This is a genomic window from Pseudomonas sp. MC6 (assembly GCF_054790575.1).
In genome coordinates this window covers 457069-567500 of sequence record NZ_CP186504.1, presented here as the reverse complement: position 1 = coordinate 567500, position 110432 = coordinate 457069, and the positions used below count along the sequence as shown (strand labels likewise).

Below are 110432 nucleotides of genomic sequence, written 5' to 3'. Positions count from 1 at the left end.
ACAATAAAGCCTTGCTCTCACCTTGGACGATGCCACGTAATGAATGACCAGCCACGCTCCCTTGCCTCAATGCTGTTCCCGGTTGGCCTGCTATTAATAGCCATGGCGTCGATCCAGTCCGGCGCCTCTCTGGCCAAAAGCATGTTCCCCATCGTTGGCGCCCAGGGAACCACCACGCTGCGCCTGATCTTCGCCAGCATGATCATGCTGCTAATACTGCGTCCATGGCGTGCGAGGCTGACCGCCAAATCACTGCGCACAGTCCTCGTCTACGGCATGGCATTGGGCGGCATGAACTTCCTCTTCTATATGTCATTGCGCACGGTGCCATTGGGAATTGCCGTCGCCCTCGAATTTACCGGGCCACTGGCCGTAGCCATCTATGCCTCCCGCCGTGCCATCGACTTTCTCTGGATAGCCCTGGCCGCCGCCGGCTTGATGTTGCTGATTCCAACAGGTGCAACCAGCGCCGGAATCGATCTGGTAGGCGCCGGGTATGCACTGGGAGCAGGTATCTGCTGGGCGCTATACATTCTGTTCGGTCAGAAGGCCGGGGCCGATAACGGTGTGACGACTGCGGCGCTAGGGGTAATGATCGCGGCACTGTTCGTCGCCCCTATCGGCATCGTGCATGCAGGTGCAGCCCTTTTGACCCCTTCGCTGATCCCGATTGCCATTGGCGTCGCCATCCTGTCCACCGCCCTGCCCTACACACTGGAGATGGTCGCCCTCACCCGCCTCCCGGCACGCACTTTCGGCACATTGATGAGTATCGAACCGGCCTTCGGAGCGTTATCGGGCCTTCTGTTTCTGCATGAATTCCTCACGCTGTCACAATGGATGGCGATCCTGTGCATTATTCTGGCATCCGTCGGCGCCACCATGACCATGGGTAGCGCTGCGAAACCCGCCATCGCGGCTGATTGAAAGAGGTTTTTACGAAGGTCTGGCAATTGGCGCGCATTTAGGCCATGTTTAGACCCGTAACCCAATGCCAGACATGGATTTTTTCGGACAGGGATTTCAAAACGCTTAAAGCGCAAGCGAACACAGGCAAACCCGAGCGTCAGACTCGTGGCCGCTATAAGGACGGTAATGAAACGAATTTTGATACTGATCGCCATACTGGCTGTTGCGGGTTGTGCGGCGACTTCGGAAACTCAGGTAAAACGCGGAAAAAAAGGGCTGCACATCAACTGCTCCGGGCTATCGTCCTCCTGGGACAAGTGCTACGCCAGTGCCGCCAGTGCCTGCTTGCCGAAAGGCTACAAGGTCATCGCCAAATCCGGTGACGCCGTGGAAGAACCCGGCGACTACCCGTTCGGTCTCAATCCTGCGGGCTACACCAGCCGCAGCATGATTGTCATCTGTAAATAGATCAGCGCTGCCCGGCAATCTGCCGGCCGATCTCTTCCTGACTGGACTTCAGCACCGCTTGCTGAACGTCCGGCGTAGCCAACATGCGCGCCACCACCAATGCGCCGACGCATTGTGACAATACCGACCACGCCAGGGCCTCGCTTTCCAGTATCTGCGCCCAACGCGCCTGAAGGCGACAAATCCACAGCTCGGCCTGTTCGCGCACCTGCACATCCGATCGGGCAATTTCTGCCCCCAGCGCCGGCAACGCGCAACCGGCCTCAGGTTGTTCTACGTGAGCCATGCTCAGATAGTGTTTGAGACAGCGCTCCAGTCGCTCACGATCCTGCGTGCCCTCGCCGCCCAATCGCTCAAGGCTTTGACCCAACTCGCGCTCGACAATGGCGGTGAACAACGCATCTTTGGACGAGAAGTGGCTGTAGAACGCCGCACCACTCAATCCGATAGCCTTCATCAAACCATCCACGCCCACCGTGGAAAACCCGGAGCGCTTTGCTGACAGCGCGCTGCTCTGCAGTAGCTTTTCCCGGGTTTCCAGCTTGTGACTGGCGGAGTAACGCATGTGTTTGCCCTCGAATCGACTGCCTTGACGTTGCCTGGATCCTAGCATAACGTTCGTTCACTTAACGATCGTTTAATAAAGGGACTCACCCATGAATAACAAGAAGGTCGTGTTGGTAGTTGGCGCTGGCGATGCCACGGGCGGAGCGATTGCCAAGCGTTTTGCCAGAGAAGGTTTCATCGCCTGCGTCACCCGGCGCAGCGCCGATAAATTGCAACCGCTGGTGGACGCGATCAAGGCTGAAGGCGGCGAAGCTCATGGCTTTGCCTGCGATGCGCGCAAGGAAGAAGATGTCATCGCGCTGATTGAAGACATTGAAACCCGCGTCGGTCCGATCGAAGCCTTTGTGTTCAATATCGGCGCCAATGTGCCGTGCAGCATCCTTGAGGAAACCGCTCGCAAATATTTCAAGATCTGGGAGATGGCCTGTTTCTCCGGTTTCCTCAATGCCCGAGAAGTGGCTAAACGCATGGTCACGCGCAATCGCGGCACGATTCTCTTCACCGGTGCCACCGCCGGACTTCGCGGCGCATCCGGATTCGCCGCTTTCGCCGGTGCCAAACACGGCATCCGCGCACTGGCGCAAAGCATGGCGCGGGAACTGGGGCCGATGAACATCCACGTCGCCCACGTAGTAGTCGACGGTGCAATCGACACCGATTTCATTCGCAACAGTTTCCCCGAGAAGTACGCCACCAAAGATCAGGATGGCATCCTCAATCCCGAGCACATCGCCGAGAACTACTGGTATCTGCACAGTCAGCCACGGGATGCCTGGACGTTCGAGCTGGATCTGCGCCCTTGGAACGAACGCTGGTAAGCCCACGCCATAACAATAAATAGAGAGAAACGATAATGACGAAAACCGTGGAGTTCTATTTCGACCTCGGCAGCCCTGCCACCTACTTGGCCTACACCCAATTACCAAAGATCTGCGCCGCGACGAACAGTGAGTTGATCTACGTTCCAATGTTGCTCGGTGGTGTATTCAAGGCAACCGGCAACGCGTCACCGGCGATGATTCCGGCGAAGGGTCGGTATATGTTTGAGGATCTGGACCGCTACGCGAAACGCTACGGGGTGCCGCTGAAATTCAATCCGCATTTCCCGATCAACACCCTGATGTTGATGCGTGCGGTTACCGGCATCCAGTTGCGTCAGCCAGAACGCTTTCAGGCGTTTATCGATTGCCTGTTCACAGCGCTATGGATTGACGGACGCAGCCTCGACGAACCCGCTACCGTCGCCACCGTGCTGAGCCAACACGGCTTCGATCCGCAGGAAGTGTTAGCGCTGACCAATGACGAATCCGTCAAAACAAAGCTCAAGGACAACACCGAAACCGCAGTTAAACGCGGCGTGTTCGGGGCACCCAGTATGTTCATCGGCAATCAACTGTTCTTCGGCCAGGATCGGCTCGACTTCGTTGAGGAGTCCTTGCGCCAAGGCTAAGCGATCATTCAGGCGCTGATAACAGCGCCTGAATTGCAACGGATCAGATGGCCGCAGTGCGGGTGTTCAGCCATTCCAGCGCAGCACCCTCAAGCAAAGGACTCAAGCGCTCACGCACTTGCGCGTGGTAGTCGTTAAACCACTGTTTATCTTCTTCCGACAGCAGGGCCGGCAGCAGGCAACGCGTGTCGATCGGGCACAGTGTCAAGGTTTCAAACTTGAGGAATTCACCGAATTCGCTGCTGCCCGCCTCGCGGTTCATCGCCAGGTTCTCGATGCGCACGCCCCAACGACCCGGACGGTAAGTGCCCGGCTCGATCGAAGTGATCATCCCCGGCTGCATGGCCGTTTGCGGTGCAGGCGCGGCCTGATACGCAATCACTTGCGGGCCTTCATGAACGTTGAGGAAATAGCCAACGCCATGACCCGTACCGTGACCGTAATCCACACTGTCGGCCCAGATCGGCGCGCGGGCAATGGCGTCGAGCAGCGGCGAGAGAATGCCTTTCGGGAACTGCGCACGCGACAGCGCAATCACGCCTTTCAACACGCGCGTGCAATCGCGCTTCTGCTCTTCGGTCGGCGTACCGACCGGCACCATCCGCGTGATATCCGTGGTCCCGCCCAGGTATTGACCGCCCGAGTCGATCAGCAGCAAGCCATCACCCTCAATGACCGCGTGTTCTTCTTCAGTCGCGTGGTAATGCGGCATCGCGCCATTGGCGTTAAACGCAGCAATGGTGTTGAAACTCAGCGAGACATAATCCGGACGACGTTCGCGGGCAGCGGTGAGCTTTTCGTCGATGGTCAGTTCGGTAATGCGTTCGCGGCCCCAGGCCGATTCCAGCCAGGCGAAGAATTCGCACAGCGCCGCACCGTCCTGCTCCATCGCTTGGCGGATGTGCTGAGCATCGGCTTCACTTTTCTGCGACTTGGCCAACGTGGTCGGGTTCAAGCCTTCGACCAGCTTCACACCGCTGTCGAGGTTATCCAGCAAACCGCTGGTCACTCGCGCCGGGTCAACCAGCAGGCTCGCGCCACTCGGCACGGCACGCAGGGCATCTGCGACTTCGCGGTAATCGCGCAGCGTCACGCCGTCCTGCTCCAGCAAGGCGCGCAATTGAGCATCAACCTTGCTCAGCGCCACGAACAACGTGGCCTGCTGCTGATCGATCAAGGCAAACGATACAAACACCGGGTTGAACGACACATCGCCGCCGCGCAGGTTGAACAGCCAGGCAATGTCGTCGAGGGTGGCGATGAAATGCCAGTCCGCCCCGCGCTTCTGCAAGGTTTCGCGCAGTTTGGCGAGTTTCTCGCCACGGCTGACGGTCGCTTGCGGTGGCAGATGCTGATAGATCGGGGCATTCGGCAGGCTCGGGCGATCGCTCCAGACTTCCTGCAACAGATCGATGTCGGTACGCAGACGTGCACCGCGTGCTTCAAGCTTGCTGCTCAGGGTACGCGCCGAGGCCACGGCCATCACCGCACCGTCGACCGCAACTACACCACCTTCCGGTGTCTGCTCGGCGAGCCAGTCAAGCGGGCTCGGCTGACCCGGTTGCAGTTTCACCAGTTCGATGCCGCTGCCCTTGAGTTCCTTGCTCGCTTGCTCCCAATAACGGCTGTCGGCCCAGACGCCGGCGAAATCAGTGGTGACGATCAACGTCCCGACCGAACCATGGAAACCCGACAACCACTGCCGGCCCTGCCAGTAACCCGGCAGATATTCCGACAAATGCGGGTCGGCGGATGGCACCAGCAGTGCGTGAATGCCTTCGCGGCGCATCAGTTCGCGGGTGTGCGCCAGGCGCTGGGGCACCGATCCTTCGGTCGAGGTCTGGGTACTCATCATGTCTCCTGCTAATCACTTCATCGTTATTGTTCGTAGCCGTGAGGTCGGCTTGTTTAAATTCCTGTCGCCCAGAATGCCGGAGCACTGGCGCAGGCGGTCTTGATCAGTTGAACGGCTTTGTCGATATCTTCGGCGGTGGTGAAACGGCCGAGGCTCAGCCGAATGGTGCGACCGGCCAGATGCGCGTCATGCCCCAGCGCCAACAGCACGTGAGATGGCGTATTACTGGCCGAGTTGCAGGCCGAGGTCGCGGAAAAGGCGATCAAATGACTCAACGCCGCGCTGTTGAATTCGCCTTCGCTGAAGGTCAGGCTCAAGGTGTGCGGAATGCGCTGAGTGGCACAACCATTCAGGCGCACGCCCGGCAGGCTCAGCAGTTGTTCGAGCAGGCGTTCACGCAGTGCGACGATGGTTTTTTTCTCGGCATCGAATGCCTCGGCGGCCAAGGCAAATGCTGCGCCCATCCCGGCAATCTGGTGCGTCGCCAAGGTTCCGGAGCGCAAGCCACCTTCATGTCCGCCGCCGTGAATCTGCGCCTGCAAACGCTGCTGCGCCCGTGGGCCGACATACAGCGCGCCGATGCCTTTGGGGCCGTAAAGTTTGTGCGCCGAAAACGACATCAAATCCACCGGCCACTGCGCCAGATCGATGATCACTTTGCCGGCGCCCTGTGCCGCATCAACATGGAACAACGCCTCACGACTGCGCACCACTTCGCCAATCGCTTGAACATCATTGACGGTGCCCAGTTCGTTGTTGACCAACATCAGTGACACCAGAAAGGTGTCGTCGCGCATGGCTTCACTGACCGCTTGCGGCGTGATCAGGCCATCGGCGTCCGGCACCAGATAAGTCACGGCGATGCCGGCGTCCTGCAATTGGCGGGCGGTATCGAGGATGGCTTTGTGTTCGATCTGACTGGTAATGATGTGGCCGCCGGACACCCTGCGCGCATGCGCCACGCCTTTGAGGGCGAGGTTATTGGACTCGGTGGCACCGGAGGTCCAGACAATCTGTTCGGCATTGGCGCCGACCAGATCGGCAACCTGGCGGCGGGCCTGCTCGACCGTGTGCCGGGCCTGCTGGCCGAACGCGTGGGAGCTGGAAGCCGGGTTACCAAAGTTACCGTGAAACCCCAGACACTCGATCATCACCTGGATGACCCGCTCGTCGACCGGGGTGGTGGCGGCGTAGTCGAAATACAACGGACGTGTGTTCATAAAAGACTCGCAGAGCGTGTTCCGGGATCAGGAGGCTCGTGTCTGCAAACGGTACGGCGCAGCCTTGTGAGCTGCGCGTCGGTTCGAGAGCGTCATCAATACCTGATCGGATGCCGTTAAAGAAGAACAACTTCATTCAAAGTGCGTAGGAACGCTCCTGAAGCCGAGCTTAACAGGCATCCGGCCTGCGGTTGAAGCGATGCGTCAGCTAAAGCTTTCGAGAAGTAACGGGTACAGCGAAATCACCAACAGCGCCGCCATGCCCCAGTTGAACACGCGCAACCAGCGCGGATCCTTCAGCACATTGCGCAACAACGTACCGCAGGCCGCCCAGACGCCGACACTCGGCAGGTTGATGATGGCAAACACCGCAGCAATCACCACGACATTGGTGAAATAGCCCTGCATCGGTGTGTAGGTGCTAATGGCGCCGATGGCCATGATCCACGCCTTGGGATTGACCCACTGAAACGCAGCCGCGCCGAGGTAGCTGATCGGCTTCGCCTCGCCTTCGGCACTGTCACCGACAGGTCCCGAGTGAGCGATTTTCCACGCCAGATACAGCAGATATGCCGCGCCGACATAGCGCAGAACCGTGTAAAGAATCGGATAGGTCTGGAACACCGCGCCAAGGCCAAAGCCCACGGCCACGACCAGAACGAAGAAACCGCAAGTAATCCCGAGCATATGCGGGATGGTGCGGTTAAAGCCGAAATTCACCCCCGATGCCAGCAACATGGTGTTGTTCGGTCCAGGTGTAATCGAGGTGACAAGGGCAAACAGGGCAAAGCCCAACAGCAGGTCAAGCGAGAGGGTCATGGCAGGCAATCCATCAGGGTCATTCAGGTGTTGACCCTATCCCACGCCGCCCGGCAAGCCCACGGACAGTTGGGTAAAACTTCAACCAGTACAGTTTGTTTTCAGCTAGGACGACCGTGCAGCTGTACGGCACGTTCGGCACTCATTTCAGCTTTCTTGTCGAACCGGGTCTGACCGAGCAATTGCGCTTTTTTCGCGTGATATTCGTCGAAAGACAAGCCGCTGCGATTCAGTGCTTCCATCGCCAATTCGCGGGATTCTTCATCGGTGTAAGGGCGCAGTTCCGGTGAAACATGTCCGGCACAACCGGCGAGTACGGAGACAGCGAGCAACAGGGAAACAGTCAGTAAACGATTCATGGGAGCGTCCTGGCGAGCAATGGGAGTCGATGGACAAAGGCTACGCCCGGGCACGCTCGCGCAGAAATCAACGCTCTCAATAGTGGCTATCAGGAATTCGACACAAACCGCCGCATATCTCCTAACGATCTATAAATATCAATTAACGTTCTTTTACGGAATAACAAACTGCCTTTATAACTCCATCCATGCGCTGAGCACTGTTGCTCCAGCAACTGTTGCTCAACCAACACCGATTCAACAAAGCGCCTCGCTGCTCACAGGGGCGACCGCCACGCTAACGCTCAACGCTTTGTAAACCGGGGCTTGCAGGAATTGGTACAGCGCTTGCTCAGACCCGGTGACTCATTCACTGCTCGCTGAGCAACTGTTGAAAAAAGGAACTGATCATGTCGCGTCCCCTGAAAGTCGTCGCCCTCTCCGGCGGCACCTGGCGTCCGTCCCGTACTTTGGTGCTGACCCAGGCCTTGCTCGCCGACCTGGCCGGCCACCTGACCATCGAAAGCCATTTGATCGAACTCGGTGATATCGCCCGCCCGCTCGGCGGCGCGCTGTCGCGTCAGGAACTCAGTGCCGAGGTTGAAGCCGAGTTGCAGGCCATCGAACAGGCCGATCTGCTGATCGTTGCCGCGCCGGTTTATCGCGGTTCCTACCCGGGCCTGCTCAAGCATTTGTTCGATCTGATCGACCTCAACGCATTGATCGACACGCCGGTGCTGCTGGCCGCCACCGGCGGCAGCGAACGCCATGCGCTGGTCCTCGATCACCAGTTGCGCCCGCTGTTCAGCTTCTTCCAGGCCATGACGTTGCCGATCGGTGTGTACGCCACCGAAGCCGACTTCGCCGATTACCAGATCACCAGCGAACTGTTGAAGGCGCGCATCCGTCTGGCCGCCGAACGCGCCGCGCCGCTGTTCGCCACGCAAATCAAACCCTTGCTGAAGATCGCTTAAGGAGCCGTTCATGGATGTTTTCTGGTTCCTGCCGACCCACGGCGACGGCCACTATCTGGGCACCACCCAAGGCGCTCGCCCGGTCACGCTCAACTATTTGAAACAAGTCGCCCAAGCGGCTGACAGCCTCGGCTACCACGGCGTATTGATTCCCACCGGGCGTTCCTGCGAAGACTCGTGGGTCATCGCCTCGGCACTGGTGCCGTTGACCGAGCGTCTGCGTTATCTGGTGGCGATCCGTCCGGGGATCATCTCGCCGACGGTGTCGGCGCGCATGGCCGCAACCCTCGATCGACTGTCCAACGGCCGTTTGCTGATCAACGTGGTGACTGGCGGCGATCCGGACGAGAACCGTGGCGACGGCAGTTTTCTCAGTCACGCCGAGCGCTATGAAGTTACCGATGAATTCCTGAAAATCTGGCGCCGCGTGTTGCAGGGCGAGGCGGTGGATTTCGACGGCAAACACCTGAAGGTGCAGAACGCCAAAGCCCTCTATCCGCCCGTGCAGAAACCCTATCCGCCGCTGTACTTCGGCGGCTCCTCCGATGCCGCGCATGATCTGGCTGCCGAGCAAGTCGATGTCTATTTGACCTGGGGCGAACCACCGGCCGCGGTCGCGGAAAAACTCGCCGATGTGCGCGAACGAGCGGCGCGGCATGGCCGCCAGGTGAAGTTCGGTATTCGCTTGCATGTGATCGTGCGCGAGACCGCCGAAGAAGCCTGGAAAGCCGCGGACAAACTGATCGAACACATCAGCGACGAGACCATTGAGGCGGCGCAGAAATCCTTCTCGCGCTTCGACTCCGAAGGCCAGCGGCGCATGGCAGCGTTGCACGATGGCCGTCGCGACAACCTCGAAATCGCCCCCAACCTGTGGGCCGGTGTCGGTCTGGTGCGCGGCGGTGCCGGGACGGCGCTGGTCGGCGATCCGCAGCAAGTGGCGGCGCGGATCAAGGAATACGCGGATCTGGGCATCGAGAGTTTCATCTTTTCCGGTTACCCGCATCTGGAAGAGGCTTACCGCTTTGCCGAGTTGGTGTTCCCGCTGCTGCCCGAGCCTTACGCCAGTCTGGCCGGGCGTGGTGTGACCAATCTGACCGGGCCGTTTGGCGAAATGATTGCCAATGATGTGTTGCCCACAAAAGCCTCGGCGTAAACCGGATCTCTTGTGTAGGAGCTGCCGCAGGCTCGGGCCGCGATCGGACGATCTTTTGATCTTAAAAACAACATCAAAAGATCGCAGCCTGCGGCAGCTCCTACATGGGCAGTTTGAATTCAGGAGTGTTGGTGTGACCGCCAAACCGCAAAGTACTTTGTTATCCCCGCTGCAGACCGCCCGCCAACTGGCCGCCGAGTTTGCCCTGACCGCCGTCGAACGTGACGAACGTGGTGGCACGCCGAAAGTCGAGCGTGATGCCCTGCGTGACAGCGGCCTGCTGGCCCTGAGCATTCCCACCCGCTACGGCGGCCTCGGCGCGAGCTGGAGCGAAACCCTGCAAGTCGTTCGCGAGTTCGCCAAGGTCGACAGTTCGCTCGCCCACGTGTTCGGCTTTCATCACTTGATGCTCGCCACCGTGCGCCTGTTCTCGCGGCCGGAACAATGGCAGCCGTGGTTCGAACAGACCGCGCGGCAGAACTGGTTCTGGGGCAATGCGCTCAACCCGCTCGACACCCGCACCGTGGTCAAGGATCTCGGCGGCTGGCGCGAATTTTCCGGGAAGAAAAGTTTCTGTTCCGGCGCCAGCGATTCACAGATGCTGATCGCTTCGGCGGTCGATGAAAGTGCTGGCGGCAAGTTGCTGATCGCGGCGATTCCTAGCGGCCGCAGTGGCATCACCCTGCACAACGACTGGAACAACATCGGCCAGCGTCAGACTGACAGCGGCAGCGCCACGTTTGAACGGGTGCGCGTCGAAGAGTCGGAACTGCTCCTCGATCCCGGTCCGCTGAGCACGCCGTTCGCCTGCTTGCGACCGTTGATCGCGCAACTGACGTTCACGCATATGTTTCTCGGAATTGCCGAAGGCGCCTTCGAAGAGGCGCGGCAGTACACCCTCAGTGAAACCCGGCTCTGGCATAAATCCTCGGCGCGCGATGTGCGTGAGGATCCGTACGTACTCGCGCATTACGGCGAGTTCTGGGTGGCGCTGGAAGGCATTCGCCTGTTGGTCGAACGCGCCGCGGCATTGCTCGATGAGGCCTGGGCCAAAGGCGCAAATCTCAGTGCCGAAGAGCGCGGCCATGTCGCCACCGCGATTGCCACGGCAAAAGTCGCCGCCAGCCGCCAGGGTCTCGATATTTGCAGTCGTCTGTTCGAAGTGACCGGCGCGCGCTCAACCCACGCGTCCCTGCGCCTCGACCGTCACTGGCGCAATCTTCGCACGCAAACCCTGCACGACCCGCTGGATTACAAACTCCATGAGTTGGGCGACTGGGCGCTGAATCAGTCGCTGCCGGTGCCGACCTTTTATTCCTGACCTGCCTGCATTTGAACTAAAAAGAAGGACGAGCCCATGCAACTGCTGACCCTACCGCCCTCTCCCGCGCTCGCCACGTCGATCCGCGCCACCGCGCAGGTATTCGAAGACCCGAAGTCCCAGGCCCTGCTCGCGCATTTGCAACAAGTCGCGCCGAGTGAAGCGAGTGTGCTGATCATCGGCGAAACCGGGACTGGCAAAGAGCTGGTGGCGCGGCATATTCATAACCTCAGCAATCGCCGTCATCGGCCGTTTATTGCGGTCAATTGCGGGGCGTTTTCCGAATCGCTGGTAGAGGCGGAATTGTTCGGTCATGAAAAAGGTGCGTTCACCGGCGCACTGAGCGCCAAGGCCGGCTGGTTCGAGGAGGCGGACGGCGGCACGTTATTTCTCGATGAGATCGGCGATCTGCCGATGGCGATTCAGGTGAAGTTATTGCGGGTTTTGCAGGAGCGCGAAGTGGTGCGACTGGGCTCGCGCAAAAGCATTCCTATTGATGTACGAGTTCTGGCGGCGACCAACGTGCAGCTGGAAAAAGCCATCAACGCCGGCCATTTCCGCGAGGATCTGTATTACCGCCTCAACGTGGTCAATCTGGAGCTGAGCCCACTGCGCGAGCGTCCCGGCGATATCCTCCCGCTCACGCGCCATTTCATCGAAGCCTACAGTCAGCGCCTCGGTTATGGACGCGTGAGTATCAGCCCCGGCGCCGAGCACAAGCTGCGCGCTTACAGTTGGCCGGGCAATATTCGCGAACTGGAAAACGTCATCCATCACACCCTGCTGATCTGCCGCAACGGCGTGATCGAACGCGATGATTTGCGCCTGTCAAACCTGCGCATCGATCGCCCGGACGATCATCACAACAGCGCCGATGATTCACCGGAAGCGTTGCTGGAACAGGCCTTTCAAAAACTCTTCGCGCAACAGGCCGGCGCTTTGCACGAGAAAGTCGAAGACGCCCTGCTGCGCGCAGCGTATCGCTTTTGCCATTACAACCAGGTGCACACCGCAGCACTGCTCGGTCTGAGCCGCAACGTCACCCGCACGCGTTTGATCAAAATCGGCGAACTGGCGGTAAACAAGCGGCGACTCACGGAAAACCTGCAAGGCGAACGCTTGATCCAGCTGTCGATCTAGCCCACCAGGTGGCAGTGCAGCGCATCGTCGTGGCTGCGGGCGATGCTGCTCAGCACCTGGAACGAATTGAAGGTGATGGTTTTCGCCTGATGGGTATGAATCAGTTGCCAGAAATCCTGCTCGCCGCTCTCAAAGCTGCGAAATGCCGCCTCTCCCGCCTCGCGGGACTGCCATTGGAGAAAACTCAGCACGCGCCGGCCGTCATCGCTGGCCTGCACACTGGCGCTGACAAAACCCTCGTAGCGCTGAGCCAGACGCTCGGTTTGCCTCGATAGTGCGGTCACCAGCGCAGGTTGTTGGCGTGGTTCGATTTCAAATTCGATCAATTGGGTAAAACTGCAGTTGTTCATGGAAAGCCCCCACTCAGCGTAAGACGAGCCTTGCGACTCGAAGACCTGCAGGGTAAAACCTCTAGTTAAGTCAAGGTCAAGAGCTGTCTTCAGATGATCAGCAAAGAAAATGTGCACAAACAGTTAACGGTTGGCGAAGTCGCAGCGCGCAGTGGCGTCGCCGTCACCGCTCTGCACTTTTATGAATCCAAAGGCCTGATCAAGAGCCAGCGCAATGCAGGCAATCAGCGACGCTATCCACGTGAAGTGCTGCGCCGGGTGGCCTTGATCAAGGTTGCGCAGCGGCTGGGGATTCCACTAGCGGAAATTGGCGAGGCGCTGAAAATCCTCCCGAATGATCGGGCGCCCAGCGCGACCGACTGGAATATCCTCTCGCAGCAATGGCGCCGCGAACTGGATGAGCGGATCGAGCAATTGACCCTACTGCGCGATCGGCTCAATGGCTGCATCGGTTGCGGGTGTCTGTCGATGGAGGCCTGCCCGCTGCGCAATCAGGGCGATGTGCTGGGTGAAAAGGGGCCAGGGCCGCACTTTCCCGAAGACTGACGCTCGTCGGGCAAAAATTTGCACGGCGAAGACGGTTCTATAGTGAATCTTCCACAAATCCGGTGGAGCCACATCTCATAGAACAAAAATCAGGGAGAACGTCATGAGCGTCAAACCCATTCCCGAGGGGTATCACAGCATCACCCCGTATCTCGGCATCCACAAAGCCGCCGAGGCCATCGATTTCTATAAAAAAGCCTTCGGCGCCACCGAAGTCATGCGCCTGGCCATGCCTGACGGCGGCATCGGTCACGCCGAACTGCGCATTGGTGACAGCGCGATCATGCTCGGTTCGCCATGTGATCAGGGGCCGTTGAGCAGTCCGGATCAAGCCGTGTCGGTTGGTTTGCATCTGTATGTGACCGATGTCGACAAGTCGTTTCAACGGGCGCTGGACGCGGGAGCGACGACTTTGTCCGAGGTCAAGGATCAGTTTTACGGTGATCGCAGCGGGACGTTGAAGGATCCGTACGGGCATCTGTGGTTTCTCGCCTCGCGCAAGGAGGATCTGACTGAAGAGCAGATCAAGCAGCGGGCGATGGAGATGTTTAGCCAAGGCTGATTTTTTCTGTGTGTTCAATGGCCTCATCGCGGGCAAGCCCGCTCCCACAGGGTTTTGTGGTTGGACATAGATCGTGACCACACCAAAGATCCCTGTGGGAGCGGGCTTGCCCGCGATGGGGCCGGAACGGCCAACACCCATCACACTTCATGAACCTGCCCACCACGCTTTGCCCCTTGCCGCAAACGCCGGACGATTTCAGGATGCAGCCAACCAGAACCCTGAAAAAGGATCAGCCCGATGTTTGCCGGATTCCGCAAAGACCAGCACCACGTCAACGGCGTCGACATTGCCTACCGCCTCGGCGGCAGCGGCCCGGGCCTGTTGCTGTTGCACGGGCACCCGCAGACCCACGTGATCTGGCACAAGATTGCCGAACAACTGGCCGAACACTTCACTGTGGTCGCCGCCGACCTGCGCGGTTACGGTGACAGCAGTCGCCCGGTGGCCGATGAGTTGCACATAAATTATTCGAAACGCGAAATGGCCCGCGACAATGTCGAGCTGATGCAGTCGCTGGGCTTCGCGCAGTTTTCTATCCTCGCTCACGACCGTGGCGCACGAGTCGCCCATCGGCTGGCGCTCGACCACCCCGCCGCCGTGCAGCGCATGATGCTGCTGGACATCGCGCCGACCCTGTCGATGTACGCACAAACCAACGAAGCCTTCGCCCGCGCCTACTGGCACTGGTTCTTCCTGATCCGTCCGGCGCCACTGCCGGAAACCTTGCTCGAAGCCGATCCCGAGAGTTATCTGCGCAGCGTGATGGGCAGTCGCAGCGCCGGGCTCAAGCCGTTTACCGATGCAGCCTTCGGCGAATACCTGCGCTGCCTGCAACAACCGGGCAGCGCCCGTGGCATCTGCGAAGACTATCGCGCCAGCGCCGGCATCGATCTTGTGCACGACCGCGCCGACATCGCTGCCGGGCATCATCTGAATCTGCCACTGCGCGTGTTGTGGGGCGCCGAAGGCACGGTCGGACGCTGCTTCGATCCGCTCAAGGAGTGGCAGCAAGTGGCGACCAACGTCAGCGGCCTGGCCGTGCCCGCTGGCCATTACATTGCCGAAGAAGTCCCCGAACTGCTGCTTGGCGAAGCACTGGCCTTTTTGCGCTGAGCCGAGCCGCAAGATCTCAGTGCTATGCTGGCGGCGTCTGCCGCCGCCAGTGTTCGTTTTGACATGTCCCAGAAGAAAGACACCGTGCCCCTGCCCGAAGACCTGCGTGTGCTGCTCACCGTAATCCGCAAGAACGGCTTTGCGGCTGCAGCGGATGAACTTGGCCTGTCACCGGCCTACGTCAGCAAACGCATTCAGATTCTTGAAACCACCCTCGGCACTCGCCTGCTGCACCGCACCAGCCGGCGCGTCTCGCTCACCGAGGATGGTGAACGCGTGCAGCGCTGGGCATTGCGCATTCTCGATGATTTCCAGCAACTGCACGACGAACTGTCCGACGCCCACGACAGCCCGCGTGGGCGTTTGCACATTTGCAGCAGTTTCGGTTTCGGTCGCAATCACGTGGCCCCGGCGGTGTCGTTGCTGGCCGAACGTTATCCAGAACTGGAGATTCGCCTCGACCTGTTTGACCGGGTGGTGGACATCATCAATGAAGGCTTCGATCTGGAGATCCGTGTCGGCGACGACATTCCCGGCCAGCATATTGGTCGGCGTCTGGTCAGCAATCGGCGCGTGCTGTGCGCCGCCCCCGGTTATCTGCAACGTCGCGGCACGCCGCAAACATTGGACGACCTGCAGCAACACGATTGCCTGGTGATCAAGGAGCGCGACAACGCCTTCGGCATCTGGAATCTGGATCGCGATGGCGGGCAAGAGGGCGTGCGGGTCAGCGGCCCCTTGTCGTCAAACAACGGCGAGATTGTTTTGCAGTGGGCGCTGGACGGGCGTGGGCTTTTGTTGCGCTCGTTGTGGGATGTGAAGCCGCTGCTGGACCAAGGACGCTTGGTGCAGGTGCTGGACGATTACAGCCAGAGCGCCAATGTCTGGGCGGTGTACCCGACGCGGCTGGCGCATTCGGGGAAGTTGCGCGCGTGTGTGGAGTTTTTGCAGGCGCATTTCAAAAGCCTGTCGCTGTAACCCGAAACAACACAAAACCCTGTAGGAGTGAGCCTGCTCGCGATAGCGGTGTGTCAGACACAACAATTCTGACTGATCCGCCGCTATCGCGAGCAGGCTCACTCCTACAGGGGATCAGCGGTGGGTCAGGAGAGCCACGGGTTGTTGGCCAGGTGTTGGCGTTCGAAGGTTTTGATCTGCTCGCGCCGTTGCAGGGTGCTGCCGATGGCATCCAGTCCCAGCAGCAACGCGGTTTTACGCAGGGTATCAATCTGGAATTCGATCACCGTGCCATCCGCCAGGCCAATGTGTTGGGCCTCCAGATCAATACTGATCCGCGCCGTTTCAGCCTGACCGACAAGCTGTCCGATACGTTGCACCTGCGCTTCTTCCAGGGTGATCAACAACACCCCGTTACGCTGGCAGTTGTCGTAGAAGATCCCGGCAAAACTGCTGCCGATCAACGCGCGAATGCCCATCTGCTGCAAGCCCCAGACCGCATGTTCGCGGCTGGAACCGCAGCCAAAATTCGGCCCGACCAGCAGAAAACTTGCGCCCTGCCACGCTGGTTGGTTCAAAACGAAATCGGGGTTGGGGCTGCCATCGCGCAGAAACCTCAAATCGAAAAACAAGCCGCGATCGAGTCCATGGCGATCAATGCCTTTGAGGAACTGCTTGGGCATGATCACGTCAGTGTCGACATTGGCCGCCAATAACGGCGCGGCCTGACCGCTGACCTGGGTGAAAGGTTGCAGGCTCATGAGCGTTCTCCAAAGTGGCGGATATCAGTGAGTCGACCGCTTATCGCAGCGGCGGCGACCATCGCCGGGCTCATCAAGTGAGTGCGGGCGCCAGCGCCCTGACGGCCTTCAAAGTTGCGGTTGGTGCTCGACGCGCAACGGTCGCCGGGGGCGAGGACGTCGTCGTTCATCGCCAGGCACATCGAACAGCCGGACTGCCGCCATTCGAACCCGGCGTCGATAAAGATCTGCGCCAGCCCTTCGGCCTCGGCCTGCGCGCGAACTTCGCTGGAGCCGGGAACGATCATCGCCCGCACATGCTCTGCCACTTGCTGCCCGCGCACGACGCTGGCGGCATCACGCAGGTCTTCGATTCGCGCATTGGTGCACGAACCGATAAAGGCATGGCTGATGACGATATCGCTGAGCGCCATGCCCGCTTCCAGGCCCATATAGTTGAGGGCGCGGCGCATGTCCTGACGCAGGATCGGATCGCTGATCGCTTGCGGATCCGGGACTCGCGCACCGATCGCGGCAGCCTGATCGGGGCTGGTGCCCCAGGTGACCATCGGTTCCAGCACACTGGCATCGAGGCGAATCTCGCGGTCAAACACCGCGCCCGGATCACTGCGTAATTCGCGCCACTTCTCCACGCCCCGCTCCCACAACTCGCCTTGCGGCGCTCGCGGCTTGCCCTTGAGATAGGCGAAGACCTTTTCATCCGGCGCCATGAATGCGCCGCGCGCGCCGGCCTCGACGGCCATGTTGCAGATGGTCATGCGCGCTTCAACGCTCAAGGCATCGATGGTCGAGCCGCAGAATTCAATGGCGTACCCGCTGGCCCCGGAAGCGCCGATGCGGCCGATCAGGGCCATGATCACGTCTTTGGAGGTCAGGCCCGGCGCCAGATCGCCCTCCACGGTCACGCGCATGCTTTTCAGACGTTTGTAGACCAAGGTCTGCGAGGCCAGCAGATGCTCGATCTCGGACGTGCCGATGCCGAAACCGAAAGCGCCGAGTGCGCCATAGGTAGTGGTGTGGCTGTCGCCAGCGGCGATGACCATTCCCGGCAAAATGAACCCTTGCTCCGGGGCGATCACATGTTCGATGCCCTGACGTTTGTCGAGGATGTCCAGCAACTCGATGCCAAAGTCCCGGCAGTTCTCCGCCAGATACGACACTTGCCGCGCGCCGCCCGCATCAGGCATTGCCGCGATGCGCACAGGCGTGGTCGGGTTGACGTGATCGACCACCGCCAGCGCCGTGCCCGGCCGCCAGACCTCGCGCCCGGCCGCGCGCAAACCGCTGAAGGCCTGCGGGCTGGTGTATTCGTTGATCACCTGACGATCGATATACAGCAGGACATGGCCCTGATCGTCGAGGCAGCACACCGTGTGCGAATCGATGTGTTTGTCGTAGAGGGTTCTGGCGGTCATCAAGGCGCTCACTCAGAGAAATCAGGTGATTCCCATGATAGGCAGCGCGGGTCGGCCATCAATTGGCAGAGAGTGATGGCGTGGATCATGAATCGTGTTTGATCGGCCGGACCGCAAAATTCTGTAGGAGCTGTCGAGTGCAACGAGGCTGCGATCTTTTGATCTTGTTTTTAAAGATCAAGATCAAAAGATCGCAGCGTGCCGCAGCTCCTACAGTGGGATCTCGTCACACCCTGCGAATTGGGAAACATTTGCTTTCATATCATCTTTCGGGATTTTCCGCGCTCATCCGTCCTATATAGATGCAGGCCGTTCGCGTAGGCAAAAGCCACGTCCGGTCTTTCAGGGTCCCCGTGCTGCGAAGCCCGTAGCCACGCGCCCTTTCACCGCTATCAAGACGCGCAATCATGTCGAAGAAATCCCGCTCCAAACTGTGGTTCCTCGTTCATAGCTGGCTGGCGCTACCGATCTGGTTCTTTGTCCTGATCGTCTGTGTCACCGGCACACTGGCGGTGGTCAGCCAGGAAATCGTCTGGCTGGCCAACCCGCAGATGCGCGCCAGCCAGCCTGCCGACGATGCGCCGCTGCTCAGCTATGACCAGGTTCTCGCCGCGATCAAGAAGGCCGAACCGCAAACGGTCGTGCAGAGCATCAGCCGCCCCGACGAATCGCATTTCGCCCTGGACGTCGAGGTCAGCTACCCCGATGGACGCGCGCAGACCGTTTATGTCAATCCGTACACCGGCGTAATTCAGGGCGGTGCACCGGACTTCAACTTCAAAGCCTTCACCCGTGCGCTGCATGGCTGGTGGCTGGTGCCGTTCACCAATGGTTACAGCTGGGGCTGGTACCTGGTGTCGTTCCTCGGTCTGCCGTTGCTGGCCTCGCTGATCACCGGACTGGTGGTCTATAAACGCTTCTGGAAGGGTTTCTTTAGCCCGACCCTGCGCTTTCGCCACGGTGCGCGGATTTTCTGGGGCGACTTCCACCGCCTGAGCGGTATCTGGTCGATCTGGTTTATTGCGGTGATCTCGGTCACCGGCACCTGGTTCCTGATCGAAGCGATGCTGTTCGATAACCACATCTCCATCTCCAGCGAGCCGATCATTCCGGCGATGGCCCGTGAAGCCGTGCCGATTTCGGCTGACGGCACACCACCGCCGCGCATCAGTCTGGATCGTGCTATCGAAGTCGCCCAACAGAAAATTCCCGGCCTGGAAGTCAGCTTCGTCAGCTTGCCGGGGAACGCCTACAGCCATATGAGCCTCGGCGGCCGTGGCTGGTATCCGCTGATGTTCCAGACCGCGACGCTCAACCCGTTCAACGGGGACGTGGCGGCTTCGCGTCTGTTGTCCGATCGCACTTCGCTGGAGTTCGTCACCGAATCCATGCGTCCCCTGCATACCGGTGATTTTGGCGGGCTGTGGATCAAGCTGATCTGGTTTTTCTTCGGCCTGTTACTGAGCATGATGGTGCTCAGCGGCTTGTTGATCTGGACCAAACGCACCGCGCTGGCCACGGCCAATGCACTCAAGCGTGAGTCGAAGAAATCCCGCGTTCAGGCGCAACCGGCCATGAACCGTGAAGCGTCGGAGGTCAACCTGTGAGCAAGTCCACTGCTGCGCCGCAACCGTCGCGCCTGAGCCTGTTCTGGTACAAATGGCGCTTTCACATCAACGTGCTGTTGCTCCTGATCCCGCTGGGCTTCATGCCCAAGTACTTCGCCGACGCCGCACTGTTTCGTGGCGACATCGGCCTCGGGGAACGGGACGTCGGCGAAGTCACCGTCGGTCCCTGGAGCCTGCGCCTGGCCGAGTTGCGCAACGAAGCGCCGCGCCTCGAAGGCCCGGCCGGCCATATGAAAGGCTTCAACGCCGCCCTCTGCGATGCCTGCATCGACCAGGTCAAAGCCACCTACCTGCGTATCGGCAAACCCCGCAGCCTGCGCGCCGCCGGGGTGATTTTCTTCGGTACGCCCTACCGCATGGGCGCGCAATTGCCAGTGCCGGAAAAAACCAAAACCGACGCCGAACTGTGGATCACTATGGAAGGCTGGGACGGCAGCATGCATCAGGCTTCGATCCCTCTGAGTCAGGCCTCTCCCGCCACCATTGCCTGGTTGAACCAACAAGGAGCCAAACGATGATCCGCCCGCAACGCTCTTTCCGCCTGCGGCTGAGCGCCGCATTGCTGGTGCTCGGCGCCGGCCTCAGTACCAGCGCTCTGGCGCATAACCCGATGTGCGAATGCAAAGCCATCGACGCCGAGCAGATCAAATGCACCGGTGGTTTCTCTGACGGCAGCGGTGCGCCGGGTGTGACCCTTGATGTGATCGGTTATGACGAAACCATTCTGGTGCCGGGCAAGCTCGGCGCCGATTCCACGCTGACGTTCAAGAAGCCTGGCGCCGAGTTTTACGTGCTGTTCGACGCCGGTCCAGGCCACGTGGTGGAAATCGACCAAGCGGATATCGAAGCCCCATGAGCACGCCAACCACACAAATCGTGCGTCCGGCCGGTGCCGGTCATGAAACCCTCAATGTGCTGCTGTTGTGCCTGCTGATTCTGGCGCTCGCCGGATCGGTCGTCGCGTGGCGCGGGGTTTCCCATGAACCGGAGCCGGTGGCGACAAATCAACTCGACGCGCGCCGCGACCTCAGCGCTTCGGAACAAGGCATCTACGCCGACCTGCGGGTGACCCTCGACGAAATCCGCTTGCTGCGCGAAGAACAGCAAGCCCTGCCGACACCGCAATATCTGGCCGACGAAGGCTTTGCGCCGTTTGCCCAGGATGCGAGTTCGGTCAGCCGTGGCGGTCATGCCTGGCAGATGCTGGCGGGCAGCGCCTATTTCGGTCATAGCCAGAACACGGCGGTTGCCGGTTCGTTCGTGATGTTGCTGAGCGCCGACGACAAGGCTGCGCCCGATATCTGGCTCAACCGCGACGCCAATCTGACAGCGCCGACCGAACTGACTGAAGCCGCCCTGTCCGCTGCTGGCTGGAAACAGATTGTCGCGCAATACGATGCCGGGGTTACCCGCGAACATCGCCATTGATTCCTCGCCCTCATCCGAGAGAAGACCGTTTGCCCATGTCTATTTCATCGTCTCGCCGTCCATTGTTGCGTCTGTTTCTGCTCGGCCTCTGCGCCTGCCTGCTGAGCCCACTGGCCGCCGCCGATCAGGCCAAACGCCTGCGCATCGGCATCACCCTGCACCCCTATTACAGCTATGTGGCGAACATCGTCGGCGACAAGGCCGAGGTGGTGCCGCTGATCCCGGCCGGTTTCAATCCGCATGCCTACGAACCGCGGGCCGAGGACATCAAACGCATCAGCGGGCTGGACGTGATCGTGCTCAACGGTGTCGGCCATGACGACTTCGCCGACCGCATGATCGCCGCTAGCGAAACGCCGAACATCAAGACCATCGAAGCCAACGAAAACGTACCTCTGCTGGCCGCCACCGGGGTCGCCGCACGCGGCGCCGGCAAAGTGGTGAACCCGCACACGTTCCTGTCGATCAGCGCCTCCATCGCTCAGGTCAACAACATCGCCCGCGAACTGGGCAAACTCGATCCGGACAACGCCAAGACCTACACCCAGAACGCCCGCGCCTATGGCAAACGCCTGCGGCAGATGCGCGCCGATGCCCTGGCCAAACTGACTCAAGCGCCGAACGCCGAACTGCGCGTGGCCACGGTACACGCCGCTTACGACTATTTGCTGCGTGAGTTTGGCCTGGAAGTGACCGCCGTGGTCGAGCCGGCCCACGGCATCGAGCCGAGCCCAAGCCAGTTGAAGAAGACCATCGACCAGTTGCGTGAACTGGACGTGAAAGTGATCTTCTCGGAGATGGATTTCCCCTCCACCTACGTCGAAACGATTCAGCGGGAATCCGGCGTGAAACTGTACCCGCTGTCGCACATTTCCTACGGCGAATACACCGCCGACAAGTACGAAAAGGAAATGACCGGCAACCTCAACACCGTGGTGCGGGCGATCCAGGAGTCGGGCGCATGACTTCCAGAGAAAACCTTTCCCCGAAAAACACCGAATCCCCTGTGGGAGCGAGCCTGCTCGCGAAGGCGTCGGTCCAGGCAACATCTTCGTTGGATGACATACCGCTATCGCGAGCAGGCTCACTCCTACAGGTTTTGGGGCCGACTCTGGATTTTGCGGGGATTTGTCTGACGCTGGGGCGCACGACGATTTTGGACAAGGTCACCTTCCAGGTGCAGCCCGGCAGCGTACATGCCCTGGTCGGCCCTAACGGTGGCGGCAAGAGTTCGCTGATCAAGACCCTGCTCGGACAGATGCCACACCAGGGCCAACTCAGCCTGCAATGGCCCGGCGAACCCGGCACCATCGGTTACGTGCCGCAGGCGCTGGAATTCGATCGCGGTCTGCCAATGACCGTCGACGACTTCATGGCCGCCATGTGCCAGCGTCGCCCGGCGTTTCTCGGTTTGAGCAAGCGTTACGCCGGTGCCATCGGTGACGCGCTGGAACGCGTCGGTATGCAGGACAAACGCAAGCGGCGCATGGGCGCGCTGTCCGGGGGTGAACGGCAGCGTGTTCTGCTCGCACAAGGCTTGATTCCGGCGCCGCAATTGCTGGTGCTGGATGAGCCGATGTCAGCCCTCGACGAAGCCGGGATTCAGGTGTTCGAGCGCCTGCTCAATGACTGGCGCGCGGCGGGTATCACCGTGCTGTGGATCGAGCACGATCTGGAAGCGGTCGGGCGCCTGGCCGATCGGGTCACTGGCCTGAACCGACGTGTGCTGTTCGATACCACGCCACAACAGGCGCTGACCCCGGAACGACTGCTGACGCTGTTCTCGACCCATCCACGGAGCGCTGCCTGATGAGTTACGAAGCCTTTCGTTTGATGGTGCAAGGCTGGGCCTCGTCCGGTTATCTGCCGGAAGCACTGGCCTACGGTTTTGTGGTCAATGCATTGCTTGCCGGCCTGTTGATCGGCCCGGTACTCGGCGGCCTCGGCACGCTGGTGGTGGTCAAGCGCTTCGCGTTTTTCTCCGAAGCGGTGGGCCACGCTGCGCTGACCGGTGTAGCCATCGGCATCCTGCTCGGCGAACCCTACACCGGCCCCTATGGCAGCCTGTTCGGTTACTGCCTGCTGTTCGGCATTCTGCTCAATTACCTGCGCAACCGCACCGGTCTGGCGCCGGACACCTTGATTGGCGTGTTTCTGTCGGTGTCGCTGGCACTCGGCGCGAGTCTGCTGTTGATTCTGGCGGGCAAGATCAACGTGCACATTCTCGAGAACGTGCTGTTCGGTTCAGTGCTGACGGTCAACGGTAACGATCTGGCGGTGCTGGCCATCGTCGGTTCCCTGGTCATGGCTCTGGCCCTGCCGCTATACAACCGCATCATGCTCGCCAGCTTCAATCCGCAACTGGCTGCAGTACGCGGGGTGGCGGTGAAAACCCTGGATTATCTGTTCGTGATTCTGGTGACGCTAATCACCGTGGCCGCGGTGAAAGTCATCGGTGCGATTCTGGTCGGCGCGCTGCTGGTGATTCCAGCGGCGGCGGCGCGTTTGCTCAGTCAGTCGCTCAAGGGCTTCTTCTGGTGTTCGGTGCTGATCGCCACGGTCAGCACGTTGTGCGGGATTCTTGCGCCCATCGTGTTCGATCTGCCGATTCCATCCGGCGCCGCGATCATTCTGGTCGCCGGCATTGCCTTCGCCCTCGCCGCCATTGCGCGCGGGGTTGTCCCGAGTCTGAAAGGGAATCTTGGATAAATGACTTTTTCACTGCGACAACTGACCTTGGCCATGACCCTGTGCGGTGTGGTCTGCTCGCCGTTGATGGCCGCCGAAAAAGCTAAGCCGCTGCAGGTACTGGCTTCGCTGCCGATCACCTTTGGCTTGGCGGAAGCGCTGCTCAAGGGCACTGATGTCAATCTCGAACGCGCGGCGCCAGCGAACCTGCCGGGCAGTCGTCAGAGTGCCTACTTCACAGGGCGTGGCGCTCCGGCCCTGAGCAAACTGGCAACCGGTGCCGATGCTGTCATTGGTGTGCGCTCGCTGTGGCCAGATGATCAGTTGTACCCGATCGCCCGCCGCAGCAATATCCGCATCGTTGAAGTTGATGCGGCGCGCCCGATCGACGGCGCCCTGCCGGGCATTGCCGTACAACCGGATCTGAAGGTCGACGGCTTGAACAGCCAGCCTTGGCTGGCCAGCAACAACATGGGACGCATGGCGGATGTGATGGCGGCGGATCTGGTGCGCCTGGCACCGAGCGCCAAGCCGAAAATCGAGGCCAACCTGGCGACGTTGAAGCAGCGTTTGTTGAAGCTCAGCGCGGATAGCGAAGCGCGTCTGGCCAGTGCGGACAATTTAAGCGTCATGAGCCTGAGCGATCACTTCGGTTATTTGATCGGCAGCCTCAATCTGGAGCTGATCGGCGAGGATCCGCGACCTGATACCGAGTGGACGCCAGAGGATCTGAAAAAGCTCACGGCAACGCTCAAGGACAATGATGTCGCGGTGGTGCTGCATCATCGGCAGCCATCGGACGCGGTGAAAGCGGCAATTACCGAGTCGGGCAGTCATCTGGTGGTGTTGAGCACCGATGCAGCGGATCCAGTGGCGGAGCTGGAAGGCAATGTGGATTTGCTGTTGAAGGGTTTGAGCGGGGCTTAATTTCAGCTGAAACCGCGTTATCGTTCATCGCGAGCAGGCTCACTCCTACAGGGGGAACGCATTCCAAATGTGAGAGCGAGCCTGCTCGCGAAGAGGCCAGCCCGGACAACACCAATCCAAGGCAAGAAAAAAACCCGCTGACTGTTTCCAGTCCAGCGGGTTTGTTTTTGCCCGGCCGTTTATTGCACGGCGGCCTGCCCTTCCATCTTCTGGCGCAGGCTCAGCGGACGCATGTCAGTCCAGACTTCTTCGATGTAGGCCAGGCATTCCTTTTTCAGGCCGCTCTTGCCCACGGTGCGCCAGCCTTGCGGCACGGCTTTGTAGTCCGGCCAGATCGAGTATTGCTCTTCGTGGTTGACCACGACCTGAAAGAGGATGTCCTCGCGGTCGAATACTGACGTCATGCTGGTTCTCCATCGTTGTAAGGTGGGCTGCACGAGGGGTGCAGCCGGGTATGTAGAAAGAACGTTCGGCGCGGCGAAAAATTTACAGCGACGCGGTGGCGGCGGCCAAAGCGCGACCGAAGATTTCCGCAACATGGTCGATTTCAGCAGCGGTAATCACCAGCGGCGGCAGGAAACGCACCACCGCGCCATGCCGGCCGCCCAGTTCCAGAATCAACCCACGCTTGAGGCATTCGCGCTGCACCAGCGGCGCCAGTCGCGCAAACGCCGGTGGATGACCGAGCGCATCCAGTGGGCCGTTCGGCTCGACCAGCTCTACCCCGAGCATCAGCCCACGACCCCGAATATCACCCATTTGCGGGAAGTCGCGCTGCAGGATGCGCAGGTGCTCACTGAGGCGCTCGCCCATGGCAGCAGCGTGTTCGCAGACCTTGTGCTCAACCAGATAACGCATTACCGCAGAGCCTGCCGCCATCGCCATCTGATTGCCACGGAACGTGCCGGCGTGCGCGCCCGGCTGCCAGGTGTCGAGCCAGTCGCGATAGACCACCACGGCCAACGGCAGGCTGCCGCCGATGGCTTTGGACAACACCACCACATCCGGAGTGATACCGGCATGTTCGAAGGCAAACATCTTGCCGGTGCGGGCAAAACCGCTCTGAATCTCGTCGACGATCAGCGCCACACCGGCCTTCTCGGTGATCCGACGCAAGCCGCGCAACCACTCGATGTCTGCCGGAATCACCCCGCCCTCGCCCTGCACCGCTTCGACGATCACCGCCGCTGGCAATTGCACGCCAGCCTCGGGATCGTTGAGCAGGTTTTCCAGGTAACTCAGGTTAGCCTTCACGCCAGCTGCGCCACCGAGGCCGAACGGGCAACGGTAGTCATACGGGAACGGCATGAACTGCACGCCGTTGCTGAGCAAGGCGCCCAGCGGCTTTTTCGGCCCCAGGCTGCCCATCAGGCTCAATGCGCCCTGGCTCATGCCGTGATAACCACCGGAGAACGACAGCACGGTGCTGCGTCCGGTCGCCGTGCGTACCAGTTTCAATGCCGCCTCTACGGCATCGGTGCCGGTCGGCCCGCAGAACTGGATTTTCGCTTCAGCCGCGAGGGCCGATGGCAGCAGACCGAACAGATCCTGGACGAACTGATCTTTGACCGGAGTGGTCAGGTCGAGGGTGTGCAGTGGCAATTCATCGGCCAGCACCTGCTGGATCGCTTCGATCACCACCGGGTGATTATGCCCCAGCGCCAGCGTGCCGGCCCCGGCGAGGCAGTCGATGAAAGTGCGCCCTTCAACGTCTTCGACATACAGACCTTTGGCGCGCTTCAGTGCCAATGGAATGCGTCGCGGATAGCTGCGCGCGTTGGATTCCTGCCGGGCCTGACGGGCGAGCAATGGCGATTCGTTGAACTGGTACAGCGTTTCGGCCGGCGCCGAGGTAACCCGGGCCGACGACTCTTCGATAAGGCTGGTGGCGACTGACATCTCTCGACCCCTCAATTGGCTATGGATAGTGACCAAAACAGCACACCGGACAGGTGCGCATTCCGATCGCGGGGCGCACTTGCAGGTTTTCCTGTTCTGGAAACGCTTAAGGGGCCCGAGGATTTAGCCCGTGATCGAGTTGTCAGCCCGATGCTACCAGCGACTTGTGCATGGGCAGGGTCTGCAAGCCGTTGCATTCGAGGGGCGGCGCTGACTTGTGATAGCCCAGACGCCGATAAAATGCCTGGCCGGTGTGCGTGCTGTTGAGATCAGCGTGAGAAACACCGCGAACCCGTAACCAGCCTTCCAGATCCAACATCAGCGCTCGCCCGACGCCCCGGCGAAATGACTCTGGCTGGACATAACACAGCAAAATGTCGCCGCTGGCCCGAGCCATGCCGACACCGACCGGTTTGTCCGGCAATAACGCAATGCAGAGGTAGAAGTGCGGATCGGCCAGTCGAGCACTGATGAAGTCGGCGGTTTGCAGGCCGATCCATTGGCTGACGAGTGATAGATCATTACGGTGATCGGGCGCACAACCGATGCGGATCGAACGCTCGATGATGCGGCTGATGATGCTGGCGTCGGCCAGTGTGGCCGGACGAATACAGATGGGTGCTTCCATGGCGCAGTTCCCTCAATCCATTGAGTCAAAGCTGCGATGACCTTACCCCCACGCGGGCCGGATGGCGAACGCCGAGAAGTTACATTTGATGTGTCTGGCGCGATTTCCTGTAGGAGCTGCCGAAGGCTGCGATCTTTTGATCTTGATCTTGAAAAACAGAATCAAAAGATCGCAGCCTTCGGCAGCTCCTACACTGTGCTGGGGTCAGACGGGCTGCAACGGCATGGTCAGTTCGACGCGCAGGCCATCCGGACGGCTGTCGAAATGCAGGGCACAGTCGCAACGCTGGACGATCGCCTGAACAATCGCCAGACCGAGGCCGCAACCGGTGCTTTGACCGTTGCGCCAGAAGCGCTGAGTCAGGTGTTGCAGATCATCCGGCGCGATCCCCGGGCCATGGTCACGCACGACAAAACGTACGCGGTTGCCAATGGTTTCCAGACTCAGCTCGACCGCACAGTCCTCGGGGGTATGACGCAGGGCGTTGTCGAGCAGATTGCGCAGCGCCGCAATCGACAGCACGGCCGGCATCTGCAGCGCTGCAGTGGAAAGCTCGCCTGGCAGTTGCAGTTTGATGCGCAAGCGCTCGCCACCCGTGGCGTCCTGAATCGCCAGGCGTGCCACTTGCTCGGTGCTGCATTGCGAACCGTCATCGAACGACAGACTGCCCTCGACCCGCGCCAGCAACAGCAGTTGTTCGAGGGTGCGATGCAAGCGATCGGCGCCTTCCTCGGCCCGCGCCAGCGACTGATCGCGGGCGCTGCCATCGGTCATGCGCGCGACTTGCAGGTGAGTCTTGATCGCCGTCAGCGGGCTGCGCAGTTCATGCGCCGCGTCACCGGTCAGGCGCCGCTCGCGCTCGATGGTTTTGCCGATGCGTTGAAACAACTGATTTTGCGTTTCAAGCAGCGGCTTCAATTCGCTGGGGAAGGTCTGGATCTGCAGCGGCTCAAGGGAATCGGCATTGCGCCGCATCAACGCTTCACGCAGACGGTTGAGCGGCGCCAGCCCCTGGCCGATACCCAGCCACAACAGGCACAGACAGCCAAGCAATGCCACGCCCACCGGCACCGACGCCGCCAGCAGGATCGACATGTTCAGGGCTTCGCGCTCGATCTGCCGGTCCGCCGTGGTGATGCGCACATCGCCCCGGGCCAGGGTGAAGCTGCGCCATGGTGCACCGTCGATCATCTGATCGTGGAAGCCCATTTTCTCGGCTTCCAGCGCTTGTTCGGGGTTGTTGTGACTGCGCGCGAGGATTTCCCCGCGCAAGGAGCTGACCTGACAGGCCATGCCACCGGGGATATTCAGTTGTTCGGCACTGAAATGGGTGCCCTCGCCTTTGCTCGGCAGGGTCGGCAACTGCTCCAGCAGCCCGGCAACCATGCGCGCCGAGGCGACCAGACGCTGGTCGAGGGAAAACATCATCTGATTGCGCAGGTCACTGAGCATCCAGGCCGCCGCCAGCGCCCAGATGAGCGCAAACGCGGCGCCGAGGGTCAGGCTCAGGCGCAGTCGCAGGCTCATCACTTGCCTTGATCTCCACCGTCAGCCGGGCCGAGGCGATAGCCCAGACCGCGCACCGTTTCGACGATGCCCTTGCCCAATTTGCTGCGCAGGTGATGGATGTGCACGTTCAACGCGTTGCTTTCCAACTCATCGTTGAAGCCGTAGACACTGTCTTTCAACTGCTCGGTGGACAGCACCCGGCCACGATTGTGCAGCAGCGCCTGCAACAGCGATTGCTCACGGCGCGACAAGTCCACCGGTTGCCCGGCCAGGGTGGTTTCGCGGCTGCTCGGATCGTAGGTCAGCGCGCCGTGCTCGATCAGGTTGACGCTGCGTCCGGCGACTCGGCGCAGCAGGGTTTGCAGACGGGCGAACAGTTCACGCAGATCGAACGGCTTGAGCAGGTAATCGTCGGCCCCGGCCTGCAAGCCATCGACACGGTCGGTCACCGAGTCGCGCGCGGTCAGGATCAGCACCGGAATTTCCAGGCCGCTCTGACGCAGTTGTTGCAACAATTTGAGGCCATCTTCGTCGGGCAGGCCGAGATCGAGCACCATCACGTCGAATTCGGCCACTTTGAGCATCGCCCGCGCCTTCGACGCAGTGTTGACGTGCTCAACGGTCAAACCCTGAGCCGTGAGACCGGCGACGATACCGCTGGCGATCAGCTCATCGTCTTCGCAAACCAGTACGTGCATGGGAACTCCGCAGGAAAAACGTCAGTGAAGCAGCCAAGGATTAAGCCGCAATTATGGCCATCATCGGTGCTTACGGGAAGCCGGCCGCAAACGCCTCGGCCGTCCCCGCGGTGCGCAAACCCAAAGCCACCCGGCGTTGAAACTTCCTCCACTAATAAAGAAACAATTCCTCCCTTGTTAGAATCCTCCGATCATTTAGTTTCTGTCCGCCAACTACATACTTTTTTTAAAGGGATTTAATAAACATGCCTCAACTAAAAAACTTCGTCGCTATCGATTGGCGCTCCGGCCCTGACCGTATTTATTTCTTTTTCAAGGACAGCGACACCTATTCCCGATTCGATCTCGGTGACAACGAAGTATCCGCCAACTATCCCGCATCGGTCGGCGCTAGCTGGGACAGCTTTGGCCCCCATGCCAAAGACTTGCGTTTCGGGCTGACAACCACTTCATTCGGCTGGAACACCTCGTCCGATGAGGATATTGCCTGGTTGTTCTTCTACCAGGGAACCACACCCATGGTGTGTAAATATAATCAGGACAAAGACAAGGTCGATGCCTTCTATAAAGTTTCCGATTCAATCTGGAAGCCAATACTGCCCTACTTCGACAAAATCATCGCCGGTACCTGGTTCCAACTAACCGGGCACCCGTTCCTGTTCAGATTCATCCTCAACGACGGGCACTATCTATCGTTTAACTACAAGGCAAAGACCCTGACTTACAAACCCTTCGGGGATTATCAACTTGGCGCGCTGAAACCGTACAAGGACCGCATCATCACGGCAGCGCAAAATGACCGGACTTTCGCCGACAGCTACTGGTACATCTTCCTGACCGATAACCAATACCTGACTTACAACATTCAGTCCGACCGTCTGGTCGCCGGACCGAAAACCATCAATGACCAGAACTGGCCCGGACTGCTGCGAGGCTGATTGGCCGAAGCCCGGAGGGCCTTGTAGGATACGGTTAATTATCGGTTAATCGCCGCTGCCCATTCTGCATCCCATCTGCACAGGGACAAGGCTCCTCCATGCGTCATTTTTTTCTTTTGTTTGCCCTACTGATTTCCAGCCTGGCACAGGCTGGAAACAATCCGTTTGAGACAAAACCGGAATTTCTGCCGGTCGACCAGGCATTCGTACTCACCTCCGAACGCCTGGAATCCGGTGAAACCCAGCTGTTCTGGCAAATCACCGACGGCTATTACCTGTATCAGAAACGCCTGAAACTCGACGGACTGAGCGCAGCACAGCAGCCTGCGCTGCCTGAAGGCGAATCCCACAGCGACGAGTTTTTCGGTGAGCAACCGGTCTATCGCCAAGGGCTGGAAGTGAAAATCCCGGCAACCGCCACAGGCCAGATCAAAGTCAGCTATCAGGGCTGTGCCGATGCCGGCCTGTGCTACCCGCCGCAAACCCGGGTCATCGATCTGGGCGGCAAAGCCGCAGTGGCTGCAAGCGCAGAAGCACCGGATCAGGCGTTGGCCAGTAGTCTGCAACAACGGGCGCTGGGCTGGAGTCTGCTGGTGTTTTTCGGCCTCGGTCTGTTGCTGGCGTTCACCCCGTGCACCTTACCCATGCTGCCGATTCTGGCCGGCATGGTAGTCGGCAGTGGTGCCACCCCGCGTCGCGGTTTCGCGCTGGCCGGCAGTTACGTGATTTGCATGGCGCTGGTGTATGCGGCGATGGGCGTGATCGCTGCGCTGCTCGGCGCGAATCTGCAGGCGTGGTTGCAGAACCCTTGGCTGCTCGGCACGTTCGCCACAATCTTTGTGGTGCTGGCCTTGCCGATGTTCGGTTTCTTTGAACTGCAATTGCCGGTGGCCCTGCGTGATCGTCTTGAACATGCCTCGCGCAGTCGCAGCGGTGGCAGCCTGATTGGCGCCGGGGTGCTCGGTGCGTTGTCCGGTCTGCTGGTCGGGCCTTGCATGACCGCGCCGCTGGCGGGAGCGTTGCTGTATATCGCGCAGAGCGGCAACGCGCTGCACGGCGGTTTGATTCTGTTTTCGCTGGGCATCGGCATTGGTGTGCCATTGTTGTTGCTGGTGACCGTGGGCAATCGCTTCCTGCCCAAGCCCGGCGCCTGGATGAATCTGCTCAAAGGCGTGTTCGGTTTCCTCTTTCTCGCCACGGCGCTGTTGATGTTGCGTCCGGTGCTGGATGCTTCGTTGTGGCTGGGCCTGTGCGGCGCACTGCTGTTGATCGCCGCGTTCTGTGCCTGGAAACAATCCGAAGGTTTTGGCCGCGTCGCGCAGTTGTTCGGCGCCAGTTCGCTGTTGCTCGGGCTGTGGGGCAGTTTGCTGGTGATTGGTGCGGCAGGCGGCAGCGATGATCCGTATCAGCCTTTGCAGGTCTACAGCGCCGGCCGCGCCAGCGCAGCGCAGCCATCGGCTCATGACGCGTTCACCACGATCAAGGAGCCGGCGGCGCTGCAACGCGAACTCGAGGCCGCCAAAGCTCAGGGCCAGTGGGTGCTGCTCGACTACTACGCCGACTGGTGTGTGTCGTGCAAAGTCATGGAGAAGCAGGTGTTCGGCAAGGACAAGGTCATGCAGGCGCTGAGTGATGTACGCCTGCTGCGCCTTGATGTCACTGCCGACAATGCCGCCAGCCGTGAATTGCTCAGCCGCTACAAAGTGCCAGGGCCACCGAGCTTTGTCTGGATCGGCACTGATGGCGAAGAACGCCGCAGCCAGCGCATCACCGGCGAAGTCGATGCCGAGACCTTCCTGCAACGCTGGGCCACCACCCGGGACGCCAATTAATGTTGACTCTCACCCTCGGCACTTTTGCCATCGCGCTTAATCACCTGCTGCTGATCAGTGCCCTGGCGCTGGCGACCTTTGTCGGTTGGCGGGTGGCCAAGCGTGGCGGCGATAACCCCGAGTCGGCATTGTTCAGTCTGTTTCTGCTGGGCATGCTCGCGGCGCGAATTGCCTTTGTGCTGCTGTACTGGTCGCACTATCGCAATGACCCGTGGCAGATCATTGATTTGCGTGACGGTGGTTTCCTCGCCTGGCCGGGTGTGATTGTGTTGCTGCTGGCGGCGCTGTATCGCGGCTGGCGTCGTCCAGGGCTGCGTCGTCCACTGGGCTTTGGCGTGGCCAGCGGCGTGGCGTTCTGGCTGTTGGCGACGTTGTCGTTAAACATCTATGAACAAGGCACCCGACTTCCGGACATCTCTCTGCGCAACGCGGCCGGGGAAACCATCCAGCTCAGCGACTATCAGGGCGGCCCGCTAGTGATCAATCTGTGGGCGACCTGGTGCCCGCCGTGCCGGCGCGAGATGCCAGTCCTGGAGAATGCCCAGCAACAACGTCCGGACCTGACCTTCCTGTTCGTCAATCAGGCCGAAAGCATGCAAAGCGTGGCGACATTTCTTGAGACCCAGGGCCTGAGCCTGAACAACGTGCTGTTCGATCGCAGCGGTCGGCTAGGTCAGGCCGTGGGTTCCATGGCATTGCCCACTACGCTGTTCTACAGCCCTGACGGTAGGCTGCTGAGCAGTCACCTGGGCGAGTTATCCAACGCCAGCCTGGCGCGCGCCTTGGAAAACTTCGACACCCCAACCCCGAATTCGAACCCGGCCACTGCACCGGCCACCTCTGCAAGGAAACTGCCATGCCCCGCCTCCGCCACCTGCTGACGCTGACTCTGGGCAGCGCCCTGCTGCACTTGCCGTCGGTGCAGGCCGCTGAAGAATTGCCTGCGGCGATCAAGCAGATCGAAGCCAAAGGCGCGAAAATCGTCGGTCAGTTCGATGCCCCCGATGGTTTGCGTGGTTATGCGGCGCAGTATCAGAATCGCGGCATGGCGCTGTACCTGACCCCGGATGGCAAGCATGTCATTCTCGGCAATATGTACGACGCCGACGGCAAAGACCTGAGCAGCGAGCCGCTGCAAAAAATGGTGTATGCGCCGATGGCCAAGGAAGTCTGGGCCAAGTTCGAAGCGAGCAACTGGATTCAGGACGGCAACAAGGATGCACCGCGCACCGTGTACCTGTTCAGCGATCCGAACTGCCCTTACTGCAACATGTTCTGGGAACAGGCGCGGCCGTGGGTGAAATCCGGCAAGGTGCAATTGCGGCACATCATGGTCGGGATCATCCGCGAGGACAGCCCGGGTAAATCGGCAGCGCTGCTGGCAGCGAAAGATCCGGCCAAGGCCCTGGAAGATCACGAAAAGGCTGGCAAGGGCAGTTCGCTAAAAGCGCTGAAAAATATTCCAGCGGCTGTGCAGACCAAATTGGCGGCGAACATGCAGTTGATGGAAGACCTGGAATTGCAGGCGACGCCGGCAATCTTCTATATGGATGACAAAGGCGAGTTGCAACAGCAGCAAGGCGCGCCTTCGCCGGACAAGTTGGCGAAGATTCTCGGGCCTAAATAAGCAAAATCAAAAGATCGCAGCCTGCGGCAGCTCCTACATGGAGCGCGTTTTCTGTAGGAGCTGCCGCAGGCTGCGATCTTTTCAACGGCGGTCAGCCAGAAAGGTAAACAGCTCCTCGGTGACAAACTGCGGATTCTCCAGATTGGAGATATGCCCCGCTTCCGGCACCAGTACCCACGGGCAACCGATCAACTCCGCCATTTCCTTTGCTTCCGACGGTGGTCGCGGCTTGTCCTGGTCGCCGCACATGACCAGCGTGGTCGCCGCATTCAACTTGCCCAGACGTGGCAACAAATCATCGCGACCAAAGGTGATACGCCCCATCGGCACGATGCTTTCGCGCAGTCGATCAGACGAATACGCCGCCAGTTTCGCGCGGAAATCCTGATACAGCGCCGACTGCGGATCGATCCCCGGACGGAAGAAAATCGGCACGACGATATCCAGTAATTGCTCGGAGATTTCGCCGGTTTCTTCAATCTGTCTGAACAGCGAGAAGTAGTACTGACGAGTCGGTTCCGGCTCAACGCCGACGTAGGTGTCCATCAGCACCAGACCGTTGATCCGTTGCGGTGCCGACAAAGCCAGACGCACGCCCCACATGCCGCCAACCGACAGCCCGACGAGAGTGACCTGATCGATGTCCAGATGATCGAGCAGGGCCTGCGCCTGACGGGCGATGTCGTCCAGTGAAGTCGTGCCTTCGGGTAACCGCCCCGACTCGCCATGGCCCCACAGATCCAGTGCAATCACCCGATAGTGCGGCGACAACGCGGCAATCTGCGGCGCCCACATGGCCTGGTCCCATAGATAGCTTCCGGCCAGCAACACCGCCGGGCCTGAGCCTTGATCAATGTAATGCAGCGCTTGTCCGTCAACCGTGAAAAAAGGCATCGACCACCCCCGCGACAAAAAAAGAGAACCGGCAGACTGAGGTGCCGGTTCTTTATCGTCAACCTTGGAAATGTACATGAATGTACCGGCCTCATCGCGAGCAGGCTCACGCCTACAGGGAACGCATTCCAAAATGTAGGCCTTCCCCTGCTCGCGATGAGGCCAATGCAGGCGCTAAAGAACTAGAAGCCCTCCAGCTCCGCCATCAGATCATTCAAGCGGTCGACCTTCTCCTCGGTGATGTCACTCGCCGCCAGCCCATCGATGTACTCGGCCAATTCCTCCACCGTGCTGCACTCGAACATCGCCCGCAGCGGCACGTCACGTTGCAGGGTTTTCTGCACCCGCGAGGCGATCTGCGTGGCCAGCAACGAGTGCCCGCCCAGCTCGAAGAAGTTGTCGCGTACACCGACCTTTTCGACCTTTAGCACCTCGGCCCAAATATCAGCCAGCCTCTGTTCAAGATCATTGCGCGGGGCCAGATAATCCTGGCTCTGCAACTGGCCGATCTCCAGCGCGGGCAGGGCTTTGCGGTCGAGTTTGCCGTTGGCGTTCAGCGGCAGCTGATCGAGCCACAACCAGTGCAGCGGCACCATGTATTCCGGCAGTTCGGCGCGCAGGCGCTGTTTGATCCGCTCCAGGCGTTCGCTCGGATTGAGTGCCGAATCGGCCGCAACCAGATAGCCGACCAAGTGCTTGCCATTGACGCCTTCCTGCACACCGACCGCACCATCGCGCACTTCCGGTTGCTCATGCAGACGCGCCTCGATCTCACCCAGCTCGATGCGGTAACCGCGAATCTTCACTTGATGGTCAACCCGGCCAACGTATTCCAGCACACCGTCGCTGCGGCGCCGCGCCAGGTCACCGGTGCGATACAGACGCTCGCCCGGCGCACCGAACGGGTTCGGCACAAACACTGGCGCGGTGCGCAGCGGATCGCTGACATAACCGCGTCCGACGCCCGTACCCGCCACGCACAACTCACCCACCGCGCCCAACGGCACCAGCTCCAGCGCGCCATCGACCAGGTACAGCAAGTTGTTGTCGGTCGGCGTACCGATCGGCAAGTAACTGCCGCGCGTCGACGCCATGTCGACGCGGAAGAACGCTACGTCATCGGAACATTCCGCCGGACCATAAGCGTTGACCAGACCGATGTCCGGGTAACGCAGCAGCCATTGGTGCGCCAGTTCCGGCGGCATCGCTTCACCGGTCGGCAGCATCCAGCGCAGGCCATCCAGACTCAGACGATCCGCGGCGAGCATGCCCTGAATCAGCGATGGCACGCTCTCCAGCACGGTGATGCCCTGCGCCTGCACATGCACCAACAAACCTTGCGGATCGTGGGCAATCGTATTCGGCACGATGTCCACGCGCGCACCGAACAACGGTGCGGCAAGGAACTGCCAGACCGAAATATCGAAGCTTTGCGAAGCGGTCTGGGCGATCACGTCGGCGTCGCTCAAATTCAAGTACGGCACCTTGCTCAACTGGTTGTTGAGCATGCCGCGCTGCTCGACCATCACGCCCTTCGGCAGGCCGGTCGAACCCGAGGTGTAGATCACGTAAGCGAGGTTGTCCGGGCCGCTGTAAATACCCAAATCCTGCGCCGACATCGCCGCCGCTTGTACCTCTTCCCACACCAGCAAGCGTGGGCGATTGGCGCAGCTGAATTCATCCAGTAGCGTCTGCGCCTGTTCAAAACATGCTTTGGAGCAGACCAGCACCGGCGTGCGGCTCAGCTCGATGATGCGTTGCAGACGCTGGCTCGGCAGGCCCGGATCCAGCGGCAGATAACCCGCGCCCGCCTTGAAGCTGCCAATGATCATGCCGAGCAGATCGAGATTACGCTCGGCGAGCAGCGCCACCGGTTGATCCATCTGCACACCGGCCGCGACCAGGGCATGACCGAGACGGTTGGCGTTGTGGTTCAGCTCGGCGTAGCTCTGTTGCTGATCAAGGCACGTCGCGGCGATACGCTGCGGATGCGCAGCGACCTGCTTTTCAAACAGCGCGACGTAGCTTTGGTCCAGCGGATAGTCGTGGGCACTCTGGTTGCAACCGTGCAGCAGGAAGTCCTGTTCTTCTGCACCCAGCAGCGGCAGATCGGCCATGTCGCCATGGAAGCCATCGACCAACGCCAGCAGCAGACGTTTGAACTCGCCGAGCATGCGCTCGATGGTCGATTCGTCGAAGTAGCGCTGGTCGTACGACAGATGCAGACCAAGGTCATCGCCCGGGTAGCACACCGCCGTCAGTGGGAAGTTGGTGTGGGTTCGGCCCGAATCCGAGGTCGCGTTCAGGCTCTGCGCGCGGTCCAGCACCGAGACTTCCACTGGCGCGTTTTCAAAGACGAACAGGCTGTCGAACAGCGGCTGGCCTTTCGGCAGTTCGCTCTGTTCCTGAATGTTCACCAGCGGCAGGTATTCGTACTCGCGCAGCTGCATGTTGCTGTCGAGCAAGCCACTGAGCCACTCACGCACGCTGCTGCGCTGATCGTCCTCAGGCATTTTCACCCGCAGGGCGATGCTGTTGATGAACAGGCCGACGGTGCGCTGCATCTCCGGCATTTCCACCGGACGACCGGCCACGGTCACGCCGAACAGCACGTCACGATCGCCGCTCATGCGGCGCAGCACCAAGGCCCACGCGGCTTGAGCAAACGTGTTGATGGTCAATTGATGCGCCTGCGCCAGTTCCCGCAGACGCGCACCGTCCTCGACATTGAGGCGGGTGTAGCGGTCGCCGACGATCATCCCGCCGCTTTCACCGGCATGTTCGCGCAGGAACGGCCGGTCACTCGGGATCGGCGTGGTGCGCTCGAACCCTTGCAGGTTCTGCTGCCACCACTGCCGCGCTTCGGCCAGGCTCTGGCGTTGCAGCCAGCCGATGTAATCGCGATAACGCGGGGGCATGCTCAATTGTGCTTCGCGACCTTCGCCCAGAGCAGTGTAGATCTCAAAGAAGTCATTCATCAGCAGCGAGCGGCACCAGGCATCGATGAGGATGTGATGGTTGCTCATCATGAACCAGTAACGCGCTGCGCCAACCTTGATCAGGCGCAGGTGAAACGGCGCCTGATTGAGCAGATCGAAACCGGCCTCGCGCTCGTCTTTCAACAGCGCTTGCAGCTTCGGTTCCTGCTCGGCTTCGGCAATGGCGCTCCAGTCCAGATATTCGATTGGCGTACGACCCGGCGTATGAATCACTTGCAGCATGTCTTCGCCGACGTTCCAGCAGAACGACGCGCGCAACGCTTCGTGACGGGCGATCACCGCTTGCCAGGCCTGGGCGAAACGCTCGGCGTCGAGTTCGCTGTTGATGCGGTAACGATCCTGCATGTAGTACAGACCGGTGCCCGGTTCGAGCAACGTGTGCAGCAACATGCCTTCCTGCATCGGCGTCAGCGGATAGACGTCTTCGATGTGCGCGGCCGGCACCGGCAAGGCATCGAGTTGCGCCTGAGTCAGCCTGGCCAGCGGGAAGTCCGACGGCGTCAGGCCACCGGCCTCGTCTTGCAGGCAATGGGTGATCAGGCTTTGCAGCTCGCCGAGGTAGGCATCGGCGAGATCGTTGATAGTCTGCGCCTCGTAACGCTCGGCGCTGAAGGTCCAGCGCAGCAGCAGTTCACCGCCGTAAACCTGACTGTCGATGCTCAGCTCGTTCGGCAATGGCGCCTGCGGATCGTGGGCGGCACCGACCGCTTCATCCAGCGGACGGAACAGCGCATCGCTGCCGAAACTCTGGTCGAACTGGCCGAGGTAGTTGAAGGTCACCGGCGCATGCGGCAGCGCGGCCATGCTGCGCTGGCTGAGATCGTCGGCGAGATAACGCAGCACGCCATAGCCGAGGCCTTTGTGCGGCACCGCGCGCAGTTGCTCCTTGATCGCCTTGATCGAAGCGCCCTGCCCCGCAGCCTCTTCGATATTGTGCGGAGTCAGGCGCAGTGGGTAAGCGCTGGTGAACCAGCCGACGGTGCGGGTCAGGTCGATCTCGTCGAACAGGGTTTCGCGGCCGTGGCCTTCCAGTTGAACCAGCGTCGACGGTTGACCGCTCCAGCGGCACAGCACGCGCGCCAGTGCGGTCAGCAGCAAGTCGTTGACCTGCGTGCGGTAAGCCGCCGGAGCCTGTTGCAGCAACTGTCTGGTGTGCTCGGCATCGAGACGCACGCTGACGGTTTGCGCGTGGCGATTCTGCTGGCCGCCCTGCGGGTTTTCGCAAGGCAGGTCGGCGTTCGGGCCGGCCAGTTGGGTCTGCCACCAGTCGAGTTCTTCGCGCAGGGATTCGCTGCCGGCATAAGCCTGCAAACGCGCCGTCCAGTCCTTGAAGGCACTGGTTTTCGCCGGCAGTTTGACCGACTGCCCGGCGTCGAGTTGGCGGTAAACGGTTTGCACATCGTCGAGCAAGACGCGCCACGACACACCGTCGACGACCAAGTGATGGATCGCGATAAACAGGCGTTGCTGACCTTGCGGGCCATCGACCAGCACAGCGCGGACCAACGGACCTTGTTCCAGGTCGAGGCTGCGCTGGGCATCGGCGAACAGTGCTTCGCACTTGTCCATCGAGGTCACGCGCACTTGCCACAGCACGGCTGCATCGGACACCGGTTGGTGCGTGGCTTGCCACTCGCCGTTGGCCTCGGTAAAGCGCAGACGCAGGGCATCATGCTGCTCGATCACGGCCAACAGCGCCTGCTCCAGACGATGCGCTTCCAGCAGCACGGTCGGTTCCAGCAACAACGCCTGGTTCCAGTGCTGACGCGCAGGAATTTCGGTGTCGAAGAACCAATGCTGAATCGGCGTCAGCGCCGATTCGCCAACCACCAGACCTTGCTCGGCCATCACCTGCTCGGTGCGACTGGCCACGGCGGCGAGGGTCTGCACGGTCTGATGCTGGAACAGATCACGCGGGCTGAAATGAATGCCTTGCTGCCGTGCACGACTGACCACTTGAATCGACAGAATCGAGTCGCCGCCGAGTTCGAAGAAGTTGTCGTTGAGGCCGACCTGTTCGACGTTGAGCACTTCGCACCAGATCTGCGCCAAGGTCTGTTCCAGCTCATTACTTGGGGCAACGTAGTCCTGACGATTCAACTCAGGATCCGGCGCCGGCAAGGCGCGGCGGTCGAGTTTGCCGTTGGCGGTCAGCGGCATGCTCGCCAGCAGAATCAGGTGCGTCGGCACCATGTAATCCGGCAGTTGCGCCTTGAGGTGCGACTTGAGGGCGTCGCGCAGTTCAGCCTGATTGGCTTCGCTTTGCTCGGCGATTTCGGTGACGAGGTAACCGACCAATTGCTTGCCGCTCGGCGCGTCGAGGGCGAGCACCACGGCTTCGCGGATCGAGTCGTGATCGAGCAGGCGCGTTTCGATTTCGCCCAGCTCGATACGGAAACCACGGATCTTCACCTGATGGTCGATCCGGCCCAGGTATTCCACCAAACCATCGGCACGCTGGCGCACCAGGTCGCCGGTGCGGTACATGCGCCCGCCATCGGTGGCGAACGGGTCAGCGACAAAACGTTCGGCGGTGATGCCCGGACGATCGTGATAGGCGTCTGTGCCAGACCGGCGCCGCCGACGAACAACTCACCGGTCGCACCTTGCGGCACCAACGCCAGATCGGCGTCGAGAATGTACGCCACGCGCGCACCGATCACGCTGCCGATCGGCACACTGCCGGCGCCCTCTTCCAGCACCTCCGGCGCCAGACTGGCCAAGGGCATGACCACGGTTTCGGTCGGGCCGTAGGCGTTGAAGAACATCGCCGGTTTGAACGCCGCACGAACGCGCTGCAGGTGTTCACCGGTCAACGCTTCGCCGCCAGTGATGATCATCCGCACCGGGAGGATTTCGTTTTGCGTCGAGAGGAACTGCGCCAACTGGCTACCGTAGCTCGGGGTAAAACCGAGCACGTTGATTTTATGCGTGCGGATCAAACCGCAGATCTCTTCCGCGTCCCACTGACCTTGCGCACGCAACACCACCTGCGCGCCGCTGAGCAGCGGCACCAGCAGACGCTCGGTGGCGGCGTCGAAGTTGATCGAATAGAAGTGCAGTTCGCAATCGTCCGGGCGCATGCCGAAACGCTCGATCACGGCTTGGCAGTGCATGGCGATTTCGCCGTGGGAGACCACCACACCTTTCGGCTTGCCAGTCGAACCCGAGGTGTAAATCAGGTACGCCTGATGCTGCGGCAGGCTGATAAATGGCAGCTCAGTGGCCGGGTAAGCGGCGAGTGCTGCGCTGTCATCTTCCAGGCACCAACGCGTCACGCTTGGCGGCAGATCGCCGAGGGCCTGGAACATCGCGCGATCGCTGAGCAGCAAACCGATGCGGCTGTCGTCGATCATGTAATGCAGACGGTCGAGCGGGTATTCCGGGTCCAGCGGCACATACGCACCGCCAGCCTTGAGAATCGCCAGCAAGCCGATGACCATTTCCAGCGAACGCTCCAGCGCCAGACCGACGCGCACTTGCGGGCCGACGCCACGCTCACGCAAGGCCCAGGCCAAGCGATTGGCGCGGGCGTCGAGTTCGGCGTAGCTCAGGGTCTGCCCGGCGAAGGTCAGGGCCGGCGCGTCTTTGCGTGCCAGCGCCTGTTCGGCGAACAGGTGATGAATGCACTGGTCGAGACGATGCTCGCCCGGCTCGATACCGAGGCTGTCGAGCAGTTGCTGTTGCTCGGGTTGATCGAGCAGCGGCAATTCGCTGAGGCGTTGTTGTGGATCGGCGATCAACGCTTCGAGCAGGTTGCGCCAATGCTTGGCCATGCGCGCGATGGTCGGCTCGTCGAACAGATCGGTGCTGTAAGTCAGGCAGCAACCGAGGCGATGGTCGAGGTCGGTGACTTCCAGGTTGAGGTCGAACTTGGTCGCCCGCGCATCGTTGGCCAGATATTCGACGGTCATACCGGCGAGCATGCGGCTCTGCTGGAATTCCCAGCGCTGCACGTTGCACATCACCTGGAACAGCGGGTTGTACGCGGCGCTGCGTGGCGGCTGCAAGGCTTCAACCAGATAATCGAACGGCAGATCCTGATGCGACTGGCCTTCGATCACGGTGTGACGCACCTGCTCGAACAATTCGCCGACCGACATCATGCCGTCGAGCTGGCAACGCAGCACTTGGGTGTTGAGGAACGCACCGATCAGCCCTTCGCTTTCCGGGCGGATGCGGTTGGCCACCGGTGCGCCGATGCGCAGATCGGTCTGGCCGCTGTAGCGGTAAAGCAGGGTGGCGAGTGCGGCGGTCATGGTCATGAACAGGGTCAGACCGTTTTGCGCATTGAACGCACGAACCCGCGCGGCAAGATCGTCGCTCAGATCGAAACGGAACAGCTCACCCTGATGGCTTTGCACCGGTGGACGCGGGCGGTCGCCCGGCAACTCCAGCAATGGATGCTCACGACCGAGTTGCGCGGTCCAGTAGTCGAGTTGGCGCTGACGCTCGCCGGATTCCAGCCAGTTGCGCTGCCAGACGCTGTAGTCGAGGTACTGCACCGGCAGCGGCTCAAGCGGCGAATCACGGTCATCGACAAACGCTTCGTAAAGCGCACTGAGTTCGCGGGCGAAAATATCCATCGCCCAGCCTTCGGTGACGATGTGGTGCAGAGTCAGGACAAAGTAATGCTCCTGCTCGGAGGTCTTCACCAGACAGGCGCGTAGCAGCGGGCCGGTTTCCAGATCGAACGGCAGATGCGCCTCTTCGTCGGCGAATTGCTGAACCTTTTGCTCGCGCACATCGGCGGCGGACTTGGAGAAGTCCTTCCAGCCCATGCGCACACCAGTCTCGGCATGCACCTGCTGACGGGCGACGCCGTCGACGCTCGGGAATGTGGTGCGCAGGGTTTCGTGACGCAGGATCAGCGCTTGCAACGCCGACTCAAAACGCTCGACATGCAACACGCCACGCAGACGCGCCATGCCGCCGACGTTATACGCCGGGCTGTCCGGCTCCATCTGCCAGAGGAACCACATGCGCTGTTGCGAGTAGGACAACGGCACCGGTTTGCTGCGGTCAACCTTGTCGATCGGCGGCTGTTTGTTGGTGCGGCCACTGGCCTGGATCAGGCGGATCTGTTCGGCGAAATCACCGAGTTCGCTGTGCTCGAACAAGGCCCGCAACGGCAGTTCGACGTCACAGGCCTGACGGGTGCGCGAGATGATTTGCGTGGCCAGCAGCGAGTGACCACCGAGGGCGAAGAAGTCGTCGCGCAGACCGACTCGTGCCAGACCGAGCACTTCGCGCCAGATCGCGGCGATCTGTTGTTCCAGTTCAGTTACCGGCTCGACGTGTTCACGCACTTGCCATTGCGGTTCGGGCAAGGCGCGGCGGTCGAGTTTGCCGCTCGGGCTCAGGGGCATTGCGTCCAGACGCATCAGTTGCGCCGGAACCATGTATTCCGGCAGCTCGGCGGCCAGCGCGGTTTTCAGGCGAGCAATTTGCTCATCCTGATCTTCGCTGGCCTCAAGGGCGGTGAAGTAGCCAATCAACTGCGCACCGGCAGCGGTTTCGCGCACCAGCACCACGGCTTGAGCGACGCCGTCCTGGGCGAGCAGACGAGCTTCGATCTCTTCCGGTTCAACGCGGAAGCCACGCAGTTTGACTTGCTGATCGAGGCGACCGAGGTATTCGATCACGCCATCAGAGGTCCAGCGCGCACGGTCACCGGTACGGTACAACCGCGCGCCCTGCTCGCCCATTGGATCGACGACAAAACGTTCTGCGGTCAACGATGGACGGCCGAGGTAGCCGCGAGCCAGACCGATACCGCTGATGCACAGTTCACCCGGCACACCGGCCGGCACTGGATTGAGATCGGCTTCAAGCACGCGGCAAATCACATTGCCCAACGGACGACCGATCGGCGAACGTTCGCCATCGGCAGAGGTGCAGTGCCAGTGGGTGACGTTGATCGCGGTTTCGGTCGGGCCGTAACGGTTGTGCAATTGCACTGCTGGTAGTTGCGCGATTACGCGATTGCGCAATTCGGCAGGCAGCGCTTCACCGCCGGAGAACACGCGGCGCAGGCTGGTGCACTCGGCGCTCAGCGGTTCGTCGATAAACAGCGAGAGCAGCGGCGGGACAAAGTGCAGGGTAGTCACGCCATAGGCTTGAACCAGTTGCGCGATGCGATGCGGATCGCGGTGTTCACCGGGACCGGCGATCAACAGACGCGCACCGGTGATCAGCGGCCAGAAGCATTCCCACACCGACACATCGAAACTGATCGGCGCCTTTTGCATCAGCACATCGGTTTCGTTGAGCGCGTAAGCGTTCTGCATCCATTGCAGACGTTCGGCCAGCGCGGCGTGAGTGTTGCCGACGCCTTTAGGTTGGCCGGTGGAGCCCGAGGTGTAAATCACGTAGGCGAGGTTGTCGCCGTGCAGGTGCAAACCCGGCGCCTGGCTCGGCCAGTTTTCCAGGTGCAAGGCGTCCATGGCGATGACGCTGACGCCGTCGCTGGCCGGCAAACGGTCGAGCAATTCGGTCTGGGTCAGTAGCAGTTCGACACCGCTGTCGCTGAGCATGTAAGCCAGTCGATCGGCCGGGTATTCCGGGTCCAGCGGCACATAAGCGCCGCCGGCCTTGATGATCGCCAGCAGGCCAATCAACAGTTGTGGCGAACGCTCGGCGGCGATAGCCACGCAAACGTCGGGGCCGACGCCTTTGTCGCGCAAATAGTGCGCGAGGCGGTTGGCCTGAGCGTGCAGTTCAGCGAAGTCGAGGCTGCCACCGTCCCACACCAGCGCGGTGCGTTCCGGGGTCAGCCGCGCTTGCTCGTTGAGCAGTTCCGGTAGCCATTGTTGCGCTGGGGTGCATGGCGCGACGCTCCAGTTTTTCTGCTGATCGTGCTCGGTGGTGGTCAGCAGTTGCAGATCACCGATGGCTTGTTGCGGGCGCTCGCAGACTTCGCGCAGCAGGTTGCTGAAGTGCTCGGCAAGACGTTCGATGGTCGCGGCGTCAAACAATTCGCTGGCATAGTCGAACGACAAGGTCAGCCGGCCACTACGGTCTTCTTCGCTGTGCAGTTGCAGGTCGAACTTGGCTTCGCGGCTGTGCCACGGCAGTTCTTCGGCGAGCAGACCCGGCAGGCGCTTGAGCGCGCTCAGATCGCGCTGTTGGTGATTGAACATGACCTGGAACAGGCCTTGTTCGCGGGCTTGCGGGAAGGCCTCGAGCAGTTGTTCGAAGGGCAGATCCTGATTCGCTTGCGCACCGAGTGCAGCTTGACGGGTCTGGGCCAGCAGCTCGACAAACGACTGGCGCGAATGAATTTCTGCACGCAGCACTTGGGTGTTGATAAAGAAGCCGATCAGACCTTGGGTTTCCAGGCGTGGACGGTTGGCATTGGGCACGCCGATGCGGATATTGCGCTGACCGCTGTAACGGTGCAGCAGGCTCTGGAATGCCGAGAGCAGCAGCATGAACGGTGTCGACTCGTGAGCCTGAGCCGTGTTGCGGATCGCATCGCTGAGGCTGACACCCAGACGCACAGTGTGGCGTGCTGCGCTGCGATTTTTTTGCGCCGAACGTGGATGATCAGTGGCCAGTTCCAGCGTTGGATGTTCCTCACCCAGCTGCGCTTTCCAGTATGTCAGTTGTCGCTCGCCCTCACCCTGTGCCAACCATTGGCGCTGCCAACTGCCGTAGTCAGCGTATTGAGTTGGCAGTGGCGCGAGGTTGGCGGCCGTCCCTTGCGAGGCGGCGGCGTACAGGCGCGAGAATTCGTCGATCAATACGTTCAGCGACCAGCCGTCGGCGATGATGTGGTGCAGGGTCACGAGAAGTTGGTGATCTTCGTCGTCGAGACGCACCAGCGTCACCCACAGCAGCGGGCCTTTTTCCAGGTCGAACTGGGTGCGCGCTGCGTCTTCGCGGATTTGTTGAGCGCGGGTTTCGCGCTCATGCACCGGCAGGTCGCTGATGTCGATCAGTTGCAGGTTGAATTCGGCGGCGGCATCGACTTTTTGCAGAGCGACGCAGTCGCGCTCGAAGAAGCGGGTGCGCAGCGATTCGTGGCGTTCGATCAGTTGCTGGAAGCTGGCGCGCAAGGCGTCTTCATCGAGTTCGCCGCGCAAGCGCAGGCCGCCGGGAATGTTGTAGGCGCTGCTTTGCGGGTCGAGTTGCCAGGTGATCCACAAGCGGTTTTGCGCCAGCGATTGCGGCATCGGCTCGCTGCGCGATAGCGTGGTGATTGCGCCTTGGGCACTGCCGCCGTCCTGTTGCTGTTGCGCCACGGCTGCGGCGAACTCGGCCAGCGTCGGCGCTTCGAACAGCAGACGCAGGTTCAGCTCAAGGCTGAGTTCCTCGCGAACCCGGGCGATCACCTGCGTGGCGGCGATCGAGTTGCCGCCGAGCAGGAAGAAGTGGTCGTCGGCGTTGACCTGTTTGACGTTGAGTTGCTCGGCCCAGATCTTGCCGATCAAGGCTTCGAGTTCCGAGCCGATGGTGGTCGACTCTTGAGTTTCGGATGCAGTCGACGGGAACACCGCGTAGCTGTCGAGGCTGCCATCGGCCAGACGATTGCGGCACGCGGAGCGTTGCAATTTGCCGCTGGAGGTTTTCGGCAGCGCGCCCGGATTGAGCAGTACCACCACGCTCGGCGCTTCCTGATAAGCCTCGGCCACGGCTTGGCGAATGGCTTTGATCAGGGCTTCCGGCGGCAGGATTTTTTGCACGCTGCGGCTGATTTCCGCGGCGATGCCGATGCCCTCTTCACCCTTCTGATTGACCGCGAACGCAGCGACGCGACCCTTGCGCACCACCTCCACTTCGTTTTCGACGGTCTTCTCGATGTCCTGCGGATAGAGGTTATGCCCACGCACGATCAGCATGTCTTTCAGGCGCCCGGTGATGAACAGCTCACCGTCGCGCATGAAGCCCAGGTCACCGGTGCGCAGCCAGGTGCGGCCAGCGTGCTGAACGAAAGTCTTGGCGCTGGCTTCGGGGTTGCGCCAGTAACCGTAGGCGATGCTCGGGCCGGCAGCCCAGACTTCACCGACAGCGTTGTCGGCCAGTTCTTCGAGACTGCTCGGCTCGACGATCAGCACGGCGTGTTCCGGCTGGCTGATGCCGCAACTCATGATCGGACTGCCCTCGCCCGGCTCGGCGCGGTTTTGCGCCAGCGCCTGATCGTCCACGCGCAGTGCCGGGATGCCAGTGCCGCGCGGGGTGCCGGCGACGAATAGCGTCGCTTCGGCCAGACCGTACGAGGCCATGAAACTGGTTTCGCTGAAACCGCTCGCCGCGAACTTCTCGGCGAAGCGTTCGAGGGTGTCGAGACGGATTGGCTCGGAGCCGGAATAGGCTACACGCCAGCGGCTCAGATCCAGACGCTCAAGGGCTGATTCACTGACCCGTTCGCTGCACAAACGATAGGCGAAGTCCGGCCCGCCGCTGATGGTGCCGCCGTACTCGCTGATCGCTTCCAGCCAGCGCAACGGCCGGCCGAGGAAGTAGGCCGGCGACATGAGAATGCACGGCACGCCGCTGAAGATCGGCTGCAACAGACCGCCGATCAACCCCATGTCGTGATACAGCGGCAACCAGCTGACGATCACATCATCCGGATTTACATCGATGCCAAAACCGTGACGGATCAACAGTTCGTTGGCTACCAGATTGCCGTGGCTGACCTGTACGCCTTTGGGCAGTGCGGTGGAGCCGGAGGTGTATTGCAGGAACGCGATGTGATCTTGCGGCAGGCTTGGTTCAACCCAGTTTTCGGCCAGCGTTCGGTCGAGGGTGTCGACACACAGCAACGGCGGCGCGCCTTCGATCTGCTGCAAGGCGTCGCGCAGGTCGGCGCTGGTCAACAGCAGACGCGGTTCGGCGTCGGCAATGATCGACAGCAAACGCTCCTGGTGGTGGCGACGCGCGGACTCCGGCGGATAGGCCGGCACCGCGATCACGCCGGCGTACAGGCAACCAAAAAACGCCGCGACGTAATCCGGGCCACTGGGAAACAGCAGCACCGCGCGATTACCGAATTCAGTATCAGCCTGTAACGCGGCGGCGATCATGCGTGCACGTTGATCCAGCTCGCGATAACTGAGCACCACAGCCTGCTCCGGGTTTTCAGCGAGAAAACGCAAGGCCAGCCGATCCGGCGTCAGGGTCGCGCGGCGCTGGAGGGCTTGGACCAGGGTGCTGGGGAGTTCGAACGCGTCGGTCATGAGGTTTCCTGCCTGAATTCGGCTTGCTAATGGAATCGGGTTGCTGCGTCACGCCCCTCGAAGGGCATGCAGGGCGCGGTCTGTGCCGACCGCGCAAGGCATCGGAATGCTGTCTGGCCGGGACTGTGCGCCCGGAACCATTCACCAATGAGAACGGATGACGTCTTGAAATAATTAGTCGGCAGGCTCCATCGCCAATGGGGCCGGGGTGTGGCGGCGTGTCGCAGTTCTCAGAACGCACCTTTGTGGCGCATTACTTCTCTTTCTCAATTGACAATCATTATCATTCAACATAATTTGTCGCTCGATGTGTAGGACGGCCACGTCCCCCAGGCGTCCCACTAACCTATTTGGCAGCAAGGTGATTTCCATGACGGAACAAGTATCCACAAGCAAGTGCGATTCACCGCTACTTCAGGCATTCGTCGACAATCGACTGATTCTGGTCAAAATTGCAGCTCGTATTACCGGCTGTCGGTCGCGCGCCGAAGATGTGGTGCAGGATGCGTTTTTCCGACTGCAATCGGCGCCACCGATCACGTCGTCGATCAAAGCCCAACTGAGCTATCTGTTCCAGATCGTGCGCAACCTCGCCATCGATCACTACCGCAAACAGGCGCTTGAGCAGAAGTACTCCGGCCCTGAAGAGGAAGGGCTGAACGTGGTCATTCAAGGTGCTTCGCCGGAAACCTCGCACATCAACTTCTCGACCCTGGAAAACATCGCCGACGCGCTGACCGAACTGCCTAGCCGCACGCGCTATGCGTTTGAGATGTACCGCCTGCACGGCGTACCGCAAAAGGACATCGCCAAGGAACTCGGCGTATCGCCGACCCTGGTCAACTTCATGATTCGTGATGCGCTGGTGCACTGCCGCAAGGTCTCGGGCAGTCGTCGGGATACGGTGATTGCGGGTCGTCGTTAAGACCGCGTCGCCAGATAAAAAAGATCGCAGCCTTCGGCAGCTCCTACATGGAAATGCATTCCTCTGCAGGAGCTGCCGAAGGCTGCGATCTTTTGCTTTTGAATCACCTCAGGCCAGTTTGCACCGATCAAAAAACCGCTCACGCCCCAGAATCATCAGCGCCGCGCGCTTGTGCGGGAAATCGAATTCCTTCTCGCAGTGGAAACACTGATTCTGCATATGGCCGATCATCTTCGCGTTGTCCGCCCGAGGCTCAGCGACCACACGCTGAGTGCGCGGATCATCCAGAAACAGGTAATGCACCAGCGCCGATAACCAGCTCGCCACTTTGTGCGGGCCGCGATGATTTTCCTCGCCCACCAGCATGTGAATGCCACGATCGTAATTGTCGGCATCGTAGAACGGCGCGATGCGATCTTCCTTGGCCCAATAGGCTTCGAAATAGGCAAACGGCTGATCATCGAAGCAGCCGATCAAGGTCAGCGTGTGCGGGTCGGCATCGAGCTTGCTCAAGTATTCGCGGTGCTTCTCGATGCTGCCCTCTTCCTGCCAGAAACTGGCGACGCGCGGGCTGTTCTGCCAGCGGTTGAAACGCGGCAAATCTTCTTCGATTTCGACCGTACGCAAGGAAATCCACGCACCCAGACGCGCATCGAAACGCCGATACACTTCACCGCGCGGTTTGACTGGCCGCAAGGGATGACGCTTGCCTTGGCTGATGACCATTTGCTGCGGATAACTGCCGGTCAGCGATGTGCCGAGCCAAGGTTGCGGCAGTTGCCAGAACAGCGTGCGCTCGCAGCGATACTCGCCGGCCACTTCGGTGCTCAACAACAATCCGCTGAGCAAGGCTTCGGTCGGTGGCTGATCCAATTGCCAAGTCAATTGTTGGCACGCCGGATCCCGCGCGAACAGCCAGTAACAGGCTGCCCACAGCGCCTGCCCGGGCGGCAGCGCAAAGCGCTCATCGAGCTGGATTGCCCCCTTGGCCTCTCGATCGAGGCGCAGGCGAATCAGCGGTTGTCCGTCCAGGCTCAGGCTTAGACGGCTTTCGGTGGCATCAGCGATCAGTTGACTGCCCGAAGGCAAGGCCAGGGCATTCAGGTCATTCAGATTGGACATGGGTCGGGCTCACGATAATCGTCGACAGTTCAACGATGTGACGTGAGCCGGGAAGGAAAATTTAGGCTTTACCGGGAAATCGGTACCTCAGTGATGAGGCACCGGCACCACCGCAATCTTGTAAGGATCAAAAATCTTCAGCATTTCACCGTTGTCGCGCAAGCCCTGCAGCAGCTTCCCAAAAGCGACACCGGTAATGGGCGCTGCCGGGCGCAGGATCGCGTAGTGGTGATAGATCTGATCGATACGCTGCGACACCAGCAACTCGTCGCGCACCTTCTCGTTGCGCAGCAGGTAATCGAACAGATAGGAACGCGTCACCAGGGCAATATCGGCGCGGCCGCGCAGCACCATCAGCAGGTTGCTGTCATGGGAATAGGTCAGCGTGGCCTTGTAGTTCTGTGCGAGATATTTGGGGTCGGCGTTGAAACTGGCGAATTCGTAGTGATAACCGCTGAACAACGCCAGGCGCTTGCCAGAGAGGTCGACAAAATAGTTCTGCTGACGACCGTCTTCGCGTTGTGCGACGAAAATCTCGGCGTCCTCCAGGCCCATGTCGACATCCGTGTGCGGAATATCTTTCCAGCCCCAATCGGGATTCTCGAAAATCGCCATGTCGATCCGGCCCTGCTTGAAATCACCGAAACGCCGGGGAATCGAGGTCGGCACAAGGACGAACTGATAGTCGCTTTGCAGACGATTGAGGGCCTCGACCAACTGCGGCAGGAGGCCTGTGTCGGCGCCGTTTTCCGGGCGAATGGTGTAAGGCGGAAAATGCGCCGCGCCGACCCGAACCAGTTGCGCTGCCTGAGCGGGCAAAACCCAAAATGCAGCCAGCGCTGCGAGCAACAACCCCGCGGCCGTCCGAATTGGCGAAGACTTCAAAACACCCCACTCCCCGAAAAAATACCGATCAATGCATTCAAGCTAGGCGGTTTCGCCCAGTTAGCCAGTTTCCCGGCCGGATAGAAAGTGCTTCAACGCGCTTCGAGGACCAGAATCAACGCCTCATCGGCCAACTGATCGAGGCTCAAACTGCCGCCGGCACGGAACCAGGTGGTCGTCCACGACAGTGCACCGGTGAGGAAACGTCGGGTAATAAATACATCGCCACGGATAAATCCGGCGTCCTTGGCTTCACCCAGCACTTGCAGCCAGATGTCCTCGTAGACATCGCGCAGCGCCAGCACTTTGGCCTGACCGTCTTCGGACAGCGAGCGCCACTCGTAGACCAGCACCGCCATGGCTTCACCGCTACCGCCCATGATCGACTGCAATTCGCAGCGGATCAGCGCCAGCACGCGCTCGCGCACATCCGCCGCGTCGGCCAGCGCCGCTCGCATCAACGCAGTGTTGTAGCGGATGGTTTCTTCCATCACTGCGCGGAGGATTTCATCCTTGCTTTTGAAGTGATGAAAAATGCTGCCCGACTGGATGCCGACGGCGCCGGCCAGGTCACGCACCGTGGTGCGTTCATAGCCTTTGTTACGGAACAGGTGAGCGGCCACTTGCAGCAATTTGCCGCGGGCGCTGTCGGGGTCGGTCAATTGGCCTTTATCAACCAAATCGCGCATGACCCTCAGGGCTTTTTGCTCGTCCACCCGTTCTCTCCTACAGTCGATCAGTCTGTTGCCCCCTGAAACCGCAGGGTTGCGCGCAATTTAAGCCGCCAGCGGCAACCAAGCAAGCGCTTGGGCAGAAGATAGTTTCAACTGTTTACAAACCAAGCGCTTGCTTGGTAGCCTCAAGACACTTCTGTCGCAGGTTGCTGAGTCGGAGATAAAAATGCCCACCACCGTTCGCATCGGATGCGCCAGTGCTTTCTGGGGAGATACGTCCACCGCCGCCGCGCAGCTGGTGGAAGGCGGCGAACTGGACTATCTGGTGTTCGACTACCTCGCCGAGATCACCATGTCGATCATGGCCGGCGCACGCATGAAGGACCCGCAGGCGGGGTTCGCCAGCGACTTCATCGAAATCCTCACCCCTCTGCTGCCACAGTTGGCCGAGCAGAACATCCGCGTGATCAGCAATGCCGGCGGCGTCAATCCGCAGGCCTGCGCCAACGCCTTGCAAGCGGCCTGTGACAAGGCCGGCATCGACCTGAAAATCGCCGTACTGCTCGGCGATGACCTGCAACCACAATTCAAACAACTTAACGGCGTCACCGAGATGTTCAGCGGCGCCCCGCTGCCAGCGATGTGCGTGTCGACCAACGCCTACCTCGGCGCGCCGGGCATTGTCGAAGCGTTGCGACTGGGTGCCGACATTGTCATCACCGGGCGCGTGGTCGACAGCGCCGTGGTCAGCGCCGCACTGGTGCACGAATTCGGCTGGTCGTGGCACGACTACGACAAACTCGCCCAGGCCGCGCTGGCCGGACACATCATCGAATGTGGCGCGCAGTGCACCGGTGGCAACTTCACCGATTGGCGCGACGTGCCGGATTACGAACACATCGGCTTTCCGATCGTTGAGGTCAGCGCCGACAGCCAATTCATCGTCAGCAAACCCGAAGGTTCAGGTGGACTGGTCACACCGCTGACCGTCGGCGAGCAGATGTTGTATGAAGTCGGCGATCCACAGGCCTATCTGTTGCCCGACGTGGTCTGTGATTTCACTCAGGTCAAACTTCAGCAACAAGGCAAAAACGCCGTGCACGTGCACGGCGCCAAAGGCCTGCCACCCAGCGACAAGTACAAGGTCAGCGCCACGTACCCGGACGGTTTTCGCTGCACCGCCAGTTGCCTGATCGCCGGTATCGATGCGGTGGACAAGGCGCGGCGGGTCAGCCAGGCAATCATCGCCAAAACGGCGGAAATGTTCAGCCAGCGCGGTTGGCCGCCCTACAGCGAAACCGACATCGAATTGCTCGGCAGCGAAGCCACCTACGGCCCCCATGGCCAGCGCCACGACAGCCGTGAAGTGGTGATCAAACTCGCCGTGCGTCACCCGAATAAACAGGCACTGGTGCTGTTCTCCCGGGAAATCGCCCAGGCCGCCACCGGGATGGCACCGGGGCTGACCGGCATCGTTGGTGGGCGACCCACGGTGTATCCGCTGATTCGTCTGTTCTCTTTTCTGATCGACAAAAGCGCTTGCTCGCTGCGCATCGACATGGCCGGTGAACGTTATCCGTGTGCCCTGCCCTCACTCAGCAGCCTCGACAGCAATGATTTACCTCTGCCCCATCAGCCGCCCAAACCACAGGGCCGCGCCGATGCCAGCGTGGCCTTGGTGAAACTGGCCGTGGCGCGCTCCGGTGACAAAGGCAACCACAGCAACATCGGCGTGCTGCCGCGCAAACCCGAATACCTGCCGTGGATCGCCGAAGCGCTGACCCCGTCCGTCATTGTCGACTGGATGAGCCATGTGCTCGATCCGATCCACGGCCGGGTCGAACGCTGGTATCTGCCCGGCACCCACAGTCTGAATTTTCTCTTGGAAAACGCTCTCGGCGGTGGTGGCGTGGCCAGTCTGCGCATCGATCCGCAAGGCAAGGCCTTCGCCCAACAACTGTTGGAAATCCAGATCCCGGTGCCGCAGAGCATCGCCGAACAGCTCGACTAGAGGATGGTTTGCATGGCTTACGCGTCGATTTTCAACGCCGATCTGTTCAGCGGCCAGACCATCATCGTCACCGGCGGCGGCAGCGGCATCGGGCGCTGCACCGCGCATGAACTGGCAGCGCTCGGCGCCAACGTGGTGCTGGTCGGGCGCAAGCCGGAAAAGCTGGAAAAGGTCGCCGCGGAAATTGCCGAGGACGGTGGCCGCGCACACTGGAAGGCCTGCGATATCCGTGATGAAGAAGCGGTGAAACAACTGGTCGTGGAGCTGATCGTCGAGCACGGGCCGATTCACGGTCTGGTCAACAATGCCGGCGGCCAGTACCCATCGCCATTGGCCTCGATCAATCAGAAAGGTTTCGAAACCGTATTGCGCACCAATCTGGTCGGCGGATTTCTGATGGCGCGGGAAGTGTTCAACCAGTCGATGAGCAAACACGGCGGCAACATCGTCAACATGCTCGCCGACATGTGGGGCGGCATGCCCGGCATGGGCCACTCCGGCGCGGCGCGTTCGGGCATGGACAATTTCACCAAGACTGCCGCGTTTGAATGGGGTTATGCCGGGGTGCGGGTCAACGCGGTGGCGCCGGGCTGGATCGCCTCCAGTGGTATGGACACCTATGAAGGTGCGTTCAAAGCGGTGATTCCAACCCTGCGCGAACATGTGCCGCTCAAGCGCATCGGCACCGAATCGGAAGTCAGCGCGGCGATCGTGTTTCTGCTCAGCCCGGCGGCGGCATTCATCAGTGGCAGCACGCTGAAAATCGATGGCGCGGCCAGCCTCGGCAGCCGTGCATGGCCACTGCACAAGGCCACTCACAGTGAGTCGTTCAACGGCTTTCACCGGGCCTACCTTCCCGATGTCCTCAAGGACAAGGAGTAAGCCATGCCGCAGATTCAGTCCCAGCTCGACCCGCACAGCGAAGCCTTCGCGCGCAACCGTGCGGCGATGCTCACGGCCATCGAGCAAGTCCAGCAACTCGAACAGAACCTGCTGAACAAAGCGGCCGACGCCAAGGCGAAATTCGATAAACGCGGGCAGTTGCTACCGCGCGAACGCCTGAACCTGTTGCTCGATCCCGGTGCACCGTTTCTCGAACTGGCCAGCCTCGCCGGCTACAAGTTGCACGACGACAAGGATGGAAGCTCGGCCGGCGGCGGACTTATTGCCGGTATCGGATACGTCTGCGGCATTCGCGCGATGGTCGTGGCGAACAACAGCGCGATCAAGGGCGGCACCATTTCGCCGAGCGGCCTGAAAAAATCCCTGCGCCTGCAACAGATCGCTCAGGAAAACAAACTGCCGGTGATCACCCTCGCCGAAAGCGGTGGCGCCAATCTCAACTACGCCGCCGAGATTTTCGTCGAAGGCGCACGCAGTTTTGCCAATCAGGCGCGGATGTCGGCAATGGGCTTGCCGCAGATCACCGTGGTGCACGGCTCGGCCACGGCGGGCGGCGCTTATCAGCCAGGGCTGTCGGATTACGTGGTGGTGGTGCGCGGCAAGGCCAAGCTGTTTCTCGCCGGCCCCCCACTGCTGAAAGCGGCCACCGGCGAAGTCGCCACCGATGAAGAACTAGGCGGTGCAGAGATGCATGCGCAGGTTGCCGGGACGGCTGAATACCTCGCGGAAAACGATGCCGACGGCGTGCGCCAGGTACGTGAAATCCTGCGCATGCTGCCTTGGAACGAGCAACTGCCGTGGCTGCCGGAGCCGCAATACAAAGAACCGCTTTACCCGATCGAAGAATTGCTCGGGCTGATCCCGGATGATCCGAAAAAACCTTATGACGTGCGCGAAATCATCGCGCGCATTGCCGATGATTCCTGCTTCGTCGAATTCAAGGGCGAGTTCGATCAACAGACCGTTTGTGGCCAGTTGAAGATTCAGGGCCGCGCCTGCGGTTTCATCGGCAACAACGGCCCGATCACCCCGAACGGTGCGAGCAAGGCAGCGCAGTTCATTCAGTTGTGCGATCAGAGCCAAACGCCGCTGCTGTTTTTCCACAACACTACCGGCTTCATGGTCGGCACCGAATCCGAGCAGCAAGGCGTGATCAAACACGGCTCGAAATTGATTCAAGCGGTGGCCAATGCACGGGTGCCTAAACTGACCATGGTCGTCGGCGGCTCCTACGGTGCCGGCAACTATGCGATGTGCGGACGCGGACTCGATCCACGCTTCATCTTCGCCTGGCCGAACAGCCGCACGGCGGTGATGGGCGGTGCGCAGGCCGGCAAAGTCTTGCGCATCGTTACCGAAGCCAAACAGTTGAAGGACGGCCTGACGCCAGACCCGAAAATGCTCGACATGCTCGAACAGGTCACCGCGCAGAAACTCGACAGCCAGTCCACCGCGCTCTACGGCAGCGCCAACCTGTGGGACGACGGGCTGATCGATCCGCGCGACACGCGCACCCTGCTCGGCTACTTGCTGGATATCTGCCACGAGGCCGACATTCGCACGCTGCAACCCAACAGCTTCGGCGTCAGCCGGTTCTGACCGCCACGGATCCTACGGAGAACAATAAAAAATGATCTTCACCCCGGAACACGAAGCCCTGCGCCGTACCGTCCGCCAATTCGTCGAGCACGAGATCAATCCGCACGTCGATGAATGGGAAAAGGCCGGACGCTTCCCGATCCACGAGATTTTCCGCCAGGCTGGCGACCTCGGTTTGCTGGGCATTTCCAAACCGGAAAAATTCGGCGGCATGGGCCTCGATTACAGCTATTCGATTGTTGCTGCCGAAGAATTCGGCACCATTCATTGCGGCGGCATTCCGATGTCGATCGGCGTGCAAACCGACATGTGCACGCCCGCCCTCGCCCGCTTCGGCTCCGATGAACTGCGCGAAGAATTCCTGCGCCCGGCAATCACCGGCGAGCAGGTCGGCTGCATCGGCGTTTCCGAAGTCGGCGCCGGATCTGATGTCGCCGGGCTGAAAACCACCGCGCGCAAGGACGGCGACGACTATGTGATCAACGGCAGCAAGATGTGGATCACCAACTCACCGAGTGCCGATTTCATTTGCTTGCTGGCCAATACCTCGGACGACAAACCGCACATCAACAAGTCGCTGATCATGGTGCCGATGAACACGCCGGGGATCAGCCTCAGCTCGCATCTGGACAAGCTCGGCATGCGCAGTTCGGAAACCGCCCAGGTGTTTTTCGACAACGTGCGCGTGCCACAGCGTAACCGCGTCGGCCACGAAGGCGCCGGGTTCATGATGCAGATGCTGCAGTTTCAGGAGGAACGCCTGTTCGGCGCGGCGAACATGATCAAAGGCCTGGAATACTGCGTCGACAGCACCATCGAGTACTGCAAGGAGCGCAAAACCTTCGGCAATGCGCTGATCGACAATCAGGTGATTCACTTTCGCCTCGCCGAATTGCAGACCGAAATCGAATGCCTGCGCGCGCTGGTCTATCAGGCCACCGAGCAATACGTGAAAGGTCAGGATGTGACACGGCTGGCGTCGATGGCCAAGCTCAAGGCCGGACGTCTGGGCCGCGAAGTCAGCGACAGCTGCCTGCAATATTGGGGCGGCATGGGCTTTATGTGGGACAACCCGGTGGCCCGCGCCTACCGCGATGTGCGGCTGGTATCGATTGGCGGTGGCGCAGACGAAATCATGCTGGGGATTATCTGCAAACTGATGGGCATCCTGCCTGGGAAAAAGAAGTGAGCGGCCTGCCGGATTGCCAGACGCTCCTGCTGGAGCTGCATGGCGGCGTGCTGCACATCACCCTCAATCGCCCCGATAGCCGCAATGCAATGAGCCTGCAAATGGTCAGCGAGTTGCGCGCGGTGCTGACGACCGTGCGCGATGACCGCACAGTGCGGGCTCTGGTGCTCAGCGGTGCCAACGGGCATTTCTGTGCTGGCGGCGATATCAAGGATATGGCCAGCGCTCGCGCTCAGGGCTCCGAGGCTTACCGCGATCTGAATCGCGCTTTCGGGGCTCTGCTGGAAGAAGCGCAGCACGCACCGCAAGTATTGATCACGGTGCTGCAAGGCGCGGTGCTTGGCGGCGGTTTCGGACTGGCGTGTGTCAGTGATATCGCGATTGCCGACCATCAGGCGCAATTCGGTCTGCCGGAAACCAGCCTTGGTTTGTTGCCGGCGCAAATTGCGCCGTTTGTGGTGCAGCGCATCGGTCTGACCGAAACCCGAAGATTGGCGCTGACGGCTGCACGATTTGATGGGCATCAGGCACGACGTTTGGGGCTGGTGCATTTCGTCGAGCAGGATGCACAAGCGCTGGCCGAGCGGCTCGATGAGGTGTTGCAGCATGTGCTGTGCTGCGCGCCGGAGGCGAATGCGATGACCAAGAAATTGCTGTTGGCCAGTGCCGGGCAGCCTTCGAGTGATTTGCTCGATGAGGCTGCGCATTGGTTCAGCGAAGCAGTGACTGGCGACGAAGGTGTGGAGGGAACCATGGCTTTCATGCAGAAACGTAAACCTCGATGGGCCAGCTAAAAGCTTCGCGAGCAAGCTCGCTCCCACAGGTTTTGTGAACGACGCAAACCCCTTGTGGGAGCGAGCCTGCTCGCGAAGAGGCCAGCCAATCCACCGCCAAATACTCAGGAAGATCACCATGCCTGCCATCCAAAAAATCCTGATCGCCAACCGCGGTGAAATCGCTTGCCGCATCCAGCGCACCGCCCAGGCCCTCGGCTACCGAACCGTCGCCGTCTACAGCGACGCCGACGCCGATGCCCTGCACGTAAAAATGGCCGATCAAGCGGTGCGTATTGGCCCGCCGCCGGTGCAGCAGTCCTACCTGAATATCCCGGCCATTCTCGACGCCGCCCGCCGCAGTGGTGCCGACGCCATCCACCCCGGCTACGGCTTTCTCTCGGAAAACGCCGACTTCGCCCGTGCCTGCGAACAGGCCGGGCTGATCTTCATCGGCCCGAGCGTCGCAGCCATCGAGTTGATGGGCAGCAAACGCCAGTCAAAAATCGCCATGCTCGAAGCCGGCGTTCCGTGCATCGCCGGTTATCAGGGGGCTGCACAGGACGATGCAACGTTGCTTCGCGAGGCCGAGCGCATCGGTTATCCACTGATGATCAAAGCCAGCGCCGGCGGCGGCGGACGCGGCATGCGTCTGGTGCACGATGCCGCTGATCTGCCGGCGCAACTGCGCACCGCACGCTCCGAAGCATTGAACGGTTTCGGCAGCGACGAATTGATTCTCGAACAAGCGTTGCTTGAACCACGGCACGTCGAAGTGCAACTGTTCGGCGACCAACACGGCAACCTGATCTACCTTGGTGAACGCGACTGTTCGATCCAGCGTCGCCACCAGAAAGTCATCGAAGAAGCGCCTTGCCCGGTGATGTCCACCGAATTGCGTCAGGCCATGGGTGAAGCAGCATTGAAAGCCGGGCGCGCAGTGAACTATGTCGGCGCTGGCACGGTCGAGTTTCTGCTCGACGCACGCGGACAGTTCTACTTTCTGGAGATGAACACCCGCCTGCAAGTGGAGCACCCGGTGACTGAGTTGATCACCGGGCTGGATCTGGTTGCGTGGCAATTGCTGGTTGCCGAGGGGCAGCCGTTGCCGCTGACTCAAGAGCAAGTCCAGCTCAACGGGCATGCCATGGAGGTGCGGCTTTACGCCGAAGACCCTGCGCAAGACTTCCTGCCACAAACCGGCCGAGTAGAAGCATGGGAACCGGCGCTACAGCACGCTGCACGAGTTGATCATGGCCTGCTTGAAGGGCAATCGGTCAGCGCGTTTTACGACCCGATGCTGGGCAAACTGATCGCTTTCGGCGCCACTCGCGAAGAGGCTCGGCGCAAACTGTTGCGCGCAGTACAGGACACGGTGTTATTGGGCGTGCAGAGCAATCAGCGCCTGCTCGCCGGACTGTTGCAACATCCCCGGTTCATCAGCGGTGAATTCAGTACCGCGTTCATTACGCAGCACTTCAGCGATCACCGCTGCCTGCACCACTACATTCCCAATGCCGAGGAACTGGCCATTGCAGCGCTGCTTTTCTATCAGGCCAGCGCCCTCTCCCACCGCGCGCCGCTCACCGGCTGGCGCAACAACGCCAGCGTGCCACTGCATTATCGCCTCGGCCTCGACGATCAGAACTGGACAGTGCAACTTTTCGCGCAAGCGCAAGGGCTATTCAACGTACAGGTAGGCGAACGTACGATTGAATTGAAACTCATCGACCGTGACGCGCAGTCGCTGACACTGGAAATCGGCGGTTTGCGCCAGCGTCACGCGTATCGACTTGATAGCGGGCAGCTCTGGCTGTTCACCCATCCCGGCAGTCTGCGCCTGGAGGATCGAACTCACGCCGTGATCGACAGTCAGACCAGCGTCAGCTCCGGCACCCTGAAAGCGCCGATGGACGGTGCCATCGTCGACGTACTGGTCAGCGAAGGCAGCCCGGTCAGCAAAGGTCAGTTGCTGGTGGTGCTGGAGGCAATGAAAATGGAGCACCCGCTCAAGGCCGGCATCGACGGCGTGCTCAAGCGGGTGCAGGTCAAGGTTGGCGATCAGGTAAAAAATCGTCAGGTTCTGTTGCAGGTCGAGTAGTCGCCCACACACGCATGCGGGTTTTGACTACGCTCTGAGTTATCAGAACGCGGAAATCAGGAACCCTGCGATGCCCCACTGGCTGGTCATAGATCTGGAAGCCACCACCGATGAGGGTGGCTGGCCGGTCACCGAAATGGAAATTATCGAGATCGGCGCCACCTTGGTCGATCGCGCCGGACGCGAGCAGGATCACTTCCAGCGCTTCGTCAAACCGACGCGGCGGCCGTTGCTGACGCCATTTTGTCGTGAACTGACGCACATCACCCAGGCCAATATCGACACGGCGCAGCCGTTGACCGAAGTCTGGCCGGCGTTCGAACGCTGGCTCGCGCAACATCAGACGCGCCTCGAAGGCTGGGCCAGTTGGGGCGATTACGACCGCAAGCAGTTGTTGCAGGAGTGGCAGCGTCTGCAAATCGACAGTGGCTTGAGCAAGGTGCCGCACATGAACCTCAAACAACGCTTCGCCAAGGCCCGACGCCTGGAGCGGCCGTTGGGCCTCAACGGTGCGCTGCAACTGGCTGGCATGCAGTTCAGTGGTCAGCAACATCGAGCGCTGGAAGATGCGCGCAACACCGCGCGGTTGTTGCCACTGGTCTTGCCACTCTAGAGTCAATTCGAGAACTCACCAGACAGAAGCCGGGCAGGTGACGGCGTTGAACGCCTTGTGCATACTGGCCCCCTCCATTTTTCAGCCCCTTTTGAGGAATCGCCCATGTTTAAAGTCAACGAGTACTTCGACGGCACCGTCAAGTCGATCGCCTTTGGCACCGCTGAAGGTCCGGCGACCATCGGCGTCATGGCCCCGGGCGAATACGAATTCGGCACCGCTCAGCGTGAAATCATGCACGTTGTATCTGGCGCACTGACCGTCAAACTGCCAGACAGCAGCGACTGGGAAACCTTCGCCGCCGGCAGCCAGTTCAACGTTCCGGCCAACAGCAAGTTCCAGCTGAAGGTGGCGGTCGACACTGCTTACCTGTGCGAATACCGCGGCTAACGCCACAGTTTCACCGCGATAAAAAATGCCCGTGTCCAAGGACACGGGCATTTTCGTTTCAGGCGTGGGTTACTCGAGGATTTCCACCGGCATGCCGACTTCGAGTCGACCATTACTGTCATTCACCAGATTCTGCCCGAACATCGCACCATCGGACTCGGCGCGATACTTCTGCAAGGTGGCCAGCGGCTCGCGATCGGCACTGCGCTCCCCGGTTTGCGGGTCGATCGTGGTGAGAATGCAACGCGAACACGGCTTGACCACGCGGAACTCGACATCGCCAATGCGAATGCGCTTCCAACTGTCTTCGGCATAGGCCTCACTGCCTACGATCACCAGGTTCGGCCGAAAACGCAACATTTCCAACGGTCGTCCAACCTTTTGCGACAGATCCTGCAGGGATGCCTCGCCGATCAACAACAAAGGAAACCCGTCGGCGAACGCGACCTGATCATCATCGTTACCATAGCCAGCCTGTGTGGTGCGGGCACGATTCAGCGGCACCTGCACCAGACGGGTCGGTTTACCGATGAAATCGCTGACCCAGCGCGCGGCCTCATCACCGGCGTCCGGTACTCGCAGGGTGTCACGCCAGATCGTCACACCGCGCAGTTCGGCGTCATTTTCCGGCAAGGCGATGTCGATGGAGGACTGTTGCGGCGCACTCAGGGTCAGACCGCCCTGCGCATTCCACAGGGCCGACAACTGACTCATCTTCGCTTCGGCGCGTTGGGTCAGGAACCGACCGCTCGCTTCGTCCACGAGCATCCAGCGTCGGTCGCCATCAAGGCCCAGCTTGTCGAGGTCGACGCGTTGCAGAACATCGACTTTGCCGGATTTCAACGGGTAACGATAAAGCGCGCTCAGACGCAGCATGGCCAGCTCCCTGGAGAATAAAAACGCCACCCTATACGAGCTTGATCAGGAATCAAAGAGCAATAACTGTAGGAGTGAGCCTGCTCGCGATAGCGGTGTGTCAGGTAATGATTCGGGGCTGACACACCGCTATCGCGAGCAGGCTCACTCCTACAATGGGTGTGTGGTCAGGCCGGAACTTCGTCAAGCATCAGACGCTGGCGCACCACGTCGACCAGTTTGTCCGGCTGGAATTTCGAGAGGAAGTTGTCGCAGCCGACCTTCTTCACCATCGAGTCGTTGAAACTGCCGGACAGCGAGGTATGCAGCACCACGTACAAGCCACGCAGACGCGGGTCATTGCGAATTTCGGTGGTCAGGCGATAGCCGTCCATTTCCGGCATTTCCGCATCGGTGAAGATCATCAGCAGCTTGTCGGTCATGTTCACGCCCGTATCGGCCCAGGCCTTGAGCATGTTCAGTGCCTTCAGACCATCGCTGGCAATGTGCATTTTCACGCCGAGCTGGCCGAGGGTGTCGCGCAATTGCGAGAGTGCCACGTTGGAGTCGTCCACCAGCAGTACTTCACGGCCACGGGCGCGTTCCAGCACGGGATCATCGAGTTTGTCGCGCGAGACCTTGGCGTTGTAAGGGACGATTTCAGCGAGCACTTTTTCGACGTCGATGATTTCCACCAGTTGATCGTCGACCTTGCTGATCGCGGTCAGATAGTGCTGACGCCCGGCGCTGGTCGGCGGCGGCAGAATGGCTTCCCAGTTCATGTTGACGATGCGGTCCACACCGCCTACGAGGAAAGCCTGTACCGAGCGATTGTATTCGGTGACGATGATCGTGCTGTTCGGCCCAGGCACCAATGGACGCATGCCGATCGCTTGCGACAGATCGATCACCGGCAAGGTCTGACCGCGCAGATTGACCACACCGCACACAAACGGATGACGCTGCGGCATCAAAGTCAGTTTCGGCAGCTGCAGGACTTCCTGGACTTTAAACACGTTAATCGCGAACAACTGGCGCCCGGCCAGTCGAAACATGAGAATTTCCAGGCGATTCTCACCCACCAGTTGCGTGCGTTGGTCTACCGTGTCGAGAATGCCGGCCATCAATGACTCCTGGGCTTGTACTGATGAATTCACTATGTGAGGTTATCGGCGGCAAATGGCGGTTCTTGATTGCCAAACCAGACCCGTCAAAAATGCCATGATCGGGCATTGATGTCACATTAACATCATGCTTTACTGGCGCAGTGATTTTCATCTGCTACATTCTCTGCGGCGCGACCTCGGTTTGCACGGTAGGTTCCCGCGCCTAAGGGATTCCCCTAGTAACAATCAGGCCCAACCTGATATTCGCAATATCCAATAGCCATTAATGTGACGCCATTCTCATTGCATGAACGGAGTCAGGCTATTGTGTGCGATCGCAGTTCAGTGGAAACAACCCCTCTGGAACCCCTCAGCCTGTGCACCTGCACGTCTGGGCGCGATCTCCCGACGATTCATGATCGTCGTCACACACGGCATTCCCTCATCAGACATGACGTGGTGGAGATAAGCATGCCAATGGACCGCAAAGAGTGGGTACAACGCTTCCCCGAATTCCTTGTCGAGGCCGAACAACTCCTGGCCAAGTCCGAAGAATGCCTCAGCCATCTGCAACTGATCAGCAATGACAAGGACGCCATCGAGTGCATGCTCGGCACCCTCCTGAAACTCGCACGCAGGGCTGAAGCCCTGGCGCTGGAGGCGATCTCCGAGTTCTCTCTGCATATTTACAGTCTGCTCAACCTGCCCCAGGATCGTATCGATCTTCACGAGCAGGCTCTGCAAGCACTGCAGGATTGCTTCACGTTGATGGCCTGGCAGCTTGAACTGGTCGATCAGCAGACCGGGCAACTGAGTCTGGATGAAAGTGAACAGACCTCGCTGATCGAAGCCTTCGCCGTCCAGGTCGGCCAAAGCCAGCTTCAACCGCCACGGACGGGCAAAAGTTTGCCGCAATTGCCCTACTCGGGACAAGCCTGATCAGCACGCTGTATCCGCCCTGACGTTTAAAATGAATACGTTGAATGTCGTAATTGAATAGCTCATACCTGCAAGCGACAAATCCAAATAAATAATCAGCGACGACAGACACTCATGTTTTCTGCCGGCCTCAGGGTTTGCCTGTGTGTTAAGAAGCACAACTTCAGGCAAAACCTACATCTATCGAACTCAATAAATCGACTTTTCCATTATGGAACTTGCGTCCAATACCACGTAATTCCTGACTCATTGGACATATATAGCGAGCGCGACCAACGGTATCTTAAGTGGTATTATGCCGCCCATTAGTTGCTTTCAAATTAATGGCACAGTGACTTCAGCGACAGCTATCCACTGATAGTTGGCAGTCAACACATTCACTGAACCGCGTTGAAATCAATAACATATTTGACAGCATTTTCAGACAGAGACCCGCCAGCCTCAGGCCGGTCTGCCCGCAGCGAACATCCATTGGCTCCATCCGTTATGTACGCCAGCCTCAAGTCAATCACTACATGGCCACCCTCCCGGGAAAATGCCCGCCGGTTCACACTCATACTGTGTGTCACCGCGACGCTCGGCAGCCTGCTGACCTACGGTCTTTCGACACCACTTAGCCTCGGACTGCTACTGCTCGACATCGCCGCTACCGCGTGTGTCTGGGTGCAATATCGACTGTCACGCAAATCGATCAAATTTCAGCCGCAAGAGCTCGCCGACCGATTGCTGGAGGTCCAGGAAAACGAGCGCCATCGCCTCAGCCGCGAATTGCACGATGATATCGGCCAGTTGCTGACGGCCGCCAAACTGCAGAGCGAGTGGCTCAAGCGACGCCTGCCGGATGACTTGCAGGAGCAATGCACAGTGTTGTGCGCCACCTTGGAAGAAACCCTCGACAAAGTGCGCGACGTTTCGGCCATTCTTAATCCACGGCAGTTGACCAGCCTTGGACTTGAAGCCAGCCTGCGTGCACATCTGCTCAAGACGTTGACCAACACCAGCGTGCACTGGAGCCTCGATTGCCAGCAGCGCCTTAACGGTATTCCGGAAGAAATGGCGGTCGCCGCCTTCCGCATCACCCAGGAGGCTGTTACCAATATCCTGCGTCACGCCCAGGCAAAAAACCTGGTGATACGCGTGCAACGTCTGCCCAAAGGGCTGACGCTGCTGATCAGCGATGACGGTCTGGGATTCGCCCCGGCGGCCAATCCGGGTCGAGAAGGACAACGAGGCATGGCCGGGATGGCCGAACGAATCGAGCAACTGGGTGGCACCCTGAACGTCATCAGCGAACCGGGCAAAGGCACTCAAATCGAAGCACTCTTCCCCTGGGCGCCTCGCGCACTCGAGCGGGCCAGTACGAATAAGGTTATGCGTTGACTTGCAACTTACTTCTGGTGGATGACCACTCGCTGATCAGGGCCGGCGTGCGCGCTCTGGTGCTGGATATTCCCGGTTACGCGGTGATTGGCGAAGCCAATGACGGTTCGCAATTGCTCGAAATGGTCGAGCAGTTGAGTCCGGATATCGTGTTGCTGGATATCTCGATGAAAGAAACCGGTGGCCTGGAAGCCCTGCAACGACTCAAGCGAGTGCGTCCGCAGAGCAAGGTACTGATCCTGTCGATGCACACCGATCCGGCGCTTATCATGCAGGCACTCGAGTCCGGCGCCCACGGCTACCTGCTCAAGGATACGACGGCTACCGAGCTTGAACATGCACTGGAAGCCTTGCGCAACAACGAGCGCTACCTGAGCCCCGCCATCGCACACACCGTGATCAATCAGGCCCTGACCCGCAATCAGAAGCAGCAGCCGGAGACCGCCGACTCGCATAATCTGACCGCCCGCCAACTGGAAATCCTGCGTTTGATCGTGCGGGGCAAATCCACCCGGGAAATCGCCAATGGCCTCGGGCTGAGCATCAAGACTGTCGAGACCCACCGCTCACAAATCATGAAGCGCCTGCAAATCTACGACGTGGCGGGCCTGGTGCTTTTCGCCGTGCGCGAACAGATCATCAGCCTGGACGACTGACCGAGCGGGCGCCGCCCAACAATGGAGAATGCTCCGGCAAGTGCACGCGCAACGCCGCCGGACGCACTTCAAATCGCATGTTGTCACCTTCCAGCGGTTCGCCATCAAGATTGATGCAGAGCCCCTCGGCCACCTTGATTTCGACCCATGGCAAACGGGTTCGAACAAACATGTTATCGATCCCGAAACCATCACTGAGCAGCGTCTTCAGCGTGCCCACCAGTTCCTGTGGCGCCGGCAGGATACTGATATCCAGCAAACCGTCATCGGCCAGTGCCTGCGGGCACAGTTCGTGGCCGCCGCCGGCCTGACGACCATTGCCGATACCCAGCGCCAACAATTCGCCACGCCAATGAAAATCCGGCCCCTGAAGTTCACCATAAGCGGCATGCAGTTCGCTGAATCGTGACAGGCCGGTGAACAGATAGGCCGCACCGCCGAGTACTTTTTTCAAATCCTCGGATGTATTGGCCGTGACTTGACTGCCGAAACCACCGGTGGCCATATTGAGGAAAATCTGTCCGCCCACTTCGCCCAGATCGATGTCGCGCGGCGGCACATCGAGCAGCTCAAGGGCTTCGGCAGGCTCCAGCGGCACGCCGGCTGCGCGGCAAAAATCATTGGCGGTGCCCAAAGGCAAAAGGACGAGACTGGCTTTGCCCGGATGCGCCGCGAGCGCTTCGGCGATGTCGCGCAACGTGCCATCTCCACCGCCGGCGATAATCTTTGTGTAACCGTCCGCTACAGCTTGCTCCACCCAACGCTGAGCGTCCCCTGCCTCCCAGGTCAAGCGCACGGCCAGCTCCCAGCCTTGTTTGCGCTTGTCCTCGACGGCGGTGCGTACCGCCTCGTTGAGTGCCTGCTTGCCATGCAGAATCAACAGCGCCCGGCGTTCACTCATCACATCACTCCCTAATCGAATCGGTTCGAGACATCTTGACCACCGCCGCCCGCAAAAAAGCCGTCAGCCCCGTAATTAATTCGGCCTTCTGGCCTTGACGTCCTACACAGCGGTACTTTTTCTTACAAGACATGCGGAATCGGCTTAATTGACCCGGTTCCGACATTGGGTCACCGTGTGCTGGCAGCATCAATCTTCAATCCAACACACAGGGACGTGCATGTAATGAGTGGATACAACCCCAGGGCTCTTGCCAGTTCGAGAGCTGAAAAAGTTTGCAAGCGAACAGTTCAAACAACCGGTGGATGCTTCCATGCCCAGTCATGAAGCCAGAATGCCATTGAGCCCGGTTGCCCCTCTCGTCGAAAGTCGCGCGAATCAAAAGTCCGAATTCAAGAACAGCGCCAAAACCACTGGAGAAGTTGATATGGAACCTCGTGTTACCGAGCTGGAGACCCATCTCAAGTACCTTCGGCGGGACATGGACGAAGTCCGCAGTGATGTCAGAACAATCAAACACCGGCTTGCTTACTCAGCGGGTGCGACAGCGGTAGTGCTGGGTCTGCTGGGTTGGGTGGCCAATAGCCGATTCGACCAGCTTGTGGCACTGATCAGCAATTAATTGAATGAGTCATTGCAGGCGCCGCCAGCCGACGCCTGTATTTGCGAGACAGCGGTCAGTCCAGCAGATCACTCAGCGGAATGAAGACCACTTCGTCGCCGGCGCTCAGCGTGCGACCTTCCAACACTTCGACCAATCCATCTGCCCACGCGGCGCTACGCAGAACGCCTGAGCTCTGGTTGCGGTAAACAGTGGCCCGCCCTTGCTCCAGACGGCCGCGCAGGTACTCACGCCGATTGCCTGCCACCGGCCAGGCAAAACCCGCTGGTACGCTGAACTTAAGCGGCTCGACGTCCAGAACGCCCTGACGGCGTAATAGATATGGCCGAGTGAGTAGCGCAAAGGTCACCAGCGTCGATGCCGGATTTCCTGGCAAGCCAATGACCGGCACATTGCGGAAATGGCCAAACGTCAGCGGTTTTCCAGGTTTGATCGCCAGTTTCCAAAGGGCAAGCTCGCCCTCTTCTCGCAAGGCGACACCCAGAAAATCCGCCTCACCTACCGACACGCCACCCGTGGAAAGGATCAGATCAACATCCTGCAACTCCCCCAGACGGGCACGGGTAGTGGCCAGATTATCCGGAAGAATGCCGGCATCGATCACCTCGCAGCCCAGACGTTGCAGCCAACTGCACAGCAACACCCGATTGCTGTTGTATATCTGACCCGGCCCCAGTGCCTGGCCGGGCTCGACCAATTCATCTCCCGTGGAGATCACCGCGACGCGAACCTTGCGCACGACGTTCAACCCGGCACACCCCAACGATGCAGCCAGTCCCTGCTCTATGGGGCCCAACCGAGTCCCGGCGGGCAGGATCAGTTCACCGACAGTGGTTTCCTGACCTTGCGGGCGGATGTTCTGCCCAACCTTCAGCGGCTCGAGGAAGCGCACCGTTTCATCGGCTTGAACCTCTGCGTTTTCCTGCATTTCCACGCAATCGGCACCCGCCGGCACCGGAGCCCCTGTGAAAATCCGTGCACAGGTGCCCGGCGCCAGTGGTTCGGGGGATTGCCCGGCAAATACCTTCTGACTGACCGGCATCGGCTGGCCATCCCAATCCGTCAGGTTCAGCGCGTAACCATCCATGGCACTGTTCGGCCACGGGGGCAGATCCAGCGTCGAAATCAGATCTTCGCTCAGCACCCGCCCCTGAACCTGAGCCAGCGGCAAATATTCACGCTCGACAATGGGTGAGGCCTCGGCCATTTCGAGCAGACGCGCCAGCGCCACCTCGACCGGCATCAGTGCCCCGCTCTTGCCCGGCTTACCCACGGGATTCACAAGGTGCCGCCTGCTTCAAATGAGTGACGAAATTGCACGGGCGGTGACGAGCGTCCAACTGCTCACCCAGGATGCCATCCCAACCGGTGCGTACGGCATTGGTCGAACCCGGCAGGCAGCAAACCAGCGTGCCATTGGCCAGACCGGCCAGCGCACGGGACTGAACCGTGGAGGTGCCGATATCGGCTACCGATATCTGCCGGAACAGCTCACCAAACCCGTCGACCTGCTTGTCGAGCAAGCAGGCAACGGCCTCAGGTGTGCTGTCGCGGCCGGTGAAACCGGTACCGCCGGTGATCAAGACAACCTGCACGACATCGTCTGCAATCCAGGTGGCGACTTGCGCGCGAATTTTGTAGAGGTCATCTTTGAGCAAAACCCGCTGCGCCAAAAAATGGCCCGCAGCGGTCAAACGGTCGACGAAGACCTGACCTGAGGTGTCGGTTTCCAGTGTTCGGGTGTCACTGACAGTCAGCACCGCAATATTGAGCGGCACGAAAGGTACATCAGCCTTGGCTTTCATAGGCTCGTCCAGTTGTAGGAGAAACAGCCCGGTGTTATATCACAGCGCCTCATTTTTTCGCCGCCCCTCTGGAGAGCTGCCATGATTCTCGACACGCAACCGCCCCCTTGCTCCATTCTGCTCCTGGCAGGCGGACGCGGCCAACGCATGGGCGGCCAGGACAAAGGCTTGGTCGAGTGGCAGGGCGAGCCGTTGATTACACATTTGCAGCGCAAGGTTCGTGGGCTGACCGATGACCTGATCATCTCCTGCAACCGCAATCGCGAGCGTTACGCGCCATTCGCCGATCAATTGGTTGTCGATGACGAGGGCGATTTTCCGGGGCCATTGGCCGGCATTCGTGCGGGCCTGAAAGCTGCGCGCCATCCGCATCTGCTGGTCTTGCCCTGTGATGTTCCGCGCATTGACGCAGCGTTACTGCAAAGCATGCGTGAGACGGCCAATCAGAATCCTGAAAAACCTTTAATGTTGCGCCATGACGAGCACTGGGAACCGTTGTTATGTGTGATTCCGGTAGCCCTTCGACCCGCCTTCGAAGAGGCCTGGAACGCCGGTGAGCGCAGCCCCGGCCGGGTCATGCGCAACCTTGGCGCCACTGCCCTGCAATGCCCGGACAACGACCCGCGACTGGCCAACCTCAATACCCCCGAACTGTTAAATTCCCACAACACTGTGTCAGACTGACAGCACTCAAGGAACTCTCACGCCTTGTATACGTCTCAAGCTCAGTAACCAAAAGAATTCCCATTCGGAGACACACCCATGACTCAACGGACCCTCGCCACTTTCATGCTCGCACTGGGCCTGGCTACCCTCGCCGGTTGCTCGTCGCCTACAGTGATCACCTTGAATGACGGTCGCGAAATCCAGGCCGTCGACACCCCGAAATACGATGACGATTCGGGCTTCTACGAGTTCAAACAGCTGGACGGCAAAGAAACCCGCATCAACAAGGATCAGGTTCGTACCGTTAAAGAGCTGTAAGCTCGGGTTCGATACCGGATACAGAAAAGCCCGCATTAATGCGGGCTTTTTCATGGGCGCTCGAAAGGTGGCTTTGGCCTCACCATTGCAGCGTAATCCGACTCTCGAATTCTCGCTCCTCACCGGTCACAGGGTCGATAAACCGTAGACCTTGCGCCAGCAGCTTCAGCGGATTGGCATAGTCATCCTCGACGTCTTTCAACACCTGCGGATAAAACGGGTCGTTGCAGATACTCGCCCCCAACGCAGTCATGTGGACGCGCAACTGATGTTTCTTGCCGGTTACCGGAAACAAACCATAGCGCCACAGATCGCCATTCTTTTCCCGAACCTCCACCGCCGTTTCGGTGTTGCTGGCCCCCGCGCCTTCCTGCATGCGGAAAAACGGTTCGCCATCCACCAGACGGCTCTTGTGCACCAGCGGAAAGTTCAGACCCGGCAGCGCCGGGGCGATGGCTTCATAGCGCTTGTCGATCTGCCGCGTGGGGAACAGTGACTGATAGGTCCGAACGGGTTTGCGGATTGGCCGAAAAAATAACCAGTCCCGCCGTATGCCGGTCGATGCGGTGCAGTGGCACCAGGTGAGGATTGTCCATACGTCGGATCAAACGCCGCAGTAACGTTTGTTCGACGTACTCACCTGCTGGTGTCACTGGCAGAAAATGTGGTTTGTCAGCCACTACCAGATGCTCGTCCGCATACAGAATCGACTCGACCACCGGGATCGGCTTTTCGTCCGGCACTTCGCGAAAATAGTGAATCCGCAAACCTTCCTTGTAAGCCAAATCCACCGGGATCGGCCGACCATGGCCATCCAGCACTCGCCCCCGGGCGATCCGGTCCAGCCATTGCTCGCGATCAATGGCGCTGAAATGCTCGCACAGGCAATCGAGTACGGTCAGCCATTTACCGGGCGGCAGATAAAGTGTGCTCGCCTGATTCTGCGCAGCAGAGAATGTAGATGTGGACATACGGAAATCGAACCCTCAATGCAGTGCGGCATTATCCAGCACAGAGGAAAACGAGCCTAGCGTTGAATGCTCAGGCCGGGATCGTTTTGAGCGCTGCAGCCTCAGTGAACTCCTTGAGCCAGCGCAGCACATCGACGGCCTCCCAGCGGCCCGGGTCATACAAGGCGTAAAGCAAACCCTGATAACCGACCACATCCAGTTGCTTGTGATAACCGGCACGCTGAAACAAGGCCTCGATCTCGGCAAAGCAGGTGTTGAAATGCAGCTTGTTGAAGGGCGTCTTGCCTTCCGTGACCAACCCGTCCAGGCGCAATTCGAGAACGGCCTCGCGCACCACGTCAACCGACATCCGGTTCACGCTGTTCTTCAACTGTTCGACATTGACCACGGTTCATCCCTCTGAAGCATTTACTGTATGAACATACAGTAACCGAACAATCCGCAAAATGCCAAGGAATGGATGGCAGCGGCGACCGGCGGGATTAGCCAGGAAACTTGGATTAACGCAAAAACGCCACGACTTGATCAGCGCTGAATGGCCAATCCAGTTCAGCCCCGGTGTCGATGCGACGCAATACCGGAATTCGCAGGCTATAAGCCTCGAACCACGATTCGTCATCCGCGATATCGACCAGTTCGACCAGCAAGCCATGCTCGACAAAAGGCATCAGCTCAGCCTCGGCGACTTCACACAAATGGCATCCAAGGGTGCCGAAAAGCTGACATTCAGGAGGCATGATTGCTCAACCAGAAAATGAGTGGACCTATTCTAGGCCGCAGCTGAAAACCCGTCGAGCCACCGCCGCCCAAAGGCTCAAGCGTCCCGACAAAGGTTCACAGGCAAAACCCTGACGCAAATCAGTCCGCAGAAAAACCATTTACGCGATCCTCCCGGTCTTTTTGCCTCTACGCTTGAAAAGCCTGAATCTGACATCGGAGTGTCCAGTGTTTGCCAATCTGTTGATCATCCTCGCCTCGTCTCTCGTGGTGATTGCCCTGTTCCGTCGCCTGCGCTTGCCGCCGGTTCTGGGTTATCTGTGCGTGGGACTGCTGGTCGGACCGAGTGCGTTCGACTGGGTCAACGAGAGCGAACACTTGCCCGACGTCGCGGAGTTGGGGGTGGTGTTTCTGTTGTTTTCACTGGGTCTGGAGTTCTCCCTGTCGAAGATGATCGCGCTGCGCCAAGTAGTGTTCCGTCTCGGCAGTCAGCAGGTGCTGGTCAGCACCGCGCTGCTCGGGCTGCTATTGATGCTGTTGGGCATGCCGATCACACCCGCGCTGTTGCTCGGCGCCGGGCTTTCGCTGTCATCAACGGCGATTGTGACCAAAGAGTTGGGCAGCCTTGGCGAGGTGTTCAGCAGCCACGGCCAGAATGCGGTTGGTGTTTTACTGTTTCAGGACGTGGTCGCGGTATTGCTGCTGACGTTGGTGCCCGTGTTCGCCGGCAGCAGCGAGCAAGCCTGGTACTGGGCGCTGCCACTGACGCTGGCAAAAACCGTGGTGCTGTTTGTCGGTCTGCTGCTGGCCAGTCGCTGGTTACTGCCGAGGCTGTTTCATGAAGTGGCCGCGTCACGCTCGGCAGAATTGTTCGTGCTGCTGGCGCTGGTGATTGTGCTGTTGACCGCGTGGTTGACTCACCTGCTGGGCCTGTCCCCTGCCCTCGGTGCATTTCTGGCTGGCATGTTGCTCGGTGAAAGCCACTATCGGCATCAGATCGAGGCCGACATCCGGCCATTCCGCGACATCCTGCTCGGCGTGTTTTTCGTCAGCATCGGCATGCTCATTGACCTGCAACTGTTCGTCAGTCACAGCCTGCTGATCCTCGGGCTCACCGTCGGTTTGATGGTGATCAAGGGCATCGTCGTCGCCTTGTTGGTGAAGTGGCGCGGCAGCGACAGCGAAACGGCGTGGCGCAGCGGTCTGGCATTGGCTCAAGGTGGCGAGTTCTGCTTCGCACTGATGGCGCAGATGCAGCAACACAGCATGATGCCCGAAGCATTGAGCGATCTTCTGCTCGCCGCAACGTTCTGCTCGATGCTGCTGACGCCACTGTTGCTGCGCGCAGCTCCCCGCATCGCGGCCGCCCTGCACCGCAAGCCCAATCAGGAAGCACAGATCGAGGAGATCAGCGCACTCAACGCCGACCTCAATCAGCACGTGGTGATATGTGGCTACGGCCGCGTCGGCCAATCCATCGGGCGTTTCCTGCGCAATGCCAAACAGCCTTATATCGCCTTGGACAGTGATCCGGTTCGCGTACAGGAAGCCGCCAGTGGAGAAAGTGACGTGCATTACGGCGACTCGTCACGCGCCGATCTGCTGATCGCCGTTGGCCTGCTGCGCGCCAGACTGCTGGTGGTTGCGGTGGATCAGAGTGACATTGCCCTGCGTATCCTCAAGGAAGCGCGCCGGCTCAACGCCCACGTGCCGATCCTGGTGCGCACCCGCGACGACAGCCAATGGGCCGAATTGAAAGCCGCCGGCGCCACCGAAGTGGTGCCGGAGCTGTTGGAGTCGAGCCTGATGCTCGCCGCCCACGCTTTGATCATGCTTGGCTTGCCGGCGCATCAGGTGCAGGAAAAAGTCGATCAGGTGCGCATCGACCGCTATCGCCTGCTCCACGGCTTTTATCCCGGTAGCGACGATGCCGAGACTTAGTCCTGGCTCACCGCGCCGATCTTGTGCAATGACAGGTCGGCGCCGTAAAACTCTTGTTCCTGACTCAGGCGCAGCCCGTGCAGAGCCTTGATCACGCCGTAAACGACGAAGCCACCGATCAGCGCCACCGCGACGCCGAGTGCGGTGCCGATCAACTGGCTGATCAGGCTGACGCCACCGATCCCGCCAAGCGCAGTCTGGCCGAAGATCCCGCAGGCAATCCCGCCCCAGACGCCGCACAAGCCATGCAACGGCCACACGCCCAACACATCATCGATGCGCCATTTCACCTGCGCGGCAGTAAAGCACCAGACGAACAGCGCACCGGCAATCGCGCCAGTCACCAAGGCGCCGACCGGATGCATCAGATCGGAGCCGGCACAGATTGCGACCAGACCGGCCAATGGACCGTTGTGGAGAAAGCCCGGGTCATTGCGCCCGACGAGCAGCGCTGCCATCGTGCCACCGACCATCGCCATCAGCGAATTGACCGCCACCAGACCGCTGACGCCTTGCAGTGTTTGCGCACTCATCACGTTGAAACCGAACCAGCCGACGATCAAAATCCACGAACCCAGCGCCAGAAAGGGAATGCTCGACGGTGCGAACGCCACCAGACGACCGTCGCGATATCGGCCATTACGCGGCCCCAGCAGCAATACCGCCGCCAGCGCCAGCCAACCGCCCATGGCATGCACTACAACGGAACCGGCGAAATCATGGAAAGCGGCACCAAACTGCGCCGTCAGCCACGCTTGCAGGCCGTAGTTGCCGTTCCAGATCATGCCTTCGAAAAACGGATAGATGAACGCGACAATCAGCGCCGTGGCACACAACTGCGGCACGAAACGCGCGCGTTCGGCGATGCCACCGGAAATGATCGCCGGGATCGCAGCGGCAAAGGTCAGCAGGAAGAAAAACTTCACCAGTCCATAACCGTGATCGGCGCTCAGCACCGCCGCCGGCTGCATGAACGTCACGCCATAAGAGATCCAATAGCCTATAAAGAAATAGGCCAGCGTCGAGACGGCGAAATCGCTGAGAATCTTCGACAGCGCATTGACCTGGTTTTTCTGGCGGACCGTACCGACCTCCAGAAAGGCGAAACCGGCGTGCATCGCCAGCACCATCACCGCACCGATCAGAATGAACAAGGTATTGGAGCTGTGAACCAGGGTGTCCACAGCGCTTTGCAGATTTTCCATAAGCAGGCAGACCTAAAGGCGAAAAAGGCACCAAAGCGGTTCATGCGCACATTTCATGCACCAAGTTGCGACCGCGCAGTCACGAATCCGGATGTCCGGCGAACTGCTTTGGCGCACGAGGTTGATGTCCTGACACGAACCGGGCTTGTTTGGGATAAGGTTTTTCAAGGCGCACGCACGGCAACAGCGCACAACGCCGAGCGACGCACCACGACACAGCAAAAGTTGTACCAGTCATTTGTACTGAACCTTCGCGCAAGGCTCATACTCGAACGCTTCAGACGTCACTTACGGAGATCCACCATGGCCAGCATCAAGGCAAAGACTGCTCAAGAAATCCTCATGAACGACTTCCAGACTTTGGTCGCCGACACCGAACGCTTGCTCGAGCACACCGCCACTCTGGCCGGCGATCAGGCCGATGAGCTGCGCGAGCAGATCCACGACAGCCTGCTGCGCGCCCGCGAAACCCTGAAACTGACCGAAGACACCCTGCGTGATCGCGGTCAGGCCGCCGTGACTGCCACTGAAGATTATGTGTCGGCCAACCCTTGGCAGTCCGTCGGTATCGCTGCCGGTGTCGGCTTCCTGATCGGCCTGCTGGCTACTCGGCGCTGATTATGTCGATCGGTGAATCCGGCCCGACTGCGGGCACCGCCTCCTCCACGCGACGCCTGGGCGCCGCCGTTCTCGGTCTGCTGCACAGCCATGTCGAATTGTTCGGCATCGAATTGCAGGAGCAGAAATCACGCACCGTCAGCCTGTTGCTGTTCGCCGGCCTGGCCTTGGTCTTTGCCCTGTTATTGCTGGTGGGGTTATCGACCTTGGTGATGATCGTGTTCTGGGACACTTACCGCTTGGCCGCGATCATTGGCCTGTGCGTTTTCTATACCCTGGCCTCGATCTTCTGTGGGCTGCGCCTCAAGGCAGCAATCTTCGATGAGTCCTCGCCTTTCCACGGCACGCTCGAAGAGCTGGCCAACGACCGGGAGCGCCTGCTGCCATGAGCCTGCCTGAACTGCCACACAACAGCTCGCGTCGGGAAATGCGCAAGGCGTTGATCCGTCTGCGCATGGAAATGCATCGTCAGGAAATCCGTCATGAAGCCGGGCAAGTCCTGCAACCCCTGCACCGCATGCGCGGCATGACGCAAAACCTGCAAGGTGGCTTCGGCATCAAACACGCGCCATTGTGGGGCGTGGCCGCCGTTACGCTACTGGGTTTTATCACCGGCAAAGGCGCGAAAAGCGGCGGCGCTGGCGGATTGACTCGCTTGATCCGACTCGGCACCAGTCTCGGTCCGCTGATCAAACTGGTCATGCAGAGCTCGGCGAAACGCTAAGCAGATACATCTGGCTACATTCTTGCAATAGCGGCGGGATGAACCTCTTTATCCGGAGGTTCAATCCCGTGCGCCTACCCGGTCGGCGGGGTTCATCAGAACAAGAACCACTAAGGAGGCCCCGTGATCGACGGGCAACCGCTCGCCTGCTTTCAACCTTTTATCGATACCGCCACGGGACGCATTGCCGGCGTTGAAGCGCTGGGTCGCCTGCGCCAGGCTGACGGTCAATTGAATTCGGTCGGGCCTTTGTTCGCCGACCCGCGCACACCCGCCATAGCCCTGCGGCGCCTCGACCGGCAGATCCGCGACAACGCCTTGAGCCGCTTGCACGAAGCGCCGGCAGACTGGTTTCTCAGCCTGAACATGTCACCGCGCTGGATCAGTCGCCTGCGCGCCGATCAAGCCTTGCCCAGCCTCAAGCAATTGGCACGCTACAACATCGATCCGCAACGTATTGTTTTCGAAATCACCGAACTGGCTGGCAATGGTCAACGCCTGGCCGAAGTCGTCGCGCGCTATCGCGAGGCGGGCGCGAGAATCGCCATCGACGACTTTGGCGCCGGCTACTCGCAACTGGATCGTGTACTGGCCCTGCAACCGGACATTCTCAAACTCGATATGCGTCTGTTCCAGGCCGCGGCACTGGGTGGGCCGAGCAGTGATGTGGTCAAGGCTCTCGCACAGATGGCTGAGAAGACCGGTTGCTGGATCATTGCCGAAGGCGTCGAGACCGAAGCACAGCTGAATTTCGCCCTGGAATGCGGATCGCGCTATGTACAGGGTTTCCTGTTCGCGCGGGCACAGGAGGCGTTTTTCCCCACTGACGCGTTCGTGCAACGCTTCGCCGAACTGCGCCAGCGCTATGTCCGGCAGAAGCTCGCCGAGCGCGGGCGGCTGATGCAAATGCGCCAGCAACTCGCTGAACTGATGTCGATCCTGCAAGCCTGGGCTCAGGCACGTGCACCGTTAAGCGCATTGCCACAACTGGAGGCCTTCCCCTGGCTGCTGCGTTTCTATCAATGCGATCGCCACGGCACACAACTGACGCCCAACCTCGAATGGCGGCAGCACGGCTGGGTCGCCGACAATCGTTATCTGGGGCACAACTGGTCATGGCGTCCGTACTTCTATCATTTGCTTGCCGAAGGCTGGGAGGAGCGGCGTTTGACACTCTCCAATACCTACCGCGATGCCACCAGTAATCAATACTGCCTGACGGCCGGACAGTTTTTTGACAACGGTGAGCGTTTGCTGTTGATCGACATCGACGCGGCAGGGTTGTAGTTACGCTTGCAGGGGCGTGCGCGAACCGGGAAGCTAGGGGCCAACGCCCCCAGCCACCTGACGGAGAGAATCAGCCTTGGATTGGCAAACCCTGCTCAACCGCGAACGCCTCGGCAAGCCGCTGCACAGCCCGCAAGAACTTGGCCGCAGCCCTTTCCACAAAGACCATGACCGCATTATTTTCTCCGGTGCCTTCCGCCGCCTCGGACGCAAGACCCAGGTGCACCCGGTCACCAGCAACGACCACATTCACACACGCCTGACCCATTCGCTGGAAGTCAGTTGCGTCGGCCGTTCGCTGGGTATGCGGGTGGGCGAAACCCTGCGCAGTGCCTTGCCCGAATGGTGCGACCCGGCCGACCTCGGCATGGTCGTGCAGTCGGCGTGTCTGGCTCACGACATCGGTAATCCGCCGTTCGGCCATTCCGGTGAAGATGCCATTCGCCACTGGTTCCAGCAGGCCGCCGGGCGTGGCTGGCTGGACGGCATGAGTGAAGCCGAACGCGCTGACTTCCTCAACTTCGAAGGCAATGCCCAGGGCTTTCGCGTACTGACTCAGCTGGAGTATCACCAGTTCGACGGCGGTACACGGCTGACCTACGCCACCCTCGGCACCTACCTGAAATACCCGTGGACCGCGCGTCACGCCGACTCCCTGGGTTACAAGAAACACAAATTCGGCTGCTATCAGAGCGAACTCCCGCTGCTTGAGCAGATCGCCCACAAACTGGGCCTGCCGCAAATCGAAGACCAGCGTTGGGCGCGTCATCCGTTGGTGTATCTGATGGAGGCCGCCGACGACATCTGCTACGCGCTGATCGACCTCGAAGACGGCCTCGAAATGGAGCTACTGGAATACGCCGAAGTCGAATCCCTGCTGCTCGGGCTAGTGGGTGATGATCTGCCGGAAACCTATCGTCAGCTCGGCCCACAGGATTCGCGTCGACGCAAACTGGCGATCCTGCGCGGCAAGGCCATCGAGCATTTGACCAACGCTGCGGCGCGGGCTTTTGTCGAGCAACAAGATGCACTGCTCGCCGGCACGCTGCACGGCGATCTGGTGGAGCACATGCACGGCCCGGCCAAGCGTTGCGTGCTGAATGCCAAGGACATCGCCCGCAAGAAAATCTTTCAGGACAAACGCAAAACCCTGCATGAAATCGGCGCCTATACGACGCTGGAGATCTTGCTCAATTCGTTCTGCGGTGCCGCGCTGGAACAACACAACGGGCGTACGCCGTCGTTCAAGAGCCGGCGTATTCTCGATCTGCTGGGCAGTAACGCGCCGGATCCTCGGGGTTCGTTACACACGTCGTTTCTGCGCATGATCGATTTCATTGCCGGCATGACCGACAGCTACGCCAGCGACATGGCGCTGGAAATGACCGGCCGCTCCAGCCACTGACCCCATCGCATGCGGGCGGCGATAGTTTTGGCCACCCGCATGCAGCCCCCCATCGTCGACCCACGGATTTTTACGAGCGACTGACAGGTCTGAAAACCCACAATGACCAAGCGGCAATTAAGCAAGTTTAAACATCTACAAAAAGCCCTTTACAGCCAGTACTTGCAAATCAATCAAGTCAAACTATAAGCCTCTTCAAATTCTGCTCCTCCTTACGTCAAACCTAGTTTGAACGTAGTCCGCTTCCTTATTGGTTGTAGGATTAATCCGATAACGTGACTAGAGCCATGTCACTTCATGCGAGTGCTCATTCAACTGAGCTAAGGTGCGCGCTTTATTCGTGCTTGCATGGGATTTGATTATGAACTCCGTTTTTATTGTCGACGATCACCCGGTCATCCGTCTCGCCGTTCGAATGCTGCTGGAGCATGAAGGTTACAAGGTCGTCGGTGAAACCGATAACGGAGTCGATGCCATGCAAATGGTGCGCGAGTGCATGCCCGATCTGGTCATTCTCGATGTGAGTATTCCCAAGCTGGATGGCCTGGAAGTATTGGCCCGCTTCAACGCCATGGGCTCGCCGTTGAAAATCCTGATTCTGACGGCGCAGTGTCCGACACTGTTCGGCATTCGCTGCATGCAATCCGGCGCATCTGGTTATGTCTGCAAACAGGAGGACCTGAGTGAACTGGTCAGTGCAATCAAGGCAGTACTTTCCGGTTACAACTATTTCCCCAGCCAGGCATTGAATCCGGTTCGCAGTGACGATATCCGTTTTGCCGAACTGGAACTGTTCAAATCCGTCAATGATCGCGAGCTGATGGTTCTGCAATTGTTCGCCCAAGGCCGCACTAACAAAGAGATCGCCAAGGGCATGTTTCTAAGTAATAAAACCGTCAGCACTTATAAAAAACGACTGATGCAGAAACTCAAGGCCAAATCCCTTGTAGAACTTATCGAGATGGCCAAACGAAACGCACTCGTGTGAGAGCCCGCATGCCCAGCCGTTTGAAGGACTATCTAATTGCGTTGAGTGCAGGTCTTTACCTGAGCGCCAATGTGTTCGCCATGCCCGGCACTTCACCGGACTATGCCTTGCTCAGCAGGTCGGCAAACGAGCCGGTATCGATCACGTTCGATGAGTCCCAGCGGCACTGGATGCGTGCACGTAGCGAACTGGTTCTGGGCACCTCGGCGCCTGACTACCCGCCGTTTGACATGACGGTCAGTGGCAAGGATTACGAAGGGCTGACAGCCGACTACGCCGGACTCCTTGGCCAGGCCACCGGTCTACCTGTCCGGGTGCAGCGCTTTCCTTCCCGGGATGCGGCGATTCGGGCACTGGTCGATGGCCAGGTCGACCTGCTGGGTACCGCGAACGGGTTCGAAGCGAGCAATGCCAATCTGGCGCTGTCGACCCCCTATGCCATCGACCTGCCGGTGTTGGTCACCCGCGAAGACGAAACCCGCTCACTCACCGAAGACCTGGCCGGGCTGCGGCTGAGCATGGTCTATCACTATTTGCCGTTACCCGAAGTCAAGGCGCTGTATCCCAAGGCGCTCATTACTTGCTACCCCTCCTACCAGAACGCGATCAACGCCGTCGCGTTTGATCAGGCCGATGTGTTTCTCGGCGATACCCTGTCGACTCATTACATGATCAACAAGGGTTACCTGAACAATGTGCGCATGGCCAATTTCGGCAAGCAGGAAGCCCAGGGGTTCAGCTTCGCCGTGCGCCGCAACAACCCACAGTTGCTCGACATCGTCGACACCGTACTCAAGGCAGTGCCTGCCAGCGAACGCGACAATATTGCCAAGCGCTGGAGCGCCGGCAGCGATCTGTTGCTCACTGACCGAAAAATGCAACTGACCCAGCGCGAAGAGGTGTGGCTCAAACAGCATCCGGTGGTCAGCGTGGTCGTGAATGAAGCGTTCGCGCCCCTGACATTCTTTGACAACGACGGCAATTTTCGCGGCATCAGTGCCGACCTGCTCGAACTGATCCGCCTACGCACCGGCCTGCGTTTCGAGATCCGGCGCAGCCGCAATGACGCGGAAATGATCCAGCAGATAGACCGCCATCAAGCCGATCTGATCGCAGCATTGTTGCCAACAGCGGAGCGCGAAAAAACCCTCAACTTCAGTCGTCCCTATCTGGAAAATTCCTACGTTCTGCTGACCCGCAAGAGTGCCGACGGCCCGACCAATCTGGGCCAGCTCAAAGACAAGCAACTGGCGATTGCCCAAGGCAATCCGATGGTCGAATACCTGCGCCGAGAGTACCCGCGCATCCAGTTGATCGAAACCGCGGACACCTTCAGCGCGGTGTCGCTGCTCGCAGAAGGGCATGTCGACGGCGCGGTGAACTCACTGGTGATTGCCAACTACTTCATTTCTTCGCGGATCTTTAATCAAGCGCTGCAGATCACCACCACCATCGGCACCGGCCAGGCGGCATTTTCGCTGGCAACCGCTCGAGACAACACCGAGCTGACGTCGATCATCAACAAAGCATTGTTGAGCATCGCCCCCGATGAGCTGGGCGTGATCAATGGCCGCTGGCGCGGTTATTCCACGGCGTCTCAAAACATCTGGCACAACTACCAGCGCCTGTTTTATCAAGTGATCGTCGGCGCTTGCCTGCTACTGCTGCTGCTTTTGGCCTGGAACGCCTATATGCGTCACCAGATCAAACAACGCCAGGCCGCCGAGCGCGCGCTGAACGACCAGTTCGAATTCATGCGTTCACTGGTCGACGGCACGCCGCATCCGATTTATGTGCGCGACCGCCAAGGTCTGCTGCAAAGCTGCAATGAAAGCTACCTCGAAGCGTTCAATGCCAAACGCGAAGACGTCATCGGCAAAAGCGTCATCGAGGGCACCTTGAGCAACGCCTTCGAGGCTCAGGCTTTTCAGGCCGACTATCAACGCGTCGTCGCCGAAGGCACACCGATGGTCGTCGACCGGCCTTTGCACATCGGTAACCGACGTCTGACGATCTATCACTGGATACTGCCGTACCGTGACTCCAGCGGTGATGTGCAAGGCATCATCGGCGGCTGGATCGACATCAGCGACCGCCGTCAGTTGTTCGAGGAACTGCGCACGGCCAAAGAACAGGCAGATGATGCCAACCGGGCGAAAAGCACGTTTCTGGCGACCATGAGTCACGAAATCCGTACGCCAATGAATGCCGTGATCGGCATGCTCGAACTGACGCTCAAACGCATGGATCAACAACATCCGGATCGCTCATCAATCGACACGGCCTATCATTCGGCCAAGGATCTGCTGGGGTTGATCGGTGACATTCTCGATATCGCGCGGATCGAATCCGGACGCCTGAGTCTTTGCCCGGAACGGGTCAATCTGGTCGACACCGTGACGTCAGTGGCGAGGATCTTCGACGGTCTCGCGCGGCAGAAGAATCTCTCCCTGCAAGTCATCTTCAATCCGCCGGATCTGGCCGTCGATGTGTATCTGGACCCTTTGCGTTTCAAACAGGTGCTGTCGAATCTGGTCAGCAATGCGATCAAATTCACCGAACAAGGCCATGTGCGCATTACCCTCGATCTCATGAACACCGATGCGCCCGCCCGCGCCTTGCTGCAACTGACCGTGCAGGACAGCGGTGTCGGCATCAGTGCGGAGGATCAGCAACGCTTGTTCGAACCGTTTGCCCAGACCGAAAACAGCAGTCAACAAGGCAGAAGCGGTGCCGGCCTGGGGCTGGTGATCAGTCGCAACCTGTGCGAAATGATGGGTGGACAACTGCAATTAAGCAGTCAGCCGGGCATCGGTACCCAGGTCTGCCTCTCACTGGCCCTGGAAACACTGCCGATACAGGTGAATACGATCAAAAGTGAACCTGCGATCAAGACATCCTGCTCTCCCCTGCGTGTGCTGGTGGTGGATGACCACCCGGCCAATCGCTTGCTGATGTGTCAGCAACTGGAGTTTCTCGGCCATCAATTCAGCATTGCCGAGAACGGCTGCAGTGGCCTGGAACTGTGGAAGGCCGGCCATTTCGACCTGGTGATCGTCGACTGCAACATGCCGTTGATGAATGGCTACGAATTGACTCGCGCCATTCGCCAGCATGAACTTCAGACACGCTGCCCACCCTGCACCGTACTGGGCTTCACAGCCAATGCACAGCCGGAGGAAATCCAGCGCTGCAAACAGGCCGGCATGAACGATTGCCTGTTCAAGCCCTTGAGCCTGAGCCTGCTCAGCCAGTGGGTCGATGGCATCACGCCGACGTTTGCACCACCAGCCTTCAACCTGCAGAACATGAACATGCTGACCGGAGGCAACCCTGCTCAAGCTCGCCGCCTGCTGGCCGAGCTGCTCAAAAGCAGCCGCCTCGATCGTCAGGAACTGCTCGCGCTGTCGCCTGAACATGATCGCGGGGCGCTGGCGGTGGTCGCTCACAAGATCAAGGGAGCCGCGCGTATCGCTCAGGCATCACGCGTGATCGAGTGTTGCGATGCCCTTGAGCAGGCCTGCGCCGAGGTCATGTCGACAGACGAGATCGCCCGCTGTTGCGAAGCGAGCAACCGGGCGATGCTCGATCTTGAGCAAGCCTTGCAGCAACAATTGGCGGTGTCGGATCAAAGCACAATGAGCTTGCCTTAACTATGCTTGGCGCTGAGCAGTGAGTTAACCATCATGGAGAGCCAGAAATGCCCAGCCCACTGCGCCCGGAGCAACGCCGGTTTCCGCTGCACGTGCACATCAGCGTCATGTTCACCTTCCTCTTGCTGCTTACCGGGGTCGTGCTGGGACTGTTCAATTACCGCCAGACCACCCAGATCATCCTGTCGAGCAGCGAGAAGCTGTTCGAGCGGATCGAACAGGACATTCGGCTGGACATGTCCGCCACCTATCAGCCGATCCGCCACCTGCTGAGTTTGCTGGCCGAAAACCCCGCCACTCAGGCCGCTCGCCTCGAACAACGCTTGCCCTTGCTCCGACCGTTCAGCCAGTCGCTCGTCGACAACCCGAATCTGGCCTCGCTGTACCTGGGTTATGCCAATGGCGATTTTTTCATGGTGCGGCCGTTGCGCAGCGCCGCTTTGAAGACGCTGCTCAAGGCCCCGGATGCGGCGGCGTACCAGGTCTGGAGTATCGAGCACGACCCGCAGGGCGCGGCGCACTCGCAGTCACTGTTCTTCGATCAGGCACTGACGCCGATCAGCCGTCAGGACAACTCCGATGACCGCTACGATCCGCGTAGCCGCGCGTGGTTCAACGATGCTCGCCAGCAAAACGAACAAATCACCACCGAACCCTACGTGTTTTTTTCCACGCACAACGTCGGCACGACCTTGGCCCGGCGCAGCGGCGAGAACGCCGTGATCGGCGCGGACCTGACGCTGGTCGCCCTGTCGGCTGCGCTGAGCAAACATGTCGTCACAGCCTCCACCGAGATTGCCCTGTTCGATGCCGACGGCAACGCCGTGGCCTATCCCGACAGCGAGCGCCTGATCATCGACGGCAGCACGGCCTCACTGGCCAAAGCGGCGGATCTGAGTCCGGGCTTGCATGCGCTGTTGTCCGGTGCAGCCACGGGTAATCGCCTGGAAGCCGATGGTCGCCAGTGGATCGTCGCCCGCAGCAGTATTCAGGAGGGCGGCCCGAAAGGTTTGCAGTTGGCGCTGCTGGTGCCGGAAGATGAATTATTGATTGATGCCTACCGTTTACGCTGGCAAGGCGCGCTGATCACCCTCGCGACCCTGCTGTTGTGCCTGCCGCTGGGTTGGGTGATTTCGCGGATACTGGTCAAGCCGCTGCATGCGCTGGTCAAGGAAGCGGACGCGATCCGCAGTTTCGATTTCAATTTTCCGCTGGCACGTCGCTCGCCAGTGCTTGAAGTCGACCAGTTGAGCGTGTCGATGGCGCGGATGAAGGACACCCTGGCGAGCTTCTTCCGGATCACCGACACCCTCGGCGCCGAAACCCGCTTCGCCCCGCTGCTGCAACGGGTGCTGTTCGAAACGGTGCAGATCGCCCAGGCGCAGGCAGGGCTGATCTATCTGCGGGAAAGTGACAGCAGCCGCATGGAGCCTTACGGACTGGTGATCGATGGTACGTCTCAGGCCTTGGAAGCGTTCGACATTCAGGGCCACGACCTGCAACAGAACAAAGGGCCGGCATGGTTTGAACAATTGGTCGGCGCCAACAACGTGGTCAGCAACTTCGGCGTCGATCAAGCCGGGGATCTGCAGAAGGTTCTGTTGGCGATGCAATCGCCACGCATCCATCTCATCGGCATCCGCCTGCACAATCGCCACGACGAAACCATCGGTCTGCTGATTCTGCTGGTGAACGACAGTGGCACGGCAGCCGATCTGGAGAAACTGCGCCCTGATCGCATCGCGTTCCTCCAGGCTGTCTCCGGCGCGGCGGCGGTGAGCATCGAGAGCCAGCGTCTGCAAGCTCGTCAGAAGCAACTGCTCGACGCCTTTATTCAATTACTCGCCGGCGCCATCGACGCCAAGAGTCCGTATACCGGCGGGCATTGTCAGCGGGTGCCGGAGCTGACACTGATGCTTGCCCAGGCCGCGGCGGCCAGCCAGGCCCCGGCGTTCAGTGCCTACCAACCGAGCGAGGATGAATGGGAAGCCCTGCACATTGCCGCGTGGCTGCACGACTGCGGCAAGGTCACGACGCCGGAATACGTGGTCGACAAGGCCACTAAACTGGAAACCATCAATGACCGTATTCATGAAATCCGCACCCGTTTCGAAGTGCTCAAACGTGACGCCTGGATCAGCTACTGGCAGGCACGGGCCTTGGGCGGCGACGAGGGCGCACTGGCCGAGCTGCGCGACGCCACGCTGACGGCGCTGGACGATGATTTTGCGTTTGTCGCCCGCTGCAATCTGGGCAGTGAAGCGATGGCCGAAGCAGATCTGCAGCGCCTTGATCATCTGGCCGGGCGCACCTGGATGCGCACCCTGGATGACCGGCTGGGTGTGTCATGGGAGGAGAATCGGCGTCAGTCGCGCACGCCGGCACCGAGCTTGCCGGTCAGTGAAACGCTTTTGGCGGACAAGCCCGAGCACCTGCTCGAGCGCGACCCGAACGAGTTGATTCCCGAAGACAACCCGTGGGGCTTCAAGCTGGATGTGCCGCGCTACAAATACAATCGCGGCGAGCTGTACAACCTGAGTATCAGCCGCGGCACCCTGACCCGTGAAGAGCGCTATGTGATCAATCATCACATGGTGCAGACGATCATGATGCTCAGCCATCTGCCCTTCCCCGGCCACCTCGACAGCATTGCCGAGATCGCCGGCGGTCATCATGAAAAAATGGACGGCACCGGTTACCCGAAACGCCTGAAGCGTGAAGACATGAGCCTGCCGGCGCGGATGATGGCGATTGCCGATATCTTCGAAGCGCTGACCGCGGCCGACCGCCCGTACAAGAAAGCCAAAACCTTGGGTGAGGCGTTGGCGATCATGGCGACCATGTGCCGCGAGGAGCACATTGATGCACAGCTGTTTGGTTTGTTCATCAACGAAGGCGTGTACATGCAGTACGCCGTACGCTTTCTCGATCCCGGGCAGATCGACAGCGTCGATCCGGCCAGCCTGTTGCACAAGGCTGGCCTCACCGCATGATCAGCAGTCGGTCAGGCGCAGGAAAATCGCTGCCAGTTGCTCGATACCGGCTTGATCCTGCGCGGTAAAACGCGCCAGTTTCGGGCTGTCGAGGTCGAGAACACCGATCAGGCGACCCTCCTTGACCAACGGCACGACCAGCTCACTGTTCGAAGCGCTGTCGCAGGCGATATGCCCCGGGAAGGCGTGCACATCTTCAACGCGCTGGGTTTGCCGGGTAGCCGCCGCCGCGCCACACACGCCACGGCCGAACGGAATGCGCACGCAGGCGATCTGCCCCTGGAACGGGCCAAGCACCAGTTCCTCATTGCGATTGAGGTAAAAACCCGCCCAGTTCAGGTCATCGAGCTGGTTGAACAGAAACGCCGAAAACTGCGCGGCGTTAGCGATGAAGTCGCGCTCGTCCGCCAGCAGCGATTCCAATTGTGCGGTCAACATGCCATAGCCTTCGAGGCCCTGGCCGCTTTGTTGCAAATCAATCATGCCTTGTGCTCCAACAATTTCAGTCCCACCCAGTAACGGGCGAATTGGTACGCGCAACGTCCGTTGCGATTACCGCGGCCGGTGGCCCAACGCACGGCAAGGATGTCCAGTTCTTCGTCGCGCTGCCAGCTCAGGCCGGCCTTGGCGGCCAATTGGCCAATCCAGTGTTCAACGACATTGAGGAAGTGTTCTTGGGTAAACGGATAGAACGACAGCCACAGACCGAAACGGTCCGACAACGCGATCTTGTCTTCAACGGCTTCGCTGGGGTGCAGTTCGCCGTCGACGCGTTTCCAGTTTTCGTTGTCGCTTTCCTTCTCCGGCACCAGGTGACGACGGTTGGAAGTGGCGTACAGCAAAACGTTGTCCGGGGCCTGCTCAAGCGAGCCGTCGAGCACGCTTTTGAGCACGCGATAATCGCCTTCACCGGATTCGAACGACAAGTCATCGCAAAACAGCACGAAACGCTGCGGCAGTTTGCCGATCTGCTCGACCACCCGCGGCAGATCCGCCAGATGGTCACGCTCGATCTCGATCAGGCGCAGGCCTGCGCCGGCGTGTTCCGCCAGCAACGCGCGCACCAGCGACGACTTGCCGGTACCACGCGAGCCCCAGAGCAATGCATGGTTGGCCGGCATGCCATCGAGAAATTGCTGGGTGTTGCGCCCCAGTTGTTCGAGCTGACGGTCAACACCGATCAGGTCGGACAGGCGCATGTCGAGGCTGACTTCCAGCGGCAACAAGTAACCGCTGCGCCCGTCGCGCTGCCAGCGTGCAGCCAGACAAGTGTTCCAGTCGATCACCGGCCGTGGTGCCGGCAACAGCGGTTCGATCCGCGCCAGAACCGACTCGGCGCGTTCAAGAAAAGCATTCAATCGGGAATCCACGTCTTCTCCTCGGGCACGTTCACAGTGATGATGGCGATTGCTGCAACGACACACAGATAAAATTCAGCCTACCAAGCCTTGTTACAAGGCGATTCGGGAACCTCGGTATCCATACATGATCGACTATGCTTGAGCAGCGAAGGGAAACGGAAGTGGTTCAACACCCCATGGATATCAAATTCACCCACCGGCTGTCTTACAAGCAAGCCAGGCTTACTGTGCTGGTCGGGTTCATTCTGGGCACGCTGCTCAGCCTGCTGCAAATCGGCATCGATTATGCCAGCGAAGACGCCTCCATCAACCGTGAAATCCTGTCTTTGCTGGAAATCAGCCATAACCCGGCCTCACGGATTGCCTACAACATCGACGCCGAACTGGCGCAGGAACTGACCCTGGGCCTGTTGCGCTCACCGGCGATCATTTCGGCGCAACTGATCGACAACAACAATACGGTGCTGGCCAGCGTCAAACGCCCGGAACTGCAAAGCGGCTATCGCGTGATCAGCGACTTCCTGTTTGGCGCCAAGCGGCAGTTCGAGGATCGTCTGTATCTGGATCATCTGCCCAATGAATCGCTGGGAGTGTTGAGCCTTGAAGTCGACACCTATGCCTTTGGCAGCCGTTTCCTGCGCCGGGCCGAGGTCACCCTGCTCAATGGGTTCGCCCGCAGCCTGATTCTCACCGGCCTCCTGTTGGCGCTCTTCTACGTGATGCTGACCAAACCGTTGGTGCGGGTGATCCGCGAACTCAGCGGGCGCGACCCGCGCAGCGCCGAGCCGACCACACTGGAGTGCCCTTCCGGCCATGGTAACGATGAAATCGGCGTGCTGGTCAAAGTCGCCAATCAGCAATTCGAGAACATTGCCACCGAGATCCAGCAGCGGCGCAACGCCGAAAACCGCCTGACCGACTACCTCGGGCAACTGGAAAACATCGTCTCGGCGCGCACCGCCGAACTCAAGGCAATCAACGCGCGGCTCAGCCAGTCCAATCAGGAACTCGAAGTCGCCCGCAGCACCGCTCTGGAAATGGCCGAGGCGCGCTCGGCGTTCCTCGCCAACATGAGCCATGAGATCCGCACGCCGCTCAACGGCCTGCTGGGGATGATCGCGCTGTCGCTCGACGGTCCGTTGAATGCCGAACAGCAGCAACAACTGTCGATCGCTCACGATTCGGGCAAGGTGCTGGTCGAGTTGCTCAACGATATTCTCGACCTGTCGAAATTCGATGCCGGGCAACTGGAGCTCGAGCACATCCCGTTCGACCTCGGTTCATTGATCGAAGACACCGCCAACCTGCTGTCGCAGAATGCCGCGCCGAGCGTCGAGCTGACCTGCCTGATCGACCCGCACTTCCCGGCACTGGTACTGGGCGATCCGACCCGCGTCCGGCAGATCGTCAGCAATCTGCTGTCCAACGCGCTGAAATTCACCCGCTTCGGCCGGGTGGATGTGCGCTTGTCGACCTACCAGGATGGCGTGCGCATCGAAGTCTGCGATACGGGCATCGGTATCGCCCAGGACGCGCAGCTGAAAATCTTCCAGCCGTTCACTCAAGCGGGCGCCGGCATCACTCGACAGTACGGCGGCACCGGACTGGGACTGGCGCTGACCTACAACCTCTGCGAAGCGATGCAGGGACGCCTGACCATCAGTTCCGAGACCGGGTTTGGCAGTCAGTTCCGTGCCGAGCTACCTTTGCCCTGCCATACCCGCGCGCTGGCACCTGCGCCGCTGCACGGGAAAATCCTCGCCATCACCGCCGCCAGCAGTGGCTTGGCGGAACTGCTGCAAAGCCTGCTGCCGGTGTGGGGACTGACATACGAGCAGCGCACCATCGATGACTCACTGCTGGGCCTGACGCCAGACGTGGTGATCACCGATTGTCCGGAGTGTCTGTTCGGCTTGCGCCCAACGCTCGTTGCGCCAATTTTGCTGGTGACCGCCTACGGCAGCTTTCTGCCCAGCGAAGAAGCGGCCGCGCTCGCCCCTCTGCAACAACAGGCACGGCCCTTGGCGCGCAACGCGCTCTATCAGAACCTGCGACGGACACTGCAACCGGAAATCGTCGCCATCAATGATGCGCAACTTGAAACATCCCCGACCCTAAGGCGCGGGCGGGTGCTGCTGGTCGAGGACAATCCGGTCAATCAACTGGTAGCCAAAGGCATGCTCGGCAAACTGGGCTGTGAGGTCATCGTCGCCGCCCATGGTGCCGAAGCGCTGGATCAGTTGGAGTATCACGAATTCGATCTGGTACTGATGGACTGCAACATGCCGGTGATGGACGGCTACGAAGCCAGCCGGCAGATTCGTCAGAGTGGGCGCTGGCCGAGCCTGCCCATCGTCGCTCTGACCGCCAACGCCATGTCCGAGGAACGCGAACGCTGCCGTGCGGCCGGCATGAGCGACTATCTGGCCAAGCCGTTCCGCCGTGAAGAACTCGCGGCATTGCTTGATCAGTGGATCCCGACTACGACAGCGCTTTGATCTGCCCCAACAAGTGATCGAGTCCGCTGCGCAGGTCATTGAGGCGATCCAGATCTACCCCGCTGTCGCACAGCAGTCGGGCCTTGAGCGGTCCGACCTGCTCGCGCAAGGCTTGGCCAGCCGGTGTCAGGCTCAGGTGCACTTCCCGTTCGTCACGCGTCGAACGCTGGCGCTGCACCCACTGCAATTGCTCCAGACGCTTGAGCAACGGCGTCAGCGTGCCCGAGTCCAGCGCCAGCCGTTCGCCCAAGGCCTTGACGGTCGGTTGCTCCGGCGCGGCGTCCTGCCATTCCCACAGCACCAGCATCGCCAGGTACTGCGGGTAGGTCAGACCGAGCTGATCCAGCATCGGCTTGTAGGCACGAATCACCGCCCGGGAGGCGGCGTACAGCTTGAAGCACAACTGGTTGTCGAGCTTCAACGAATCGACCGGCAGGCTGTTCATTTGAGCAGAGCTTCGATCTCGCGGCTCAGGTCCTGCGGCTTGGTCGCCGGGGCGAAGCGCTTGACCAATTGGCCGTCCTTGCCGATGAGGAATTTGGTGAAGTTCCACTTGATACCTTGAGAACCGAGTACACCCGGTGCACGTTTCTTCAACTGTACGAACAGTGGGTGAGCGCCGGCGCCGTTGACTTCGACTTTCTTGAACAGCGGGAAGCTGACACCGAAATTCAGCTCGCAGAATTCGCTGATCGCCCCTTCGTTGCCCGGCTCCTGTTTGCCAAACTGATTGCACGGAAAGCCCAAGACCACCAAGCCCTGATCCTTGTAGGTCTGCCACAGTTCCTCAAGGCCTTTGTATTGCGGGGTGAAACCGCACTTGCTCGCGGTGTTGACCACCAGAACCGCTTTGCCAGCGAAATCGGCCAGGGTCTTTTGCTCGCCTTTGATCGTGGTGCAGGGGATGTTCAGCAGGTTGTCGCTCATGGGACGGGCTCCGCAGAAAAGTCGGGAAAGGCCAAACATAGCGAGCAATTAAATTGCGTGCAATTTAATTATCGAATAACAAGGCGACCCTAAGGTCGCCCTTGATCGCTTATGCCCGCGGTTCGAGGTTCAGGCAAACCGAATTGATGCAATAACGCAGGCCTGTCGGCGGCGGGCCGTCGGGGAAGACGTGGCCCAGATGCGCATCGCAGCGGGCGCACTTCACTTCCGTGCGGATCATGCCGTGAGTGGTATCACGGATTTCGGTCATCGCGCTTTCGCCAATAGGCGCGTAGAAGCTCGGCCAGCCGCAGCCGGAATCGAATTTGGTATTGGAATCGAACAGCGGCTCATTGCAGCAGACACAGTGATAAACGCCGTCGGTTTTGGTCGCGTTGTATTTGCCGGAGAACGGTCGCTCGGTGGCACTGAGGCGGCAAACCTCGTACTGCTGCGGATCGAGCATGGCTTTCCATTCTTCCAGGGTTTTTTCCAACTTTTCCATCATCACACCTCAGCGGCTGAAAAAGCCCGATCTGTACCTTTTCCACGGATCGGGCGGCACGTATGATTGCGCCTCGTCACGCACCAGTCTGGCAGCCAGACCGGGCGCATTCAAACGGATTATGGGAGCCACGGCTCAAGACGTCCGCCTGTGTGAAGACGCAGGAATCCCAGCACGGTTGTCCATTCGCCGCCTGGATCGTTCATTTTCGGGATCACATCGCCATGCAGTTCAGCAAATCGAACAAGCTCGCCAACGTCTGCTACGACATTCGCGGCCCGGTGCTCAAGCACGCCAAACGACTGGAAGAGGAAGGCCAGCGCATCCTCAAGCTGAACATCGGCAACCCGGCGCCGTTTGGTTTCGAAGCGCCGGACGAAATTCTTCAGGATGTGATCCGCAACCTGCCGACCGCGCAAGGCTACAGCGACTCCAAAGGCCTGTTCAGCGCGCGCAAAGCGGTGATGCAGTACTACCAGCAAAAGAATGTCGAAGGTGTCGGCATCGAAGACATCTACCTGGGCAACGGCGTTTCCGAGCTGATCGTGATGTCGCTGCAGGCGCTGCTCAACAACGGCGACGAAGTACTGGTGCCCGCCCCGGACTATCCGCTGTGGACCGCCGCCGTCAGCCTCGCTGGAGGTAACGCCGTGCATTACCTGTGCGACGAAGGCGCCGACTGGTTCCCGGATCTGGCCGACATCAAGGCCAAGATCACCCCGAACACCAAAGCCATGGTGATCATCAACCCGAACAACCCGACCGGCGCGGTGTATTCGAAGGAAGTGTTGCTGGGCATGCTCGAAATCGCCCGTGCGCACAACCTGGTGGTGTTCTCCGACGAGATCTACGACAAGATTCTGTACGACGATGCCGTGCACATCTGCACCGCATCGCTTGCTCCGGACTTGCTCTGCCTGACCTTTAACGGCCTGTCGAAGTCCTACCGTGTGGCGGGTTTCCGCTCCGGCTGGATCGCCATCTCCGGGCCGAAGCACAACGCGCAGAGCTACATCGAAGGCATCGACATGCTGGCCAACATGCGCCTGTGCGCCAACGTGCCGAGCCAGCACGCGATCCAGACCGCATTGGGTGGCTATCAGAGCATCAACGACCTGGTGCTGCCGCAGGGTCGCCTGCTGGAACAGCGCAACCGCACCTGGGAATTGCTCAACGACATTCCGGGCGTAAGCTGCGTCAAGCCGATGGGCGCACTGTATGCGTTCCCGAAAATCGACCCAAAGGTCTGCCCGATCCACAACGACGAGAAGTTCGTTCTCGACCTGCTGCTCTCCGAGAAGCTGCTGGTGGTGCAAGGCACGGCGTTCAACTGGCCATGGCCTGACCACTTCCGCGTGGTCACCCTGCCCCGCGTCGACGATCTGGAAATGGCCATCGGCCGTATCGGCAACTTCCTCAAGTCCTACCGCCAGTAAGTGGCCAGCAGTGCGCAACGGTCATACGTTGCGCACTGTCTGATTCAGCAACACTTCTGCATTCCGCGTCCGCGCACGCCTTCTACACTTGCGATTCATACCGCTTACCTGCGTCCGGCGTAATGACGACGGGTCGCGGCAGGCTGTCATCCCGATCGTTTTCTGTCGTGGGAAATGTGCCGAGCACCGAAGAATCCGCTGTAGGACACAGTTTGAAATAGTCACTCAGTTGAATAGCCCGGTGCGGCACCTTATATACCCCGCAGTACGCTACATCTTTAGCTTGAGGAGATTTCTACAACCATGATGCGCATCCTGCTGTTTTTGGCCACTAACCTGGCGGTCGTGCTGATAGCCAGCATCACCCTGAGCCTGTTCGGCTTCAACGGGTTCATGGCGGCCAACGGGGTTGATCTCGACCTTAGTCAGCTGCTGGTTTTCTGTGCAGTCTTTGGTTTCGCCGGCTCGCTGTTCTCGCTGTTCATCTCCAAGTGGATGGCGAAAATGAGCACCGGCACCCAGATCATCAGCCAGCCACGCACCCGGCATGAGCAATGGCTGCTGCAAACCGTCGAGCAACTGTCCCGCGAAGCCGGGATCAAGATGCCCGAAGTCGGTATTTTCCCGGCCTACGAAGCAAACGCCTTCGCCACCGGCTGGAACAAGAACGACGCGCTGGTCGCGGTCAGCCAGGGCTTGCTCGAGCGCTTCTCGCCCGATGAAGTGAAAGCCGTACTGGTCCACGAAATCGGTCACGTGGCCAACGGCGACATGGTCACCCTGGCGCTGATTCAAGGCGTGGTGAACACCTTCGTGATGTTCTTTGCGCGGATCATTGGCAACTTCGTCGACAAGGTGATTTTCAAGAACGAAGAAGGCCAGGGCATCGCTTACTACGTGGCGACCATCTTCGCCGAACTGGTACTGGGCATTCTCGCCAGTGCAATCGTCATGTGGTTCTCGCGCAAGCGCGAATTCCGTGCCGACGAAGCCGGCGCCCGTCTGGCCGGCACCACCGCAATGATCGGCGCACTTCAACGCCTGCGCGCCGAACAGGGCCTGCCGGTGCACATGCCGGACACCCTGAACGCCTTTGGCATCAACGGTGGCATCAAACAGGGCTTCGCCCGCATGTTCATGAGCCACCCGCCGCTGGAAGAGCGTATCGACGCGTTGCGTCGTCGCGGTTGATCAGATTGGCGTAAAAACAAGAGGCCCGCAGTGATGCGGGCCTTTTTTGTTCCTGCCAATAATGGATTGTTGCTGATGGCCTCTTCGCGAGCAGGCTCGCTCCCACACGAGCCCTGCGAACACCCATCCAATGTGCGAGCGAGCCTGCTCGCGAAGAGGCCGGTGAAGGCGACAAAACTATCGGGAAGAAACGCGGTACACCCGCTCCTCCAGCCGCGTCACCCCAGCCTGAAGGAACTTACCGCTCTCCCCCAGCACATCCTGCTCTTCCAACACCTGCACCTGCCAAGCACCACTCAGCAACCGCTTGACCTCATCATCCCCCACCGCAAACGGCGGCCCCGGCATCTGCGCCTGATCGTAGTCCAGCGTAATCAACAGCCCTTGCACACCCAACGGCAGAATCCGCTGAAGATGCGCCGCATAACGCTCACGCATCGGCGCTGGCAAGGCAATCAGCGCGGCGCGGTCGTACAACGCCGTGCAATCGGCCACATCGCCCGCCGTCAGCGCAAAAAAATCCCCGCACCACAACTCGATGGCATCGCTGCGATAGACCTTGAACGCGCCCTTCTCACTGATCTGTGGCTGTATCTGATGCTCACTGAAAAAGTCTTCAATAGCCTTTTCCGACAGCTCAATCCCGAGCACCTGATGACCGTGCCCTGCCAGCCACGCCAGATCCAGACTTTTCCCACACAAAGGCACGAGCACTCGCGCCGGTGCCGGGGCCGCCCAGTGCCGCTGCAGATACGGGTTCACCTCGGGCAGATGGAACCCGATCTGCCCCGAAGCCCACTTCTTGTGCCAAAACTCAGGTTGCATGCATCACTCCAAATAATTCGATCAAAAAGCGTTAAAACTTATATTAGATTTAGATCAATGATCTGAATGAAGATGAGGCCATCTTAACGCTCAGGAACCCATCATGTTTCCCAGCCTGTTTATTTCCCACGGTTCACCCATGCTGGCGCTGGAGCCCGGCGCCAGTGGCCCGGCGCTGGCGCGTCTGGCCGCCGAATTACCGAAGCCCAAAGCCATCGTCATCGTCTCCGCCCATTGGGAAAGCCACGAACTGCTGGTCAGCAGTAATGCGCAACCGGAAACCTGGCACGACTTCGGCGGCTTTCCCCGCGCGCTGTTTGAAGTGCAGTACCCGGCGCCGGGCAATCCGCAGTTGGCCGCTGAGGTGGCCGATCTGTTGAATGCCAACAACCTGCCCGCTCGCCTCGACCCGCAACGCCCGTTCGATCATGGCGTCTGGGTACCGCTGTCGTTGATGTACCCGCAAGCGGATATCCCGGTGGTGCAAATTTCTCTGCCGAGCCGTGGCGGCCCGGCGTTGCAAACCCGGGTCGGCCGAGCGCTGGCGAGTCTGCGTGACCAGGGAATTTTGCTGATCGGTTCCGGAAGCATCACGCACAACCTGCGTGAACTCGACTGGCACGCCGGCCCGGAAAGTGTCGAGCCATGGGCGCGGGATTTTCGTGACTGGGTGATTGAGAAGTTGGCGGCCGACGATGAGGCGGCGTTGCATGATTATCGCCAGCAGGCGCCGCATGCGGTGCGCAGTCATCCGAGTGATGAGCATTTGTTGCCGCTGTATTTCGCGCGGGGTGCGGGCGGTGCGTTTAGCGTTGCGCACAAAGGATTCACGATGGGTGCGTTGGGCATGGATATTTATCGTTTCAGTTGACGCCTTCGCGAGCAGGCTCGCTCCCACAAAGGCAAAAAGCAGGCAAAAAAAATCCCCGAACCAGTCGGGGATTTTTTATGTTCGATCAATCAGCCCAAGGACGGATCAATCTTCGCGGTAGCGACGCAGTTTCAGCTGCTTACCGGCAACGCGAGTGTCCTTCAGTTTGGTCAGGAGCTTGTCCAGACCATCTTCCGGCAGCTCGACGAGGCTGAAGCTGTCACGCACCTGGATGCGACCGATCGCTTCACGGGCCAGACCGCCTTCGTTGAGGATGGCGCCCAGCAGGTTTTTCGCAGCGATACCATCACGCGCGCCCAGCGCGGTACGGCAACGAGCACGGCCTTCGCCCAAAGGCATTGGTGCGCGACGCTCGCGGTCACCACGATCAGGACGATCACCGGTGCGCTCAGGACGATCGCCACGCGGTGCGTTGTTCGGCACCAGTGGACGCTCCTTCTCGATCGCAGCCAGGTTCAGCGCTTGACCGTTGGTGGCTTTGCGCAGCAGCGCAGCAGCCAGGGCACGCGGGGTGCAGCCGATGTCTGCAGTCAGACGATCGAGCAGCTCACCGTGAGTCGACTCGGCATCAGCAACCAGCGGCGACAGGCTGTTGGTCAGTTTCTTGATGCGTGCATCGAGAACAGCTTGAGCGTCCGGCAGGCGTACTTCGGCAACTTTTTGACCGGTTACACGCTCGATCACTTGCAGCATGCGGCGCTCACGTGGAGTCACCAGCAGCAGTGCACGACCTTCGCGACCAGCACGGCCAGTACGGCCGATACGGTGAACGTAGGACTCTGGGTCGTACGGCATGTCAACGTTGAACACGTGAGTGATGCGCGGAACGTCCAGACCACGGGCAGCAACGTCGGTCGCAACAACGATGTCCAGACGGCCATCTTTCAGCGAGTCGATGACGCGCTCACGCTGGTTCTGGGCGATGTCACCGTTCAGCGCTGCGGCTTTGTAGCCTTTGGCGTCGAGGGCGCTGGCCAGATCCAGGGTCGCTTGCTTGGTGCGCACGAACATGATCAGAGCGTCGAAATCTTCCACTTCCAGCAAGCTGAGAACGGCCGAAGTCTTCTGATCAGCGTGAACCAACAGGTGAGCCTGTTCGATCGCGGTAACGGTCTGGGTCTTGGTCTGGATCTTCACGTGTTGCGGATCGCGCAGGTGGCGTTCGGCAATGGCGCGGATCGACTGCGGCAGGGTAGCCGAGAACAAAACGGTCTGACGGGTCGCTGGCAGAGCCTTGAAGATGACTTCCAGGTCATCCATGAAGCCCAGTTTCAACATTTCGTCAGCTTCGTCGAGAACCAGGTGGTTCACGGTCGACAGAACTTTTTCGTCACGACGCAGGTGGTCGCACAGACGGCCCGGAGTGGCGACAACGATCTGTGCGCCATTACGGATTGCTTTCAGTTGCGGGCCCATAGGCGCGCCGCCGTAAACAGCCACAACGGTAACGCCCGGCATTTGCTTGGCGTAGGTTTCGAAAGCGGTTGCTACTTGCAGCGCCAACTCACGAGTTGGCGCCAGGATCAGGGCTTGCGGTTCGCGCTTGGCAGGATCGATGCGGTGCAGGATAGGCAGTGCGAACGCGGCTGTTTTACCGGTACCGGTTTGCGCCTGGCCAATCATGTCCTGGCCGGCCATGATGATCGGGATCGATTGCTGCTGAATCGCCGAAGGCTCTTCGTAGCCAGTCGCTGCGACGGCTGCAAGAATATTCGGGTTAAGATTAAAAGCGGCGAATCCGCCGGTTTCCTGGGTCATGGGTCTGCCTCTAAGTGCATCCGCAAAGACCCATGCTCCAAAGCTGCGCATGCCGTGTTGAGACTCAAGAGTCGCCCTGGCAGCTTTGTCGGCGGGGATTTGCGAAAACGAATGAATGAAAAAAAGAATCGTCCGGGAAGAGCCCGCAATGCGGACGTGCAGCCGAAGCTGACTTCGGGAAATTGCGCTACCTAAACGCGGCCCGGTTAAAGGCCGGCGCGCACTATACCGGATTTTGCCCAAAAAGGGAGCTTTTTTTATCGTCAAAATACCTGTGTCACCGCTGTGTAACGGGGTTTTGCGGATAATCGCGCCAAGGTCTATTTTTCAAAGGCCCGGCCCTGCGGGCGATGACGCTTAAACGATTCATCGACATGCGGCATTCCGTCGCTGCACCCGCCCTTCCTGCCCGAGGATCCAGCCATGAATCAGCTCTGCCCCGGCCGCGTCAGCCGTGAACGTCGTGGTCACGTCAACCTGATCGGCCTTGATCGAGCGGCCAAGCGCAATGCTTTCGACCTCGACCTGCTGAATGACCTGAGTTTGGCTTACGGTGAGTTCGAGGCCGACAGCGAAGCGCGGGTGGCGGTGGTGTTTGGTCACGGCGAGCACTTTACCGCTGGTCTGGATCTGGTCAGCGCCAGCGGCGCACTCGCTGAAGGCTGGCAGGTTCCGACCGGCGGTTGCGACCCATGGGGTGTTTTCGTCGGGCCACGGGTGAGCAAACCGGTGATTGTCGCCGCGCAGGGCTACTGCCTGACCATTGGCATCGAGCTGATGCTGGCGGCAGATATCAATCTCTGTGCGAGCAATACCCGCTTCGCGCAAATGGAAGTACAGCGTGGGATTTTTCCTTTTGGTGGCGCGACTTTACGTTTTCAACAGATTGCCGGTTGGGGCAATGCCATGCGCTGGTTGCTGACCGGCGATGAGTTTGATGCGCACGAGGCGTTGCATCTGGGATTGGTGCAGGAAGTCATGGCCAGTGAGGACCTGTTGCCGAGAGCGATTGAGTTGGCTGAACGGATTGCCCGGCAGGCACCGTTGGGGGTGCAGGCGACGTTGATGTCGGCGCGGCAGGCGCGGTATGAGGGTGAGACGGCGGCGACGCAAGGGCTGCCGGCGCTGGTGAAGAAGTTGCTGGCAAGTGAGGATGCCAGGGAGGGGGTGAGGTCGTTGGTGGAGCGGCGACCTGGCATTTTCAAAGGGATCTGAAATTTTCGCAGACTATCAGGCCCTCTTCGCGAGCAGGCTCGCTCCCACAGGGAAATGCATTCCAGTGTGGGAGCCTGCTCGCGAAGGGTCCATCACTGACAACTCAGGTGGCCGGGCGAATACTGTTGATCAACGACTGCAACGAATACCCCAGCCGCGGCGCCAGCGCTTCGGCCCGGGCAGTCAGTGCCTGCATGTCCAGCACCTGATCGAGATCCGCCGGGACAATCAGAATCACATTGCCCTCCTTCACCGGCAACTCCCAGTAATGCCGGTGATAGAGCCCGCGCAACAACGCTGCGCCCAACGGTTTGCCATCATCGGTAGCCCACTGATTGATCACCAGCCAGCCACCGGGATTCAGCCGCTTCTGACAGTCGCCGAGAAAACTCCACGCCAGATGCCCGACACCCGGCCCGACATCGGTATACAGGTCGACGAAAATCAGGTCCGCCGGCTCAGCGCTCGGCAGCAACTCCAGCGCATCGCCGACGCGAATGTACAGGCGTGGATCATCGTCCAGCCCAAGGTATTCGATCGCCAGACGTGGCACATCCGGACGCAGTTCAATGGCTTCGACATCTTCCAGCGACAGGAACTTGAGACAGGCCTGCGTCAGCGTACCGGCACCCAGCCCGAGAAACAGCGCACTCTCCGGCTGCTCATGGCACAACGCACCGATCAGCATCGCCCGGGTGTAATCGTATTCCAGCCAGCTCGGATCCGCGGTGAACACGCAGCTCTGCTCGATCGCATCGCCGAACTCGAGAAAGCGGTAATCAGCCACTTCCAGCACGCGAATCACGCCGAACTCATCCTGTACTTCGGCGAGCAGATGCTCGACGCGCTCCTCAGTCATTTCGTCTCCTGATGGTCACCGGGCGCGGTGACGCGATGGCACCGCTGTGGCGCCGTGGCAAAGCGGCGATTGTCGGCGATGGGGCAGGAGCAGGTCACGCACTAATTGCTGCTAACATGGCCTTCCGTGCGTAGACCCTTAGAGACCGTGATGAGCCAACCGTGGAGCCCTGACAGCTGGCGCGCCCTGCCGATCCAGCAACAACCGCAATATCCCGACGCCGCGCACCTGCGCCAGGTCGAGCAAACCCTGGCCAGTTATCCGCCGCTGGTGTTTGCCGGTGAAGCGCGCGAACTGCGTCGACAGTTTGCCGAGGTCACTCAGGGCCGGGCCTTCCTGTTGCAGGGTGGCGATTGCGCGGAAAGCTTCGCCGAGTTCTCCGCAGCGAAAATTCGCGACACTTTTAAAGTGTTGCTGCAGATGGCGATCGTCATGACCTTCGCCGCCGGTTGCCCGGTGGTCAAGGTCGGACGCATGGCCGGCCAGTTCGCCAAGCCGCGCTCGGCCAATGACGAAACCATCGACGGCGTAACGCTGCCGGCTTATCGCGGCGACATCGTCAACGGCATCGGCTTCGACGAAAAGAGCCGCGTGCCGGATCCGGAACGCCTGCTGCAGTCCTATCACCAGTCCACTGCCACGCTGAACCTGCTGCGCGCCTTCGCTCAGGGCGGTTTTGCCGACCTGCATCAGGTGCACAAGTGGAACCTCGACTTCATCGCCAACTCGGCGCTGGCCGAGAAGTACAGCCACCTCGCCGACCGCATTGATGAAACCCTGGCGTTCATGCGCGCCTGCGGCATGGACAGCTCGCCACAACTGCGCGAAACCAGCTTCTTCACCGCCCACGAAGCGTTGCTGCTGAACTACGAAGAAGCCTTCGTGCGCCGCGACAGCCTGACCAACGATTACTACGATTGCTCGGCACACATGCTGTGGATCGGCGACCGTACCCGTCAGCTCGACGGCGCGCATGTTGAGTTCCTGCGTGGGGTGAACAACCCGATCGGCGTCAAGGTCGGCCCGAGCATGAACCCGGAGGATCTGATCCGCCTGATCGACGTGCTCAACCCGGACAACGATCCGGGGCGCCTCAACCTGATTGCGCGGATGGGCGCAAACAAGGTCGGCGATCATTTGCCAGCGCTGATCCGCGCGGTGCAGAGTGAAGGCAAGCAAGTGCTGTGGAGCTCCGACCCGATGCACGGCAACACCATCAAGGCCAGCAGCGGCTACAAGACCCGCGACTTCGCGCAGATCCTTGGCGAGGTGAAGCAGTTCTTCCAGGTGCACGAAGCCGAAGGCAGTTATGCCGGCGGGATTCATATTGAAATGACCGGGCAGAATGTCACCGAGTGCATTGGTGGCGCGCGGCCGATTACTGAAGACGGATTGTCGGATCGCTATCACACGCATTGTGATCCACGGATGAATGCCGATCAGTCGCTGGAGTTGGCGTTCTTGATTGCTGAAACCCTCAAGCAGGTTCGCCGCTAGACCGAGTCGCCTCTTTCGCGAGCAGGCTCGCTCCCACACTGGATTTGTGTCGTATACGAAACCCATGTGGGAGCGAGCCTGCTCGCGAAGAGGCCGGCTCAGACACCGCCAACCTCTGCCAATGCCACCCGCAACCGCGCCGCACTCTCGCGCTGACAATTCAACTGCACCCGCGCAAGCCCCAACCAACCCGCCATCTGTCGCAAGTTCAGCGCCAGCGCCAACATCCCCTCCTCATCAAGTCCCTTCTCCTCTTCGTGCACCGCATGCACCGCCAACTGCCCGGCCGCTCGCTCCGCGCGCAAATCAACCCGCGCGGCAATCCGCTCGTTGTGCAAAAACGGCAACACGTAATAGCCATAAACCCGTTTGTCCTGCGGCGTGTAGATCTCCAGCCGATAGCGGAAATCGAACAACCGCTCGGTGCGGCTGCGTTCCCAGATCAACGAATCGAAGGGCGACAACAGCGCACTGGCGACAACCTTGCGCGGGACTTTCGGTTCCGGCAGGCAATAGGCGATCTGTCGCCAACCAGCGACTTCGCACATCTGCAATTGCCCGGCCTCGACCAGCTCAGCCAGTCGCGGCCGTGCATCCGCCGGATTCAGACGGAAGTAATCACGCAGGTCCTTTTCAGTGCCGACGCCCAACGCCTGCGCCGCATGCAACAGCAATCCACGCTGCGCCTCGGCTTCATCCGGCAACGCTTGCTGCAAAATAGAATACGGGATCACCCGCTCCGGCAAATCATACAAACGCTCGAAACCACGACGCCCCGCCACCGTTACTTCACCGGCGGCAAACAACCATTCCAGCGCGTGCTTTTCCGCGCTCCAGTCCCACCAAGGTCCGGCCTTGTCTTCGCGGGTCGACAAACTGCCGGCGCCCAGCGCGCCCTGCTCTTCCACCGAACTCAAGACCCGGCGAACAACCTCCTGCTGCTCGCGACCGAATCGGGCCAATTGCTGGTAGATATCCTCGCCGCGCCTGGCTCGCTGCATGCGCCACGCCATCAACGGATACATCGACAGCGGCAGCAACGACGCCTCATGGCCCCAGTATTCGAACAATGTACGACGTCGCCCCGAACTCCAGGCAGCCTGGTCGAGCAAGTCGGAGGAATAGGAACCGAGACGGGAAAACAGCGGCAGGTAGTGCGAACGCACCACGGCGTTGACGGAGTCGATTTGCAACAAGCCCAGCCGTTCGATCAGCCGGTTGACGTGGGCGGCCTTGACAGTCGGCGGCTGGCGCCCGTTGAAGCCTTGGGCCGCCAGCGCCAGTCGTCGCGCCTGTTTGAGGGAAAAGGATACTGTTGCGGGCATGAGCATCTCCTTGTCTGCTCGCAACCTACCTCACTGGAAGTTGGTTTGTGTAGGGCTCTGCTGATCATTTATGCAGCGGGTCATTTATGCATCGGGTCATCCCAGAACGGCCGCACGGCTTCGTGTTCAACGTCGGCACGACTGACGCCGATGTCTTTCAACGCTTCATCACTCAGACTGGCGAGCAACTCACGTTCACGGTGCAGTTCGTACCAGCGGCTAAACTTGTGCAGCAGGTCGGAAACGATATGGCCATGGCCGGAAAATTTTGATTCGTCTACATACTCTCTTTGACCTTTCATCGTGTTGCCTCCTTTTGTGGATGGCTCAAGTCTCGCGCCAGCGCTAAGATCAATCCAACGAATGTTTCTGATGGCATGCATCACGGAGATTCATCAATTGTCGGCTTACCCCAGTATCGATACCGATGTTCTGCGCACCTTTGTCGCCATTGCTGATCAGGGCGGTTTCACCCGCGCCGGTGAAATGGTCAACCGCACGCAGTCGGCGGTGAGCATGCAGATGAAGCGCCTGGAAGAAGACGTCTTGCAGCGGCAGTTGTTCGAGCGCGACGGCCGCCAGGTGCGCCTGACCGCTGAAGGCCAGGTGCTGCTCGGTTACGCGCGGCGCATCCTCAAGTTGCACAGCGAAGTGTTCAACACGCTGCGCGAGCCGCACATGGTCGGCACCGTGCGCATCGGCACGCCCGATGATTACGTGATGAGGTTTCTGCCGGGGATTCTGTCGCGGTTTGCGCAGTTCTATCCGCTGATCCAGATCGAAGTGCATTGCGAGTCGACCAAACAGCTGTTGCAGCGCACTGACCTGGATTTGTCGATCGTTACCCGCGAGCCGGGTAACGAGATCGGCCAGTTACTGCGCAAAGAACGGTTTGTCTGGGCCGAGGCGCAGAATTTCAGCGCCCACGAACAGACGCCGTTGCCGCTGGCGATGTTCAACAGTGATTGTTTCTGCCGTTTGTGGGCGTGTAACGCGCTGGACGCGATGGGCCGCGAATACCGCATCGCTTACAACAGCACCAGCCTCTCGGCGCTGATGGCGGTGGTGAGCGCCGGTCTGGCGATCACCGCGCAACTGGAAAGCCTGATCACCCCGGACATGCGCATCCTCGGCGCCGCCGAAGATCTGCCGCTGTTGCCCGAGGCCAGCATCATGCTGATCCGCAACCTGAACAATCCGTCGCCGATCACTGAATGCCTGGCTGAGCACATCGTCGAAGGTTTTAAACTTTAAACGCGAGCATCACCGCGCACAGCACCAGGAAACCGCAGAACAGCCCGCGCAGGAGTTTTTCCGGCATGGCGTGGGCGACTTTCACTCCCCAACTGATGCTCGCCAGACCGCCGATCGCCAGTGGCAGACCGATCATCCAGTCGACTTCGTGGTGTACCGCGTAAGTCACCAGAGTCACGCCGGTGCTTGGCAAGGCCAAGGCCAGCGACAAGCCTTGAGCAACCACTTGCGTGGTGCCGAACAGGCTGGTCAGCACCGGCGTTGCCACCACCGCGCCGCCGACACCGAACAAACCGCCCATGGTTCCGGACGCCGCGCCAAGCACGCCGAGCCAAGGCCAGGAATAGCGCATTTCAGACGTCGCAGCGGGTGGCTTGCCGAACATCTTCAGCAGGTTGTACGCCGAGAGCACCACCAGGAACGCGACAAAGCCGATGCGCATGGTTTGCGCATCTATGCCCACTGCCCAGATCGAACCGATCCAGGCAAAGCAGAAACCCATGATCGCCAGGGGCAACGCGTGCCGCAGTTCGATGCGATTGCGCTGGTGGTAACGCCACAGCGCCAGCATCACGTTCGGTACGACCATGACCAGCGCCGTGCCTTGGGCGATCTGCTGATCGAGACCAAACCACACGCCGAGCAAAGGAATGGCGATCAAGCCGCCGCCAATACCGAATATTCCGCCGAGCGTGCCGAGGGCGGCACCGAACAGCAGGTACAACAAAAACTCAATCACAACCGAATTCCTCTTACGTCAGGCGATTCATCCTACGCAGTCATGGCTGGCGGGGAAACGCACAGCAACGCACAATGGCTATGCCGAATTCGCACAAGCGCTGAGCTGATATGAATCCCAATCAATTGACCGATCAACTCGGGCTGTTTCTCGACGTGCTGGAGAGTGGAAGTTTTTCCGCCGCCTCGCGCCGTCATCCGCTGACACCTTCCGCCGTCGCGCGACGGATCGACAGCTTGGAAAGCGCCGTCGGCAGCCAGTTATTTGTACGCAGCACCCATGCCGTACGCGCGACGCCCGCCGGTCTGGCGTTCGCCGAACGTGCCCGACGCATAGTCGCCGAGTTGCAACTGGCGCGGGCCGAAGCTGTGTCGCTGAGCAGCGCGCCGGAAGGCTTGATTCGCATCGACGCCCCCGCTGCGTTCGGACGCCGGCATCTGGCGCCGGTGATTGCCGACTTTCTCGTGCTCTACCCGGGATTGGATGTGCAGTTGCACTTGATCGACAGTTTCGTCGACATGGGCGGCTCAAACCTGGGCAAGGTTGATCTGGTGCTGCGTGCCGGGCAAATGGCTGACACGCGATTGGTTGCCACGCCCTTGGCGAGCATGGTGCGCATTGCCTGCGCCAGTCCTGACTATCTCAAACGCCGGGGCGTGCCCGGCAGTCCGGCACAACTTGGTGAGCATGATGGTCTGGATTGGGAAGGCCTCGCCCCGCCCTTCGCCTGGCGCTTCGAGCACGACGGCCAGATGCACTTACACCGCCCGGCACGCATCCGCATGAGTGCCAACAATGCCGAGGCCTTGGTCTGCGGCGCCTTGGCTGGCTTGGGCATCGCGCATTTGCCGACCTGGCTGGCGAGCGAATACCTGCTACGCGGGGAACTGGTACCGCTGTTCTGCGAAAACGGCCTGCCAAGCCCGGAATCCACCGGCATTTACGCGCTGCGCATGGAGCAACAAACCAACTCGCGCAGCCGCCTGCTTCTGGAATATCTCAAGACCCGTTTCAGCCCGGTGCCTCCGTGGGATCTGGCCCTACAGAGGGACCTGGACCGACACTAGCACTGGAGAATTATCTGGCGCATTAAAGATTCGAGCGCTAGATTCATGGCCATTACCGAACAAGGCTTTGACATGACTTCCGAACGCGACAACTGCGACGACCTGCTCCTCGACAATCAGGCGTGCTTCGCCCTGCACTCCACTTCGCTGATGATGACCAAGGTCTACAAGCCACTGCTGCAAGCCTTGAACCTGACCTATCCGCAATACCTGGCAATGATGGTGCTGTGGGAAAAGGATGGCTTGACCGTCGGAGAAATCAGCACGCGACTGCTGACCGATCCCGGCTCGCTGACTCCGCTGCTCAAGCGCCTGGAAGGCGAAGGCTTACTGAGTCGCACGCGCAGCCGTGAGGATGAGCGCGTGGTGATTGTCGAGTTGACCGAGCAAGGCCGCGCGCTGAAAGAAAAAGCCCAGACGGTCCCGCAATGCATCCTCGGCGCCAGCGGCTTCTCTCTGGAACGCCTGCAGAAGCTGCAAGCAGAGTTGCAGGCACTGCGTAGTCATCTACAAGAAAGCCTTATCTAAGGCCCACCAATCCCTGTAGGAGTGAGCCTGCTCGCGATAGCGGAGTGCCAGTCAACTCAGAAGTCGACTGAACCACCGCTATCGCGAGCAGGCTCACTCCTACATTTGATCTCGTCGTCTGAAGAATATTTTTCAACGCCTGATCTCCCCGCCATCCCCTCTAAATCGCACTTTTCAGGCTGACCAGCGATTCGCCGTTTTTGCCGAAACGCAAATTCTTCAGAAATTTATCTTGCGCACAATATATTAGCGCGATACATTCACTTCGCACTTACTTAGCGCGCAAATAATTAGCGCGTACAACCACACCCAATGAGGCTCACACCATGCAAACTCTCTACACCGCAATCGCAACCTCCACTGGCGGCCGTGATGGTCGTGCGATCTCCAGCGACAACATCCTCGACGTCAAACTCGCTACCCCGAAAGAACTCGGCGGTGCCGGCGGCGCGGCGACCAACCCAGAGCAACTGTTCGCGGCTGGCTACTCGGCCTGCTTCATCGGCGCTCTGAAATTCGTCGCCAGCCAGACCAAACGCAAAATCCCTGACGACGCCTCGATCACCGCCCACGTCGGTATCGGCCAGATCCCTGGCGGCTTCGGACTGGACATCGATCTGCACATCAGCCTGCCAGGTCTGGAACAGGCCGACGCTCAAGCGCTGGTCGACGCTGCTCACCAGGTCTGCCCGTACTCCAACGCCACCCGTGGCAACGTCGATGTGCGTCTGCACGTTACCGTCTGATCACTGACGCCCCAGGCCCGAACAGGAAATGAACATGCACACTTTCAGCAAAGTCTTGACCGGTACCCTTCTCGCCCTGTCTATCCACAGCGCTTTCGCCGGTGATGTCGAACACAACACTCAGGCATTTCTCGATGTGCTGAATGCCGGCACCGGCAAACCGATGGAACAGCTGACGCCCAAAGATGCCCGCGCCGTGCTGGTCGGTGCGCAGTCCGGGGTCAAGTTGACGCTGCCAAAAGCGGACGTCAGTGAAAAGATCATCCAGGTCGACGGTCAACCGTTGAGCCTGACCATCGTCCGGCCGGCCGGAGTCAAGGGCGAGCTGCCGGTGTTCATGTTCTTCCACGGCGGTGGCTGGGTGCTGGGCGATTTCCCGACGCACGAGCGGCTGGTGCGGGATCTGGTGGTTGGTTCGGGAGCGGCGGCGGTATTCGTCAATTACACGCCTTCCCCGGAAGTGCATTACCCGGTAGCAATCAATCAGGCCTACGCAGCGACGAAGTGGGTCGCTGAGCACGGTAAAGAGATCAATGTCGACGGCAAGCGTCTGGCTGTGGCGGGCAACAGCGTCGGCGGCAACATGGCGGCCGTGGTTGCACTGATGGCCAAAGACAAAGGCACTCCGGCGATCAAATTCCAGGTGCTGCTGTGGCCAGTGACGGACGCCAATTTCGATACTGGCTCCTACAATCAGTACGCCGAAGGGCACTTCCTCACGCGCAACATGATGAAATGGTTCTGGGACAACTACACCACTGACGCCAAGCAGCGAAACGAGATCTACGCCTCGCCGCTGCGGGCCACCACTGCACAACTGAAGGGCCTGCCGCCCGCTCTGGTGCAGACCGCCGGCGCCGATGTGCTGCGTGATGAGGGTGAAGCTTACGCTCGCAAACTCGACGAGGCTGGTGTAGCGGTGACGTCGGTGCGTTACAACGGCATGATTCACGATTACGGCTTGCTTAACGTGGTCAGTCAGGTGCCGGCAGTGCGTTCGGCAATGCTGCAGGCATCTGAAGAACTCAAGCAACACTTGAAGTAACTACGAGCCCATTGTGGGAGCGAGCCTGCTCGCGAAAGCGGTGTGTCATCCGGTGATGTGCTGGCGGACAGAACGCATTCGCGAGCAGGCTCGCTCCCACGGGGGATAGGTGTGCAGTTCAAAACTGCAGGCACAAAAAAGCCCGACTCAATGGTCGGGCTTTTTCTTTCCGCAAAAACCGATGCTTATTTGGCACGGCCTTTGTAGGAACCGCCTTCGCGGGTGTCGATCTCGATCTTGTCACCGATTTCGATGAAGTCAGCAACTTGCAGCTCGGTACCGTTAGCCAGCTTGGCTGGCTTCATGACTTTGCCGGAAGTGTCGCCGCGAGCCGAACCTTCGGTGTAGTCAACTACGCGCACGATGGTGGTCGGCAGCTCTACGGAAACCAGACGCTCTTCGAAGAAGATCGCTTCGCAAACATCGGTCATGCCTTCTTCAACGAAAGGCAGAACAGCTTCGATGTCTTCAGCGTTCAGCTCGTACATGGTGTAGTCAGTGGTGTCCATGAACGTGTAGGTGTCGCCGCTGATGAAGGACAAGGTCGCTTCTTTGCGGTCGAGGATTACGTCGTCCAGTTTGTCGTCAGCGCTGTAAACGATCTCGGTCTTGTAACCGGTCAGCAGGTTTTTCAGCTTGGTCTTCATGATCGCGCTGTTACGGCCCGACTTGGTGAATTCAGCTTTCTGAACCAGCCAAGGATCGTTCTCGAGACGGATCACGGTACCGGGTTTCAGTTCTTTACCAGTTTTCATTGCGAATATCCGAATTTGGATGGGATTTACAAAAATCTAGGCCGCGTATCATATCCAATTTAGGTAAAACTGTACCAGCGCTGCGGCAAGATCGGCCTGCAAGCCTTGTTCCAGACACCACGCTTCGGCATTTTTCTGCAGTTCTGGCCAATGATTACGGGCGGCGAGCCAGTGTTCGCCGATGGGTTGACCGGCGCTCCACGCTCGCCAGAGACCGTTCACCGCCTCGGCAGCGGCCGGTGACAGGCCTTTTGTGTAGAGCGCGAGGAAGGCGTCGAGCTTGTCCAGATGGATGTCTTCGTCCTGCTGATAGATGTGCCAGAGCATCGGCCGCCCCGCCCATTGCGCGCGGACAAACGAATCTTCACCGCGCACCGCATTGAAATCGCAGCACCAGAGCAAGTGATCATATTGATCCTGTCGGACGAACGGCAGCACTTGCACGATCAGGGACTGACGCACATGGATCGCACCAACGGTCAGCGTTTCCACACCCAGCCAGCGCGCCACATCGCCAAGAACCCGCCCTTCCGGCACTAGCAGATGGGTCGGCGCGGCGTCCGCTGCCAACACGTCCAGCCAACTGGCCAGCCCGGCATTCTCGTAGGCAAATAACGAAATCAGCTGCGCCTCAGGCGCGCGATCGATGCCCAGGCCTTGCAGGAATTGTCGCTGCGCCTCGGGATCCTGTTGAAACTGCCGACGCTGCCCAAGCAATCCACGCTCACGCAGCAAACCGCCAGTACCGGGCTGGAAACCGGGGAAAAAGAAGATTTTTTGCACCGATTTGTATTTCACCGACGGCAGACCGTGGCAACCGACAACCCAGTCCTCGGCGCTGAGGTAGTCGAGGTTCATCCACAACGGCGGCTTTTCACGCTCGGCCATAGCATCCATGTAGTCACTGGGCAACTGGCAGGCAAACGCGGCGATCACCACATCCGCCGCATCTGTGTGCACCCACTCAGCCGGCCAGTGCCGCACTTCGACGCCTTGTTGCGATTGCTGTGCGGCGTTGATATCAATCACCGGGCAAATGCGTTCGAATGCGCGCAGATCATCGACCCACAATCGCACTGCCAAACCATGCTCAGCCACCAATTGCCGGGCCAGACGCCAAGTCACGCCGATGTCGCCAAAGTTGTCGACCACCGTGCAGAAAATATCCCAGCGGGGTTTCAATTCCGGCATTCAAGACTCCCGTTGGCAAAAGCAGCAATTGTCCGCATAAATGACCTCGCGCAGAAGTCCCGACGGCGATTAATCTTCGT

General features: G+C 59.9%; 97 protein-coding genes and 2 pseudogenes. 59 read left to right on the top strand and 40 right to left on the bottom strand.

Going from position 1 to position 110432, the window contains the following annotated elements; genetic code table 11:
• Positions 1 to 39 precede the first annotated feature (39 nt).
• Both rhtA and ACOYXE_RS02685 read left to right on the top strand, forming a co-directional pair.
• Complete coding sequence (gene rhtA / locus ACOYXE_RS02690; RefSeq protein ID WP_160058839.1) at positions 40 to 927, top strand: threonine/homoserine exporter RhtA; 888 nt, start codon at positions 40 to 42, stop codon at positions 925 to 927.
• Positions 928 to 1095: 168 nt separating this feature from the next.
• Entirely contained in the window at positions 1096 to 1377 is a 282-nt protein-coding gene (locus ACOYXE_RS02685; RefSeq protein WP_095120409.1) for a hypothetical protein, read from the top strand.
• A 1-nt stretch (position 1378) separates the two neighbouring features.
• Here ACOYXE_RS02685 and ACOYXE_RS02680 read toward each other — a convergent pair whose 3' ends face one another.
• Positions 1379 to 1942: a TetR/AcrR family transcriptional regulator gene (locus tag ACOYXE_RS02680; protein WP_160058840.1), complete on the bottom strand. Its 564-nt coding sequence runs from the start codon at positions 1940 to 1942 to the stop codon at positions 1379 to 1381.
• 91 nt (positions 1943 to 2033) lie between these two features.
• Here ACOYXE_RS02680 and ACOYXE_RS02675 point away from each other — a divergent pair, with 91 nt between their 5' ends.
• Complete coding sequence (locus ACOYXE_RS02675) at positions 2034 to 2762, top strand: SDR family oxidoreductase (protein ID WP_160058841.1); 729 nt, start codon at positions 2034 to 2036, stop codon at positions 2760 to 2762.
• 35 nt (positions 2763 to 2797) lie between these two features.
• Positions 2798 to 3394, top strand: a complete 597-nt coding sequence (locus tag ACOYXE_RS02670; RefSeq protein ID WP_160058842.1) for a 2-hydroxychromene-2-carboxylate isomerase — start codon at positions 2798 to 2800, stop codon at positions 3392 to 3394.
• 43 nt (positions 3395 to 3437) lie between these two features.
• On the opposite strand, the gene ACOYXE_RS02665 is transcribed toward ACOYXE_RS02670, so the two are convergent.
• The 4 genes from ACOYXE_RS02665 to ACOYXE_RS02650 all read right to left on the bottom strand — a co-directional run bounded on the left by ACOYXE_RS02665 (position 3438) and on the right by ACOYXE_RS02650 (position 7647).
• Entirely contained in the window at positions 3438 to 5246 is a 1809-nt protein-coding gene (locus ACOYXE_RS02665; protein ID WP_460927583.1) for an aminopeptidase P family protein, read from the bottom strand.
• 56 nt (positions 5247 to 5302) lie between these two features.
• Positions 5303 to 6469, bottom strand: coding sequence for an aminotransferase class V-fold PLP-dependent enzyme (locus tag ACOYXE_RS02660; protein WP_460927581.1), 1167 nt, complete (start codon positions 6467 to 6469; stop codon positions 5303 to 5305).
• Between the two features lie 204 nt (positions 6470 to 6673).
• Positions 6674 to 7288, bottom strand: coding sequence for a LysE family translocator (locus tag ACOYXE_RS02655; RefSeq protein ID WP_460927579.1), 615 nt, complete (start codon positions 7286 to 7288; stop codon positions 6674 to 6676).
• A gap of 101 nt (positions 7289 to 7389) precedes the next feature.
• A complete protein-coding gene (locus ACOYXE_RS02650; RefSeq protein WP_016985420.1) occupies positions 7390 to 7647 on the bottom strand; it encodes a hypothetical protein in 258 nt (85 codons plus the stop codon).
• Positions 7648 to 8036: 389 nt separating this feature from the next.
• On the opposite strand from ACOYXE_RS02650, the gene msuE reads away from it, so the two are divergent.
• From msuE to ACOYXE_RS02630, 4 genes are all read left to right on the top strand, one after another.
• The gene (gene msuE, locus ACOYXE_RS02645) at positions 8037 to 8600 is read left to right on the top strand and encodes an FMN reductase (RefSeq protein ID WP_460927576.1); all 564 of its coding nucleotides are present in this window, start codon (positions 8037 to 8039) and stop codon (positions 8598 to 8600) included.
• Positions 8601 to 8610: 10 nt separating this feature from the next.
• Entirely contained in the window at positions 8611 to 9756 is a 1146-nt protein-coding gene (gene ssuD, locus ACOYXE_RS02640) for an FMNH2-dependent alkanesulfonate monooxygenase (protein ID WP_160058847.1), read from the top strand.
• 133 nt (positions 9757 to 9889) lie between these two features.
• Positions 9890 to 11077 (top strand): acyl-CoA dehydrogenase family protein, encoded by a 1188-nt coding sequence (locus ACOYXE_RS02635; RefSeq protein WP_460927574.1) that lies wholly within the window; start codon positions 9890 to 9892, stop codon positions 11075 to 11077.
• 36 nt (positions 11078 to 11113) lie between these two features.
• Positions 11114 to 12217 carry a sigma-54 interaction domain-containing protein gene (locus ACOYXE_RS02630; RefSeq protein ID WP_034155172.1) on the top strand — a complete coding sequence of 368 codons (1104 nt, stop codon included), beginning with the start codon at positions 11114 to 11116 and terminating at the stop codon, positions 12215 to 12217.
• Here the strand turns inward: ACOYXE_RS02630 and ACOYXE_RS02625 are convergent.
• The gene (locus ACOYXE_RS02625; protein ID WP_160058849.1) at positions 12214 to 12567 is read right to left on the bottom strand and encodes an antibiotic biosynthesis monooxygenase; all 354 of its coding nucleotides are present in this window, start codon (positions 12565 to 12567) and stop codon (positions 12214 to 12216) included. The genes ACOYXE_RS02630 and ACOYXE_RS02625 overlap by 4 nt on opposite strands.
• Positions 12568 to 12660: 93 nt before the next feature.
• Between ACOYXE_RS02625 and soxR the strand changes: the two genes are divergently transcribed.
• The 4 genes from soxR to ACOYXE_RS02605 all read left to right on the top strand — a co-directional run bounded on the left by soxR (position 12661) and on the right by ACOYXE_RS02605 (position 15769).
• Positions 12661 to 13113 (top strand): redox-sensitive transcriptional activator SoxR, encoded by a 453-nt coding sequence (soxR, locus tag ACOYXE_RS02620; RefSeq protein ID WP_460927572.1) that lies wholly within the window; start codon positions 12661 to 12663, stop codon positions 13111 to 13113.
• A 103-nt stretch (positions 13114 to 13216) separates the two neighbouring features.
• Positions 13217 to 13675 (top strand): VOC family protein, encoded by a 459-nt coding sequence (locus ACOYXE_RS02615; protein WP_460927570.1) that lies wholly within the window; start codon positions 13217 to 13219, stop codon positions 13673 to 13675.
• Positions 13676 to 13915: 240 nt separating this feature from the next.
• A complete protein-coding gene (locus ACOYXE_RS02610) occupies positions 13916 to 14791 on the top strand; it encodes an alpha/beta fold hydrolase (RefSeq protein ID WP_160058852.1) in 876 nt (291 codons plus the stop codon).
• Positions 14792 to 14854: 63 nt separating this feature from the next.
• Positions 14855 to 15769 (top strand): LysR substrate-binding domain-containing protein, encoded by a 915-nt coding sequence (locus tag ACOYXE_RS02605; protein WP_202982142.1) that lies wholly within the window; start codon positions 14855 to 14857, stop codon positions 15767 to 15769.
• A 125-nt stretch (positions 15770 to 15894) separates the two neighbouring features.
• Here the strand turns inward: ACOYXE_RS02605 and leuD are convergent, their stop codons facing one another.
• Entirely contained in the window at positions 15895 to 16509 is a 615-nt protein-coding gene (leuD, locus tag ACOYXE_RS02600) for a 3-isopropylmalate dehydratase small subunit (RefSeq protein WP_160058854.1), read from the bottom strand.
• Positions 16506 to 17924 carry a 3-isopropylmalate dehydratase large subunit gene (gene leuC / locus ACOYXE_RS02595; RefSeq protein WP_405123158.1) on the bottom strand — a complete coding sequence of 473 codons (1419 nt, stop codon included), beginning with the start codon at positions 17922 to 17924 and terminating at the stop codon, positions 16506 to 16508. The genes leuD and leuC overlap by 4 nt, the downstream gene beginning before the upstream one ends.
• 407 nt (positions 17925 to 18331) lie before the next feature.
• Between leuC and ACOYXE_RS02590 the strand changes: the two genes are divergently transcribed.
• The 8 genes from ACOYXE_RS02590 to ACOYXE_RS02555 are packed head-to-tail and all read left to right on the top strand — an operon-like array spanning position 18332 to position 24595.
• Entirely contained in the window at positions 18332 to 19531 is a 1200-nt protein-coding gene (locus ACOYXE_RS02590) for a PepSY-associated TM helix domain-containing protein (RefSeq protein ID WP_160058856.1), read from the top strand.
• A complete protein-coding gene (locus ACOYXE_RS02585; RefSeq protein WP_460927566.1) occupies positions 19528 to 20070 on the top strand; it encodes a thiamine pyrophosphate-binding protein in 543 nt (180 codons plus the stop codon). The genes ACOYXE_RS02590 and ACOYXE_RS02585 overlap by 4 nt, the downstream gene beginning before the upstream one ends.
• Positions 20067 to 20408: a hypothetical protein gene (locus ACOYXE_RS02580; protein ID WP_460927564.1), complete on the top strand. Its 342-nt coding sequence runs from the start codon at positions 20067 to 20069 to the stop codon at positions 20406 to 20408. Before ACOYXE_RS02585 ends, ACOYXE_RS02580 begins: the two co-directional genes overlap by 4 nt.
• Positions 20405 to 20980: a DUF6162 family protein gene (locus tag ACOYXE_RS02575; protein WP_160058859.1), complete on the top strand. Its 576-nt coding sequence runs from the start codon at positions 20405 to 20407 to the stop codon at positions 20978 to 20980. The genes ACOYXE_RS02580 and ACOYXE_RS02575 overlap by 4 nt, the downstream gene beginning before the upstream one ends.
• Before the next feature lie 35 nt (positions 20981 to 21015).
• Positions 21016 to 21945 carry a metal ABC transporter substrate-binding protein gene (locus ACOYXE_RS02570; RefSeq protein ID WP_460927562.1) on the top strand — a complete coding sequence of 310 codons (930 nt, stop codon included), beginning with the start codon at positions 21016 to 21018 and terminating at the stop codon, positions 21943 to 21945.
• The gene (locus tag ACOYXE_RS02565) at positions 21942 to 22790 is read left to right on the top strand and encodes a metal ABC transporter ATP-binding protein (RefSeq protein ID WP_460927560.1); all 849 of its coding nucleotides are present in this window, start codon (positions 21942 to 21944) and stop codon (positions 22788 to 22790) included. The genes ACOYXE_RS02570 and ACOYXE_RS02565 overlap by 4 nt, the downstream gene beginning before the upstream one ends.
• Positions 22790 to 23689 (top strand): metal ABC transporter permease, encoded by a 900-nt coding sequence (locus ACOYXE_RS02560; RefSeq protein WP_007917717.1) that lies wholly within the window; start codon positions 22790 to 22792, stop codon positions 23687 to 23689. Before ACOYXE_RS02565 ends, ACOYXE_RS02560 begins: the two co-directional genes overlap by 1 nt.
• Positions 23690 to 24595: a metal ABC transporter substrate-binding protein gene (locus ACOYXE_RS02555; protein ID WP_405123153.1), complete on the top strand. Its 906-nt coding sequence runs from the start codon at positions 23690 to 23692 to the stop codon at positions 24593 to 24595.
• A gap of 179 nt (positions 24596 to 24774) precedes the next feature.
• Here the strand turns inward: ACOYXE_RS02555 and ACOYXE_RS02550 are convergent, their stop codons facing one another.
• From ACOYXE_RS02550 to ACOYXE_RS02530, 5 genes are all read right to left on the bottom strand, one after another.
• A complete protein-coding gene (locus ACOYXE_RS02550; RefSeq protein ID WP_160058863.1) occupies positions 24775 to 24999 on the bottom strand; it encodes an MbtH family protein in 225 nt (74 codons plus the stop codon).
• A gap of 82 nt (positions 25000 to 25081) precedes the next feature.
• Positions 25082 to 26494 carry an aspartate aminotransferase family protein gene (locus ACOYXE_RS02545; protein ID WP_160058864.1) on the bottom strand — a complete coding sequence of 471 codons (1413 nt, stop codon included), beginning with the start codon at positions 26492 to 26494 and terminating at the stop codon, positions 25082 to 25084.
• A 142-nt stretch (positions 26495 to 26636) separates the two neighbouring features.
• A complete protein-coding gene (locus ACOYXE_RS02540) occupies positions 26637 to 27122 on the bottom strand; it encodes a GNAT family N-acetyltransferase (protein WP_160058865.1) in 486 nt (161 codons plus the stop codon).
• 204 nt (positions 27123 to 27326) lie between these two features.
• Positions 27327 to 28649 carry an ATP-binding protein gene (locus tag ACOYXE_RS02535; protein ID WP_460927556.1) on the bottom strand — a complete coding sequence of 441 codons (1323 nt, stop codon included), beginning with the start codon at positions 28647 to 28649 and terminating at the stop codon, positions 27327 to 27329.
• Complete coding sequence (locus ACOYXE_RS02530) at positions 28649 to 29329, bottom strand: response regulator (protein WP_007908710.1); 681 nt, start codon at positions 29327 to 29329, stop codon at positions 28649 to 28651. The genes ACOYXE_RS02535 and ACOYXE_RS02530 overlap by 1 nt, the downstream gene beginning before the upstream one ends.
• 245 nt (positions 29330 to 29574) lie before the next feature.
• Here ACOYXE_RS02530 and ACOYXE_RS02525 point away from each other — a divergent pair, with 245 nt between their 5' ends.
• From ACOYXE_RS02525 to dsbG, 4 genes are all read left to right on the top strand, one after another.
• Entirely contained in the window at positions 29575 to 30267 is a 693-nt protein-coding gene (locus tag ACOYXE_RS02525; protein WP_405123151.1) for a hypothetical protein, read from the top strand.
• A gap of 98 nt (positions 30268 to 30365) precedes the next feature.
• Complete coding sequence (gene dsbD / locus ACOYXE_RS02520) at positions 30366 to 32099, top strand: protein-disulfide reductase DsbD (protein ID WP_405123150.1); 1734 nt, start codon at positions 30366 to 30368, stop codon at positions 32097 to 32099.
• Positions 32099 to 32980 carry a TlpA disulfide reductase family protein gene (locus ACOYXE_RS02515; protein ID WP_160058869.1) on the top strand — a complete coding sequence of 294 codons (882 nt, stop codon included), beginning with the start codon at positions 32099 to 32101 and terminating at the stop codon, positions 32978 to 32980. The genes dsbD and ACOYXE_RS02515 overlap by 1 nt, the downstream gene beginning before the upstream one ends.
• Positions 32956 to 33726, top strand: a complete 771-nt coding sequence (gene dsbG, locus ACOYXE_RS02510) for a thiol:disulfide interchange protein DsbG (protein WP_405123148.1) — start codon at positions 32956 to 32958, stop codon at positions 33724 to 33726. The genes ACOYXE_RS02515 and dsbG overlap by 25 nt, the downstream gene beginning before the upstream one ends.
• Positions 33727 to 33807: 81 nt before the next feature.
• Here the strand turns inward: dsbG and ACOYXE_RS02505 are convergent, their stop codons facing one another.
• Positions 33808 to 34620, bottom strand: a complete 813-nt coding sequence (locus ACOYXE_RS02505; protein ID WP_160058871.1) for an alpha/beta fold hydrolase — start codon at positions 34618 to 34620, stop codon at positions 33808 to 33810.
• Positions 34621 to 34802: 182 nt separating this feature from the next.
• Positions 34803 to 47803 (bottom strand): annotated as a pseudogene (locus ACOYXE_RS02500) (non-ribosomal peptide synthetase).
• Positions 47804 to 48173: 370 nt separating this feature from the next.
• Here ACOYXE_RS02500 and ACOYXE_RS02495 point away from each other — a divergent pair.
• On the top strand, positions 48174 to 48728 hold the full coding sequence (locus tag ACOYXE_RS02495; RefSeq protein WP_160058873.1) for an RNA polymerase factor sigma-70: 555 nt from the start codon (positions 48174 to 48176) through the stop codon (positions 48726 to 48728).
• A gap of 108 nt (positions 48729 to 48836) precedes the next feature.
• Here ACOYXE_RS02495 and ACOYXE_RS02490 read toward each other — a convergent pair whose 3' ends face one another.
• The 3 genes from ACOYXE_RS02490 to ACOYXE_RS02480 form a co-directional block, all read right to left on the bottom strand.
• Entirely contained in the window at positions 48837 to 49850 is a 1014-nt protein-coding gene (locus ACOYXE_RS02490; protein ID WP_160058874.1) for a GNAT family N-acetyltransferase, read from the bottom strand.
• A gap of 87 nt (positions 49851 to 49937) precedes the next feature.
• Entirely contained in the window at positions 49938 to 50735 is a 798-nt protein-coding gene (locus tag ACOYXE_RS02485) for a substrate-binding periplasmic protein (protein ID WP_405123146.1), read from the bottom strand.
• A gap of 92 nt (positions 50736 to 50827) precedes the next feature.
• Complete coding sequence (locus tag ACOYXE_RS02480) at positions 50828 to 51451, bottom strand: TetR/AcrR family transcriptional regulator (RefSeq protein WP_160058875.1); 624 nt, start codon at positions 51449 to 51451, stop codon at positions 50828 to 50830.
• Between the two features lie 184 nt (positions 51452 to 51635).
• On the opposite strand from ACOYXE_RS02480, the gene ACOYXE_RS02475 reads away from it, so the two are divergent.
• From ACOYXE_RS02475 to ppnP, 8 genes are all read left to right on the top strand, one after another.
• Positions 51636 to 53420, top strand: a complete 1785-nt coding sequence (locus tag ACOYXE_RS02475) for an acyclic terpene utilization AtuA family protein (protein ID WP_160058876.1) — start codon at positions 51636 to 51638, stop codon at positions 53418 to 53420.
• A 12-nt stretch (positions 53421 to 53432) separates the two neighbouring features.
• Complete coding sequence (locus ACOYXE_RS02470; protein WP_160058877.1) at positions 53433 to 54302, top strand: SDR family oxidoreductase; 870 nt, start codon at positions 53433 to 53435, stop codon at positions 54300 to 54302.
• A 3-nt stretch (positions 54303 to 54305) separates the two neighbouring features.
• On the top strand, positions 54306 to 55922 hold the full coding sequence (gene atuC / locus ACOYXE_RS02465) for a geranyl-CoA carboxylase subunit beta (protein ID WP_460927549.1): 1617 nt from the start codon (positions 54306 to 54308) through the stop codon (positions 55920 to 55922).
• Between the two features lie 31 nt (positions 55923 to 55953).
• Positions 55954 to 57111, top strand: a complete 1158-nt coding sequence (gene atuD, locus ACOYXE_RS02460) for a citronellyl-CoA dehydrogenase (protein ID WP_405123143.1) — start codon at positions 55954 to 55956, stop codon at positions 57109 to 57111.
• Positions 57108 to 57905 carry an enoyl-CoA hydratase/isomerase family protein gene (locus ACOYXE_RS02455; RefSeq protein WP_160058880.1) on the top strand — a complete coding sequence of 266 codons (798 nt, stop codon included), beginning with the start codon at positions 57108 to 57110 and terminating at the stop codon, positions 57903 to 57905. The genes atuD and ACOYXE_RS02455 overlap by 4 nt, the downstream gene beginning before the upstream one ends.
• Before the next feature lie 118 nt (positions 57906 to 58023).
• Positions 58024 to 59985, top strand: coding sequence for an acetyl/propionyl/methylcrotonyl-CoA carboxylase subunit alpha (locus ACOYXE_RS02450; RefSeq protein ID WP_460927547.1), 1962 nt, complete (start codon positions 58024 to 58026; stop codon positions 59983 to 59985).
• 70 nt (positions 59986 to 60055) lie between these two features.
• Positions 60056 to 60598, top strand: coding sequence for a 3'-5' exonuclease (locus ACOYXE_RS02445; protein ID WP_007908678.1), 543 nt, complete (start codon positions 60056 to 60058; stop codon positions 60596 to 60598).
• 105 nt (positions 60599 to 60703) lie between these two features.
• Positions 60704 to 60988, top strand: coding sequence for a pyrimidine/purine nucleoside phosphorylase (gene ppnP / locus ACOYXE_RS02440; protein WP_003226701.1), 285 nt, complete (start codon positions 60704 to 60706; stop codon positions 60986 to 60988).
• Positions 60989 to 61057: 69 nt separating this feature from the next.
• Here the strand turns inward: ppnP and ACOYXE_RS02435 are convergent, their stop codons facing one another.
• Positions 61058 to 61864 carry an MOSC domain-containing protein gene (locus tag ACOYXE_RS02435; RefSeq protein ID WP_405123139.1) on the bottom strand — a complete coding sequence of 269 codons (807 nt, stop codon included), beginning with the start codon at positions 61862 to 61864 and terminating at the stop codon, positions 61058 to 61060.
• A 167-nt stretch (positions 61865 to 62031) separates the two neighbouring features.
• Entirely contained in the window at positions 62032 to 62967 is a 936-nt protein-coding gene (locus tag ACOYXE_RS02430) for a chemotaxis protein CheV (protein ID WP_034155209.1), read from the bottom strand.
• Positions 62968 to 63420: 453 nt separating this feature from the next.
• On the opposite strand from ACOYXE_RS02430, the gene ACOYXE_RS02425 reads away from it, so the two are divergent.
• From ACOYXE_RS02425 to ACOYXE_RS02415, 3 genes are all read left to right on the top strand, one after another.
• Positions 63421 to 63888 (top strand): hypothetical protein, encoded by a 468-nt coding sequence (locus tag ACOYXE_RS02425; RefSeq protein ID WP_405123138.1) that lies wholly within the window; start codon positions 63421 to 63423, stop codon positions 63886 to 63888.
• Between the two features lie 486 nt (positions 63889 to 64374).
• A complete protein-coding gene (locus ACOYXE_RS02420) occupies positions 64375 to 65268 on the top strand; it encodes a sensor histidine kinase (protein ID WP_160060119.1) in 894 nt (297 codons plus the stop codon).
• Positions 65265 to 65924, top strand: coding sequence for a response regulator (locus ACOYXE_RS02415; protein WP_160058885.1), 660 nt, complete (start codon positions 65265 to 65267; stop codon positions 65922 to 65924). Before ACOYXE_RS02420 ends, ACOYXE_RS02415 begins: the two co-directional genes overlap by 4 nt.
• Here the strand turns inward: ACOYXE_RS02415 and yegS are convergent.
• Entirely contained in the window at positions 65908 to 66825 is a 918-nt protein-coding gene (gene yegS, locus ACOYXE_RS02410) for a lipid kinase YegS (protein ID WP_160058886.1), read from the bottom strand. The genes ACOYXE_RS02415 and yegS overlap by 17 nt on opposite strands.
• Before the next feature lie 313 nt (positions 66826 to 67138).
• On the opposite strand from yegS, the gene ACOYXE_RS02405 reads away from it, so the two are divergent.
• Complete coding sequence (locus tag ACOYXE_RS02405; RefSeq protein WP_174244470.1) at positions 67139 to 67447, top strand: hypothetical protein; 309 nt, start codon at positions 67139 to 67141, stop codon at positions 67445 to 67447.
• A 55-nt stretch (positions 67448 to 67502) separates the two neighbouring features.
• Here ACOYXE_RS02405 and ACOYXE_RS02400 read toward each other — a convergent pair whose 3' ends face one another.
• On the bottom strand, positions 67503 to 68729 hold the full coding sequence (locus tag ACOYXE_RS02400; protein WP_160058887.1) for a molybdopterin molybdotransferase MoeA: 1227 nt from the start codon (positions 68727 to 68729) through the stop codon (positions 67503 to 67505).
• A complete protein-coding gene (gene moaB / locus ACOYXE_RS02395; RefSeq protein ID WP_007908664.1) occupies positions 68713 to 69252 on the bottom strand; it encodes a molybdenum cofactor biosynthesis protein B in 540 nt (179 codons plus the stop codon). The genes ACOYXE_RS02400 and moaB overlap by 17 nt, the downstream gene beginning before the upstream one ends.
• Positions 69253 to 69333: 81 nt before the next feature.
• Here moaB and mobA point away from each other — a divergent pair, with 81 nt between their 5' ends.
• On the top strand, positions 69334 to 69936 hold the full coding sequence (gene mobA / locus ACOYXE_RS02390; RefSeq protein WP_160058888.1) for a molybdenum cofactor guanylyltransferase MobA: 603 nt from the start codon (positions 69334 to 69336) through the stop codon (positions 69934 to 69936).
• 78 nt (positions 69937 to 70014) lie between these two features.
• The gene (locus tag ACOYXE_RS02385; protein WP_007908660.1) at positions 70015 to 70236 is read left to right on the top strand and encodes a YgdI/YgdR family lipoprotein; all 222 of its coding nucleotides are present in this window, start codon (positions 70015 to 70017) and stop codon (positions 70234 to 70236) included.
• 79 nt (positions 70237 to 70315) lie between these two features.
• On the opposite strand, the pseudogene ACOYXE_RS02380 reads toward ACOYXE_RS02385, so the two are convergent.
• The 3 genes and pseudogenes from ACOYXE_RS02380 to ACOYXE_RS02370 form a co-directional block, all read right to left on the bottom strand.
• Positions 70316 to 71207 (bottom strand): annotated as a pseudogene (locus ACOYXE_RS02380) (pseudouridine synthase).
• Between the two features lie 70 nt (positions 71208 to 71277).
• On the bottom strand, positions 71278 to 71595 hold the full coding sequence (locus ACOYXE_RS02375) for a transcriptional regulator (RefSeq protein ID WP_123466484.1): 318 nt from the start codon (positions 71593 to 71595) through the stop codon (positions 71278 to 71280).
• Between the two features lie 112 nt (positions 71596 to 71707).
• Positions 71708 to 71944, bottom strand: coding sequence for a glutaredoxin family protein (locus tag ACOYXE_RS02370; RefSeq protein WP_160058890.1), 237 nt, complete (start codon positions 71942 to 71944; stop codon positions 71708 to 71710).
• A 208-nt stretch (positions 71945 to 72152) separates the two neighbouring features.
• On the opposite strand from ACOYXE_RS02370, the gene ACOYXE_RS02365 reads away from it, so the two are divergent.
• Positions 72153 to 73865 carry a cation:proton antiporter gene (locus ACOYXE_RS02365; protein ID WP_160058891.1) on the top strand — a complete coding sequence of 571 codons (1713 nt, stop codon included), beginning with the start codon at positions 72153 to 72155 and terminating at the stop codon, positions 73863 to 73865.
• Here the strand turns inward: ACOYXE_RS02365 and ACOYXE_RS02360 are convergent.
• Complete coding sequence (locus tag ACOYXE_RS02360) at positions 73862 to 75070, bottom strand: ammonium transporter (protein ID WP_160058892.1); 1209 nt, start codon at positions 75068 to 75070, stop codon at positions 73862 to 73864. The two genes, ACOYXE_RS02365 and ACOYXE_RS02360, sit on opposite strands and share 4 nt — an antisense overlap.
• Positions 75071 to 75373: 303 nt before the next feature.
• Here ACOYXE_RS02360 and ACOYXE_RS02355 point away from each other — a divergent pair, with 303 nt between their 5' ends.
• The 8 genes from ACOYXE_RS02355 to ACOYXE_RS02320 all read left to right on the top strand — a co-directional run bounded on the left by ACOYXE_RS02355 (position 75374) and on the right by ACOYXE_RS02320 (position 86738).
• Entirely contained in the window at positions 75374 to 75688 is a 315-nt protein-coding gene (locus ACOYXE_RS02355) for an ElaB/YgaM/YqjD family protein (protein WP_025113166.1), read from the top strand.
• Positions 75689 to 75690: 2 nt separating this feature from the next.
• On the top strand, positions 75691 to 76077 hold the full coding sequence (locus tag ACOYXE_RS02350; protein WP_016985474.1) for a phage holin family protein: 387 nt from the start codon (positions 75691 to 75693) through the stop codon (positions 76075 to 76077).
• Positions 76074 to 76412, top strand: a complete 339-nt coding sequence (locus ACOYXE_RS02345; RefSeq protein ID WP_160058893.1) for a hypothetical protein — start codon at positions 76074 to 76076, stop codon at positions 76410 to 76412. The genes ACOYXE_RS02350 and ACOYXE_RS02345 overlap by 4 nt, the downstream gene beginning before the upstream one ends.
• A 123-nt stretch (positions 76413 to 76535) precedes the next feature.
• Positions 76536 to 77699: an EAL domain-containing protein gene (locus tag ACOYXE_RS02340; protein ID WP_160058894.1), complete on the top strand. Its 1164-nt coding sequence runs from the start codon at positions 76536 to 76538 to the stop codon at positions 77697 to 77699.
• A gap of 76 nt (positions 77700 to 77775) precedes the next feature.
• Positions 77776 to 79104 carry a deoxyguanosinetriphosphate triphosphohydrolase gene (locus tag ACOYXE_RS02335; RefSeq protein ID WP_160058895.1) on the top strand — a complete coding sequence of 443 codons (1329 nt, stop codon included), beginning with the start codon at positions 77776 to 77778 and terminating at the stop codon, positions 79102 to 79104.
• 361 nt (positions 79105 to 79465) lie between these two features.
• A complete protein-coding gene (locus ACOYXE_RS02330) occupies positions 79466 to 80092 on the top strand; it encodes a response regulator transcription factor (RefSeq protein ID WP_007908640.1) in 627 nt (208 codons plus the stop codon).
• Between the two features lie 8 nt (positions 80093 to 80100).
• The gene (locus ACOYXE_RS02325) at positions 80101 to 83745 is read left to right on the top strand and encodes a transporter substrate-binding domain-containing protein (RefSeq protein ID WP_460927537.1); all 3645 of its coding nucleotides are present in this window, start codon (positions 80101 to 80103) and stop codon (positions 83743 to 83745) included.
• A 47-nt stretch (positions 83746 to 83792) separates the two neighbouring features.
• Positions 83793 to 86738: an HD domain-containing phosphohydrolase gene (locus ACOYXE_RS02320; RefSeq protein ID WP_160058897.1), complete on the top strand. Its 2946-nt coding sequence runs from the start codon at positions 83793 to 83795 to the stop codon at positions 86736 to 86738.
• Here ACOYXE_RS02320 and ACOYXE_RS02315 read toward each other — a convergent pair whose 3' ends face one another.
• Both ACOYXE_RS02315 and ACOYXE_RS02310 read right to left on the bottom strand, forming a co-directional pair.
• On the bottom strand, positions 86739 to 87221 hold the full coding sequence (locus ACOYXE_RS02315; protein WP_160058898.1) for a GAF domain-containing protein: 483 nt from the start codon (positions 87219 to 87221) through the stop codon (positions 86739 to 86741). It lies immediately after the preceding gene.
• Positions 87218 to 88108, bottom strand: coding sequence for an ATP-binding protein (locus ACOYXE_RS02310; protein ID WP_160058899.1), 891 nt, complete (start codon positions 88106 to 88108; stop codon positions 87218 to 87220). Before ACOYXE_RS02310 ends, ACOYXE_RS02315 begins: the two co-directional genes overlap by 4 nt.
• 167 nt (positions 88109 to 88275) lie before the next feature.
• On the opposite strand from ACOYXE_RS02310, the gene ACOYXE_RS02305 reads away from it, so the two are divergent.
• Entirely contained in the window at positions 88276 to 90597 is a 2322-nt protein-coding gene (locus ACOYXE_RS02305) for a hybrid sensor histidine kinase/response regulator (RefSeq protein ID WP_460927535.1), read from the top strand.
• Here ACOYXE_RS02305 and ACOYXE_RS02300 read toward each other — a convergent pair.
• The 3 genes from ACOYXE_RS02300 to msrB all read right to left on the bottom strand — a co-directional run bounded on the left by ACOYXE_RS02300 (position 90581) and on the right by msrB (position 92029).
• Positions 90581 to 91042 (bottom strand): MarR family winged helix-turn-helix transcriptional regulator, encoded by a 462-nt coding sequence (locus ACOYXE_RS02300; RefSeq protein WP_405123134.1) that lies wholly within the window; start codon positions 91040 to 91042, stop codon positions 90581 to 90583. The two genes, ACOYXE_RS02305 and ACOYXE_RS02300, sit on opposite strands and share 17 nt — an antisense overlap.
• Entirely contained in the window at positions 91039 to 91524 is a 486-nt protein-coding gene (locus ACOYXE_RS02295; protein ID WP_093099714.1) for a glutathione peroxidase, read from the bottom strand. The genes ACOYXE_RS02300 and ACOYXE_RS02295 overlap by 4 nt, the downstream gene beginning before the upstream one ends.
• A 109-nt stretch (positions 91525 to 91633) precedes the next feature.
• Positions 91634 to 92029: a peptide-methionine (R)-S-oxide reductase MsrB gene (gene msrB / locus ACOYXE_RS02290; protein WP_160058902.1), complete on the bottom strand. Its 396-nt coding sequence runs from the start codon at positions 92027 to 92029 to the stop codon at positions 91634 to 91636.
• Positions 92030 to 92253: 224 nt separating this feature from the next.
• Here msrB and ACOYXE_RS02285 point away from each other — a divergent pair, with 224 nt between their 5' ends.
• Complete coding sequence (locus tag ACOYXE_RS02285; protein WP_007908620.1) at positions 92254 to 93465, top strand: pyridoxal phosphate-dependent aminotransferase; 1212 nt, start codon at positions 92254 to 92256, stop codon at positions 93463 to 93465.
• A gap of 303 nt (positions 93466 to 93768) precedes the next feature.
• Complete coding sequence (gene htpX, locus ACOYXE_RS02280) at positions 93769 to 94656, top strand: protease HtpX (RefSeq protein ID WP_460927531.1); 888 nt, start codon at positions 93769 to 93771, stop codon at positions 94654 to 94656.
• A 177-nt stretch (positions 94657 to 94833) separates the two neighbouring features.
• On the opposite strand, the gene ACOYXE_RS02275 is transcribed toward htpX, so the two are convergent.
• Complete coding sequence (locus ACOYXE_RS02275; protein ID WP_160058904.1) at positions 94834 to 95481, bottom strand: thiopurine S-methyltransferase; 648 nt, start codon at positions 95479 to 95481, stop codon at positions 94834 to 94836.
• A gap of 103 nt (positions 95482 to 95584) precedes the next feature.
• On the opposite strand from ACOYXE_RS02275, the gene ACOYXE_RS02270 reads away from it, so the two are divergent.
• Positions 95585 to 96352, top strand: coding sequence for a DODA-type extradiol aromatic ring-opening family dioxygenase (locus ACOYXE_RS02270; RefSeq protein WP_460927529.1), 768 nt, complete (start codon positions 95585 to 95587; stop codon positions 96350 to 96352).
• Between the two features lie 105 nt (positions 96353 to 96457).
• Here the strand turns inward: ACOYXE_RS02270 and ACOYXE_RS02265 are convergent, their stop codons facing one another.
• Positions 96458 to 98131: a DEAD/DEAH box helicase gene (locus tag ACOYXE_RS02265; RefSeq protein WP_008088238.1), complete on the bottom strand. Its 1674-nt coding sequence runs from the start codon at positions 98129 to 98131 to the stop codon at positions 96458 to 96460.
• 423 nt (positions 98132 to 98554) lie between these two features.
• On the opposite strand from ACOYXE_RS02265, the gene ACOYXE_RS02260 reads away from it, so the two are divergent.
• Complete coding sequence (locus ACOYXE_RS02260; protein ID WP_160058906.1) at positions 98555 to 99346, top strand: crotonase/enoyl-CoA hydratase family protein; 792 nt, start codon at positions 98555 to 98557, stop codon at positions 99344 to 99346.
• Positions 99347 to 99449: 103 nt separating this feature from the next.
• On the opposite strand, the gene ACOYXE_RS02255 is transcribed toward ACOYXE_RS02260, so the two are convergent.
• Complete coding sequence (locus ACOYXE_RS02255; protein ID WP_160058907.1) at positions 99450 to 100205, bottom strand: spermidine synthase; 756 nt, start codon at positions 100203 to 100205, stop codon at positions 99450 to 99452.
• A 150-nt stretch (positions 100206 to 100355) separates the two neighbouring features.
• Here ACOYXE_RS02255 and ACOYXE_RS02250 point away from each other — a divergent pair, with 150 nt between their 5' ends.
• Complete coding sequence (locus ACOYXE_RS02250) at positions 100356 to 101702, top strand: class II 3-deoxy-7-phosphoheptulonate synthase (protein WP_460927526.1); 1347 nt, start codon at positions 100356 to 100358, stop codon at positions 101700 to 101702.
• A 98-nt stretch (positions 101703 to 101800) separates the two neighbouring features.
• Here ACOYXE_RS02250 and ACOYXE_RS02245 read toward each other — a convergent pair whose 3' ends face one another.
• Together ACOYXE_RS02245 and ACOYXE_RS02240 are read right to left on the bottom strand one after the other, a co-directional pair.
• Positions 101801 to 103027 (bottom strand): winged helix-turn-helix domain-containing protein, encoded by a 1227-nt coding sequence (locus ACOYXE_RS02245; protein ID WP_460927524.1) that lies wholly within the window; start codon positions 103025 to 103027, stop codon positions 101801 to 101803.
• 80 nt (positions 103028 to 103107) lie between these two features.
• Positions 103108 to 103329, bottom strand: coding sequence for a DUF1127 domain-containing protein (locus ACOYXE_RS02240; protein ID WP_007908607.1), 222 nt, complete (start codon positions 103327 to 103329; stop codon positions 103108 to 103110).
• A 97-nt stretch (positions 103330 to 103426) separates the two neighbouring features.
• Between ACOYXE_RS02240 and ACOYXE_RS02235 the strand changes: the two genes are divergently transcribed.
• The gene (locus ACOYXE_RS02235) at positions 103427 to 104281 is read left to right on the top strand and encodes a LysR substrate-binding domain-containing protein (protein ID WP_007908606.1); all 855 of its coding nucleotides are present in this window, start codon (positions 103427 to 103429) and stop codon (positions 104279 to 104281) included.
• Here the strand turns inward: ACOYXE_RS02235 and ACOYXE_RS02230 are convergent.
• Entirely contained in the window at positions 104271 to 105020 is a 750-nt protein-coding gene (locus ACOYXE_RS02230) for a sulfite exporter TauE/SafE family protein (RefSeq protein WP_160058910.1), read from the bottom strand. The two genes, ACOYXE_RS02235 and ACOYXE_RS02230, sit on opposite strands and share 11 nt — an antisense overlap.
• 110 nt (positions 105021 to 105130) lie before the next feature.
• Here ACOYXE_RS02230 and ACOYXE_RS02225 point away from each other — a divergent pair, with 110 nt between their 5' ends.
• The 4 genes from ACOYXE_RS02225 (at position 105131) to ACOYXE_RS02210 (ending at position 108406) form a co-directional block, all read left to right on the top strand.
• A complete protein-coding gene (locus ACOYXE_RS02225; protein ID WP_160058911.1) occupies positions 105131 to 106087 on the top strand; it encodes a LysR family transcriptional regulator in 957 nt (318 codons plus the stop codon).
• Positions 106088 to 106132: 45 nt separating this feature from the next.
• Positions 106133 to 106615 carry a MarR family winged helix-turn-helix transcriptional regulator gene (locus ACOYXE_RS02220; protein WP_160058912.1) on the top strand — a complete coding sequence of 161 codons (483 nt, stop codon included), beginning with the start codon at positions 106133 to 106135 and terminating at the stop codon, positions 106613 to 106615.
• 326 nt (positions 106616 to 106941) lie between these two features.
• Entirely contained in the window at positions 106942 to 107361 is a 420-nt protein-coding gene (locus ACOYXE_RS02215; RefSeq protein ID WP_007908600.1) for an organic hydroperoxide resistance protein, read from the top strand.
• A gap of 34 nt (positions 107362 to 107395) precedes the next feature.
• Entirely contained in the window at positions 107396 to 108406 is a 1011-nt protein-coding gene (locus tag ACOYXE_RS02210) for an alpha/beta hydrolase (protein WP_460927521.1), read from the top strand.
• Positions 108407 to 108591: 185 nt separating this feature from the next.
• On the opposite strand, the gene ACOYXE_RS02205 is transcribed toward ACOYXE_RS02210, so the two are convergent.
• On the bottom strand, positions 108592 to 109161 hold the full coding sequence (locus tag ACOYXE_RS02205; RefSeq protein ID WP_007908599.1) for an elongation factor P: 570 nt from the start codon (positions 109159 to 109161) through the stop codon (positions 108592 to 108594).
• Positions 109162 to 109209: 48 nt separating this feature from the next.
• The gene (gene earP / locus ACOYXE_RS02200; protein WP_160058914.1) at positions 109210 to 110352 is read right to left on the bottom strand and encodes an elongation factor P maturation arginine rhamnosyltransferase EarP; all 1143 of its coding nucleotides are present in this window, start codon (positions 110350 to 110352) and stop codon (positions 109210 to 109212) included.
• Positions 110353 to 110432: the final 80 nt, after the last annotated feature.

What these genes read in the sequence shown, in the direction of transcription:
- ACOYXE_RS02420 (WP_160060119.1), top strand. Translation starts at nt 64,375, where the DNA reads ATGTACGCCAGCCTCAAGTCAATCACTACATGGCCACCCTCCCGGGAA.
- ACOYXE_RS02350 (WP_016985474.1), top strand. Translation starts at nt 75,691, where the DNA reads ATGTCGATCGGTGAATCCGGCCCGACTGCGGGCACCGCCTCCTCCACG.
- msuE (WP_460927576.1), top strand. Translation starts at nt 8,037, where the DNA reads ATGTCGCGTCCCCTGAAAGTCGTCGCCCTCTCCGGCGGCACCTGGCGT.
- ACOYXE_RS02295 (WP_093099714.1), bottom strand. Translation starts at nt 91,524, where the DNA reads ATGAGCGACAACCTGCTGAACATCCCCTGCACCACGATCAAAGGCGAG.
- ACOYXE_RS02385 (WP_007908660.1), top strand. Translation starts at nt 70,015, where the DNA reads ATGACTCAACGGACCCTCGCCACTTTCATGCTCGCACTGGGCCTGGCT.
- ACOYXE_RS02680 (WP_160058840.1), bottom strand. Translation starts at nt 1,942, where the DNA reads ATGCGTTACTCCGCCAGTCACAAGCTGGAAACCCGGGAAAAGCTACTG.
- msrB (WP_160058902.1), bottom strand. Translation starts at nt 92,029, where the DNA reads ATGGAAAAGTTGGAAAAAACCCTGGAAGAATGGAAAGCCATGCTCGAT.
- ACOYXE_RS02575 (WP_160058859.1), top strand. Translation starts at nt 20,405, where the DNA reads ATGAGCACGCCAACCACACAAATCGTGCGTCCGGCCGGTGCCGGTCAT.
- ACOYXE_RS02515 (WP_160058869.1), top strand. Translation starts at nt 32,099, where the DNA reads ATGTTGACTCTCACCCTCGGCACTTTTGCCATCGCGCTTAATCACCTG.
- ACOYXE_RS02425 (WP_405123138.1), top strand. Translation starts at nt 63,421, where the DNA reads ATGCCAATGGACCGCAAAGAGTGGGTACAACGCTTCCCCGAATTCCTT.
- ACOYXE_RS02240 (WP_007908607.1), bottom strand. Translation starts at nt 103,329, where the DNA reads ATGAAAGGTCAAAGAGAGTATGTAGACGAATCAAAATTTTCCGGCCAT.
- ACOYXE_RS02210 (WP_460927521.1), top strand. Translation starts at nt 107,396, where the DNA reads ATGCACACTTTCAGCAAAGTCTTGACCGGTACCCTTCTCGCCCTGTCT.
- ssuD (WP_160058847.1), top strand. Translation starts at nt 8,611, where the DNA reads ATGGATGTTTTCTGGTTCCTGCCGACCCACGGCGACGGCCACTATCTG.
- ACOYXE_RS02650 (WP_016985420.1), bottom strand. Translation starts at nt 7,647, where the DNA reads ATGAATCGTTTACTGACTGTTTCCCTGTTGCTCGCTGTCTCCGTACTC.
- ACOYXE_RS02665 (WP_460927583.1), bottom strand. Translation starts at nt 5,246, where the DNA reads ATGAGTACCCAGACCTCGACCGAAGGATCGGTGCCCCAGCGCCTGGCG.
- ACOYXE_RS02435 (WP_405123139.1), bottom strand. Translation starts at nt 61,864, where the DNA reads ATGCTGCGTCTGAGCGCGCTTTATCGTTACCCGTTGAAATCCGGCAAA.
- ACOYXE_RS02305 (WP_460927535.1), top strand. Translation starts at nt 88,276, where the DNA reads ATGGATATCAAATTCACCCACCGGCTGTCTTACAAGCAAGCCAGGCTT.
- ACOYXE_RS02535 (WP_460927556.1), bottom strand. Translation starts at nt 28,649, where the DNA reads ATGAGCCTGCGACTGCGCCTGAGCCTGACCCTCGGCGCCGCGTTTGCG.
- ACOYXE_RS02630 (WP_034155172.1), top strand. Translation starts at nt 11,114, where the DNA reads ATGCAACTGCTGACCCTACCGCCCTCTCCCGCGCTCGCCACGTCGATC.
- ACOYXE_RS02405 (WP_174244470.1), top strand. Translation starts at nt 67,139, where the DNA reads ATGCCCAGTCATGAAGCCAGAATGCCATTGAGCCCGGTTGCCCCTCTC.
- ACOYXE_RS02265 (WP_008088238.1), bottom strand. Translation starts at nt 98,131, where the DNA reads ATGACCCAGGAAACCGGCGGATTCGCCGCTTTTAATCTTAACCCGAAT.
- leuC (WP_405123158.1), bottom strand. Translation starts at nt 17,924, where the DNA reads ATGACCGCCAGAACCCTCTACGACAAACACATCGATTCGCACACGGTG.
- ACOYXE_RS02225 (WP_160058911.1), top strand. Translation starts at nt 105,131, where the DNA reads ATGAATCCCAATCAATTGACCGATCAACTCGGGCTGTTTCTCGACGTG.
- ACOYXE_RS02570 (WP_460927562.1), top strand. Translation starts at nt 21,016, where the DNA reads ATGTCTATTTCATCGTCTCGCCGTCCATTGTTGCGTCTGTTTCTGCTC.
- atuC (WP_460927549.1), top strand. Translation starts at nt 54,306, where the DNA reads ATGCCGCAGATTCAGTCCCAGCTCGACCCGCACAGCGAAGCCTTCGCG.
- mobA (WP_160058888.1), top strand. Translation starts at nt 69,334, where the DNA reads ATGATTCTCGACACGCAACCGCCCCCTTGCTCCATTCTGCTCCTGGCA.
- ACOYXE_RS02325 (WP_460927537.1), top strand. Translation starts at nt 80,101, where the DNA reads ATGCCCAGCCGTTTGAAGGACTATCTAATTGCGTTGAGTGCAGGTCTT.
- ACOYXE_RS02255 (WP_160058907.1), bottom strand. Translation starts at nt 100,205, where the DNA reads ATGACTGAGGAGCGCGTCGAGCATCTGCTCGCCGAAGTACAGGATGAG.
- ACOYXE_RS02675 (WP_160058841.1), top strand. Translation starts at nt 2,034, where the DNA reads ATGAATAACAAGAAGGTCGTGTTGGTAGTTGGCGCTGGCGATGCCACG.
- ACOYXE_RS02495 (WP_160058873.1), top strand. Translation starts at nt 48,174, where the DNA reads ATGACGGAACAAGTATCCACAAGCAAGTGCGATTCACCGCTACTTCAG.
- ACOYXE_RS02250 (WP_460927526.1), top strand. Translation starts at nt 100,356, where the DNA reads ATGAGCCAACCGTGGAGCCCTGACAGCTGGCGCGCCCTGCCGATCCAG.
- ACOYXE_RS02660 (WP_460927581.1), bottom strand. Translation starts at nt 6,469, where the DNA reads ATGAACACACGTCCGTTGTATTTCGACTACGCCGCCACCACCCCGGTC.
- ACOYXE_RS02605 (WP_202982142.1), top strand. Translation starts at nt 14,855, where the DNA reads ATGTCCCAGAAGAAAGACACCGTGCCCCTGCCCGAAGACCTGCGTGTG.
- ACOYXE_RS02285 (WP_007908620.1), top strand. Translation starts at nt 92,254, where the DNA reads ATGCAGTTCAGCAAATCGAACAAGCTCGCCAACGTCTGCTACGACATT.
- ppnP (WP_003226701.1), top strand. Translation starts at nt 60,704, where the DNA reads ATGTTTAAAGTCAACGAGTACTTCGACGGCACCGTCAAGTCGATCGCC.
- dsbD (WP_405123150.1), top strand. Translation starts at nt 30,366, where the DNA reads ATGCGTCATTTTTTTCTTTTGTTTGCCCTACTGATTTCCAGCCTGGCA.
- ACOYXE_RS02580 (WP_460927564.1), top strand. Translation starts at nt 20,067, where the DNA reads ATGATCCGCCCGCAACGCTCTTTCCGCCTGCGGCTGAGCGCCGCATTG.
- ACOYXE_RS02300 (WP_405123134.1), bottom strand. Translation starts at nt 91,042, where the DNA reads ATGAACAGCCTGCCGGTCGATTCGTTGAAGCTCGACAACCAGTTGTGC.
- ACOYXE_RS02450 (WP_460927547.1), top strand. Translation starts at nt 58,024, where the DNA reads ATGCCTGCCATCCAAAAAATCCTGATCGCCAACCGCGGTGAAATCGCT.
- ACOYXE_RS02555 (WP_405123153.1), top strand. Translation starts at nt 23,690, where the DNA reads ATGACTTTTTCACTGCGACAACTGACCTTGGCCATGACCCTGTGCGGT.
- ACOYXE_RS02615 (WP_460927570.1), top strand. Translation starts at nt 13,217, where the DNA reads ATGAGCGTCAAACCCATTCCCGAGGGGTATCACAGCATCACCCCGTAT.
- ACOYXE_RS02370 (WP_160058890.1), bottom strand. Translation starts at nt 71,944, where the DNA reads ATGCCTCCTGAATGTCAGCTTTTCGGCACCCTTGGATGCCATTTGTGT.
- ACOYXE_RS02220 (WP_160058912.1), top strand. Translation starts at nt 106,133, where the DNA reads ATGGCCATTACCGAACAAGGCTTTGACATGACTTCCGAACGCGACAAC.
- leuD (WP_160058854.1), bottom strand. Translation starts at nt 16,509, where the DNA reads ATGAGCCTGCAACCTTTCACCCAGGTCAGCGGTCAGGCCGCGCCGTTA.
- ACOYXE_RS02430 (WP_034155209.1), bottom strand. Translation starts at nt 62,967, where the DNA reads ATGGCCGGCATTCTCGACACGGTAGACCAACGCACGCAACTGGTGGGT.
- ACOYXE_RS02260 (WP_160058906.1), top strand. Translation starts at nt 98,555, where the DNA reads ATGAATCAGCTCTGCCCCGGCCGCGTCAGCCGTGAACGTCGTGGTCAC.
- dsbG (WP_405123148.1), top strand. Translation starts at nt 32,956, where the DNA reads ATGCCCCGCCTCCGCCACCTGCTGACGCTGACTCTGGGCAGCGCCCTG.
- htpX (WP_460927531.1), top strand. Translation starts at nt 93,769, where the DNA reads ATGATGCGCATCCTGCTGTTTTTGGCCACTAACCTGGCGGTCGTGCTG.
- ACOYXE_RS02490 (WP_160058874.1), bottom strand. Translation starts at nt 49,850, where the DNA reads ATGTCCAATCTGAATGACCTGAATGCCCTGGCCTTGCCTTCGGGCAGT.
- ACOYXE_RS02565 (WP_460927560.1), top strand. Translation starts at nt 21,942, where the DNA reads ATGACTTCCAGAGAAAACCTTTCCCCGAAAAACACCGAATCCCCTGTG.
- earP (WP_160058914.1), bottom strand. Translation starts at nt 110,352, where the DNA reads ATGCCGGAATTGAAACCCCGCTGGGATATTTTCTGCACGGTGGTCGAC.
- ACOYXE_RS02245 (WP_460927524.1), bottom strand. Translation starts at nt 103,027, where the DNA reads ATGCCCGCAACAGTATCCTTTTCCCTCAAACAGGCGCGACGACTGGCG.
- ACOYXE_RS02560 (WP_007917717.1), top strand. Translation starts at nt 22,790, where the DNA reads ATGAGTTACGAAGCCTTTCGTTTGATGGTGCAAGGCTGGGCCTCGTCC.
- ACOYXE_RS02505 (WP_160058871.1), bottom strand. Translation starts at nt 34,620, where the DNA reads ATGCCTTTTTTCACGGTTGACGGACAAGCGCTGCATTACATTGATCAA.
- ACOYXE_RS02275 (WP_160058904.1), bottom strand. Translation starts at nt 95,481, where the DNA reads ATGCAACCTGAGTTTTGGCACAAGAAGTGGGCTTCGGGGCAGATCGGG.
- ACOYXE_RS02475 (WP_160058876.1), top strand. Translation starts at nt 51,636, where the DNA reads ATGCCCACCACCGTTCGCATCGGATGCGCCAGTGCTTTCTGGGGAGAT.
- ACOYXE_RS02655 (WP_460927579.1), bottom strand. Translation starts at nt 7,288, where the DNA reads ATGACCCTCTCGCTTGACCTGCTGTTGGGCTTTGCCCTGTTTGCCCTT.
- ACOYXE_RS02345 (WP_160058893.1), top strand. Translation starts at nt 76,074, where the DNA reads ATGAGCCTGCCTGAACTGCCACACAACAGCTCGCGTCGGGAAATGCGC.
- ACOYXE_RS02525 (WP_405123151.1), top strand. Translation starts at nt 29,575, where the DNA reads ATGCCTCAACTAAAAAACTTCGTCGCTATCGATTGGCGCTCCGGCCCT.
- ACOYXE_RS02330 (WP_007908640.1), top strand. Translation starts at nt 79,466, where the DNA reads ATGAACTCCGTTTTTATTGTCGACGATCACCCGGTCATCCGTCTCGCC.
- ACOYXE_RS02590 (WP_160058856.1), top strand. Translation starts at nt 18,332, where the DNA reads ATGTCGAAGAAATCCCGCTCCAAACTGTGGTTCCTCGTTCATAGCTGG.
- yegS (WP_160058886.1), bottom strand. Translation starts at nt 66,825, where the DNA reads ATGAGTGAACGCCGGGCGCTGTTGATTCTGCATGGCAAGCAGGCACTC.
- atuD (WP_405123143.1), top strand. Translation starts at nt 55,954, where the DNA reads ATGATCTTCACCCCGGAACACGAAGCCCTGCGCCGTACCGTCCGCCAA.
- ACOYXE_RS02470 (WP_160058877.1), top strand. Translation starts at nt 53,433, where the DNA reads ATGGCTTACGCGTCGATTTTCAACGCCGATCTGTTCAGCGGCCAGACC.
- ACOYXE_RS02355 (WP_025113166.1), top strand. Translation starts at nt 75,374, where the DNA reads ATGGCCAGCATCAAGGCAAAGACTGCTCAAGAAATCCTCATGAACGAC.
- ACOYXE_RS02270 (WP_460927529.1), top strand. Translation starts at nt 95,585, where the DNA reads ATGTTTCCCAGCCTGTTTATTTCCCACGGTTCACCCATGCTGGCGCTG.
- ACOYXE_RS02550 (WP_160058863.1), bottom strand. Translation starts at nt 24,999, where the DNA reads ATGACGTCAGTATTCGACCGCGAGGACATCCTCTTTCAGGTCGTGGTC.
- moaB (WP_007908664.1), bottom strand. Translation starts at nt 69,252, where the DNA reads ATGAAAGCCAAGGCTGATGTACCTTTCGTGCCGCTCAATATTGCGGTG.
- ACOYXE_RS02530 (WP_007908710.1), bottom strand. Translation starts at nt 29,329, where the DNA reads ATGCACGTACTGGTTTGCGAAGACGATGAGCTGATCGCCAGCGGTATC.
- ACOYXE_RS02625 (WP_160058849.1), bottom strand. Translation starts at nt 12,567, where the DNA reads ATGAACAACTGCAGTTTTACCCAATTGATCGAATTTGAAATCGAACCA.
- ACOYXE_RS02315 (WP_160058898.1), bottom strand. Translation starts at nt 87,221, where the DNA reads ATGATTGATTTGCAACAAAGCGGCCAGGGCCTCGAAGGCTATGGCATG.
- ACOYXE_RS02320 (WP_160058897.1), top strand. Translation starts at nt 83,793, where the DNA reads ATGCCCAGCCCACTGCGCCCGGAGCAACGCCGGTTTCCGCTGCACGTG.
- ACOYXE_RS02205 (WP_007908599.1), bottom strand. Translation starts at nt 109,161, where the DNA reads ATGAAAACTGGTAAAGAACTGAAACCCGGTACCGTGATCCGTCTCGAG.
- ACOYXE_RS02360 (WP_160058892.1), bottom strand. Translation starts at nt 75,070, where the DNA reads ATGGAAAATCTGCAAAGCGCTGTGGACACCCTGGTTCACAGCTCCAAT.
- ACOYXE_RS02545 (WP_160058864.1), bottom strand. Translation starts at nt 26,494, where the DNA reads ATGTCAGTCGCCACCAGCCTTATCGAAGAGTCGTCGGCCCGGGTTACC.
- ACOYXE_RS02685 (WP_095120409.1), top strand. Translation starts at nt 1,096, where the DNA reads ATGAAACGAATTTTGATACTGATCGCCATACTGGCTGTTGCGGGTTGT.
- ACOYXE_RS02540 (WP_160058865.1), bottom strand. Translation starts at nt 27,122, where the DNA reads ATGGAAGCACCCATCTGTATTCGTCCGGCCACACTGGCCGACGCCAGC.
- ACOYXE_RS02215 (WP_007908600.1), top strand. Translation starts at nt 106,942, where the DNA reads ATGCAAACTCTCTACACCGCAATCGCAACCTCCACTGGCGGCCGTGAT.
- rhtA (WP_160058839.1), top strand. Translation starts at nt 40, where the DNA reads ATGAATGACCAGCCACGCTCCCTTGCCTCAATGCTGTTCCCGGTTGGC.
- ACOYXE_RS02670 (WP_160058842.1), top strand. Translation starts at nt 2,798, where the DNA reads ATGACGAAAACCGTGGAGTTCTATTTCGACCTCGGCAGCCCTGCCACC.
- ACOYXE_RS02610 (WP_160058852.1), top strand. Translation starts at nt 13,916, where the DNA reads ATGTTTGCCGGATTCCGCAAAGACCAGCACCACGTCAACGGCGTCGAC.
- ACOYXE_RS02445 (WP_007908678.1), top strand. Translation starts at nt 60,056, where the DNA reads ATGCCCCACTGGCTGGTCATAGATCTGGAAGCCACCACCGATGAGGGT.
- soxR (WP_460927572.1), top strand. Translation starts at nt 12,661, where the DNA reads ATGATCAGCAAAGAAAATGTGCACAAACAGTTAACGGTTGGCGAAGTC.